Origin of the sequence: Edaphosphingomonas haloaromaticamans (genome assembly GCF_001853345.1) — a bacterium.
GTDB classification, from domain to species: Bacteria; Pseudomonadota; Alphaproteobacteria; order Sphingomonadales; family Sphingomonadaceae; genus Sphingomonas_E; species Sphingomonas_E fennica.
In genome coordinates this window covers 1,431,723-1,547,065 of sequence record NZ_MIPT01000001.1, presented here as the reverse complement: position 1 = coordinate 1,547,065, position 115,343 = coordinate 1,431,723, and the positions used below count along the sequence as shown (strand labels likewise).

Annotated in this window: 104 protein-coding genes (1 of these 104 only partly in view); 47 read left to right on the top strand and 57 right to left on the bottom strand. The window is 64.6% G+C overall.

What is annotated here, in order from left to right; translation table 11 throughout:
- The 7 genes in view from traN to BHE75_RS07060 are tightly spaced (at most 46 nt apart) and all read left to right on the top strand, a layout consistent with a single transcriptional unit that may run on beyond the window.
- Positions 1-908, top strand: partial view of a conjugal transfer protein TraN gene (gene traN, locus BHE75_RS07090; RefSeq protein ID WP_139181668.1) — the 3' portion only. The gene continues 187 nt to the left of window position 1, outside the view; 908 of the gene's 1,095 nt are visible here — the last part of the coding sequence; its start codon lies beyond the left edge, outside the window; it ends in the stop codon at positions 906-908.
- Between the two features lie 31 nt (positions 909-939).
- Complete coding sequence (locus BHE75_RS07085) at positions 940-1,776, top strand: type-F conjugative transfer system pilin assembly protein TrbC (protein ID WP_254684537.1); 837 nt, start codon at positions 940-942, stop codon at positions 1,774-1,776.
- Positions 1,748-2,344 (top strand): S26 family signal peptidase, encoded by a 597-nt coding sequence (locus tag BHE75_RS07080; RefSeq protein ID WP_070933402.1) that lies wholly within the window; start codon positions 1,748-1,750, stop codon positions 2,342-2,344. The genes BHE75_RS07085 and BHE75_RS07080 overlap by 29 nt, the downstream gene beginning before the upstream one ends.
- Before the next feature lie 32 nt (positions 2,345-2,376).
- Complete coding sequence (locus BHE75_RS07075) at positions 2,377-3,219, top strand: conjugal transfer protein TraF (protein ID WP_070935579.1); 843 nt, start codon at positions 2,377-2,379, stop codon at positions 3,217-3,219.
- The gene (locus BHE75_RS07070) at positions 3,216-3,800 is read left to right on the top strand and encodes a hypothetical protein (RefSeq protein WP_070933398.1); all 585 of its coding nucleotides are present in this window, start codon (positions 3,216-3,218) and stop codon (positions 3,798-3,800) included. The genes BHE75_RS07075 and BHE75_RS07070 overlap by 4 nt, the downstream gene beginning before the upstream one ends.
- Positions 3,801-3,846: 46 nt before the next feature.
- Entirely contained in the window at positions 3,847-5,268 is a 1,422-nt protein-coding gene (locus tag BHE75_RS07065; protein ID WP_070933396.1) for a conjugal transfer protein TraH, read from the top strand.
- 16 nt (positions 5,269-5,284) lie between these two features.
- Entirely contained in the window at positions 5,285-9,046 is a 3,762-nt protein-coding gene (locus BHE75_RS07060; RefSeq protein ID WP_070935577.1) for a conjugal transfer protein TraG N-terminal domain-containing protein, read from the top strand.
- On the opposite strand, the gene BHE75_RS07055 is transcribed toward BHE75_RS07060, so the two are convergent.
- The 9 genes from BHE75_RS07055 to BHE75_RS07010 form a co-directional block, all read right to left on the bottom strand.
- Positions 9,043-9,489 (bottom strand): hypothetical protein, encoded by a 447-nt coding sequence (locus BHE75_RS07055; protein WP_254684383.1) that lies wholly within the window; start codon positions 9,487-9,489, stop codon positions 9,043-9,045. The two genes, BHE75_RS07060 and BHE75_RS07055, sit on opposite strands and share 4 nt — an antisense overlap.
- A 63-nt stretch (positions 9,490-9,552) precedes the next feature.
- Entirely contained in the window at positions 9,553-10,146 is a 594-nt protein-coding gene (locus BHE75_RS07050) for an RES family NAD+ phosphorylase (protein WP_084652990.1), read from the bottom strand.
- Positions 10,143-10,760, bottom strand: a complete 618-nt coding sequence (locus tag BHE75_RS07045) for an antitoxin Xre/MbcA/ParS-like domain-containing protein (RefSeq protein WP_139181666.1) — start codon at positions 10,758-10,760, stop codon at positions 10,143-10,145. Before BHE75_RS07045 ends, BHE75_RS07050 begins: the two co-directional genes overlap by 4 nt.
- Positions 10,761-10,823: 63 nt before the next feature.
- A complete protein-coding gene (locus BHE75_RS23955; RefSeq protein WP_139181665.1) occupies positions 10,824-11,672 on the bottom strand; it encodes a hypothetical protein in 849 nt (282 codons plus the stop codon).
- Between the two features lie 74 nt (positions 11,673-11,746).
- Positions 11,747-12,250: a lytic transglycosylase domain-containing protein gene (locus BHE75_RS07030; RefSeq protein ID WP_438830612.1), complete on the bottom strand. Its 504-nt coding sequence runs from the start codon at positions 12,248-12,250 to the stop codon at positions 11,747-11,749.
- A complete protein-coding gene (locus BHE75_RS07025; RefSeq protein ID WP_254684382.1) occupies positions 12,247-12,861 on the bottom strand; it encodes a restriction endonuclease in 615 nt (204 codons plus the stop codon). The genes BHE75_RS07030 and BHE75_RS07025 overlap by 4 nt, the downstream gene beginning before the upstream one ends.
- An 8-nt stretch (positions 12,862-12,869) precedes the next feature.
- Positions 12,870-15,848, bottom strand: a complete 2,979-nt coding sequence (mobF, locus tag BHE75_RS07020) for a MobF family relaxase (protein WP_070933387.1) — start codon at positions 15,846-15,848, stop codon at positions 12,870-12,872.
- Entirely contained in the window at positions 15,845-17,923 is a 2,079-nt protein-coding gene (locus tag BHE75_RS07015) for a type IV secretion system DNA-binding domain-containing protein (RefSeq protein WP_070933385.1), read from the bottom strand. The genes mobF and BHE75_RS07015 overlap by 4 nt, the downstream gene beginning before the upstream one ends.
- Positions 17,920-18,219 carry a ribbon-helix-helix protein, CopG family gene (locus BHE75_RS07010; RefSeq protein ID WP_024019492.1) on the bottom strand — a complete coding sequence of 100 codons (300 nt, stop codon included), beginning with the start codon at positions 18,217-18,219 and terminating at the stop codon, positions 17,920-17,922. The genes BHE75_RS07015 and BHE75_RS07010 overlap by 4 nt, the downstream gene beginning before the upstream one ends.
- 432 nt (positions 18,220-18,651) lie before the next feature.
- Between BHE75_RS07010 and BHE75_RS07005 the strand changes: the two genes are divergently transcribed.
- A complete protein-coding gene (locus BHE75_RS07005) occupies positions 18,652-18,888 on the top strand; it encodes a hypothetical protein (protein ID WP_070935570.1) in 237 nt (78 codons plus the stop codon).
- A 179-nt stretch (positions 18,889-19,067) separates the two neighbouring features.
- Here BHE75_RS07005 and BHE75_RS07000 read toward each other — a convergent pair whose 3' ends face one another.
- Both BHE75_RS07000 and BHE75_RS06995 read right to left on the bottom strand, forming a co-directional pair.
- The gene (locus BHE75_RS07000) at positions 19,068-20,090 is read right to left on the bottom strand and encodes a DUF2493 domain-containing protein (RefSeq protein WP_024019490.1); all 1,023 of its coding nucleotides are present in this window, start codon (positions 20,088-20,090) and stop codon (positions 19,068-19,070) included.
- Positions 20,091-20,171: 81 nt separating this feature from the next.
- Entirely contained in the window at positions 20,172-20,648 is a 477-nt protein-coding gene (locus BHE75_RS06995; protein WP_024019489.1) for a DUF736 domain-containing protein, read from the bottom strand.
- 805 nt (positions 20,649-21,453) lie between these two features.
- On the opposite strand from BHE75_RS06995, the gene BHE75_RS06990 reads away from it, so the two are divergent.
- The 6 genes from BHE75_RS06990 to BHE75_RS24405 all read left to right on the top strand — a co-directional run bounded on the left by BHE75_RS06990 (position 21,454) and on the right by BHE75_RS24405 (position 26,898).
- A complete protein-coding gene (locus BHE75_RS06990) occupies positions 21,454-22,005 on the top strand; it encodes a TnsA endonuclease N-terminal domain-containing protein (protein WP_084653465.1) in 552 nt (183 codons plus the stop codon).
- Complete coding sequence (locus BHE75_RS06985; RefSeq protein ID WP_070933382.1) at positions 22,002-23,669, top strand: Mu transposase C-terminal domain-containing protein; 1,668 nt, start codon at positions 22,002-22,004, stop codon at positions 23,667-23,669. The genes BHE75_RS06990 and BHE75_RS06985 overlap by 4 nt, the downstream gene beginning before the upstream one ends.
- On the top strand, positions 23,660-24,571 hold the full coding sequence (locus tag BHE75_RS06980) for a TniB family NTP-binding protein (protein ID WP_070933380.1): 912 nt from the start codon (positions 23,660-23,662) through the stop codon (positions 24,569-24,571). Before BHE75_RS06985 ends, BHE75_RS06980 begins: the two co-directional genes overlap by 10 nt.
- Positions 24,561-25,850, top strand: a complete 1,290-nt coding sequence (locus tag BHE75_RS23120; protein ID WP_084652988.1) for a TniQ family protein — start codon at positions 24,561-24,563, stop codon at positions 25,848-25,850. The genes BHE75_RS06980 and BHE75_RS23120 overlap by 11 nt, the downstream gene beginning before the upstream one ends.
- Before the next feature lie 164 nt (positions 25,851-26,014).
- A complete protein-coding gene (locus BHE75_RS06975; RefSeq protein ID WP_070933378.1) occupies positions 26,015-26,410 on the top strand; it encodes a hypothetical protein in 396 nt (131 codons plus the stop codon).
- A 329-nt stretch (positions 26,411-26,739) separates the two neighbouring features.
- Positions 26,740-26,898, top strand: coding sequence for a hypothetical protein (locus tag BHE75_RS24405; protein ID WP_024019487.1), 159 nt, complete (start codon positions 26,740-26,742; stop codon positions 26,896-26,898).
- Between the two features lie 810 nt (positions 26,899-27,708).
- Here the strand turns inward: BHE75_RS24405 and BHE75_RS23115 are convergent.
- The 10 genes from BHE75_RS23115 to BHE75_RS06920 form a co-directional block, all read right to left on the bottom strand.
- Positions 27,709-28,224 carry a hypothetical protein gene (locus BHE75_RS23115; protein WP_024019485.1) on the bottom strand — a complete coding sequence of 172 codons (516 nt, stop codon included), beginning with the start codon at positions 28,222-28,224 and terminating at the stop codon, positions 27,709-27,711.
- Positions 28,225-28,235: 11 nt separating this feature from the next.
- Entirely contained in the window at positions 28,236-28,472 is a 237-nt protein-coding gene (locus BHE75_RS23950; protein ID WP_139181664.1) for a hypothetical protein, read from the bottom strand.
- A gap of 300 nt (positions 28,473-28,772) precedes the next feature.
- Positions 28,773-29,249: a hypothetical protein gene (locus BHE75_RS06960; RefSeq protein ID WP_070933372.1), complete on the bottom strand. Its 477-nt coding sequence runs from the start codon at positions 29,247-29,249 to the stop codon at positions 28,773-28,775.
- A 110-nt stretch (positions 29,250-29,359) separates the two neighbouring features.
- Entirely contained in the window at positions 29,360-29,704 is a 345-nt protein-coding gene (locus BHE75_RS06955) for a DUF2958 domain-containing protein (RefSeq protein ID WP_070933370.1), read from the bottom strand.
- Positions 29,705-30,233: 529 nt separating this feature from the next.
- Entirely contained in the window at positions 30,234-30,764 is a 531-nt protein-coding gene (locus tag BHE75_RS06945; protein WP_139181662.1) for a hypothetical protein, read from the bottom strand.
- An 11-nt stretch (positions 30,765-30,775) separates the two neighbouring features.
- Positions 30,776-31,249 (bottom strand): hypothetical protein, encoded by a 474-nt coding sequence (locus tag BHE75_RS06940; RefSeq protein WP_070933364.1) that lies wholly within the window; start codon positions 31,247-31,249, stop codon positions 30,776-30,778.
- A 94-nt stretch (positions 31,250-31,343) separates the two neighbouring features.
- The gene (locus tag BHE75_RS06935) at positions 31,344-31,538 is read right to left on the bottom strand and encodes a hypothetical protein (protein ID WP_031309233.1); all 195 of its coding nucleotides are present in this window, start codon (positions 31,536-31,538) and stop codon (positions 31,344-31,346) included.
- A gap of 100 nt (positions 31,539-31,638) precedes the next feature.
- A complete protein-coding gene (locus BHE75_RS06930) occupies positions 31,639-32,349 on the bottom strand; it encodes a hypothetical protein (RefSeq protein WP_070933362.1) in 711 nt (236 codons plus the stop codon).
- An 81-nt stretch (positions 32,350-32,430) separates the two neighbouring features.
- Positions 32,431-33,342, bottom strand: a complete 912-nt coding sequence (locus BHE75_RS24885; protein WP_254684381.1) for a hypothetical protein — start codon at positions 33,340-33,342, stop codon at positions 32,431-32,433.
- A gap of 73 nt (positions 33,343-33,415) precedes the next feature.
- A complete protein-coding gene (locus BHE75_RS06920; RefSeq protein WP_070933360.1) occupies positions 33,416-34,609 on the bottom strand; it encodes a DUF932 domain-containing protein in 1,194 nt (397 codons plus the stop codon).
- Between the two features lie 229 nt (positions 34,610-34,838).
- Between BHE75_RS06920 and BHE75_RS06915 the strand changes: the two genes are divergently transcribed.
- Both BHE75_RS06915 and BHE75_RS06910 read left to right on the top strand, forming a co-directional pair.
- Positions 34,839-35,360 carry a MucR family transcriptional regulator gene (locus BHE75_RS06915; protein ID WP_070933358.1) on the top strand — a complete coding sequence of 174 codons (522 nt, stop codon included), beginning with the start codon at positions 34,839-34,841 and terminating at the stop codon, positions 35,358-35,360.
- A 113-nt stretch (positions 35,361-35,473) separates the two neighbouring features.
- Positions 35,474-35,767 carry a thermonuclease family protein gene (locus BHE75_RS06910; RefSeq protein ID WP_254684380.1) on the top strand — a complete coding sequence of 98 codons (294 nt, stop codon included), beginning with the start codon at positions 35,474-35,476 and terminating at the stop codon, positions 35,765-35,767.
- 21 nt (positions 35,768-35,788) lie between these two features.
- On the opposite strand, the gene BHE75_RS06905 is transcribed toward BHE75_RS06910, so the two are convergent.
- From BHE75_RS06905 to BHE75_RS06865, 8 genes are all read right to left on the bottom strand, one after another.
- Positions 35,789-40,081 carry a strawberry notch family protein gene (locus BHE75_RS06905; RefSeq protein ID WP_070935566.1) on the bottom strand — a complete coding sequence of 1,431 codons (4,293 nt, stop codon included), beginning with the start codon at positions 40,079-40,081 and terminating at the stop codon, positions 35,789-35,791.
- A gap of 124 nt (positions 40,082-40,205) precedes the next feature.
- The gene (locus BHE75_RS06900) at positions 40,206-42,302 is read right to left on the bottom strand and encodes a ParB/RepB/Spo0J family partition protein (protein WP_070933354.1); all 2,097 of its coding nucleotides are present in this window, start codon (positions 42,300-42,302) and stop codon (positions 40,206-40,208) included.
- A gap of 35 nt (positions 42,303-42,337) precedes the next feature.
- Positions 42,338-43,258, bottom strand: a complete 921-nt coding sequence (locus BHE75_RS06895) for a DUF7146 domain-containing protein (RefSeq protein ID WP_070933352.1) — start codon at positions 43,256-43,258, stop codon at positions 42,338-42,340.
- A 59-nt stretch (positions 43,259-43,317) separates the two neighbouring features.
- Complete coding sequence (locus tag BHE75_RS23105; RefSeq protein WP_084652983.1) at positions 43,318-44,121, bottom strand: LysR family transcriptional regulator; 804 nt, start codon at positions 44,119-44,121, stop codon at positions 43,318-43,320.
- 224 nt (positions 44,122-44,345) lie between these two features.
- Positions 44,346-45,332 carry a FecR family protein gene (locus BHE75_RS06880; RefSeq protein WP_191225162.1) on the bottom strand — a complete coding sequence of 329 codons (987 nt, stop codon included), beginning with the start codon at positions 45,330-45,332 and terminating at the stop codon, positions 44,346-44,348.
- A gap of 31 nt (positions 45,333-45,363) precedes the next feature.
- Complete coding sequence (locus BHE75_RS06875) at positions 45,364-45,975, bottom strand: RNA polymerase sigma factor (protein ID WP_191225161.1); 612 nt, start codon at positions 45,973-45,975, stop codon at positions 45,364-45,366.
- 100 nt (positions 45,976-46,075) lie between these two features.
- Positions 46,076-46,828 (bottom strand): TonB C-terminal domain-containing protein, encoded by a 753-nt coding sequence (locus tag BHE75_RS06870; protein WP_139181661.1) that lies wholly within the window; start codon positions 46,826-46,828, stop codon positions 46,076-46,078.
- A gap of 63 nt (positions 46,829-46,891) precedes the next feature.
- Entirely contained in the window at positions 46,892-47,554 is a 663-nt protein-coding gene (locus tag BHE75_RS06865) for an energy transducer TonB (protein WP_254684536.1), read from the bottom strand.
- Positions 47,555-47,781: 227 nt separating this feature from the next.
- Between BHE75_RS06865 and BHE75_RS06860 the strand changes: the two genes are divergently transcribed.
- The 17 genes from BHE75_RS06860 to BHE75_RS06790 all read left to right on the top strand — a co-directional run bounded on the left by BHE75_RS06860 (position 47,782) and on the right by BHE75_RS06790 (position 72,646).
- Positions 47,782-48,696, top strand: coding sequence for a helix-turn-helix domain-containing protein (locus BHE75_RS06860; protein WP_139181659.1), 915 nt, complete (start codon positions 47,782-47,784; stop codon positions 48,694-48,696).
- Between the two features lie 363 nt (positions 48,697-49,059).
- Positions 49,060-50,676 (top strand): ShlB/FhaC/HecB family hemolysin secretion/activation protein, encoded by a 1,617-nt coding sequence (locus BHE75_RS06855; RefSeq protein ID WP_070933340.1) that lies wholly within the window; start codon positions 49,060-49,062, stop codon positions 50,674-50,676.
- Positions 50,676-52,412 carry a DUF2341 domain-containing protein gene (locus tag BHE75_RS06850; RefSeq protein WP_070933338.1) on the top strand — a complete coding sequence of 579 codons (1,737 nt, stop codon included), beginning with the start codon at positions 50,676-50,678 and terminating at the stop codon, positions 52,410-52,412. Before BHE75_RS06855 ends, BHE75_RS06850 begins: the two co-directional genes overlap by 1 nt.
- A 29-nt stretch (positions 52,413-52,441) precedes the next feature.
- The gene (locus BHE75_RS06845) at positions 52,442-52,858 is read left to right on the top strand and encodes an ExbD/TolR family protein (RefSeq protein ID WP_139181657.1); all 417 of its coding nucleotides are present in this window, start codon (positions 52,442-52,444) and stop codon (positions 52,856-52,858) included.
- A 14-nt stretch (positions 52,859-52,872) separates the two neighbouring features.
- Positions 52,873-53,235 carry a hypothetical protein gene (locus tag BHE75_RS06840; RefSeq protein ID WP_139181656.1) on the top strand — a complete coding sequence of 121 codons (363 nt, stop codon included), beginning with the start codon at positions 52,873-52,875 and terminating at the stop codon, positions 53,233-53,235.
- Positions 53,235-53,942 (top strand): TonB-dependent receptor, encoded by a 708-nt coding sequence (locus tag BHE75_RS06835; RefSeq protein ID WP_070933334.1) that lies wholly within the window; start codon positions 53,235-53,237, stop codon positions 53,940-53,942. The genes BHE75_RS06840 and BHE75_RS06835 overlap by 1 nt, the downstream gene beginning before the upstream one ends.
- Before the next feature lie 50 nt (positions 53,943-53,992).
- Entirely contained in the window at positions 53,993-55,753 is a 1,761-nt protein-coding gene (locus tag BHE75_RS06830) for a putative porin (RefSeq protein ID WP_070933332.1), read from the top strand.
- A gap of 540 nt (positions 55,754-56,293) precedes the next feature.
- On the top strand, positions 56,294-56,443 hold the full coding sequence (locus BHE75_RS24400; RefSeq protein WP_191225160.1) for a hypothetical protein: 150 nt from the start codon (positions 56,294-56,296) through the stop codon (positions 56,441-56,443).
- Positions 56,444-56,537: 94 nt separating this feature from the next.
- The gene (locus BHE75_RS06825; RefSeq protein ID WP_070933330.1) at positions 56,538-68,960 is read left to right on the top strand and encodes a filamentous haemagglutinin family protein; all 12,423 of its coding nucleotides are present in this window, start codon (positions 56,538-56,540) and stop codon (positions 68,958-68,960) included.
- Positions 68,961-69,048: 88 nt separating this feature from the next.
- Complete coding sequence (locus BHE75_RS06820; protein WP_070933329.1) at positions 69,049-69,939, top strand: SapC family protein; 891 nt, start codon at positions 69,049-69,051, stop codon at positions 69,937-69,939.
- A gap of 3 nt (positions 69,940-69,942) precedes the next feature.
- Positions 69,943-70,572 (top strand): OmpH family outer membrane protein, encoded by a 630-nt coding sequence (locus BHE75_RS06815; RefSeq protein WP_070933327.1) that lies wholly within the window; start codon positions 69,943-69,945, stop codon positions 70,570-70,572.
- A gap of 21 nt (positions 70,573-70,593) precedes the next feature.
- Positions 70,594-70,794 (top strand): hypothetical protein, encoded by a 201-nt coding sequence (locus BHE75_RS23945; RefSeq protein WP_139181655.1) that lies wholly within the window; start codon positions 70,594-70,596, stop codon positions 70,792-70,794.
- A complete protein-coding gene (locus tag BHE75_RS06810; protein WP_070933324.1) occupies positions 70,791-71,021 on the top strand; it encodes a hypothetical protein in 231 nt (76 codons plus the stop codon). Before BHE75_RS23945 ends, BHE75_RS06810 begins: the two co-directional genes overlap by 4 nt.
- The gene (locus BHE75_RS06805) at positions 71,018-71,635 is read left to right on the top strand and encodes a hypothetical protein (RefSeq protein WP_070933322.1); all 618 of its coding nucleotides are present in this window, start codon (positions 71,018-71,020) and stop codon (positions 71,633-71,635) included. The genes BHE75_RS06810 and BHE75_RS06805 overlap by 4 nt, the downstream gene beginning before the upstream one ends.
- Positions 71,636-71,642: 7 nt before the next feature.
- Positions 71,643-71,921, top strand: a complete 279-nt coding sequence (locus BHE75_RS06800) for a hypothetical protein (RefSeq protein WP_070933320.1) — start codon at positions 71,643-71,645, stop codon at positions 71,919-71,921.
- Between the two features lie 15 nt (positions 71,922-71,936).
- A complete protein-coding gene (locus BHE75_RS06795; RefSeq protein ID WP_070933318.1) occupies positions 71,937-72,212 on the top strand; it encodes an HU family DNA-binding protein in 276 nt (91 codons plus the stop codon).
- Between the two features lie 50 nt (positions 72,213-72,262).
- Positions 72,263-72,646, top strand: a complete 384-nt coding sequence (locus BHE75_RS06790; RefSeq protein ID WP_254684379.1) for a barstar family protein — start codon at positions 72,263-72,265, stop codon at positions 72,644-72,646.
- A gap of 8 nt (positions 72,647-72,654) precedes the next feature.
- On the opposite strand, the gene BHE75_RS06785 is transcribed toward BHE75_RS06790, so the two are convergent.
- Entirely contained in the window at positions 72,655-73,047 is a 393-nt protein-coding gene (locus BHE75_RS06785; RefSeq protein WP_070933314.1) for a hypothetical protein, read from the bottom strand.
- Between the two features lie 88 nt (positions 73,048-73,135).
- Between BHE75_RS06785 and BHE75_RS06780 the strand changes: the two genes are divergently transcribed.
- On the top strand, positions 73,136-73,693 hold the full coding sequence (locus BHE75_RS06780) for a hypothetical protein (RefSeq protein WP_070933312.1): 558 nt from the start codon (positions 73,136-73,138) through the stop codon (positions 73,691-73,693).
- Here the strand turns inward: BHE75_RS06780 and BHE75_RS06775 are convergent.
- The 6 genes from BHE75_RS06775 to BHE75_RS06750 form a co-directional block, all read right to left on the bottom strand.
- Positions 73,678-74,178 carry a CYTH domain-containing protein gene (locus BHE75_RS06775; protein WP_070933310.1) on the bottom strand — a complete coding sequence of 167 codons (501 nt, stop codon included), beginning with the start codon at positions 74,176-74,178 and terminating at the stop codon, positions 73,678-73,680. The genes BHE75_RS06780 and BHE75_RS06775 overlap by 16 nt on opposite strands.
- A gap of 117 nt (positions 74,179-74,295) precedes the next feature.
- Positions 74,296-74,934: an NAD(P)H-dependent oxidoreductase gene (locus tag BHE75_RS06770; RefSeq protein WP_070933308.1), complete on the bottom strand. Its 639-nt coding sequence runs from the start codon at positions 74,932-74,934 to the stop codon at positions 74,296-74,298.
- A gap of 12 nt (positions 74,935-74,946) precedes the next feature.
- Positions 74,947-76,059, bottom strand: a complete 1,113-nt coding sequence (locus BHE75_RS06765; protein ID WP_070933305.1) for an endonuclease/exonuclease/phosphatase family protein — start codon at positions 76,057-76,059, stop codon at positions 74,947-74,949.
- Between the two features lie 72 nt (positions 76,060-76,131).
- A complete protein-coding gene (locus tag BHE75_RS06760) occupies positions 76,132-77,292 on the bottom strand; it encodes an AlbA family DNA-binding domain-containing protein (RefSeq protein ID WP_070933303.1) in 1,161 nt (386 codons plus the stop codon).
- Between the two features lie 124 nt (positions 77,293-77,416).
- Positions 77,417-78,358: a hypothetical protein gene (locus BHE75_RS06755; RefSeq protein WP_217494713.1), complete on the bottom strand. Its 942-nt coding sequence runs from the start codon at positions 78,356-78,358 to the stop codon at positions 77,417-77,419.
- A 103-nt stretch (positions 78,359-78,461) separates the two neighbouring features.
- Complete coding sequence (locus tag BHE75_RS06750) at positions 78,462-79,463, bottom strand: rod shape-determining protein (protein ID WP_070933299.1); 1,002 nt, start codon at positions 79,461-79,463, stop codon at positions 78,462-78,464.
- A 306-nt stretch (positions 79,464-79,769) separates the two neighbouring features.
- Between BHE75_RS06750 and rnk the strand changes: the two genes are divergently transcribed.
- Positions 79,770-80,198 (top strand): nucleoside diphosphate kinase regulator, encoded by a 429-nt coding sequence (rnk, locus tag BHE75_RS06745; RefSeq protein WP_024019059.1) that lies wholly within the window; start codon positions 79,770-79,772, stop codon positions 80,196-80,198.
- Positions 80,199-80,434: 236 nt separating this feature from the next.
- Here rnk and BHE75_RS06740 read toward each other — a convergent pair whose 3' ends face one another.
- From BHE75_RS06740 to BHE75_RS06720, 5 genes are read right to left on the bottom strand one after another with little or no spacing between them, the layout of a single operon-like run.
- Complete coding sequence (locus tag BHE75_RS06740) at positions 80,435-80,899, bottom strand: hypothetical protein (protein ID WP_070933297.1); 465 nt, start codon at positions 80,897-80,899, stop codon at positions 80,435-80,437.
- Between the two features lie 8 nt (positions 80,900-80,907).
- On the bottom strand, positions 80,908-82,119 hold the full coding sequence (gene hmpA, locus BHE75_RS06735) for an NO-inducible flavohemoprotein (RefSeq protein WP_070933295.1): 1,212 nt from the start codon (positions 82,117-82,119) through the stop codon (positions 80,908-80,910).
- A 37-nt stretch (positions 82,120-82,156) separates the two neighbouring features.
- Entirely contained in the window at positions 82,157-82,435 is a 279-nt protein-coding gene (locus BHE75_RS06730; RefSeq protein WP_070933293.1) for a DUF1971 domain-containing protein, read from the bottom strand.
- A 1-nt stretch (position 82,436) separates the two neighbouring features.
- Positions 82,437-83,123 (bottom strand): alternative oxidase, encoded by a 687-nt coding sequence (locus BHE75_RS06725; protein WP_070933291.1) that lies wholly within the window; start codon positions 83,121-83,123, stop codon positions 82,437-82,439.
- Positions 83,120-83,563, bottom strand: coding sequence for a group III truncated hemoglobin (locus BHE75_RS06720; RefSeq protein ID WP_070933289.1), 444 nt, complete (start codon positions 83,561-83,563; stop codon positions 83,120-83,122). The genes BHE75_RS06725 and BHE75_RS06720 overlap by 4 nt, the downstream gene beginning before the upstream one ends.
- 109 nt (positions 83,564-83,672) lie before the next feature.
- Between BHE75_RS06720 and BHE75_RS06715 the strand changes: the two genes are divergently transcribed.
- The 4 genes from BHE75_RS06715 (at position 83,673) to BHE75_RS06700 (ending at position 89,200) form a co-directional block, all read left to right on the top strand.
- Positions 83,673-84,161: an Rrf2 family transcriptional regulator gene (locus tag BHE75_RS06715; protein WP_070933287.1), complete on the top strand. Its 489-nt coding sequence runs from the start codon at positions 83,673-83,675 to the stop codon at positions 84,159-84,161.
- Between the two features lie 167 nt (positions 84,162-84,328).
- On the top strand, positions 84,329-84,676 hold the full coding sequence (locus BHE75_RS06710; RefSeq protein ID WP_070933285.1) for a cupin: 348 nt from the start codon (positions 84,329-84,331) through the stop codon (positions 84,674-84,676).
- A 109-nt stretch (positions 84,677-84,785) separates the two neighbouring features.
- Positions 84,786-87,089 carry a nitric-oxide reductase large subunit gene (locus BHE75_RS06705; RefSeq protein ID WP_070933283.1) on the top strand — a complete coding sequence of 768 codons (2,304 nt, stop codon included), beginning with the start codon at positions 84,786-84,788 and terminating at the stop codon, positions 87,087-87,089.
- Between the two features lie 593 nt (positions 87,090-87,682).
- Positions 87,683-89,200: an epoxide hydrolase family protein gene (locus tag BHE75_RS06700; RefSeq protein WP_254684378.1), complete on the top strand. Its 1,518-nt coding sequence runs from the start codon at positions 87,683-87,685 to the stop codon at positions 89,198-89,200.
- 308 nt (positions 89,201-89,508) lie between these two features.
- Here BHE75_RS06700 and BHE75_RS06695 read toward each other — a convergent pair whose 3' ends face one another.
- The 5 genes from BHE75_RS06695 to BHE75_RS06675 are packed head-to-tail and all read right to left on the bottom strand — an operon-like array spanning position 89,509 to position 93,563.
- Complete coding sequence (locus BHE75_RS06695; protein WP_070933279.1) at positions 89,509-90,066, bottom strand: 3'-5' exonuclease; 558 nt, start codon at positions 90,064-90,066, stop codon at positions 89,509-89,511.
- Positions 90,063-91,229 (bottom strand): hypothetical protein, encoded by a 1,167-nt coding sequence (locus BHE75_RS06690; RefSeq protein ID WP_070933277.1) that lies wholly within the window; start codon positions 91,227-91,229, stop codon positions 90,063-90,065. Before BHE75_RS06690 ends, BHE75_RS06695 begins: the two co-directional genes overlap by 4 nt.
- Positions 91,229-92,125, bottom strand: a complete 897-nt coding sequence (locus BHE75_RS06685) for an ATP-binding protein (RefSeq protein ID WP_070933275.1) — start codon at positions 92,123-92,125, stop codon at positions 91,229-91,231. The genes BHE75_RS06690 and BHE75_RS06685 overlap by 1 nt, the downstream gene beginning before the upstream one ends.
- Positions 92,122-92,616 (bottom strand): hypothetical protein, encoded by a 495-nt coding sequence (locus BHE75_RS06680; protein ID WP_191225159.1) that lies wholly within the window; start codon positions 92,614-92,616, stop codon positions 92,122-92,124. Before BHE75_RS06680 ends, BHE75_RS06685 begins: the two co-directional genes overlap by 4 nt.
- 2 nt (positions 92,617-92,618) lie before the next feature.
- Positions 92,619-93,563 (bottom strand): CBASS oligonucleotide cyclase, encoded by a 945-nt coding sequence (locus BHE75_RS06675; RefSeq protein ID WP_070933271.1) that lies wholly within the window; start codon positions 93,561-93,563, stop codon positions 92,619-92,621.
- Positions 93,564-93,775: 212 nt separating this feature from the next.
- Between BHE75_RS06675 and BHE75_RS06670 the strand changes: the two genes are divergently transcribed.
- Both BHE75_RS06670 and BHE75_RS06665 read left to right on the top strand, forming a co-directional pair.
- On the top strand, positions 93,776-94,840 hold the full coding sequence (locus BHE75_RS06670) for a helix-turn-helix domain-containing protein (RefSeq protein ID WP_070933269.1): 1,065 nt from the start codon (positions 93,776-93,778) through the stop codon (positions 94,838-94,840).
- Between the two features lie 3 nt (positions 94,841-94,843).
- Positions 94,844-95,335, top strand: coding sequence for a hypothetical protein (locus tag BHE75_RS06665; RefSeq protein WP_070933267.1), 492 nt, complete (start codon positions 94,844-94,846; stop codon positions 95,333-95,335).
- Between the two features lie 141 nt (positions 95,336-95,476).
- Here the strand turns inward: BHE75_RS06665 and BHE75_RS06660 are convergent, their stop codons facing one another.
- From BHE75_RS06660 to BHE75_RS06635, 6 genes are all read right to left on the bottom strand, one after another.
- Positions 95,477-95,983 carry a cytochrome P460 family protein gene (locus tag BHE75_RS06660; RefSeq protein ID WP_070933265.1) on the bottom strand — a complete coding sequence of 169 codons (507 nt, stop codon included), beginning with the start codon at positions 95,981-95,983 and terminating at the stop codon, positions 95,477-95,479.
- 22 nt (positions 95,984-96,005) lie between these two features.
- Positions 96,006-97,064 carry an alpha/beta fold hydrolase gene (locus BHE75_RS06655; RefSeq protein WP_070933263.1) on the bottom strand — a complete coding sequence of 353 codons (1,059 nt, stop codon included), beginning with the start codon at positions 97,062-97,064 and terminating at the stop codon, positions 96,006-96,008.
- A gap of 36 nt (positions 97,065-97,100) precedes the next feature.
- Positions 97,101-97,964: an SDR family NAD(P)-dependent oxidoreductase gene (locus tag BHE75_RS06650; RefSeq protein WP_070935558.1), complete on the bottom strand. Its 864-nt coding sequence runs from the start codon at positions 97,962-97,964 to the stop codon at positions 97,101-97,103.
- 41 nt (positions 97,965-98,005) lie between these two features.
- On the bottom strand, positions 98,006-98,785 hold the full coding sequence (locus tag BHE75_RS06645; RefSeq protein WP_070933262.1) for an alpha/beta fold hydrolase: 780 nt from the start codon (positions 98,783-98,785) through the stop codon (positions 98,006-98,008).
- Between the two features lie 22 nt (positions 98,786-98,807).
- Positions 98,808-99,221, bottom strand: coding sequence for an organic hydroperoxide resistance protein (locus tag BHE75_RS06640; protein WP_070935556.1), 414 nt, complete (start codon positions 99,219-99,221; stop codon positions 98,808-98,810).
- Positions 99,222-99,253: 32 nt separating this feature from the next.
- Positions 99,254-100,537: an epoxide hydrolase family protein gene (locus tag BHE75_RS06635; RefSeq protein WP_070933260.1), complete on the bottom strand. Its 1,284-nt coding sequence runs from the start codon at positions 100,535-100,537 to the stop codon at positions 99,254-99,256.
- 307 nt (positions 100,538-100,844) lie between these two features.
- On the opposite strand from BHE75_RS06635, the gene BHE75_RS06630 reads away from it, so the two are divergent.
- Complete coding sequence (locus BHE75_RS06630; protein WP_191225156.1) at positions 100,845-103,361, top strand: ATP-binding protein; 2,517 nt, start codon at positions 100,845-100,847, stop codon at positions 103,359-103,361.
- Between the two features lie 9 nt (positions 103,362-103,370).
- On the opposite strand, the gene BHE75_RS06625 is transcribed toward BHE75_RS06630, so the two are convergent.
- The gene (locus tag BHE75_RS06625) at positions 103,371-104,960 is read right to left on the bottom strand and encodes an ABC-F family ATP-binding cassette domain-containing protein (protein ID WP_070933257.1); all 1,590 of its coding nucleotides are present in this window, start codon (positions 104,958-104,960) and stop codon (positions 103,371-103,373) included.
- A 114-nt stretch (positions 104,961-105,074) separates the two neighbouring features.
- On the opposite strand from BHE75_RS06625, the gene BHE75_RS06620 reads away from it, so the two are divergent.
- The 3 genes from BHE75_RS06620 to BHE75_RS06605 all read left to right on the top strand — a co-directional run bounded on the left by BHE75_RS06620 (position 105,075) and on the right by BHE75_RS06605 (position 109,042).
- Entirely contained in the window at positions 105,075-105,713 is a 639-nt protein-coding gene (locus BHE75_RS06620) for a TetR/AcrR family transcriptional regulator (protein WP_070933254.1), read from the top strand.
- Positions 105,714-105,868: 155 nt separating this feature from the next.
- The gene (locus BHE75_RS06615; RefSeq protein WP_070933253.1) at positions 105,869-106,975 is read left to right on the top strand and encodes a redoxin family protein; all 1,107 of its coding nucleotides are present in this window, start codon (positions 105,869-105,871) and stop codon (positions 106,973-106,975) included.
- A gap of 1,068 nt (positions 106,976-108,043) precedes the next feature.
- Entirely contained in the window at positions 108,044-109,042 is a 999-nt protein-coding gene (locus BHE75_RS06605) for a DUF1254 domain-containing protein (RefSeq protein WP_070933249.1), read from the top strand.
- Between the two features lie 170 nt (positions 109,043-109,212).
- Here the strand turns inward: BHE75_RS06605 and BHE75_RS06600 are convergent, their stop codons facing one another.
- The 3 genes from BHE75_RS06600 to BHE75_RS06590 all read right to left on the bottom strand — a co-directional run bounded on the left by BHE75_RS06600 (position 109,213) and on the right by BHE75_RS06590 (position 112,583).
- A complete protein-coding gene (locus BHE75_RS06600; RefSeq protein ID WP_015459899.1) occupies positions 109,213-109,881 on the bottom strand; it encodes a hypothetical protein in 669 nt (222 codons plus the stop codon).
- A gap of 150 nt (positions 109,882-110,031) precedes the next feature.
- Positions 110,032-111,684, bottom strand: coding sequence for an amidohydrolase (locus tag BHE75_RS06595; protein ID WP_191225155.1), 1,653 nt, complete (start codon positions 111,682-111,684; stop codon positions 110,032-110,034).
- Positions 111,681-112,583, bottom strand: coding sequence for an NAD(P)-dependent oxidoreductase (locus tag BHE75_RS06590; RefSeq protein ID WP_084652974.1), 903 nt, complete (start codon positions 112,581-112,583; stop codon positions 111,681-111,683). The genes BHE75_RS06595 and BHE75_RS06590 overlap by 4 nt, the downstream gene beginning before the upstream one ends.
- Positions 112,584-112,606: 23 nt before the next feature.
- Between BHE75_RS06590 and BHE75_RS06585 the strand changes: the two genes are divergently transcribed.
- Together BHE75_RS06585 and BHE75_RS06580 are read left to right on the top strand one after the other, a co-directional pair.
- Positions 112,607-113,848 (top strand): threonine ammonia-lyase, encoded by a 1,242-nt coding sequence (locus BHE75_RS06585; protein WP_015459896.1) that lies wholly within the window; start codon positions 112,607-112,609, stop codon positions 113,846-113,848.
- Positions 113,849-113,989: 141 nt separating this feature from the next.
- Positions 113,990-114,772 (top strand): arginyltransferase, encoded by a 783-nt coding sequence (locus BHE75_RS06580; protein ID WP_015459895.1) that lies wholly within the window; start codon positions 113,990-113,992, stop codon positions 114,770-114,772.
- 80 nt (positions 114,773-114,852) lie between these two features.
- Here the strand turns inward: BHE75_RS06580 and BHE75_RS06575 are convergent, their stop codons facing one another.
- The gene (locus BHE75_RS06575) at positions 114,853-115,203 is read right to left on the bottom strand and encodes a hypothetical protein (RefSeq protein ID WP_070933244.1); all 351 of its coding nucleotides are present in this window, start codon (positions 115,201-115,203) and stop codon (positions 114,853-114,855) included.
- Between the last annotated feature and the right edge of the window lie 140 nt (positions 115,204-115,343).

Genomic DNA, 115,343 nt, shown 5'->3' with positions numbered 1-115,343 from the left:
CCCTGCAAAAGGTCGCCTGCGTGCAGGAGCAGGACGGCGCCTATAGCTGCCCGCTGGGCGAGCAGTTCGCCTGCCTGCCGCAGGATGGCGGCCCGGCCTGCTCGCCCAACCAGTGCGTCAACCTCGCGGTGACCCCGATCGAGGACGAGCCCGTGCCCGACGATCCGGGCGTTCCGGCCGATGGCGCGGTCGATGCGGATGGCGCCTGTCTCGGCAACATCGAGATTTTCTCGGGACGCGCGGCGCGCTGCCGTCCGGCGGGCCTGCGCACCACCTTTTCGAACTGCTGCAAGGACAAAGGCAAGATCGTCAAGGACGGCATGGGCGGCTCGATCTCGTCGATCGGCACCAAGATCGCGGTCGCCAAGGGCGTGTTCACCGGGATGAAGGCGGCCTACGGCGCGTTCAGGGCAGGCGCGACCGCCGGCCAGGCCGCGAGCGCCGGCGCCAATGCGATCGTCGTCGGCATCGATCCGACCTCGATCGCGATCAGCCTCGCCATCAATTTCATGATGGATTTCCTGCTTTCGGGCTGTGACCAGCAGGACATGGAGGTCGGCATGCTGCGCGGCTCGGGCATGTGCCACGAGGTCGGCAGCTATTGCTCCTCGAAGATCCTCGGCATCTGCATCCAGAAGGCGCGCGGGCATTGCTGCTTCAATACGAAGCTCGGCCGCATCATCCAGGAACAGGGCCGCCCGCAGCTCAAGAGCTTCAACGGGCTCGGCTGGGGCACGCCCAAGCAGCCTTATTGCCGCGGCTTCACCCCGGAGGAGTTCCAGGCGCTGGATTTCTCCAAAATGGACCTTTCCGAATATTATTCCGAGATCGAGGCCCGTGCCCAGGCCGACATCCAGATCGACATGAAGGACAAGATCGATGCGTATATGGACGTCATCGGGAAATAGCGTGCGCGTGCTGCTCGGCGCCGGCGCGCTAATGCTCATGCCTGTCGCCGCGCACGCGCAGGATGTGGCCGCGCAGGACGCTGCCGCGCCGGACAATGCGCGCGACCGGGCCGCGGCACACGGCGACGCGGCGCTCGACCGCCTCAGGCGTGCGACCGAATCGCGAAAGCAGGATGCCGAAGCGCGCGGACCGACCACGCTGCCGACGCCATCGGAGGACACGCGCCGCCGCGCATTCGATGGCCTGCGCAAACGGGTGACTTCGCCCGAGATGGAGGCGCGCGCGCGCAACGCCCAGCGGCAATCGGTCGAAGCCCTCGCCGCCGAGCAGGCAGCGATGGCGAAGCGACTCGGCCAAGCGCTCGGCCTCGAAGCGCCCGACATGGACGCGGTCGCCGGCGTCAGGAAGCCGGCATCGGCGCAAGGCTGGGTGCCGGTGCTGTTCGTCTCCTCCTCGATGCCGGTGACGACGCTGCGCACCTATGCCGCCCAGCTCGAAAAGGCTCGCGGCATTCTCGCATTTCGCGGCATGCCGGGCGGGCTCGCCAAGGTCGCGCCGATGGCGAAGCTCTCGGCAGAGATCCTCCGGCTCGATCCCGGCTGCGAAGGCCCGGCCTGCGCGATGCGCGACGTGCAACTCATCGTCGATCCGCTGGTCTTCCGGCAGCACGGCGTCGCCCGTGTGCCCGCGCTTGCGATGGTGCCGGGCGATCCGGCGCTGCCCTATTGCGAGCGCGAGGATGAGAGCCCGCGCGCCGTCCATGTCGTCTACGGCGACGCGGCGCTTTCCGGTTTGCTCGAAGAATATGCCCGCCTCGGCGGCAAGAAGGAGGTGCGCGATGCTCAGGCTCGCCTACAGGGCCGCTAAGGCGGGCTGGTTCGAACTTAAGGAGTTGCCGCTCAAAGCCGCCGTCGCGCTCGGCAGCGCCGGGCTCGGGCAGCCGCCACGCCCGGAGCAACTGTGGAAGGCCTATGGCATCGTCCTGCCGATCGGCCTCCTGACCTTCTGGGCCTTGCCGCAGGTGACGATCGTCATGAGCCCGTCGGTCGAGGCCTATCTGATCCGCAAAGCGCCGGGACCAATCGCGCGCGGCGATCTCGTGTCCTTCACGCTGTCGCACCCGCTTGCCGGTCCCAAGCCGGTGACCGTCACCAAATATGCGCTGTGCCTGCCCGGCGACCGCATCTCGATGATCGAGAAGCCCTCGATGACGCCGGGCAAATGGGACGGCTGGTATTATTGCAACGAGCGCCTGCTCGGCGTCAGCAAGCCCTATGGTCACAATGGCCAGGAACTCGAGCACTGGCAGCCCGACAACGGCCAAATCCTGCCCGGCACCATTTATGTCGGTTCTTCACATGTCAGCGGGTTCGACAGCCGTTATTATGGTCCGGTCGAGATCGCACACCTACGCCGGATGGAGAAGCTGCTGTGAAGCGGCGTGTCTCCAGCCTGGCGGTGGTCGTCATGCTCGTCGCTTCTGCTGCGCAGGCGCAGCAGCGCGATGAACGCCGCACCGGCTACTGGTGGTATCAGGCGCCGCCCAGGCCCGCCGAAGAGCCTGACGATCCCGATGCGCTGGTGAAGCCCGCCATCCCTCCGATGGCCGAACTGGCGACCTGGACGCCGCCCAAGATTCGCAAACTGATCGAGCAGCAGCGCGACTATGCCGCGACTGTGCTCACCATCGATGCGGTCGCCGACTTCTGGCGCTTGCAGGATTTCGCCCGGAGGAAGGCGCGCGCCTTTGCCGGCGTGACCCAAATTGCACTGCTCCAGCATCCCGAACTCAATGCCAAGTCCGCCAACCCGATGGTCGGCGAAGCACGCGACCAGCTTTCCGCGCAGAAGGATCAGGTTCGCCGCCAATATCTGCGCGGCCGCGCCAATGAATATGCGCTCGTCATGTTCTCGCGCTCGACCTGCGGATACTGCCGCGTGCAATGGCCGATCGTCCAGCGCTTCCAGGAGGAGATGGGCTGGCAGGTCACGCTGATGGACATCGATCGCAGACCCGAGCTTGCCCAGCGGTTCGGGGTCGAGGTCACGCCGACCACCATGATCATCCGGCGGAACAGCCAGCAGCGCATGGTGATCGCGAGCGGCGTCGAAGCCTATCCCAATCTCATCCAGATGGCCTATCAGGCGGTGCGGCTGCTGGCGGGCGACATCCGCCCCGAGCAGTTCATGACCGGCGCGGGCGAAGAGGATGGGTTCTTCGACGCGCTTGCCAACGGCCCGGTATCAGCCACCGATCCGCGCGTGCTCGGCGGTGATCTGGTCGGCGCCAGTGTGGCCCCTCAGCGATGACCGGCCGGGCCGCGCTCGCATTGCTCGCTTCGATCGCGCTGATCCCGGCTGCGTCGGCGCAACCCGTCACGCGTGAACAGGCGATGCGCGCGGCCATCCACCCGGTCGCAACCGAGGCCGCGATGCGCGAATGGCTCGGCCGTGTGCCGGTGACGCGCGACTGGCCCCCCGACTTTGCCGAGACGCTCACCGGACAGGCCCCGGCCTATATTGTCGAGATGAGCACGGCGCCCGGCTGCATCCCCTGCGCCGATCTCTGGACCAAGCTCGGATCGCTCGGCCGCCGCTATGGCTGGCAGATCCGCACGATCGGCAGCCAGGAAGCGATGCTGCGTTCCGGGCGCCTGGGCCTGCCGTGGGTCGGTCATCCGGTGGCCTGGGTGCGCCCGGTGTCAGATCCGAACCGGATCGTGCCCATAGCGATCGGCACCGACCACGCGCCAAACCTTGCGCGCAATCTCTATCTCGCTGCCAAGATGCTGACCGGCGTGAAGCCCGCGGTCGGCGTGCGCGGCATGGCGAAGTTCACCGGGATCGTGGGTGATCCCACGCGCCCCAATCCCAGCAAGCGAGGACACTGAGCATGGCGGGCCAGTTCTTCGCATCGTCTCGAAAAGGAAGCCTGCCATGGCGAAACTCCGCGCCCGCCTGACCTTGCTCGCCAGCTCCATCGCCATCGCCGCGACCGCCACACCCGCCTCCGCGCAAAGCTGGGCGGAAAGCTGGTTCGACAATGTGACCTACACCAGCCCCGGCAGCTTCGAGGATCAGACGCGCGGCTATGTGACCGCGGGCGGCATGTCGGGCCGGGTCGACGTCCATAACGACTATCTGATGAGCGTGACCCTGCCCAAAGTGCGCGCCGGATGCGGCGGCATCGACATGTTCCTTGGCGGCATGTCGTTCCTCGACCCCGATTATCTAGTGCAGAAGCTGGAGAGCATCCTGCAAGCCGCTCCCGCCGTGGCGTTCCAATATCTCCTGGAAACGCTCGACGAGAAGATGGGCAACATCATCTCGAAGATGGAGGCCGCGACCAACTTCCTGAACTCGATCCAGGTCAACGACTGCCGCCTCGCCAACCGCATGGTTCAGATCGCCAAAGGCGACGACAATATGTCGGGGATCATCGAGGAGATGACCGGCTACAAGTCGGTGCGCGAAGGTTTCTCGAAAAGCTATCAGCACAGCCGCGAGAAGATCCAGGCCAACCAGGGCAATCCGACCGAGGACTTGCGCGATGCGCTGGAGAACTGTCCGGCCGAGGTCACCGAGATCTTCAAGACCGGCTCGCTGCTCGCCCATGCCGCCGCCCGCGTCGGTGCGTCCGACTGGGCTGGCGTCATGCGCGCCCGGGTCGGCGACGTCTATATGCGCTGGGACCCGGCCGACAAGGTGCCGCTGTTCACCGCGATCCCCGCCTGTCCGCGCCAGGACACCGAGAGCGTCGATGATTTCCTGTCGGGCAAGGTTCAGAAGCGCGCGATCGCGGTGCCGCCGAGCTCCGCCGACTGTGCGGTCGATGGCAGCGGCAAGGGCGCACTGGTCCTGGCCCGCGCCCGCATGGACTCGATCGCGCTGAAGATCCGCACGCGCTCGGCTCTGACAGCCGAAGAGAAGCAGTTCGTCGCCAATGTCCGCACGCTGCCGGTCTATCGCCTGCTCGAATGGGGTGTCCGGCAAGGCGTCGTCGACAGCGTGATCGGCGACACCGACGAACTGGTCGCGCTGACGCTCGCCTATCAGATGCTCAACGATCTCACCCGGTCGATCGACTTTGCCGTCACCAATGCCGAGCGCGGCGTGAACGCCGCCGGCGCCGGCGATGCGGGCAATGCCAAGGCCTGCCAGACCCGCATTCTCGCCAAGGGGATCGAGCAGCTCGGCGGGCTGCGCGAGGAGGTGCTGCGCCAGCGCGCGCAGATGCGCCAGTCCTATATGGCAGCGCTCAGCCAGGCGAACCTGTCGGCCAACTATGCCGGCGTGGTCCGCCAGCGTGACCGCGACGCCCGCGACGCCGCCGGCGCGGCCGCCAACCGCAACCGCTGACCCGGAGCCGAGCATCATGACCCGTCTGGTTCGCAGCCTTCTTGCCCTGTTCGCTGTCTTCGCCGCAACGCCCGCGATGGCGATCGATACCAGCTTCCACACCTATGACGGCTTCGCCGAGACGGTGGACGCGTTCCGGCTGGTGGCGATGATCTTCGGCGATCCGCGCTATGAGACGCTGGTGCTGATCGTCGCTGTCGTGGGCATCGCGCTTGGCGTCCTGCTCGCCAGCGTGCGCGGCCAGGGCATGGGCCTTGTCGCCTTCGGGTTCCAGATGCTGATCGGCGTCGGGCTATTCGTCGGTCTCGTCGCCACGACCGGCACGGTCCATGTCTATGATCGGGTACGCAACGCCTATCAGCCCGTCGGCGACGTTCCCAACCTCATCGTGCTGGTCGCGGGCATGACCAACATGATGGAACGGGCGCTGGCCGAGGTCATCGACGACAATACGACCGATCCCAACGCCAAGCTGGAGTTTGGCGCGGGCGGCCATAGCTTCGACCTGTTCCTCAATGCCGCGTCACCCCGCGGCCCCATGACCGACACATTCCTCGATGCGACGATCAAGGACTATGTGCGGCAATGCTATCCGGTGGCGCGGGTATCGCCCGCCTATGGCGTCGACGACGATCAGCTCTTCCGCACGACGGCGGACTTGCCCGCGGCCTTCGCCGCGATGGCCGGGCCAGCCACGTTCAGCACCGTCTACTCCTCCACGGACAAGGCCGGAACGACGGTGAGCTGCAACGAGGCCTGGGAGCATATCTCGACGCGCCTCTCCGAGCCGGCGCTGTTCGACAGCTATGTCGCGCAGGTCTGCACCCGCACCGGCTATGACATCGCCAATGCCGCGCAGCTTCAGCGCTGCCGCGCCAATCTCGGCGAGATGGGCCAGATGATGATGGATGCGCCGCAGTCGCTCCAGCAATTCCTGACCAATGTGCTGCTCGGCAACACGGTCGGCGACGTGCTGTTCGAGGACAGTCCGGCGACCGCCGCCCGGGTCATGGCCAACCGCGCCGTGGTCTCCGGCGGACTGGCCACCATGTCGACCGCCAATGAATGGATGCCGACCATCCGCGCCACGGTGTTCGGGATCATGTTGTTCATGATGCCGGTGGCGCTGCTGTTCATTCTCACCCCGATCAATTTGCGGGTCGCGAGCTTCGCGCTCGGCCTGTTCGTGTTCGTGGCGCTTTGGGGCGTCATCGATGCCGGCATCTATCAGCTCACGCTTGGCCGGGCGACCGATGTGCTGGCCGAGATGCGCTCCAACAATGTCGCGGCGAATGCGTGGATGCTGGCGCCGTCCGCCGCGATGAAAGCGCTGGCGATCTTCGGGTCTTTCCGGACGGCGGCCGCCGGTCTTGCCGGCGCCTTCGTGTTCACGGTGTTCCGGTTTAGCGGCAATGTGTTCACCGCCTTCACCAGCGGCGCGCTCGGTGTGCAGGGTCAGGGCACGGCGGCAGCCGCCCCGCTCGGCACGCGCGAAGGTTATGCTGGCGCGCTAGAAGCGCAGGCAGGCGCTTCGGGCACCATGGCGCGCGCGGCTTCTTCATCCAGCTTCGGTGATTTTGGCGAGCGGTCGAGCTTCGGCGCCAACCGGTCATTCGGCGCGGCAAGCCGCTACCTCGGAGAACAGGGAGGCGGCGCGGCAGGCACCGCCGCCAAGGCGCTGGGGGGGCTCGACGCCGCGCGCGAACTTGGTGGACTCTCGCCCGCGCTTACCGGCCGCAGCCTCTCCGATCCGGCCACCGTTCGCGCGGTCCGCGACAATGCCGCGACGAGTGCGATCCATAACTTCGCGGAGAAGGATGCCCTCCGGGCACTCGGCACCGGCTATTTTGGCGAGGGCCAGTCGGGCGAGCGGGCTTTTGCCGCCTTCGCCCAGAAGATGGTGCAATGGCGCGCGTTCGGCGATCAGCGATCCTACGACATGATGATGCAGGGCGCGCAGCGGCATTTTGAGCGCAATGGCTATGATCCGAAAGATGCCGCGCTCAAGGCCTCGACCGTGATCGGGCAAGCCTCGGCCGATCCCACCTTCGCCAAGCTGATCGCCAACACCTTCGATCAGGAGCAGATGCTGCGCAACGACCTGACCGGCGCGCAGGTCCAGGTCGGCGCGATGGAGGGCCGGCGGGACTTCGCCGGTGACAATGTCGCCGGGATCGAGCGGCGCAATGTGGCGACCGAACAGGCCCACCGCACCGGCAATACCGAAGGTCAGCGCAATGCCGCCGCGATGCTCGGGCTTCCGGTGCAGGAGATGTCCCGGCGGACCTCCTTCATCAACAGCCTGTCGGGCGAAGCGCGCTCCACGGCCATCTCCCAGCTGTCCCGCGCGACGGGCCGCAACGAGGCGCAGGTTCTGCGCGCCCTCGAAACCTACAATGCCGCCGTGCAGGTCGGCACCGCCGACGGCGCGACCGCGGAGGCAGGCCGTGAAGGCACCAGCGTTTACGGCCGCACGCGCGAAGCGGCCGGCTATGATTTTGCCGAGCGGTCGGGCAAGCTCGACGCGCAGCGCGAGGTCGGTCACGACGGCACCCGCTCGGCTGCGCGGATCGGCGAGCAGCGCCGGCAGGCCGATAATACCGGGTTTGCGGAGGGCGCGGCCGCGGCCGGCATGTCGGTGCGCCAGGCGGCACGGCTCGACAGCTTCATCCGCACCTTGAGCCAGGGCGTTGGCAACCAGACCGATATGGCCGAGGGCGGCGCTGCCGGTATTGCCGACCGCGCGCGCAACGAGCGGCTTACCCGCATCGTCGAGAATGAGCGGCTGACGCGCATGCAAGGCCTGCTGCAAGAGCATGGCGTCGATATGTCGAAGCGGGAGATCGCGATGGCGCAGAACGGCGATCTCAGCCTCAATCTCACGCCCGAGACCGCGGCCCAGATGTGGCGCGGCGGCCTCATCAACGAGAGCCAGCTCGGCGCGATCGCCAATGGTGGACGCGCACGGTTCAGCTTCGCCGAGAATGATGTGCTGGTCTCCAGCTCGGTCGGGTTCCAGCAATCCGGGCGCAGCGATACCAGCACGCGGTTCGAGGCGGGCAAACAGGCTGGGCCGGACACGATCGAGCATTTTATGGGCGGCGGGGCCGAAGGCCAGGCGATGATGCAGAACTGGTTGCGTGGCGGGTTCGAGATGGATCGGCACGGTAACTGGCGGCTCAACCCACAGGTGGCCGACACGCTTCAAAGGGATGTCCAGGCCATCATCGGCCAGACGGGCTGGCAGCGGTCATTGGGTCGATCCGCTCAGGACCAGACCACAATGGGTACTACTGTCGGTCTCGATATCGGCGGGTCGGTCAATACTTCGGATTCGGAGGTGTCGGGCGGCACCGGTCGAAGCGGTCGGTCTGGCCCCGGAGATCAATCGCAACGACAGGCTCGCTCGACTACCGGACGAACTGGAGCGCAATTGGGCTTCAACAGCCGCGATGTCGGGGTCACGAATGAATCAGCTCAATCGACTCTTGATATCGTCAACTACGATGTGCGCAGCGCCATTGCCGCGTCGGAGCGCGCTGCTGCGCGATCCAGCGATCCGGCGGCAACCTTCTCTCGTGAGCTTTCGAACCGGATCCTTGGACCGGATGGCATGCGCAACCGCTACTTGGGAGATGCCGATTCTGGACGCGAGACGTTTGATATAACCGGCCCGTTGACCTCAATCGAGCAATCATCCGTTCTGAAATCCGGGCGCTTCTCGACCGATATCGAGGGCAGCCCAGGCGATGGCGATAGCAGTTTCAAGAAACGCTAATGTCTTCCAGGATGCTGTAAGCTGAATGGATTGCCGATATAGAGTCCGCCAGATCTCGGATCGTGAATATCGGTGGTTGCGTTGATCTCGTCGAATGCGCGGAGATACTCCTCCTCGGCATCAGCCAGATCGGCGAAGTCACCTGTTTTCATAGCTCCGGCCTGCACAAAACCGTCGATCCAATGCCGGACATAGCCGACCCCAAGCACCATCAGCGCCGTCATTGGAAAAAACAGGATGTTGAGAATGCCCGCCGCTGCACTGTCGTAGAAGCGGGATAGCGGCTCGAATGCCGAAGCTACGGCCATCCCCGCCCACCAGATCGGTATCGCAGACCACCAGAGCTTGACGTACCAAGGCCTCCAGAGCCAATCGGAAGCCGATAGGTGGGCGCCCTTAGTAGTTCGAGCAGAATGATCATTGGATGACGAGATTGAGATCATGCCAAATTCCTTCCGCGTGAATATAGCACATCACCCGAAAAAATAAACAATAATCCCAGTTTCTTAAATACTTCTAATTGCTCGGCGCCTGATTGTTATGTCCAAGCGGGAGACTTCATCAGATGTTGCGGCGAGGCGAAGAAGATCAACAGAAGGCGATCCTGCGATCTTCGCAAATGCACGATCGAAGATGGCAACCGCAGGCAAGTTCGTCAGGCGCGAAGAAAATAGAATGCCATCGGCTTTGGTCTGCTTGTGCAGTGCCTCGGCGAACCGCTGACCGGTCAGGTGGGCTCGTGCGCCCTTGGCATCGGTATCGACGCCCATTTCATACGCTGCCGGCCCGCTGAGATCGACCAATGTAAGTGGATGGATGGTACTGATCTCCGTCGCGACAATCTCCTCCAGATAGGGGCGGTAGAGAAACCGCCGCTGCTTTCCGACAAACCGGTCGCGCACGACGGCTTCGGCAAAGGCAGTGCGGAAATCCTGCGCGGCATAAAGCACGCGAAACTGATCGTTCGGGCTGGAGAAGCGGCTCGAGCCGAAACCTGCCTCGGTTGGCGTCGTGCGATGCCTGGCCGGGAATATACGCGGCCAGGCATCCAGATCCAGCGGTGCGGTCCGCGCCGCTATACGCGACAGGTCGAGTTTCACTGGTAATCAAGCGCGCCTTCGGCCGCGTGCGCAACGTCATCGACCTTACCCTTGCGCAGCCATTCGATCGGCTCGATGCCGCCAGTGAACCGGTTCGGCGTCACCAGCCACTCCCATGCCGTGTCGTCGGCATCGAAGTGCTGGCGCACTCGATCGAGACCTTCAAGCGGCCCCTGGCGCGCGAACTGACGCGCCGGATAGACGAAATTGCGCACGCCCTTTCGAAAGGCGAGAATCTTGTGAGCGCGCCGCCAGTTATCGAGGGAGGCTCGCGCGATACCCAGCCGTGCGGCCGTCTCGCCGGCGCCCAGCAATTCGGTAGCGGCCCATTCATCGTTCTCGTCATCGACCGTCAGTGTGTCGAGCCGTGCGTCAGCATCGGTCTGGGACAACACTTCACCGAGCCCGCTCCCTGTGAGCTTGCGCGCCGCAGGCGTCTCGTCGAGGATGGAAACCACCGCGCGCGCGAGCGTATCGCCCACCGGGCTCGGCCGCTGGAGGGCCGCAACCAGTTCCCTGAGCGCGACCATGCTGGCCGCGCCGACCTTTTGCTGGAAGAGTTCCGTGACCGCTTCAACAGCGTCGCGGCGGGTTCTAAGCGTTGCGTGAGTCATGGGCACATCCTTTCTGCCCAATATAGATAATCTGCACAAGTTGTCTAGATGGAGGCTGGTGCGTTATCGCAGGATCGCCCGTTCCAGCCAAGTGACAAAGCCGCCATCCGCCCATGCCGCTGGTGTCACGATAAAACCAATCTCATGGGAGGGTGGCGCCATGGTCTCATCGGCGTGGACCGCGAACCGCACCGTGCGGATGACGCTGTCTTGCCGGGAAATGGTCAATTCGATTGTTGAGGCATCGTAGCGGGCAGGTTTCCCGATCACGCGCTCGATCCTGCAATCAACCCCCTGCGCGTCGAGCGCCACCTGAAGCTGCTCCAGTGCCCGGAGCACGTCGCGTTCCAGTTCGGACGCCACCGGCATGAACCGGCGACCATGGAAGATCGGCTGGGCGTATGCGAGTGGGGCTTCAGCGCGCCCGTCCGGCGCTAATCGACATCCGACCAGAACAAGGAATGGGCCAGGAATGCCTGATGGCCTCTCGATCGCCTGACTGACCCGAAAGGGCATCATATTGGGGCCGTATAGTATCGGGCTCTCTACGTCGGTTCCGTAAAGCACCAGGAAGCCATCGACAGACATGGCCGAATGCTTGCTACTATCGCGCAGCCGCTCGGCGACCTCACCACGCCGAAACGGCTCGCCATGGGTCCAGAAATGGTCGACCAAGCGAACACCAGGCGCAATCTCGAGGCCGTGTGCCGCTTCGACCAGCCGGCCGAACTCATCGACGATCGAGGGATCATCCGGCGCCTTGCCTGGCGCATCGATGACGTTGCATCGCGCAGCCTCGATCAGGATGGACAGTAAAGAGGCAAGACCATGGCTCTGGCGCTGCGCCGATTCACCGGGAAAGGGCGGAAAATCGTCCTCTGGGCTGAATCGGAACAGGGAGCGGTCGGTCATCGGTTTCTTCTTTGGCGCGCTTAAGGTGGAGTGGCATCGCCGGGCGTACATCTCAATTATGTCGAGCCTGTTCCTTACCGTCTATTAAACCGCTCGCGCATATGTCCCGCGACCAGCAGGGCATAGCGTCGCTGCCTCCAGGGCGTCGGGCTGTGATAGACGCCGACCGCTTTCCAATAGTCGCCGGTCTGCTCCAAAGCCGCGAGGAATATCCAGCGTGCGGCCTCCGCATTGAAACACGGATCGTAGCGCAACCAGTGGCGGATGTGTCGCTCTTCACGGCCGAGCATCCGGGCAAAACGCGGCACCCACCAGCTATTGATCTGCAATGGCCCGAGATCATGGGTGCCGTTGCTGTTGGTGATCTCGGCGCCCAGCCATCCCGCTTCCTGGTCGCGCAGGCCCCATAGCGTTTGTTCGAGCCATGGCCGGCCCCGCGCGGCCGCCTTGATGCAGCGCCCGATGCGGACGTCATCTTCCCTGGAGGATTTTGCTGCCGCATCGGTGGGAGCGACCATAAATGCTGTCACGGCATAGAATAGCACCCAGAATGGGCGATGCTGACAACGGGCGCTCATGATGACCACCCACGATCACGATCTTGCGGTCGCGACCCACCGGGCATGTGGTGTTCTGACGGTCCGCTGCTCGTCCGGCTCGGGACCGCAAAGGGCGCGCCGGTCAGGAGTGCAAGCAGCCTCTGTCCGGAAATGATTTCGATGTCCGCGAGGCCCGCGAGCGCCTCTCTGCTCTGCCCGCCGGTGCGGCCAGTATGTATGAACAGTCCGGGTTGGCCATGCCGCGAACAGAGCGCCGTGAAGTCGCGGACATGCTCGGGCCGAATGGCGCTTGCGTAGCGCTTCGCCTGTATGAGCCAGGTGCGGCCGGCGATCACGACTTGCCCGTCGATGCCGCCGTCACCGCTATACCGCTGATTTCGGATGACCCGGAACCCGCGGCGCTCGAACGCTTCGAGCAGCAACTCCTCGAACGCGAGGGCATCCATCGCGCGCAGGCGGGAAAAGTGCAGGACGGCGGGCTGATGACGGTCGCGCCCGCTAAATTGCGCGAGCATCTCCCTGGCCTGGCGTCGGCGCCAGCGATGCCGGATCGGCACGCGATAATGCCGGTAGACCAGCAAAAGAGCAGCGACGAGCACAAGGATCAACAAGGACTGCGTCATGGTCATGGGATTTCCTATCGGTCATGCCCGCCATGGTCATGACCATGGTCGGGTTGCGGCTGCGGGGTGTGCGGTGCGGGATCGGCGCGTTCGGAGCTGTCGGTGCGAGCCGAGCCCTGGTCCTGGCCGCGCGAGAGGGTCCCGCGCAGGAAGCGGTCGAGCGCGGTCGCGCCTTCATGGGCACGATTGGCAAGGATTTCGCCGATGCCGCGCGGCTCCCGGTTGGCACGTTCGCGGGTCTGCCGTTCGCGCTCTTCGCGCTCCGAGAGGCGAACATCTCGTTTCTCGGCGTTGCTTCGCCGCGCTTCATCGAGACGATCTTTGTGGCGAGTCCCGCGCACGCGATGGCTGTCTGTGCGCAGGCGTCCGAGGCCCTCGATCGACGATGTCTTTTCGCCGGAGCGCGAGGCCAGTTTCGCGGCGAGCCGCTCCTGGCTCTCGGTCCAGAGCTTCACGCCATATTGGGCGCGGGTAATCGCGGTGTAGTAGTTCTGGCCGTTGACGAGCCCGGACTCGACAGGCGCCAGCACATAGACGCGGGCATAGGTTTTGGACTGTGCGGAATAGACGGTCTCCGCGTAACCATGGTCCCAGGTCTTGTGGATGCCGAGGTCAACTGTTTCCACCCGCTTGTCGCGATCCCACCGGATCGTCGCTACCATTCCGTCGAGCTTTTGGACCGTTCCCCGCTCGGCGTTTTTGAGGCCAAGGTCCTTGTTGACCAGGCGCCACTGAATGCGGTCACCCTCAGCAAGGTCGCGCTGTTCCGCCATGAACACGTTGACGTGGCCGGCTTTGCCGAGACGTGGATTCCACGCGATCGTCCGGCCGTTCTGATCGACCAGGCGAACGACCTGTCGGCCCTTGCTGTCTCGGCCGGTGCCGACGACGCGATATTCGGCATCGCTAGCGATCCCGAGGCCCGCATTGTCGCGGCTGAACATGACGACCTGTCCGCCCGAATAAAAGCGCGCGAAGTGCTTCTCCTGATCCGACATGCCGGCGGGCGTCAGCACTTCCAACCGCCGGTCCTCGGCAGCGACGGCCCCCTCACGTTTCAGAACTTCGCGGATCTGGCTGTTGACGATGAGGCGGGTGGCGTTGTCGAGCACGAGGATATTGGTGGCGGCACGTCCTGACGGTTTGAGCCGAGTCCAGGCCGCGACCATATCCTTCGCCAGATCCTCGCTGGTCGCCGCCGTGGTGACGCGATCGAGCGCGCCGAGCGAGGCGGCGTAGTCTCCCTTGCGCGCCAGGGAGACCGCATCCTTCATCGCATCGGTTTCCTGACGCCTTGACTCGGTCAGCAGGTTGGTTGGCATCCCGAGCTTCTGCAGAAGCCAGAAAGCCTTGCCTTGCTCGATCGCGCCCGTCTGCTTGGTGTCGCCGATGAGGATCAACAGCGCACCGGTATGCCGGCTGATCTCAAGCATGCGCATGGCCTGGCGGTTGCCGAGCTGCCCCGCTTCGTCGAGGACGAAGATATGGCGGTCGGTGATGTCGCGGCCGCCGGTCGCGAGCAGGTCCGCGACCGTTCGGGATTCGATCCGGGCCTTGGCACCCAGATCGGCCGCCGCCGACGATGTCGGTGCCAGTGCAATTACCTCCCGGTCTGGCCGAACGGCTTGCACCAGCGCGCCTACCAGCGTGGATTTTCCGGACCCCGCGACCCCCTGGATGGCCACCAACCGGTCCGTGCCCAGCGCGATCCCGTTCAGGGCGGCGCTCTGCGCCGCGGTAAGACCGGCGGCGCGCGCGGCTTCAACCAGGCGTTCCGGCGTGGCCGCAGGCGCGGCATCTCCCATGGCGAGGGACAAATGTTCGGACAGCGCCAGTTCCAGCCGGACGGTGCGCAGGCTGGTCCGCCCCTTCAGCAGGGTCTGGTCGCCTGTTTGCCGGATCGTGCGCAGGAGCTTTATCCTGGCTTCTTGCTCCGCGACCAGGGGGCGCACCTCGCCGAGCCGGACTTCACCGACATGGGAGGCGAGCGCGGTGCGATAGTAGCGACCAAGATTGTTGACCGCCTCGTGCGTTTCCGTTTGGCGGATGCCAAACAGCACTGCGCGGGCGGCGGTTCTGGGATCTGGGATGATCGATTGTTCGCCCTTTTCACACACCTGTTCGGAGACACGGTCGATCTCCGCCTGCCAGGGACGTGCGCGATCGGTCCAACGGGCATGGAGGTCGTCGAGCCCGACCTTCTCCTTGGCCCGGCGCGTGGCGTAGAAGGATTTCGCGCGCTGGGCTTGCCCGACATGGCCATGCTCCCTGGCGTGCGCCTCGATCTGGTCGGCACGCTGCGACATATCGCGCACCATCGCTTCGGGGACGCCCCGGATCTCGAACAGGCCGCGCCTGGGATCGAACTCGACCTCATACCCGATCTCGCGCAGGGAATAGGCCAGCTCGTTGCGATAGACTTGGCCCGCGACCATCTGCTCGGTGAACATGGCGCGGGTTTCGAGACTGACGATCTTTTCGCCATCGGCCGTATTCGTCATGTTCATGACGACGACATGTGTATGAAGATGGGGGTCCAGCTCCCGGCTGCTATGTTCGGTGAACCGCGCGAACAGCAGGCGGCCGGTGGTCTCGTGGACGATCTCGCCCTCGACCCGGCGGCGCAGCTCGGCGTTCTCCTCAAGATAGGAGATGGCAACGCCAACCGCTCGCTCGTGGGCGGCGACGATCCGTTCATCGCCATGCACGAGCGCCATGATCGAAACCGACTTGGGGGCGTTGACGGCGAAGTCCCAGCCAGGATGGTGTTGGACACCCTCCTTGCGGCGGCGGCCGAGCTGCTGGTCGCCGACCTTGCCTGACAACAGTTCCTCGAACCGGGCGGGATCGACCTTGCCCTCGAGCCCCAGTTCGGCGGCGAGCTTGCCGCCCCATTCGCTGTGTTCGTCGCTGCCTTTCGAATAGTAGTCGCCGATCGTGTAGTACCGCGCGAGATTGGTGGGCGTGCCCTTGAGGCGGCGGGGATGGATCATGCCGGCCTCGCCCGGTCACGGGGGCCATCGGATCTTGCGTGCGCCTCCAGGGGCACGTTCATCCGACCGCGCGCCGCCCCCAGGAAGGTGACAGGCCCGGCCGGATCATCTGGCGTGGGCGGTTCGGAGACCGGTTCGCCGGGCGTTGCCTTGCTGTCATCGGACGGCACCTGGGACGGGGCTTCACGACCCGTCGCATCGGCCGGGTCGATTTCCTCGTCGAACAGATCCGGCTGAGGGGGCGGCGCAGGCGGCGTATCAGGTGGGCGGTTGCCTGCGTCCCGCGCAGCGGCGGCGCGCGCGTGCGCGGCCGCCCGCATCTGGCCGATGATCGCACCGCCGACCGGCAACCTGTTGGGTGGCGTCACACGCTCCACGAAGGCGGGGCAGATAGTAGCGATCGGGTTGAATCGATCGGTAAAGCGAAGGACCGGCAGATTGCGCCCGAAGCGCAGATAGCCGGACAGGTTCGGCAGGTTCGTCACCTCCGTGTGCATCACTAGCGGGCGGGTGACCTGCATGCGCGACAGGTTCACGCCATCGCGCATGTCGTTGACGCCGTAGGACATGCCTTCATTGGCCTCGACCTGCTCAACCTGGCCGAGATTCTCGCTGACATGTTTCGCGGTGGCGGTGTCGTTGGCGCGCAGCGCGATCCAGGTCGAGCAATAGCCGGTGATCGCAGCGGCGTCCTGAATGCCGTAGGTGGCTTCGAGCTGCGGGTAGCTCTGGAAACCCAGGATGCCGCACCCGCCATATTTCCTGGCACGGGCAAGAAAGTCGGAGAGCGAGGGTAGCTTCTGGAGCGTCGGCAGCTCGTCGATCACGCAATAAAGGCGTCGATCGCGGTTGGGCGCGAGGCTCATGATCGCACTGATCGCGATGTCGAGCCAGACGGTGATAAGGGGACGCAGCGACGGGAGCTGGTCCGCCTTCACGGTGATGAACAGCCAGCTATCGTCTTCCTCATTCTCGACCCAGTTGCGGATCGAGAAGCCGTCGGTGGTGTCGTCGAGATAGGAAAAGCTGCGCATCACCGAGGCCAGCTCGGCCTGGATGCCCGCCGAGGTCCGTTCCCCCTCCGAAGAGATGAAGGCGGCAGCGTCGGTGCCTTTGACGAAGGCCGCGAGATCGGCGACCGGAGAGCGGAGCACGCGCTCGAGCAATACCGAAATCAGGGTGTGCTGCTGCCGGGCGAGTTTGCGCAAGACAGCGACCAATGTGCCGCGGGCCGACTTCGACCAGAAGGGATCGCCATGTTTGTCGGGGATCGTCGACTCCGCGATCTGGTCGTAGTGATAGTCCCGCGGCACATCGACCCAGGGCGACCAGATGTCGGTGCGCTGGTCGAGGGGGTTCAGGAGGACATCATGTCCCTCGCGGTAGAACTTCTCGACGAAGCTCCCGGCGGTGTCATAGACGATGGCGCGCTTGCCGCTCTTGCGGATGCCTTCGAGCATGGTGGTGATGAGGTTGGTCTTCCCCGTTCCGGGAGCGCCGCAGATCAGAATATGCTCCGGTTCGAAGGCATCGGGCATGGCGACGCCGCCGATCGCGAAACTCCCTTTCTTCTGCCGCCAGAGCGCGCGGCGGACTTGCGCGGTGGTTCCGAAGCGGGCGCCGCGGATATACTCGTTGGAGCCCAGGCCCCGACCCGTGCGGGTGAAGTAGAACCATGCCCAGATGAGGGCGAGGATCGCTCCACCGCCGGCGATAGCGGCCCCGTGAATGAGATCCTTTTCGAGCTTCTTAAGAGCCTGCTTGGCGATAGGGGATTCGAGAAGGCGGTCGGCCGAGGTCCAGTATTCTTTCCCCTCTGGAGTGCGGAAACGGACGGGATCATGTGTCCCCGGCGCGGCATCTTCCTTGAAGGTCGCCTCGACTAATTTCACGAGGACGAAACGATGGTAGTCGGTCGACTTCTCGAACGCATACCACGCCGTTCCCAGCGCCCAGATTGCGAGCCCGGCGAGCATGGTCTGGATGAAGACCTGCGTGGTCATCCGGACATTGTGAACGATGGCCTGACCGCCCCGTGTCCATGATCCCAGCGTATCGTTGCGGAAGATGCTCATGACCGCTCCTCCGGTGGGAGCAGGCCGCGATCGCTGAGCATCTGCTTGGCGTCGGCCATGCCCTCTTCGAGCGTTTCCGGGGATCTCCGCCGGATCGAAGCAGCGACGATGGCGAGCGTCTGGATGACGCCGGACAGGATCTCGTCCTGGGTGGTATAGACATAGCCGCTTCGAGGATCGGCGGCCTGGTCGATGGCGGGGCGGAGGAGTTCGGCGACGCTGACGCCAACGCTGCGCGCCCGGCGTTGAAGCCGGAGATAGAGGGCGTCGTCGATACGAATTGTGACTCTTGCCAAGGCGGTGCTCCGATGGAGCTTCGCCTGGACGGTCTTGAAGCGTTGTCCTTATAGCCCAAAGGCCCCGAAATCACAAGAAAATCGCAGGTGGCAGACTTGTCTGCCAGCGGAAGGACAAGGAAATGCTGGGCTTTTTGCATATCCCACGCTGAGCCGGCAGACGTGTCAGCCAGAGACAATGCCTGTTGGCTGACACGTCTGCCAGGGCAACGCTTTGTTTATATGTGTTTTTCTGGTCAAGGCACCCGTGCGTAGGGTGCATTACAAACGCCGAAGCGGCGTGCGTCCCTCGCCACGCTGCGACGGCGTCGCTGCGTCAGCAAATGATGGTGCGGGCGGCTCTCTTGCCGATGCTCTGGCGATTGCGACGCGCGGCCTGTCATGCGACAAGGCGGGCGGCGGACGGACCGGCAGTGAATGAGGAAAGCGGTCATGCCGAAAATGTCCGATAGGGAGCGGCTCGCCGATCTGGCCGAGAAGAGCCGCAAGCTGGCTGAGGAAATGGAAACGACGCGGCGGCGCGTGCGCGAACGCTATGGCGCGCTCGTCACCGCGTTGCCGGTGGAGTCGATCGGGGAACGCGAGTTTCGCGAGGCGGTCGGGCTTCTGGTCAAGTTGGACGGGCAGACCGCGATTGCCGCGCTCAAGGCGGCGCTTCCCAAGTCCTGACCGGGGATGTCGTGGGCCACGACTATTCCCCCTGAGCGGGGATCGCGCGCCCTGTGCGCTCTCCCTTTTCTTGGGATCCTTGCCGCCGCGCCGTCAGGTGCGGCGGCGGCCTGTTGCACAAGAAAAGCCGATGCGGCGCGAAGCCGCATCGGCCATGTTCTGGCGGTTTGCGCGGTGGGTCAGGCGGCGAAGCGCCTGCGGGTCTTGGGCAAGGGCGTTGCGGCCTTCTGGCTGGCGCGCATGATGACATGCGTGGGCACGCGCCGTCCGCCCGACTTGGGGTTGAACAGTTCATATAGATGGTTCTGGATGCCGGAGCCTTCGCAAAGGATCGCCTCGATTGGCAGCAAGTCCAGAATGTCCCTGTTGCGGTCGAACGCGCGCTTCTTGCCTTTCCCGCGTCCTTGCAGATCGAAGCTGATGCAAAACACGCCGTTGCGGGCTGCCCAAGAGGCGGCGGAGGCATCTACTCCGGTGCGCTGGCCGGTGGTGACAAGCGCCATATGCGGGATACGGGCATGGATGACGTCCAGCCGGTTCCAGATGATTTCCCAATCGTGCCAGTCGGTAGGCCCGGATACGACGACGACCGGACCCTGCGGCTCGTATCGGTCGCGGCGCTTTTCGGCACGGGCGCGCAGGAAGTCTAGCGCGCTGATCTGGCTGGCGGTCGTGATGTGGGAGGCTTTGGAGCCTTTCGTCGGGGTCCATGCGCGGCCCGAACATGCCTGATACATGGCGGCGGCATAGTCGCGCATGGCTTCGACTGCGGCGCGCTGCTCGGCAAGCGACTGGCATTCAAGTTGCTTGTCTTCAAGCTCCTTGTTGAACACTTCGCCGGGGTCGAGCCGCCGCGTCATGTCGCGGATAGTGTCGGCCAGGCGGTCTTCGGACCGTTCCAGTTTTCCGGCGGTAAAGTGGAAGCTGTTGACGAAACCCCAAGCGATTTCCGGGGCGAGCGGGTCAAGCCGGGTGTCGGTCAACAGGTCGAACATGGCTGCAATGATGCCGCCACATTCCGCCTGTGCCGCGAGCGGGTCGGGCATGTAATGTTCGCCCGCATCCTCGCCGGGTTCGATGATGGTCAGGGGCAAGGGATCGCCGAACGAGGCTTCAAAGGCGTCCGTTGCCGTCATCTCCGCGTAGAGTTCCGGCAGGTCCGTAAAGCTGCTAATGCTGCGCTTAGCCGTGGTCTTGTTCATGGGTGCTTACTCCATTGATCTTGCATCGGTCAGGGTCCGGGGAAGCGTTCCAGCGCTCCCCCGGCCCGTCGTTGGCTTGGGTTAGAACGGGATTTCGTCGTCCAGCTTCTGGGTGGCGTCCGGCCCGACATACTCCCCGCCGTCATCAGCGGTGCTTTCCCCCATGCCGCCCGCGTTGCGGGGGCGTTCGTCGCGGTAGCTGTCACCATTCGAGCGCGTAACAGGCGCGAAGTCGTCCCGCCGCTTGGGCCTGCGCCATGCGACATTGAAGCCCTCTTCTCGCGTGCCGAACAACGCGATGGGGAGCGGTTCCGGCATCGATGGATCGTCGATGTTTCCCTGAAGGAAGATTTCGCCGGTCTTGTTCGATGTGGCTTCCCAAAGCGCCCCGATCTGAACCCAGCGGTTGCTGACGTTCTGCGCGAGGATTTCGTAAACCGGGGCTTGGTCGTTTTCGCTTTCGACCGAACGCAACCCCAAGCGGGGAAGATCGATCGTGTGCGTGGCAATCCAACCGAGAAGGCGGCCATTCTTCAAGTTAAACTCACCGATATTCATGTCCTTTACTCCTTCATTTCTTGCTTCCGGGCCTTTCCCTTCCGCACCTTCTTTATACTTCCTCCGCTACATTCCATCTATGTGATTGTTTTCTTGACACGATTTCATCGTGTCTGGTGAGCCTGAGCCACAAAAGAGGACGCGATAGCGGCCCTCAATCAAGAAAAGCATGCCGGAGGCATTCCTGCCTGATCATCGGAGAACGAGGCCTGGGGCGTCGTTCATCGCATCCGGAGCCGCCTTTCGCCGGGGCTCAAGGGGCGGGACCGGACCGATGGCGCAAGGGACGTCGCGCTGCGGGCTTTAGAAGTTCTAGGAGATAAGAGGCCTGTCGACACCTTTGGATCAAGTAATTCCGTCGACAGGCCTCTTATCTCCTAGAACTTCTTGCCCGGAGGCAGCCCTTGCGACAGCGGTTCGGTTCCGTCACGCCGAGACACTGCGAAAGGTGGCTCTGGATGCGATGAACGACTTGGTTCGACGGTGATTGCGGGGTGCGGCGTCCTCGCCGCGCCCCGCGCCAAGGTGGCCGCATGCGCTTCGGATGGGGAGGCCGCCAACGGGTGCGAGAGACCATGGGCAACCACGAATTGTGTCAGTTTCCAAGGTTTCGTGAATCGGCGAGAGCCGAAACATGAGTCTTCGTGCGGGCTTCTCCCCGCGATAATATCCAAGGTTTGTGAATCGGCCTGAAAATGTCCAAGGTTGTGCGAACTGAGTCGCATGCAACTTTGGAGGAAAATTGAGGCGCGTTCCGCTCAGCCATCGGTCGCATGTGACTGGCTTCAACGCCGTGCCGACAGGCATGACGGNGCACGAGAGCGCGCNCGAACGCGACTTCGTCACGCTGTCGAGCTTCGCCGATCGCGATGCGAAGANCACGTCGCAGCCGATCACGNTCCGGTTCGAGCATGATGGTGATAGGCGACGATACACGCCCGACTTCCTGTTGGAATGGAGCGACGGCCGCTCGGAACTGGTCGAGGTCAAATATCGGGCGGACCTGCGCGCGGGATGGAAGCGGTTCAGGCCGGCGTTCGCGGCGGGGCGGCGCTGGATCAGGGAGCGCGGTGGAAGCTTCCGGATCGCGACCGACCGGACAGTCCGATGTCCTGCACTGGATGCCGCGAAGCGCCTGCTGCCCTTGCGGAGCGCCACTCTCGATCCTGATCTTGCGAAAACCACGCTGGCGATGGTGCGGACGTTGCGAGATCCGACCTTCCAGGAGTTGGCGAACGCGATGCCGGCGGCGCGGGAAGAAGCGCTTGGCGTGATCTGGCGCATGATCGCACAAGGTATGCTGCGCATCGACGTGTCGGCGCCGATCGTGCCGGCGACACGGATCGGCCTGCCATGACACGGCCGCACCTGCTGAACGTAGACGAGGATGCCTGGGCGGAAGCCCGCCGTTGCTTGCCGGTAGTCAGGATGCTCGCCAACAAGGCCGACCGGACCCGCGCCGAGGTCGAAGTCGCCGCGCGCGAACTGGGCTATGGGCCGACCCATCTCTACAGCCTGTTGCGTCGCTATCTGGACGATCCCCGCCTTACNAGCCTCCTGCCGCGTGCGAGAGGGCCTGCGCCGGGGGGAGCCTTGCTCGATCCGGCGGTTGATACTGTGATCGAAGAGGTAATCGACAGCTNCNACTTGACCCGGCAGCAGCCCCTGATCGCCGACCTTGTGAGGGTCGTTCACGAACGCTGCCATCAGGCCGGCCTTCCGGTGCCGGGCCGCAATACGATCGCTCGCCGGGTAGAGAAGCGTCCCGCCGCCAAGGNGCTCGCCGAGCGGCGTGGCCGCAAGGCTGCGCGCGATCGCTATGGTCCCGTCACCGGCNCGCTGGTCGCGGAATACCCGCTGTCGCTGATCCAGATCGACCATACGCTGGTCGACGTGATCGTGGTGGACACCGAGACGCGGGAGCCGATCCAGCGGCCCTGGCTGACGCTGGCGATTGACGTGGCGACGCGATGCGTGGCGGGCTTCCACCTGTCGCNGGAGCCGCCGTCGGCAACTTCGGTGGCGCTGTGCATCAGCCATGCGGCACTGATGAAGGAAGGCTGGCTGGCGGCGCGGGGCATCGNGGATGAGTGGCCGGTCTATGGAATCCCCGAGCGGCTGCACCTCGACAATGCCAAGGAGTTCAGGTCGGAGGCGCTCAGGCGCGGCTGCCAGGAATATGGCATCGACATCGATTATCGGCCCGTCCGGACACCCCACTATGGCGGGCACATAGAGCGGCTGATCGGCACGATGATGGGCAAGGTCCATCTGCTCCCTGGAACGACCTTCTCCGACATCCGCGTGAAGGGCGACCTCAATCCCGAGAAGACGGCCGCCATGACCATCGACGAGGTGGAGCGCTGGCTCGCCCATGCCATCGCCGGCGTCTATCACCGCAGCCTGCATCGCGGCATTGGCATGCCGCCGCTGGCGGCGTGGACCAGGGGGATCGCCGGCGATGACAAGGTGCTGGGCCGCGGAGCGCCGACGATGGTGCCCGATCCACGCCGGTTCCTGATCGACTTCCTNCCGATTGCCATGCGCCGGGTCCGGCGCGACGGCATCTCGCTGCACTCGATCCACTACTGGGCCGACGTGCTGCGGACCTGGATCGGCCATCCCGAGCCGATGATCGTGCGCTACGACCCGCGCGATCTCAGCCGCATCTACCTGCTCGGCGAGAACAATCACTATTACGACATCAGCTACCGCGACCTCGGCCGCCCGCCGATCAGCCTGTGGGAGCACCGCCTGGCGCNCAAGCGGTTGCGCGAGGAAGGCCGCGCGCTTGTCGATGAGGCGGCGATCTTCCGCACCATCGCGGCGATGCGGCGGATCGCCGACGATGCCGTGCTGGCGAGCAAGACAGCGCGACGCCAGCGGGCGCGCAGGCTGAGGGTCGTTGATGGCGGTCGGATGGATGATGCGCGCGCCGCGTTGCGCACCGAGGCCGACGATCAGACCGAGGCCCGGCCCTTCAATCNCGACGACATTTATCCGTTCGAGGAATGGTCGTGACCGGGAGTTACGCGCATCTCCATGCCGCGGTTCGGCCGCTGGCCGACGAGGATGCGGCGAGCCGTATCTGGCATATCCGCATGGACAGGTGGATCGGCTACGCTCGGGCGGACGCTGCCGNCGAGGCGCTGGAGGAACTGCTCGACTTCCCGCAGCGCACGCGCATGCCCAATCTCTTGTTGGTCGGGCCGACTAACAACGGCAAGACGATGATCGTCGAGAAGTTCCGGCGCGCATATCCTCGGATCGACGCGACGGACTGCGAGAACCGGGTGGCAAGCGTGCCGGTGCTGTCGGTGCAGATGCCCTCCGCCCCGGACGAGAGCCGGTTCTTCGCCGCCATCCTTGACGAGCTTGGGATGCCGTATGACAACCGAGCGCGTCCCGTCGCTTTGCAGGACGTGGCGGTGCGCACAATGCGGCTGACCGGCGTGCGGATGCTCGTGATCGACGAACTGCACAACCTTCTCTCGGGCTCAAGGTCCAGACAGCGCCAGTTACTCAATCTGCTGCGTTGGCTCGGCAACGAGCTGCGTATCCCGCTGGTCGGGGTCGGCACCGGCGAAGCGTTGCAGGCGATCAACAGTGACGACCAGCTCGTCAGCCGGTTCGAGCCGTTCATGTTGCCGCTGTGGACCGAAGGCGATGCGTATCGCCGCCTGCTCGGGACGCTGGAAGCGGTGCTACCGCTACGACGCCCTTCGAACCTGACCGATCCCGCGCTGTCGGCCAAGATCCTGACTGCGGCCGAAGGCGTGCTCGGCGAGGTGATCGCAATCGTCAATCGTGCCGCCGTGCTGGCAGTCAAANCGGGAACCGAGGCGATCTCGGCACGGCTGATCGACGACNTCCGGTTCATCCCGCTCTCCGAACGCCGTAGGGCCAGCCGCCATGCTCTATGAGGTGACGCCGGTGACGCGACCGCCACCGCGCGTCGTGCCGTTGCCGATCATGGTCGATCCGATGGAGGGAGAGGCCCTGATCTCCTGGTGCCATCGCCTCGCTGCCCGCCTCGGCCTTCGTCTCCACCAGACCGCGCGCATGCTGGGCGTAGACACCAGCGATCCGGCGTGGTGGCATCGTCCCGGCCCGGAAGTGCTCTTGGCGATCTCGCGTCGCACTGGCGTTGGCATGAAGCGCTTACGAGCCATGACCTTCCTCGACTGGAAGGGCTTGTCATCGCAAAGAAATCCCGGTCACATCGTCGGCCGTTGGTCACGGGATCTTGTCAGGCCGAGAGCGGACTGCAGCCCACATTGCGTCGCCTGTCCGCAATGCCTCGTGGACGATCGAGAGCCTTGGGTGCGGCTCGACTGGCTGACGGGATGGGCGTCCTTGTGCCCCGTGCATGGGACAGTGCTCATCGAACGATGCAGGAAATGTCACGCCCCGTTGCGCATGCCTACGCTGGAGGTAAACTATACGCCCACTCTGGGAACCTGCCATAAATGCGGCGCTCGTCATTGTGACGCGCCTTTAACGATCGCCCACCCGCCGGTTCTCGAGCTTCAGGAAAAGATGTTGAGAGCGATGCGGGAGGGTAAAGCCCGCTTCCCCGGTCTGCGAACTTGCGCGTGGTCAACGATGGTGGCCCTTGTAGCCCAAATCNCCTGGACCTTATGGCAATCGAGNGACGGGCGCCGTCGGCTCGTTCTGTTCGTCCGGATCGCGCAGGAACTCGGTCTGCCACCGACCCAATCAGGGTCGGGGAGCCGGGCTTATGAGTTGATGCTGATACTCGTCTGGATGTTGCGAAAACCTTCGGAACGATGGTCTGTCATCCTTGGGGTAAAGCCCGACACAGAACAGGCATCGGAAGTCGTTATGCGTCTGCCGATGCGTCAGAGAACACGGTTATTGAACATCCTCTCTGTTGACGCGACCGTGCGCAGACAGGCCTATATGCGAACGCTAAGTGACCCCCTTTGCCAGACCGATTGCTATCCGGACTCCGATACGCTGCAACGGCACGGTGCCGTCGCCACGAGCGAACCGATATATCGAAAGCTGCTGGCCATCGCCCGTTGCCGCGAGGGCGCCTCGGTCGAGGCGATAGTCGATGAGAGCAACCACCGGCGCCACAGGGTCGATCGATGGTGGCACAAATACCGGCCTGAAACCGAACACAAAGCCATCGCTGAATCTGCTTCCCCATCTCGCAATCCCTTGGCCAAGGTTTAACGAATCGAGTCCGCAAAACCTTGGACCAATACGCGATCCTTGGACCCGGTTCGCGAAACCTCGGAAAGCGACAAATTGCGCCTGTCCGGGACAACCGGCGCGATTGTCCGCTTGTAATTTTGTTCGCAAAATGTTCTGATGCGCTCCGAAAGCATGGGTGCATTATGATCGAAAAATATCTCGCTGATTTCGACTTCAACCTGCCGCTCGATGACGCAACAGGTGACCCTGAGATCGTGTTCGTGCGCCGCAAGCTGGCGCATGTTGCGCGGTCCGAAGGTCTCGACGGCGGCTATTACGAGGCGCAAGAGCTTGCAGAGGCGTTTCTCGACGCCGCGCGAGAGGCTAATGCACAAATCGTCGACGAGGAGAGTCCAGCCCGGCTGGGGCTTAGGGACATTCTCGATCGGGGCTCTCCCTACCAGCGGGCGCTGTTCGATACGGTTGCCGAACTCCCTCTCCCGGACGCTGCGTCGCATCTTTGCTGGCTCACCGATCTGATGAAGAGCCGGGCGGAGATGTTCCGTCCCGTGCAATCCGCGCGTCTGGCATCGAGCTGATCGACCTCATTTGGGGTGCCCCAATAGCGGGTCCAGGCGCCCCCGCTTGATAATCTGAATTCCTGAACCCGGTTCGCTTGGCAGCAAACCGGGTTCTGCCTATAGGAGCGCGGCCTGCCGGTGGTGGGCCGGAGTGTCGAAACTCTGAACGATAGAGCTGGCTGCATGGCTTTTCGCGGCCGGATGGCCTGTGCGCATGTCCAGGCTGTTCGCAGCTAAAGGTTCAGGCACGCGTCTATCGTCGCGTTTTCGATCGTCCGGCTCAGGGGCCGGCACCCTCTCTGGTAGAGGGTGCCAGCCGGCTGAGCGATTTGAGGAAGGGCACGATCATGAATCAGGAACCCGATGGTCTGACACGGGCCATTGCGTTGATGGAGGAGGCACTGGACCTCCTCGTTGACCCCGAGGACGGCGTGGTTGCCATGCGTCTGTCCCACGCTCTCGATCTTGCGCGGGAACGTCAGAACGCGAAGCACCGTTCGGTCTAACTCACCGGCTTCTGGCCGGAACCATTGGAGATGCAGTCAGGCGTAGCCCGCGGCGACGCCCTCGGTGGGCACGGTTTGAATACGGACCTCTGAACCGAGGATCCGGGCAAACTGAGCGGTCGCCGCCAGGAGTTGCGACTGCCCAGTGAACATCTCGATCGTGTAGGCATCGCGGGCCAGCATCTCGCCATCTTCCTCGACCTGTTGGGTATAGGTCTTGGGCCAATGGCAGAGCAGCAGCCAGGGCCAACCGGGTTCCGATGGGCAATACTGGAAGAAGGTGATGCAGGTTGCGGCCAGGTGGCTCGGACGCCGCGCAAGCAGGTCGGGTGGGACGGGCTCAGACCGTTCGGCTGTCAGAAAAGTTTCGAGTTCGACCAACTCTTCCGCCGTCTCGACGATGATGGGATAAAATCGGCCGAGCGGAAGAGACTCGCTGGCATAGTGGCGGGGAATGTCGATCAACACCACCACCGGCGCCGTCGGTAATGGAAAGGNATAGAGCCGTCTGCGGGCGGCGAGGTCATCTGTGAGACGCATGATGAAGATCCTGATGCTGGAAGCAGCATGTGACGATCAATCGAAACTGCTGCTGGATTGAGCGGCATCTCGCGATCCGCAGCCTTCCTCTGAAGACCGCCGCCTTCATCCATCCTCCCCCTCCCGCCAAAGGGCGCTTGAGGGATGCCGGCGATTGACGGACCTGTTGGGCTACTGCTGGACTCCAGCGCATTCAGCATTCGGGGTCACCCTTGCGGCGCTGGACGTGTCCTTTCCTGTCGGCCTGTCCTCACCCGATCCAACATGCACTTATGCGGGACCGATACGCGGACCTTGGAGGGATGTTGGATTGCTGATTTGCGCTGAAGGTGCCTCGCTCGGGTCCCCCTCGACTACCAGTGGCGGAACTCGAACGTCAGCCGCATCGAAGTATGCGATGATTGCGTCCAGCGATGCGAGCTTTTCGACCGTGCCACGGTTGATCACGACAGTGTCGTCTTCATCCGCTGCGAATGATACAGGTGCGCCATCGCCCGTAAACACGACACGTTCGGCTCCCCATTCGCCGGCATAGGCGCCGGACCATCTGGCGAAGACCAGGCGCTTTTCAACACACCACGTCTCGAGCTTTTCGAACCGCCCCCACGCGACTTCATGCGCGTAGAGACTGAGCCGCGCACCGGCAACGCGATGATCAGGTTCGAAGGGTTCGCCGTCCCATTCAATTGACAGGCCTTCACTGGCAATGATCTCCGACAATTCGATATAGTCGGTCGCAGTGAGCGATCCGCCCAATTCGATCGACGCTGAAACACGATTGGCCATGGATATCCTCCTCAGGCGTGGTCACGATGAACATTGGCAGGGCTAGTGCTCTCTGCTTCAATCCATTCGGCCAAACTGTCGCCTTCACCGTTGCAGTTGTCGCAGAATGTGCAGTCGTAGACGCCGGTGAGTGACCAGTCCTGCGCAGTGACATCCCACCGGGCGCTGGCATCACGGACGATTTCACTGCTTCCGCAGTTGCGGCAAACAGGACGGACCATTGCCTTGTTCGTAGCGTTCGTCGACATCGTGGTGGTCCTTTCTTTGATCGGTCGATTTTCACGCAACCTGGAGCAGAAGATTTTCATCGGGTTCGGGAGAGGTGCTCGTGACACGGAAGGGTTGCGTCGGATTGTTCGTCCGAACCACGAGCTGATAGCGGCCGGTTTCCCGGCGCCTCTGGACGGCGACGGCATAGGCGTGCTCGAACGAAGCGAGCCTTCCCCGTAGGGGCGAGTTGCGGGACATGAGATGCTCCCTGAATCGAGGGTGGCGAGATTGGTGGGCTGACCAAACTTCCGGCCGACCTAGGCGATGGTCCGGTCGGCTCAATGGTTGGCGGTTAGGATGTCGAGGGCCATGTGCAAGCCAGCTTCACCCGCGTCGTTCAGTATGATGGCGTCGGGATTGGCACGCAGCACGGCTAGGCGCACGTTGGCGCGGGCGTAGCGACCGAACGGATACTGATAGATCTGCCCATGCTCGATCGTCACCAGATGGGTCTGCATCAGCTCGATCAGACGCCGATGTTCCAATGCCCGGTTCAGCAGCAGGCCGATTTCCCATTCCAGATCATGGTCGATGCGGACGCCATCGATGACGGGTTGCGGCCGGTTCGCCTTGAGCCAGGCGTTCACCTCGTCTTCCGTCGGGCGACCTTGCCGGGTGATGAAGTCGGCGCCGCCAGTGCCGCTGTTACGGGCGCGAAAGGCAAGTTCGCCGTCGATCCAGACCTCCGCGGCGTAAGCGGTGGAATTGATCGAAAGCGCTTCGCTATATTCGATATTGCGCAGTTCGATTTGCATGGCATCTGCCCTTGGCTATTGTCGGCGCTCCCACGGGCACGAGGGCCGGCACGCGATGCGGCCAGCCCCTCGGCTCGGGTTTGGAAAAAATGATCTTGCGGCGTGGACGCTCAGGCCGAGATATAGCCGGCGGCGACGGCTTCGCGGGCATATGCGCTGAGCGACTGCTTGGGCTCGAACCAGAGGTCGCGTTCGATCGACATGCCGGTCGCGCCGAGGATATGCTGAAGCTCGGCAAGCGAAACGCAGCCAAGTTCCGGGCTGCCGACGCCAAGATCACATAAGCCGAACAGCATGTCCGGATCTTCGACATCCACCTCGGTGAGAAGCCAGGTCGCGTTGGCGTCAGGCGTGAACAGCTTCACGACCGGCAAGGGGTCGATATCCTCGCCTTGAGCGGCGCGCCGGCCATTGGCGAGAAGGGCTCCGCGGATTTCGGCGGTAATGAGTTCCATGAGTCACCTCGTCGTAAGAGAAAGCGAGGCGCTGATCCGACCGATAACGGCCATCGCGCCTCACCGTCCCCGACCTCCTTCCCTCCATCGACTGGCCTGGATCATCGCGGCGCTGTCGATGGATGGGTCAGAGCGTTCGGCGAGGAAGACCGCGAGACATTGAGCGTCATCGTAATGATCGGCATCGCTNACGCAGGCGCGGGCGAGCCGGCGCCATGTGGCATCTTCGAAGTGGCTGGCTGCAAGACCGTAAAGGGCGTCGTCCTCGTAGGACTGTGCCGATTGCAGCGCGGCGGGAGAGATATTGGCCTCAGGATCGAAGGCCAGGATCGTCGCGGCCTCATATTCGGCTGCCGTAAGGGCGATGACGCAGGCAGCGAGGTGCTCGGGCACCGCAAGCGCGGCATGCTGCGGCAGGTGGACAGTGTTTGGCATGGACAGGTCTCCGGTCGGGCGACGGACATCCCGCCGCACGCCCTTCACCACCACCTTCCCTCCACGCGGCGGCACGGCGGAATTCGGCGAACCATTATGGCGCATGCGAGGAAATGATCCGGCTGGCCAGAACCGCAATCTCGTCGCGGTCCGCGGTCAGGGTGCAGTCGCCGGGCAGGACGACGGAATCCTCGGAGCCGATCCGGCCTTTGCTGATGAAGATCCGCCAAACGCCACGTCTGATTTCACCCTGCGTCCTCGGGACGGTGTCCAGGTGGAACAGATCGGCCCATTGGCGCCTGTCGGGATCATCGGAGATATCGGCCCAATCACCCAACATGCCCCAGACCGTATATCCGTCGATCGACGCATGATGTTCGCGGGCCGCTCGGCGCTCGGCCTCCCGCCGCGGGGCTTCACGCCTTGATCGCGCTTTAGCCTGTTTCAAGCGGAGCGATACCAGTCCCTTTTCAAGCTGGTCGACGATCGTGGGAGCTAGAGTCGCCTGCCGGCCGGACAGAAGCCACGGCCGATCGCCCGATGGATGCGCCGCGCTGTGTCGCAGCAGGGTCAGGAGCGTGTCCAACTCGGTCCTGGACAAGGTGACTCGCAGGCCCGTGGTCATTGCCTGCGTTTTCATGACGAGACCGCGGCTGCGGCGCGGGCATCCAGATCGGGACGGGTCGAGGCCTCCGACTGGACATCTTCGTCGCATGGCGGGGCCGGCTCCGAGAGCGTCCGGTCGATCGCGCGTCGGGCAAAATCCGATATGCGTTGCTCGTCATTGTAGACGCTGCCGGATGCCAGATCGAATGCGACCCGCTTTGCCTGGCTCCAATCATAGGCCTCGATACGGTAGGTCTCCGAGGCGAAGCGCTCTTGGCCGCTGACGAACTCGATCTCGACGGAGAAGATAGTCGGCTCGGTTGGAGCTGCCGCCAGCGACACTGCCTCGGCGCCCAGCAGGTCGCTTGCCGTGGTGCGGAGGCCGTCGATTTCAGGGTCGAAGTCTTCCCAATGCTCATCTTCCGGGCATTCGTCGACGAGATAGTTCGAGAGCAGGTCGTAGATCTGCTCAAGTACGCGATAGCGCGCGGCTGAGGTGGTCATGGCTATTCCTTTCGGGAGATGATCGGCGCGGGCGCGCCTATGAGAAGCCCGGCGCGGTGGCCGGGCTTCTCGCGTCGGTGGATGCTTGCTGGCTTCAGCGGCGCAGCCCGCCGGAAGCGATGTCTTCGATCCAGCCCGATGCCTCGTCGAAGTCGGCGTCATCGTCGCCAACGAGCGCCGCGAGCGCGACGGCGCCTGTGCGTCCGAGTTGCCCCAAACGCTGGAGGGCGGCATGCAGGATCGGAGCAAGCTGTTCCGGCGATGCCGTGTCGATCTCGTCAATTTTCATCATATTACTCCTCGGTGGAATATGGCCGGGAATGGCCCGCAGTCGCGGGGTGAGAATCCGGCGTGCCCGGCCGGTCACGCTGGAAGCGAGACGACTGGCTTCAGGCCGCTTTGGCGGGGAACCATTGGTACAAGAGATGAGCGTCCGGACGGTCCTCGGTGCCGATCGCGATCCGCACCAGCGTGCCGTCACAGGCAAACTGCGCCGCACGCGGGAGGGTGAGATAGCTCGATCCCTCAAGGATAATATCTTTCGACCGAACGGCCTTGATGGTCCGCGTGGTTCCGATGGCGCGATGCCAGCCCGGTGCGCTGATGAGTTTCAGCTGGTCGCCTGGCTTCACCCGCTTTTTGAACGCGGCGAGCGATACGATGCTCGCGACCGTGCTGCCTGATCCGCGCCGGTCAGCCAACGCCGCCCAATAGGGTTGTCCTATGCGGACCTCGCAGAAGAAGGCGCAGTGGTGCGAGTCCTGGTAGATGTTCGAACGGGTAAAGCCGAAGCGCTCGATCTGATCCTTGACCGTGACGATGAAGGCGTTTTGCGCGTCCCGCCCGGTGAGGTCCTCGGGCGCGTCGAGAACCTCCGCGATGATCTTGCGACCGCCGGAGAAGCTTTGCGTGAGAATTGCAAAGCGCGCGTTGGGGAAAGAGACGCGCAGATGCGGTTCGAGCCGGGCGACGATCGCGACGAGGCTTTCGCCCGGCCGCTGGAGATCACCCTGGTAGAGGAAGTTGCCGCGGTCATCGAACGTGACCTGGCTGTAGAGAGGCGCGGTCGACGCGGCCGCCGAACTCGGTTCGCTGTGCATGGATCATATCCTTCAGATGCACGAAACCCGGCGCGATGGCCGGGTCTCGTGGGTTTCATGGTGGGAGGGTGGACCAGCGTGTCAGGCCGGATCGTCGGGCCGATCGAGCAGCAGGACGGCGATCGACGGCTTGTCCGATATGGCGGACTTGCGGCTGTCGTAAGGATGGCGGCCTTTTTCCGCGATCGTCAGCATGTCGAACACCGGCGCGGGAGCCCCTCCGCCGTCCGGCACGGTCATTCCGGCATCGTGATACTGGATATCGACAAAGCGCGGCGGGCCATCGGTGCGATAGGGACCGAAGTAGAAAGTGACGCGCAGCCCCTCGCTCGACTTGGCGCTGACGGTGAATCCGCCGTCCGGTATGTCGATCGGGAGCGTCGGGACGTCGTTGAACGGAGCAAATCCCATGCTCGCGGCGCTGGCGCTGGTCATGATCGGCAAACCGAGCGTCTTTGCCGGCTCGTTGGGCAACGCCTTGAGGGCTTCGCTCATCAGCCATTCCGTGCCGCCCCCCAGGATTTCGGTGGGCGTGATCACGAAATAGCCGCCGCCCCGCGATCCGGGACGGGCACGCGAGCAGCTGGTCGACCACTCGAACCCGAAGGGCAAGGCCGAGAGGCATATCGCCTGGATTCCGGAGGCGATCGCAGCCACGTCTGCGCAGTCACCATGGATGAAAACGCGTTTGCGCATCCCATCGGCATCATCTTCGATCGAGAGATCGGCGTCGAAGGTCGGAAAGTCCGGGTCGGTCCAGATTTGCAGGAATCCCGCGAACGGGTCTTCTTCCTGTGCGAGTGGCGGAAATGCAGCATGGAATGCGTCGCTGCATTCGGCGTAGTAGCCCTTTGCCGCGTCAAGCCCGTCTTCCTCTCGTCCGGGAAAACCGCAGACAATCGTGTGCGAGACTTCGAAGCATTCGCTCAGAAGATCGGCTTCCGCCGCGCTCACCGCGATCTCGAATGCAATGGAGGTGAAATAATCGGCCATTGGAATGTCTCCATGGGGATGTCCGGCACCCGACCCTGTCGAAGTCGAGCGCCGGCCAGGTGGAAGTGCGCGATCAGCGGACCTGCTCGAGGAGATGGCGTGCCTTGCCTTCGAGTTCGAGCCGGCCATCCTGCTGGGTCTTGGTCCGCGCGAGCGCGGTGATGCCGCTCACGAAGTCGAAGACACTCTCGGGCGGCTTGCCCTCCTCGTTGAGCACGGTTTCGATGATCTTCGTGGTCTCGGATTTCGAGAAGCCGCGCTTGCGCAGAAAGTCGGTGCGGTCCTCGTCGGTCCGGGCGATGACGCGCTCGCGCGCCGACCGGATGCCGTCGATGAACGCGCGCGGCGAGGCGTCGGCATAATGCGCGAGCGCCGGTTCGGCCTGCTGGGCGAAGCGTCCGGCGGCGAACTTGGAGTGCCGGATCTTGATCTCCTCGAAATGCTCGACGCCCCAGAGGATGCGATTGGCGCACACGGCGCGAAGGTAGAATGTCGCGATCCCTAGTGTTTTTGCGCCGACCTCGCTGTTCCAACAATAAAATCCACGAAAGAAGAGATCGGGATCGCCGTTCGGGAGCTTGCCCGCCTCGATCGGATGCGTGTCGTCGACGAGGAACAGGAACACGTCCCTGTCCGACGCATAGAGCGTGGTCGTCTCCTTGGTGACATCGACATAGGGGTTATATTGATGCGTCGCCCAGTCGAGCACGCCGGGCACTTTCCAGCGTGTGTCACCGGTCCCGTTGCCGGCGAAGCGCATGACCGCCGACACCAGTTCGTGATCCCAGATGCGGCCATAATCGGGTCCGGTGATCGCGCGCAGTTCGGTGCGGCCGTCATCGGTCTGGAGCAGCTTCACCTGTTCGCCGCGGTGATGGAGCAATCCATGCTGGAGATTGATGCCGGCGAGCGCGGCCGGGAGATTGCGCAGATAGGACGCGGGTGCCCCGACGAGGCTGCACGCCTGGCCGAAGGACCAGTTGGTCGGCGCGATCGGACGGTCATTGCCCGGAAGCATGAGGGCGAGCCGTTCGGGCTGGTCGCGGCTGGCCTCGACCCGGATCGAGCGGCTTTCGACGATCTGGGTGTGCGCGCGATCCGCGCGGCGGTGAACGCTGTCGTAGAGGTCGCCGAGCGAGAGAAAGCGTTCGTCATCGGGCCGGTTGAACCATTCGGACGAGACGCGGCTATTGGATTTGCCGCGCGAGACGTCGACGCGGTAGCTTCCCGCAGCCGGGGTAGCGGAAGCCTGGGCAAGCGTTGCCATCTGGATAACTCCTGTCTGGTGAGGATTGGAGATCCGCGCCCCGGCGCATTTGCCCGGCACGAACCCACCACTCACCTTCTCCCTTCCCTCCAGACCGGGCCGATCCGAATTGCTGCTGAATCCGGCAGCATCTCAGGCGGGGTGAGAAGCAAGTTCAGCTTCACAACGCCGATGAACAGCGATAGCGACAGGCCCACCGGCGCTTCCCTGTTTCGAGAAGGATTAACCAATGACTGAGACAACGGACGGGCAAGCGACACTGGTTACTTTGACCGCCGATATTGTTGCGGCCCATGTCAGCAACAACAGTGTGGCGGTTGGCGATGTTGCCTTGCTGATCCAGAACATTCACGGCGCGCTGAGCGGCCTTGGCGCCCCGCAGGCGCCGATTGAAGTCCGTCCCGAACCGGCGGTATCGATCCGCGCATCGGTGAAGCCTGACTATATCGTCTGCCTGGAAGACGGCAAAAAGCTCAAGATGCTCAAGCGTCACCTGATGACGCACTATCAACTGACCCCTGAAGACTATCGCGCGAAGTGGAATCTGCCGGCAGACTATCCGATGGTTGCGCCGAGCTATGCGGAGAAGCGGCGCGCGTTGGCGCACAAGATCGGCCTCGGTCGTAAGCCGGCGGCGAAAGCGCCTGAGCCGGCCCCAGCCGCAAGTCCTGCAAAAGCCGCCAGTCCCGCGAAGGCGCCCGCCGTTCGCCGCCCGCGCAAGAAAGCCGCCGAGGCGACGCCGCCCGCGTGAGGCCCAACCGTCGAGCTACCGTTCGATCGGCGCTGATCGCAATGGCTCTCGTGGCATTTCCATCGGCTGCGCACGCGGATCCCTGTACCGCACCGCTTCCGGCGCGGGGCACCGTGTTCAGCGGCGTGGTGCGCTATGTCGGTGACGGCGATAGCCTTTGCATCGGCCCGAAGGGTAAACCGGATCGCTGGGTCGAGGTCCGCCTGGCGGATTTCAATGCTCCGGAATTGAATGAGCGCGGCGGCCAACAGGCCAAGGCGCTGCTCCGCCAGCGGGCGATGGGCCGCCAACTGGTCTGCACGGCCGGACGGCGCAGCTACGATCGCGTTGTGGCCGCCTGCACGCGAGACGGCCGCGCTATGGGCGACGAACTGCGACGCCGCGGTGGGACAGAGGGCGGCCGCTAAGCCGCCCCCGCCGGTCGCCAGTCACAACGCCGACATACGCTCCAGCATGGTTTCAGCCTTATCCGGCGGCAGAAACAACCGGGTGCGGAAGCTGATGATCTCGGTGAACGCGCCCAGCGACTTCAACCAGTCGAGCCGCTCATACGGATAGCCCCGGATCTCGAGCCTCTGCTGGCCGTTGACGCGGACCCGGTGGAGCCGCGCGCCGGGCAAGGCGTCGATCGGGGCACCGTCGATCCCGCTCGCCGAAGCAATGATGTCGGCAGGCGAGAGCTTCACCGCGTCGGCGACATCGAAGCTGGCGGCGGTTTCGGAGAGCATTTCGGCGGAGATGATGCGGCCGAGCCGCGCCTGGCCGCTCGCCTCGTCGACGATCCGCCAGACCCGCACATCGTCCTCGGGCAGCTTGTTCCAGACCGGCAGCAGCAGGCCGGTGGCGATATGGACGGTCTCGATCTCGACCTGTTCGCGCGCCTGATCGGCTTCCTCACGCCAGAACTGTTCGAAAGCCCCCTTGTCGATCCGCTGCCAGAAGCTGCGGGCAAGGCTTTCGAACCGGGTTCGATCCTGGCCCGTGGGCCGCACGAGCTGGCACATTGCGATCGGCTGGCCGTCCTCGTCCATCGTCGACCAGGAGGGTACGCGCAAGGCGACCCGGCCCGACCGGGAATTGCGCAGATACGCGATGTCGTCGGTCTCGCTCCACACACTCATCAGCCGCTCGAACCCGGTGACATTGCGCTTGAGATGAAGCTGGAGCTTCTGGAGCCGGGTTTCGGCGCCGGAAACATCATCGCGATGGATGACGATGTCGGAAAGCAGCTCGACCTTGCGCGCTAGGATCGTCTCGACGCCGAGATCGAGCGTTCCCGCCTCGCGCGCCGCATCGATGCGCGCCTGGATCAGCGCGAAGAACTCCTCGAAGATCGCGTTCTGCGTCGCGATGCGCAGCGCCAGCAGGCGATTGAGCCAGCGCTGGATCGTCGGCAGCTTTTCCAGCAGTTCGCCGGCGTCGCCCTGGGTAAGCTTGAGCGCCGTCATTTTCTCGAACGCGTCGAGCGTGGTGCTGGCGAGCTTGCCGGCGTGGAGCAGATGATACCATTGATGGAGCGCGTCCCTTGCATAGTCGCTCTCAAGATTGTCGGCCGGGTCGAACAGATTCTGGCTGCCGGCCTGCCGCTGGCCGCGCGTCAATGCACCCAGCGCATCGAGCCGGCGGGCGATGGTGCTGATGAACCGGCGCTCGCCCTTGCAGTCGGTGGTCACGGGCCGGAAGATCGGCGGTATCGTCTGGTTGGTGCGGTGCGTGCGGCCGAGGCCTTGGATCGCGGCCGATGCGCGCCAACCCGGTTCGAGCAGGAAATGGACGCGGCGTCGCCCGGCGCTCTTGCACCCCCGGTCGGAGTGATAGGAGCGCCCGGTGCCACCGGCCCCGGAGAAGACCAGCACCTCCTTGTCACCATTCTGGAAGGCATTGGTGTCGGCGATCCGGGCCAGCGGGCTGAGCCGTTCGATCTTCTGCCGTCCCGAGCGATCGGTGACGATACGACGCGAGCGGCCGGTGACCTCGGCCACCCGGTCGGTGCCAAAGTGGCGGATCAGCTCGTCGAGCGCGGTCGCGACCGGCGGCATCGCGCAGAGTTTCTCGATCAATGCGTCGCGAGCACGCACCGCTTCCTGGCTGAGGACGGGATTGCCGTCCGCATCGCTGGCGGGGCGCGAGCGAACCTCGCCGCTATTGTCCTTGAACACCTCCATCTGCCGGACGGGGAATGCGTCGGTCAAATATCGGACAAGGACGTCGCGGGGAGACAAGTCCAAATCCAGATTGGCGCGTTCGTCGGGCGACAGCGCCGCGAGCCGCCGTTCGAGGATGGCTTCCGAGGTCGAGACCAGCTGCACGACCGCGACATGGCCCTGCGCCAGCTCGGCCTCGATCGCCTTCAGCAGCGTCGGCATCTTCATCGCCACCAGCAGGGCCGAGAAGAAGCGCTGGCGCGAGCTTTCAAACCGGGACAGCGCCGCGCCCTTGGCCTGTGCGTTCAGCGTGTCGCCGCCGACCCGGTCGATGACATTGGTCGCCTTGAGCACAGCGTCGAGTCCGGCATGCACCACCTGCCAGGCGTCGGCATAGGCGTCGTAGATCGCGATCTGCGCCGGGGTCAGCTTATGTTCGAGCGGCTCATATTCGATGCCGGCATAGGACAGCGAACGCGCAGTATAGAGGCCGGTGGCCTTGAGATCGCGGGAGACGACCTCCATCGCCGCGATGCCGCCTTTCTCCATCGCGGCGGTGAAATTGGCGCGGGTGGCGAAAGCGGTGCCCACGCCCCAGAGGCCTAGCCGCTGAGCATAGCCCAGATTGGCGGGCGTGGTGGCGCCGGTCGCCGAGACGTAGAGGATGCGGGCGCGGGGCAGCGCGTTCTGGAGGCGCAGGCCGGTGATCCCCTGCTGCGAGGCGACCCCATCCCCGAAATCGCTGGCCGAGGGCGCGGCATTGGCGAGCGCATGGGATTCGTCGAGGACGATCAACCCTTCATAATCGTCACCCAGCCAGGCGAGGATCTGGTCGAGGCGCGATGTCCCCTTGTCGCGCACCGAGCGCAAGGTGCTGTAGGTCAGGAACAGGATGCCCGCCGACAGGGTGATGGGTTGACCCAGACCGATCGCGTCTAGCGGCTGGATATCGACACCCATGCCGCCGAGTGCTTCCCAGTCCCTGCGGGCATCGCCCAAAAGCGGTCCGTTCAGCGAGATCCATAGATGGCGGCGGTTACCGCGGCACCATTGGTCCATGAGGCAGGCGGCGGCTTCGCGGCCCTTGCCGACCCCGGTGCCGTCGCCGACGAAGAAGCCTTGCCGATAGACATGGCCTCCCTCTTTCTCGAACAGCTGGTCACCCGCCTCGTTTGGCAGATAGTGGCCCGGCAGATCGCGCGCGAACGCGCTGCCCGCGAGAAGGACGGTCTCGAGCTGGGCGCTCGAAAGCGCCGCAAAGCTGCCCGGCGGCAACGCGGGTGTGTAACTTGGCACCGGCGGGAGCACCGAGGCCATCGCCAGCGTTTCGACCAGCTCGTCGGGATGCTCGGCAGCGCCCGGAATGTCGATGCGCGACAGTCTCCAAGGCGCGAAGATGCCCGCCGTCTCGCCTATCGGCAGCGGCTCGTTACGCACGACGAACTCTACCGGCAGCGCGGCGGAAGCGACGCTCGCGACAACCGGCGGCGCGAGCGGTCGCGGCACGGTCCCCTTGGTGAACATGGAAAAAGCCGGCCTGCGGGTGCAGACCGGCTTGGGAGGCACAACGGGTGCCGGCGTCGCGGGCGGTGTCGGCGGCCCCAGTCGCTCGGGCAGCGCGAGGACGTGCGGCAAGGCCTCGGCCAGCGTCTCGGCCAGGATGCGGCGGGTCTCGCCGGTCCAGCCCTTGTCGAAGATCAGCAGCCGGATGCGCGCGCTGGTGCCGTGCTTGGCATAGACGTCGCCGAGGATGTCGATCTCGGCGCGCGGACGCACAACCTCGCGCACCGACGCATAGCCGGTTCGGCCGGGACCATCGGCGGTGAAGCTCGACGGCATGATCGCGACGCAGCGGCCGGCCTCGCGCAATCGCAGCAGCGCCGAACGCAGATGACGGGCGCCGGCATGGCGGTCGCGGCCGCGGCCCTCGCTGCGCGAGAAAGGCGGATTGATGAGCACAACGTCGGGCGCGAAGCTCGCCGGGAGCCAGTCGTCGATCGACCCGCCGTCATACCGCGTGACCAGCTGGGCCGCGACATGAGCGAGCAGGTCGGCACGCTGGGGGTCGCGTTCGTTGAGATGCAGCACAGCGCCGGCGCGCGCTGCGAGCATGGTGAGCATGCCGGTGCCCGCGGAGGGTTCGAGCACGACATCCGACGCTGTCACCCGCGCGCAAAGGGCGGTGAGCCAGGCCAGCGCGGCGGGCGTGCTGAACTGCTGGAAATCGACCTGATGTTCGGAGCGATAGGTCTGGGTCGGTAGCCCGCGTTGAAGGTCGACGAGCACGCGCAGGACCGCGGCCGGCTCGGACAGCGCCAGCGGCGAGGCGTCATCATCGCGCAGGAACAGCACCTGGCCGGCTTCGAGCGCATCATAGGCGTCGCGCATCGACCAGGCGCCAGAAGCGTCGTCGGCCCCGAATGTCTCGCGCATCAGCCGGGCAAGATGCTGGCGCGAGAGCGTGCCGGCGCGGGCAAGATGATCGGCGATGGCAAGGGCGACGCTATGGAGGCCCGCCGCCTTGCGAGCGGTATCGGCGGCGCGGGCGTCGAGGCCCGCGGCAAGCTGGATAGTCATGATGATGATCTCCGGAAGAAGCGCGCGCCATCGGTCCGCACACGCGGACGCAAAGGAGCGGCGACGAAAAAGGAACGGGCCGGAACGCGATGCACCCCGGCCCGAGAGGGATGAAAAGGTCTGATCAGGCGGCTTGCGCCAAATCATCGCCATCGACCTCATTGGCGAGGTCATTGGCCCCATCGTTCGCCGCCTCGACCGGCTCGTCGGCCGATTCGTCGGTCAGCGAGGCATCCCCGCGCGCACCGATGGCGGCGGCAAGTTCCGCACGGGTCGGACCGCTGCTTTCGACGGGCGCCGGTTCCTCGATCCGCATCGGCTGCGGCAGCCAGGCGACCACCTTGTCCTTGATCTCGGCTTCGATGATCGTCTGGCCGGCGAACAGCTTCTCGGCCGAGGCCGCGAGGTCGGCCTTCTTTGCCGCGCCGTAGCGGGACTTGAGATCCTCGCCGCCGATCTCTCCGAACAGGTCGAGGATCCAGTTTCGGGTCACCGCGTCGAAGAAGTTGCGGGCGGTGGGACGCCACCAGCGGGCGACATCGATGTCGAGGCTGCGGCCGAGATGGCGCAGGAACGGCGCCCCCGAACCGCTGTCCGTCACCGGCTCGATCGTGCGCGCGATCGCCCAGGCGAACCAGGCGGCGCGGGCCTCGTCGGGAAGCGCCCGGAACGCATCGAAGCGCGCGACCGCATCGTCCCCGTCACGCCAGCTCTGATCGAGGTCGGCTTCGAGCTTTGCCCAGGCTTCCGCCGCCGCCGTCTCGCTGACATAATTGCCGACCCGGCGATCGGGCAGCGGCGCCTTGAGGCCCGACGCGAGGTCATAGGCCCCGGCGAACTTGCGATGGGCGCCGTCGACCATGATGAAGGTGCCCAGATCCATCGCGAAGTGCGGATCGTTCGCGACATGCAGCGCGACCAGCTCGGTCCGCATCAGCGCAAGGCGATCGACCAGCTTCTGGCTCAGCGAGGCCTTGCGCGGCGTCTCGGCGGCGTCCGTATCGTCCGAGCCGTCGCCGTCATCCCCGTCGGCGTCGGGATCGATATCCTCGTCTTCCTCGTCCGACGCAGCGACAAACAGGGTTTCCTCGACCATGGGCTGGCCGTCCTCGCCGATCACGACATAGGCGAGCGCCCGGGCTTTCTGCTCGGGTTCATAGACCGCCTGCCGGTCCTGGATCGCGCCGAGTTCCTCTTCGAGTTCGTCGATCCGTTCGAGCTGTTCCTCGCTATAGTCTTGGCTATCCGCGGCGGCTTCCTCGATCTCTTCGATCTCGGCCTTGATCGCCTGCTGACGGGCTTCCTGCTCCTCGGTGAGGGATGGCAGGATGCCGTCGATACGCCGCAGGCCCATGGTCGCGGTATAGGGCACATGGGTGGCCGCGATGGTGCGGACCTCGGCGAAACCTTCGCGCTCACGGATCGCCTCGGCGGCTTCGGCGAGGGCTTCATCGGCGAGTTGATCGAGGAGTTCACGATTGGTCCAGAGTTCACTTTCGGCATTGGAGTAGAGGTCGCGGTCGATCGTGCCGCCCGCCGCGAGATAGGCGTCGCGCCCGACCAGCAGTGCCTTGGGATGGCCGCCATTATAGCTGCCGGCGCTGACCTGCCGTTCGATCTCGGCGACATTGTTCGCGTAGTAGGTTCCGGCGAGGCTTTCGAACACGGAGGCCTGACGGACCGGATCGGAAGTCTTGGCATAGGCCTTGGCGATGTCGAGCGTGATCTCGCCCCTGGCCAGCGCCTCGAACACCGGGGTCGCGAGATTGGCGAGGCGCAGGCGTCCCTCGACGAACCGCACGGTCAGGCTGAACCGCTTGGCGATGTCGGCGACCGTCTTCTTTTCCTTGTCGATGATCGTGCGGAACGCGGTGCAGGCGTCGGCGGGATTCATCGCGAGCTGGAAGAAGTTCTCGGCGAGGCTCATCGAGATCGCGTCGGCGGCGCTCGGCACCACCATCACCGGGACCTGGAAGTCCTTCGGCAGCACGCCCTTTTCGATATTGGCGAGGGTGCGCGAAAGGCGGCGACCGCCGGCATAGATGTCGTAATGATCCTTGCGGCGCTTGATCGGCACGCCGATGAGGTTCTGGAGGACGATGCCGGTCTCGCCGAGATGGGCTTCGAACTGGGCATCCGCGTCGGCATTGCTATGCTTGCGGACATTGTCTTCGGCCACGCGGCAGTTGACCGCGGGCACGTAGAGGATGGGATAGGTCATGCGTCTTACTCCTTTGCGGCGCAGGCACCCGACCATCAGGCCGCTTTCCGCACCCAAATCCCCTCTCTCTTCCCTCCACTGCGGAGCTGGTCGTTCCAGTCGTTGTGACCGCGAGCCGGCAAGAGGAGATCGATCGTCCGGCCCTGGCGCGCGTGGGCGACAACGGCTTTCCCGGCGCCGAGGCGGCCGGGCTGATCATTGTCGGGAAGCAGGATCAGCCGCGTCACGCGATCGGGCACGGCGACCTGCGCGAAGCGCTCGCTGCCCAATGTCGCCCAGACCGGGATGCCCAGCAGGATATGGGCCGAGAAAGCGGTCTCCCAGCCTTCGGCGAGCCCGAGCGTGGCTCCCGGCACCCCGAAATGCACGGTGCCGTCGCGCGGTCGTCCGAGCAGCCTCTTGGGAGGATCGAGATCGGCGGCCGGCAGACCGCCAGGGAGATCCAGAAACAGCCGCTCGAGCGCGATGACTTCATTGGCGCCGGAGCGCACGGCGGCGAGGATCGCGGGTCGGAAGCGCACCGATCGGCCACCACCCAGCGGCGTTTGCCGATGAAAGCGCAAGGCAAGGCAACTGCCGCCTAGACCGCGCCAATCCAGATAGCGGCTGCCGGGTGAGGCCAGCAGTGGAATGGCGTCTTCCCAGAGCGTGCGAGCGCGCGCGGCAATGGCCGCGTCACGCGGTCGCCACGGCCGGACAAGCGGTGCATCGGCGGCCGGAATGTCGAGCCGAAGGCGGCGGACCGCGCGCAGGACATCGATGCTGTCGCAGCCGGCGAAGCAGTGGAACAGGAGGCTGAACGTGCCGACGCGGATCGAGAGGCTTGGGCGACGGTCGGCATGGGCCGGGCACAGACACAGGCCGCCGCGCCCGGTCCAGGTCCCGCCCAGTTGCTTGACGATGCGCGCGGCGGCGGATTCGAGGTCGAGGTTTCTCGCGGCGATGGCATGAGGCATTGGCGACACGTCCTTTCGCCAACGCCCCTCATCCTCCTCTCCGAAAAGAGACGGCGCCGTCAGCCGGCCAATCGGCGGGGGACGCCTGTTGCCACCTCGTCAACCGAGAGAGCCGCGCTACAAAGGATCACCTCGAAACATTCCTCGAGTAGCTCACGAGCCGAGGGGGTGAGTTTGACCAGTGCCCTCCGGCCATCGCTCGGATCACCGGTGCGGACGATGAATCCGCGTCTTTCCATCATGGTGAGCGATCGTCGCGCCGTCCCCAGGGCGCTGCTCGCCGCGCCCCAAAAGCAGGTGATCGAAGTCGTCAGGCCTTCATGTTCGCGCACATAGAGGTCCAGCAACATTTCGCTTGCCGGATCGCTGATCAGATCATGACCAAAAGCGCGCCCGGCTCGCTTGCGGGCAGCGAGAATGGCGCGGCACAGATCGACATAGCGCTGGGTCGGATCGACCTGCGGCGGATCGGGCGGACCGGAACAAGATGGGACGAGATGCATGCGTCCGCCGCCCGGCGGCAGGGCTTGAACGAAGCTCTGCGGTTCGCCGAGGTTCTGATGAGTCCGGCCGTGGACAGTATCATCGCGAGCGGCAGACCTTGCATCGGCGAGGCGCAGGCTCACCTGGTCAGCCCGCCACAGCAGATGCTCGGCGTCCTGCAGGAATTCCCCTCCGTGCGCTGTTGGCCGCAATGTCTCCCCTTCAGGTTCGAAGAGCGTCAAACCGACGCGGGTTTCGAGGGCCGACACGATATTTTCGACTATAGTCTCCGAAGTTCCCAGGACATCGGCGGCGCGGCCGAAGCTGCCGTGCCGGGACACGCAGAGCGCGTATCGGAGCTGATTGAGTTCAAAGGGCATGGCGTGCCTCCCATTCGACCCCGATCATTTTGGGCGGTTGTCTCTTCGCCATCAGCGTCCTCCTTCGCGCGCCATCATTTGGGGGGCAGCGGCGTCATGCGGCGCGCTTCAGCCGTCGCCAGGGAGGAACTGGTCGCAGCGATGTGAGAAGAACGCGAATTGCCTCCCACTATGAGACAGGCGGGAGGGCTTGGACGCGAACAGTTTTTTACAGATTTGTTACGTCAGCCCATGAGGACGATGCCACCCGGCAGTTCGCGCACGCCAAGGTGCAGAAGCTGCTGGATCTGGGCGACGGCATTCTCGATCTGATCGGTGTGGAAGATGCCATTGACCTGACGTCGGCCGATATCATTGCTGGTGAGGATGATCTTGGCGCTGCGATAGCGATTGATGTCCTCGACCGCTTCGGCGAGCGGCGTGTTGCGGAAGACGAGCAATCCTTGCCGCCACCCGGAGATTCTGACCGGATCGACCTGCACGACCCTGGTTTCGCCCGATGGCGATGCGACGAGTTGCTCGCCGGGTTTCAAGGCTTGCGAGACATCACCACTCTCCCGCGTGATCGCGCCGGAGAGGCAGGTCACGCAGGTTTCGCGCTCGCTCGTGCGGATATTGAAGCTGCCTCCGCGCGAGGCGAAGCGTTCGCCGCCTGCTCGGGCCAGGAACGGCCGCGCAGTTTCGGGAAGATCGACAAAGGCTTCGCCGGTGACCAGGCTGATGCCGTGGCCATCATTGATGACCGACAGGGCGGACCGTGCGTTCAAGTCGATGGTGGCGCCACCCGCGAGTTTGACGTCGCGGCGCTCGCCCTGTCCCGTGCGATAGTCGGCGGTCAGCTCGGCGAAGGAAGGCCAGAGCCCGAGCGGTGGATTGGCGACCATGACAGCGGCGGCCGAGGCGGCGATCGCGCCCGACCCGGCGAGCATGGCGCGCCGGTTCATGAGGACGGGCCGCGATCGGGGCCGGATGGGCGTCACATTGGTGGCACGCAGCGCGGCCGGGTGCGGCAGGTTCATCGCGCGCACGGTCTGTCGGAACGCGGCGGCCTCACGGAAGGCTTCCTCATGGGCTGGCCCTTGAGAGCGCCAGCTCGCGAAATCGCGCGCGTCGGCGGTCGTGGCGGCCCCCGAGGTCAAGCGCACGATCCATTGCAACGCCTCCTTCATCAGGGGGTCGAGGTCGTCATTCAAGGCATCGTCGTGGTTCATGGATGCAGCGCGGTTCCGCTTGGGTGGGTTTTCATTCATCGTCTCCCTGCTTTGATGACAGTTTCGGCAGGCCGGTTGCGAACGATTTTTGTCGTCCGAGCCGTTTTGCGCAGTGCTCGACCGCGCGCTGGAGTTCCTTCTGGATCGTGCGCAGGGTCACGCCGTAGCGCTCCGCCAGGGCGTGATGCGATTCATTGCCGACGAAGGTTTCGTAGAAAATGTCCTGCTGCCGCTCGGTCAGTTCCGCGAGGGCAGCCTGCATACGCTCGATCTCGCGGCGATCGCCGGCGATGATCTCCGGTCCGGGGGCTTCCTGGACCACATCGATCAGATCCATGATGTCGGAGAAGTCGAGCAAGCGTTCGCGGGACGTGAGAATGTTTCTGGCCCGGTTGGCGACCGCACGCGACAGATAGGACGCCGGATCGCGGACAGGACTGAGATCGCGCGGCTTCTGGAGTCCTAGCCAGGTGTCGTGGAGCGCGTCTTCGACAAGATCGGGCGCGAAGCTGCGCGATAGCCGCGACTTGAGTTCGGCATAGCGGTCCTGCAGCGCGCGCAGGAGCTGGTGGCGCGTCGTTTCCGACACGGGGGATTCCGTATCCGCATCGTCTCGATCTCCGGGGCGCGAATCAGCGGTCATGGCTGCCCCCGATCGTCTCGCGCCGCCGGCGGATAGGAAAGCGGAGATGCTGTCGATTCCAGCACCAACTTTAGCTGGCGGGCTCGAAGAGAATCGCGGATCATCGCGCCGCCACCTCGAACCACACCGGTTGCGGCAGATCGGCCGGCGGTGGGACCGGCATCCGCGCGCCATCGAGCACGAGACGAATATCCCGGTCGAGCCTTTCATCGCCGCTGGAGTGGATGATCGTCGGGCGTCGAACCAGGCCGGCGGGGTCGATCTCGACGGTCAGGCGCACGCGAAACGGCCGGGCGCTCGTGCGCGGATCGTTTTGCAGCCGCTGGTTGATGGCGGCCTGGACGCTGCGGCCGAACGGCTCGAAACGGTCACGCGAGGGCGTACCGATCATCGGCGGCGCGGTGACCCGCAAGGTATCGAGCACGAGGCGCGGCGCGCCTTCGGCTTTGACCCAGGCGTCGATGCCGGGTTCCGGCGGGCGTTCGGGCGGAAAGACCAGGACCGCGGTGACGCTCGTGAACCGGAATGCCAGCCCGGTGCCCTGGAGCATGGTGGCGATCGCCTCGCGCTCGGAGAGGGTGCCGCTGACGGCGTGCGACCGTTTCCTCTCGACGACGCCATTCTCGTAGAGGATGTCGATGCGGCTCACGGTGCCCAGTTCCTTGAGGGCCCGATCGAGCGGCTGCGCGGGGATGTCGTAGCGCTGCCGCTCGGATGATGCTGCCGGCCTTTCCTGCTGCGCCCACGCCGGTGCGCCGGGGGGCGTTGCCACAAGCAGCAACGGCAGCGCGGCGCGAAGGAGGTTTTCCCTTCGCCGGCGGACTGATGGGGCGCGCGCGTCATGATCAGCCACGGTGCCGCCGACGGGAGATGGCGCGAGCGATCGTCAGATATCCAGGGCGCGCGTTCGGCTGCATCATTCGATGCTGAACTCGATCGGGACCGTGATATCGATCTGCGCCGGCAAACTGTCGGGAATGGCGGGCAGCGGTGCTGCGCGGCGAACCGCCGCGATCGCTTCGCTGTCCAGCATCGCAATGCCTGACCCGCGATCCAGCCACATTTTCAGGACTCGCCCGTCGCGATCGAGGAGGAAGCGGACCCAGGCCGTGCCCTGCTTGCGGCCCAGGCGGGCCTCTTCGGGATATTGGCGGTAGCGGGCGATATGGGCGAGGAGGATGTCGCGATACTGAAGCGCGGTCGCGCCCGAGAGGTCGGCGGTGGTTTGACCGGGCTCGCGCACCGCGTTCGCGGCCGGCACGGACTGTGAGCCGCCGGGGCTGAGCGGATCGGGTATGCTGCTCGTGAGGTGCCGGGGCGGACGAACGGGCGTTTCGGCGGGCACGGCATCACTTGGCAGTTCCGGAGGTGCCAAGGGCTGGTTGGCGACGGCGCCGCCATCGTTTCGATCGAGCGGGAGCAACTCGACGACCAGCACGCGCTCGCTCTGGGAGCGCACGCGGGACCGTCCGCCATCGCCCGCGAGGGGATCGAGCAGGAACAGGAAGGCCATCAGCGCTGCGTGGGCGAGCAGCGACAGGATGATCGCGAAAAGTCGGGACGATACGGTTTCGATCATCGCCACGCCGCGCGGCTGATTTTTGACATGGCAATGATGCACAAGGGTCCACCCCAGCGCGCGAATAGTCGGCTACCATGACAGTTCTGCTGCACGCGACAGGATCGGCGGATTTCGGTGACTTTCCACCGCTCGCCATGAGCTGACCGAAAATAATCTTTGCCCCCGCGCATTTTTGCGTTCGCGATCGCGTCGTCCCGGCTGTCGAGCTTTTGAATGTCGATGAGATGGCGGTGATTTTGCGCACGAGCATGTTGGACTATTGCGACCCTGAGCCGCGGGCCATTGCGCTGCCTGTCGGCTCTGGCGCCGTGCGCGGCCAGGCGCCGTTGCGGATCGCTTCCGCCGAGGACGATCGTGCGCGGCAGCGCGTCAAGATCGGTCGTATCGAACTCGATCGCCGCGTCTTCGGCAGACAGCGCGCCGTATCGATTACGCCGACCGAGACGATGGTGCATGTCCTCGTTCCGCTTGCCGGCCATGCCGTGATCGTCGGCAATGGCGAAAGCCACACGCTCGAGCCGGGCATGGCGCTGCTCGTCGCTGGTACGGAGAAAATCACCAGTGTCTGGGTTGCCGGATCGCGGGCGCTGATCCTGCATGTCCCCCGCGCGTCGATCCAGGCCGTCGGTTCGCGTGTGTATGGCAATTCGCGGCGCCTCGCCGCGATCGATTGCCGGTTCGTGCTCTCGGCCCAGGCAATCGCCCACGAAAATCCCGCTGAGCTTACCGAGAAGCGCATATTGGACGCTCTGGTCGAGGCGCTGCGCGCCAGCCCTCGGGAAGCGGCCCTGTTTCCCTTGGCGCGGTCGGTGCAGCGCGCGGTGGATCATATCCGCGCGAACCCGGTGCTGTCCTGGTCGATCGTTGATCTGGCGGCGGTCGCCGGTGTCACGGCGGGGACGCTGCGCCGCAATTTTAGCACCTGCCTCGGCATGTCGGTGACGCAGCTCGTCCTGCAGGCGCGGATCGAGTGGGTCCGCGCGCGCCTCGAAAGCGTGACCGAAAGCCGATCGATCGGTGAACTCTCGATTGCGGCCGGTTTTGGCGCGTCGGGCATGCTCAATCGAACCTACCAGCGTCATTTTGGAGAAACGCCGAGTCAAACGCGCACGCGCGCGTTCCGGTCGCGCCGCGACTAACATCGCCCCAGGAATTGGGGCCTTCAAGAATAATGAACTGTCCTGAAGCATATTCAGGGCGAACCCCCTTTTTCATTCTAAGTAACAATCAAGATGGACTGTCCACGAATCCGCTGATTAGGTCCATTTAATCCTGAGATACTCCACGATCTTTTGTAACACAACTTTCATAGTGTTTAGACTGGATTATACGAAGCGACACTGATCAAGTTTTCTCCTTGAGAATCGGAACCATCCCCTTCTAACACGCTGACGTCAACGGGCGCTGCATTGCAGCAAACGAGTCTTCGGACACCCGTATTGAGATGCGAGCGACCGTTCGCCGCCCGGCCTCCCGCCGTGGCGGCGCTTATGGTGGGGGGTATGGTTTTGAAGTTCGAGAAAGATAGCTGGCGGCTCGCGTCAAGCGGTGCTGCGATCGCGCTTGCACTGTGGTCGGTCACGACACCGGCTTTGGCGCAAGACGGTGCGGTGGAGGCCGAACCACCGGCGGCACGGTTCGATATTCGCGCCTTTCAGGTCAAGGGCAACACGGTGCTGTCGCCGGATGCGGTGGAACGCGCGGTCTATCCCTTCATGGGACCGAGCCGAAGCGAAGCGGATGTCGAGGCTGCTCGCGCAGCGCTCCAGAAGGCGTTCGAGGACGCGGGCTATGTTGCGGTGTCGGTGTTCCTGCCGGAGCAGTCGGTAGACAACGGCGTGCTGGTGCTCGAAGTGCAGCCGCAAGCGGTCGGCCGGTTGCTGGTCGAGGGCGATACGAAGAATGCGGACGCGGTCCGGGCTCAGGCCCCGTCGGTCGCGGTTGGCGTCACGCCCAACCTTCCGGCCTTCCAGCGCGATGTCATAGCGCTGAACAGCAACCCGACGCGGCGCGTTACACCGGAACTGCGGGCGGGCGAAGCTCCGGGCACGCTCGATGTGGTGCTGAAGGTCGAGGAAAGCTCGCCCTTCCACGCCTCGGCCGAACTCAACAATTTCAGCAGCTCGGCGACGAGCGACCTGCGTGCCTCGGCGACGATCCGCTACGACAATATGTGGGGCCGGGGCGACAGCCTCTCGCTCTCGGCGCAGACCGCGCCGCGCCGGACCGACGACGGCACGGTGTTCTCGGGCAATTACCTGATGCGCCTGGGCCAGGGCACGCAGCTTTTGCTCTACGGCGTCTATTCCGACAGCGACATCGCGGTGGTCGGCGGCACCAGCGTCATCGGCAAGGGCAAGATGGGCGGCTTCCGCCTGATCCAGTCGCTCGGGAGCAGCGAAGGCTTCTATCACAGCCTGACGCTGGGGATGGATTACAAGGACTTCTCCGAAGACGTCCTGCTCGGCTCCGACCGGGCATCCGCGCCGATCAAATATGCCCCGCTGATCGCCTCATGGCGCGGTGACTGGTCGGGCGATCGTTCGACCAGCAACATCACCCTGTCGGGCACCTTTGGCATCCGGGGTCTCGGCGACAGCTGGAAGCGGTTCGACGACAAGCGCTACATGGCCCGCCAGAGCTTCATCGCTTTGAAGCTCGATGCGGAGACGACGCGGACCTTCGGTCCCGACCTCCAGCTCAATGCGCAGCTGACCGGCCAATGGTCGCCGGACCCGCTGATCTCGAACGAAGGTTTCAGCCTTGGCGGCATGTCGAGCGTCCGGGGCTACTTCGAGTCCGAAGCGATCGGCGACTATGGCTTTGCCTACCAGACCGAGCTGCGCTCGCCAGACCTTGCAAAGCTGCTCGGCAGCGATCTCGTCAACGAGCTGCGGTTCCACGCATTCGTCGACACCGGCTATGTCGGCATCAACCAGCCGCTGCCGAGCCAGATCGCGACGCGTGACACCTGGCTTTCCAGCGCCGGCCTCGGCGCCCGGCTCAAGCTCTTCAACCATCTGAGCGGTGCGATCGACGCCGGTGTGCCGCTCAAATCCGGGCCGGAGTCCAACTCCGGCGACATCTTCGTCCGCTTCCGCATCCAGGGGGAATTTTAATGTCTATACTCACGCGTGCCCGTAAGGGTGCGGTGGCGAGCGCCGTCGCGCTTGCCGCCATCACCGCTGCTTCGCCGGCCCATGCCTGGTGGGAAGCGGACTATAGCTACCGCACCAAGATCAACCTCAATACGCAGGCCGCCGGGATCACCGGCGAGGTGGCGCGTGCGCCGGTGCTGGTGCGCCTGCACTCGGGTAATTTCAACTTCAAGGATGTGAAGGCCGACGGTTCGGACCTGCGCTTTGTCGCGGGCGACGATCGCACCCCGCTCAAGTTCCACGTCGAAAAGTGGAACCCGCAGGAAGAACAGGCTCTGGTGTGGGTCGATGTGCAGGGTCTCCAGCCCGGTGCGGCCTCGGCGATCTACGCTTATTACGGCAACGAGAAGGCGGCCGCGAGCCAGGACATCGCCGGCACTTTCGGGCCGGATTACCGTTTGGTCTATCACTTCAATAACGAGGGAGCCCCTCGGGACGCGACCGCCAATGGCGCCAATGCCACCGGCGGCGGCGAAGGCCGGAACGCGGGCGGCCTGATCGGACAGAGCCTCGTCCTCGACGGGACGAGCCCGATCACGTTGCCTGCGTCCGCCTTTGCGGCCGGGCCGCTCTCGATCAGCTTCTGGGTCAAACCAAGCCGCGACGGAACGGTGTTCAACCTGCCGGGTAGCGTGAGCCTGGTTGCCGAGGGTGGCCGGCTCTTCATCGACGCCAATGGCAAGCGCAGCAATGGCGCGGCGTTGACCGCCGATAGCTGGACCAATGTCGCGCTGGTCAATGACGGTGCGAAGAGCGTTCTCTACATCAACGGCCAGCCTGCCGGTGAGGTGCCGGGTGCGCTTGCAGCCGCCACGGGCACCGCGCAGCTTGGCACCGGGTTCGCAGGCGAGATCGACGAACTGCGCGTCGCTGGCGCGGCGCTGCCGCAGTCGGCGTTTCAGCTTGCTGCCGCGAGCGAGGGCCAGACCTCGAAGCTGGTCACCACCGATACGGCGCAGAAGGTCGAGACCGGCGGCGGCGGCCATTTCGGGATCCTGTTCGGCGCGCTGACGTTCGATGCGTGGGTGGTGATCCTGATCTGCGCGTTCATGTTGCTGGTCGCGATCGCGATCATGATCAGCAAGGGGTTGCTGATCGGCAAGGTCAGGAGCGCCAATGAGGCGTTCCTGGAAGCCTATGCGGGCCTCTCGCGGCGCGCAGGGGACCATGACGGACTCCCGGCCTTCGATCCGGGCTCGGCAGCGGCGGACTCGACGCTGGGCCGGCTCTACGCCATCGGCCGCCGCGAACTGACCGAGCGGTTGAAGGAAGGCAAAGCCACAGGCTCGCGCTTCGCGATCCGCGCCCAGTCGATCGCGGCGATCCGCTCGGCGCTCGACGCCGGTCGTGTCCGCGAAGGCCAGAAGCTGAACGCGCGTCTGGTGCTGCTGACCATTGCCATCTCGGGCGGCCCGTTCATCGGCCTGCTCGGCACCGTGCTCGGCGTCATGATCACCTTCGCCAGCGTCGCCGCTGCGGGCGAGGTCAACATCAACGCGATTGCACCGGGTATTGCCGCTGCGCTGCTCGCCACGGTGGCTGGCCTCGCGGTCGCGATCCCGGCGCTGTTCGGCTACAACTATCTGCTCAGCCGCATCGAGGAGATCACCGCCGACCACGACATCTTCGTGGACGAGCTCGAAAAGCGCATCGCCGAGACCTGGCAGGATGTTCCTGCCGCGGCCCAGGCCGCTTGAACCTCACGATCTGACAGGAGGCTCAAGCCATGGGCATGCAGGTAGGCGGCGGCAAGAAGCCGTATAACGAGATCAACATCACCCCGTTCGTCGATGTGGTGCTGGTGCTCCTCATCATCTTCATCCTGATGACGACGGCGGCGGTCCAGGGGATCAAGGTGGACTTGCCGTCCGCCTCCTCGGCCAAGACGCTCGAGGCGCAAAAGAGCCGGGTGATCGCGGTCAGCAATGACGGGACGGTCTCGATCGACGCGATCCCGGTGTCGCTGGCGGAATTGGAGAGCCAACTGCGCTCCTCGATCGCCACTACGCCGGACCTCGCGGTGATCCTGCGCGGCGACCGCGCGGTGCAATACGACAAGGTCATGCAGGTGCTCGACCTGTGTTCCAAGGTCGGCGTCCCCTCGCTCGGCATGGCGTCCACGCGCCCGCCAAGCGCCAACTGAGCGGGGAGGGGCAAATGCATCATGTTCTCTTTTCGCCGATGGCTCGACCGCAAGCTGGATCGCAGGCCGATGGTGCGGATCTCGCGCCGCAGCTTCCGCAAGCCCTGGTGGCGTCGCAGCGGCCGGGCATTTCTGCTTCTGACGTTCCTGCTGGTTCTGGGCGCGGCAATCCTGCTGCTGCTCCAACCCGTGTCGGCGATGCAGACGTCGGCCCCGTTTCCCGGTGCCCCGCCCACCGATCGGCCGGACTCGGCCTGAGGCTCGAAGCCATCCGTTTTGGCCTCGATCTCTCGGGCTGGGATGCGGACTGGACCGGCGCACGCCTGTTCCTTGCTGGCCTTGGCCGCGAGCATGACGCCTCGCTGGTGCTCTTGTGATGGCGGCCGCAACCTTGATGCCGCCCGGCCGCCCGAATGGCCCGCGCCGCCGCAAGCAGTCCCCAATCACTTTCGGGCGCGTGCTGGCCGTGGTTGGCGTCGGCCTGGTGCTGGTCATCGGCTACAGCTTCCTGGGGCAGCAGACGATCTCGGATCGTCCCAATGAGATGAAGACGACGACGGTGATCTTGCCGCCGCCGCCACCACCGCCACCACCGCCAAAGGAACAGGTCGAGCAGCCGCCGGAGCCGACGATCGCACCGCCGATCGAGCAGCCGCTGGACACGCCGCCGCCACCTGATCAGGCGAACAGCGATCCAACGCCCGGCGACAATGCGCTCACCGCCCGTGAAGGCGCCGGCCCCAGCAACTACGGCCTCGCCCGTGGCGACGGCTCGGGCACGCGTATCGGTGGTCGGCCCGGTGGAGGAACCGGCGATGCGTTCCGTGCCTACGCAGTCACCGCTCAGGCCTGCATCCAGCGGGCGGCGCAGGCGGATCGCGAGCTGACCCGCGGCAACTATCGCGCTCAGCTTTCGGTCACGATGGGCACTGATGGACGGATCGCCACGGCGCGGGTGACCAGCGGGGTCGACGATCGCCGCGCGGCACGCATTCAGACCGTCCTCTCCGGCGTCCAATGCCAGGCGCCGCCCGCAGGCCTCCCGGCCATGCGCCTTGAACTCTCCACCCGTTCGGGAGGCTGACGATGTCCGTGCAGCTCACCGACGCATCCACTCCCAGGGGGAAAAATAGCATGTCCTACAATTTCATTCGCCATCGCCTAAAACCCGCGCTTCTGGCCTGTGCTGCCGGCACCAGCCTGATGGCGAGCCCCGCTTTCGCACAGGCCGTCGACCCGAACAGGCTGCTGGAGATCATGGTCGAGAAGGGCCTGGTCAGCCGCGCCGAGGCCGACGCGATGATCGCCGAGGCGCGTACCGCGCCGGCCTCGCCGCAGCAAGTCCAGGCCCCGATCCAGGGCGGGGTTTCCGCCGACGGCACCCAGACCATCCCCTATGTCCCGCAGGTGGTGCGCGACCAGATAACCGAGCAGGTCCGCACGCAGCTCGCCAGCCAGGCGCAGGCCGAAGGCTGGTCGAAGCCCGGCGAGACGCCCGAGTGGACTCGGCGCATCAGCCTCTATGGCGATATTCGTGCCCGCTATGAGGGCATCTTCATGGACAAGTCCAACTCGGACATCTTCCCCAATTATGGTGCGGTCAACCAGGGTGATCCCCAGAACATCAACCCCCGCACGCCCGGCTATGTCCCGCCCGCGTTTCTCAACACCCTGGAGAACCGCACCCGCTTCCAGCTTCGCGCGCGTCTCGGGCTCAAGGCCCAGATCGCCGACTGGGTTTCAGGCGACATCCGTATCGCCACCGGCAACGATCGCACGCCTGTATCGACCAACCAGACGCTGGGTGCCTTCGGCGGCGGCGGTTATCAGGTCTGGCTCGACCGCGCCGCGATCCATTTGACCCCGGTCAAGGGCGTGGGTGTCGATTTCGGCCGGTTCAGCAATCCTTTCTGGACCAGCGAACTGCTGTTCGATCAGGATCTGAACTTTGACGGCGTCGCGGTATCGGCACGCGGCAAGCTCGGCGACAATCTTGCCCTGTTCGGCACGGCGGGCGCGTTTCCGATCTTCAACTCCGATCTCAACCTCGGCTCGCGCAACGCGCCGGTGGGCACGGGCGGACCCTATAAGAGCCAGGACAGATATCTGTTCGCGGTGCAAGGCGGCGCTGAGTTCAAGCCCATCGACCAGGTCAGCCTGCGTCTGGCGGGCGGCTATTTCCGGTTCGACAATGTCGAGGGCAAGCAGTCAGCGCCCTGCTACTGGTATGAGCTCACTTGCTCGACCGATGCGACCCGGCCTGCCTTCCAGCAGTTCGGCAACAGCATGTTCCCGATCCGGAACATCACTCCCAATCCCGCCGATCCGGTAGGATCGCCCGAGAACCAGTATTTCGGGCTCGCCTCGAATTTCGAGATCCTCAATATCCATGGCGCGCTCGAATATCGCCCCTCCGAACGCTTCGGCGTCCGGCTCGAAGGCGACTATGTCCGCAATCTCGGCTGGAAGCGCGCGCTGGTCAGCACGCGGGCGATCAACAATCTCGGTGCCTCGACCACCATCCCGGACCCGAACGATTCGACCAAGACCATTACGGTCGCAGGGCCTTATGAGGGCGGTAACAGCGGCTGGCACGTCCGCCTGGCCATCGGCTCCGCGCTCGATGCCAGTCAGGGCAATGTCACCGGCGCGCGCGCAGGCGACTGGAACGCCTGGGTCAGCTACCGCCGCCTCGAAAGCGACGCGGTGCTCGATGCCTTCACCGATAGTGATTTCCACATCGGCGGCACCAATGCGCGCGGCTGGCAGGTCGGCGGCAACTACGCGGTCGCGCCCAATCTGCTGTTCGGCGGACGCTGGATGTCGGCCGAGGAAATCGCGGGTTCGCCTTTCTCGGTGGACCGCTTCTTCATCGACCTGTCGACGCAGTTCTAAAGAAAGATGTCGACCGCGACGCTCCTCTTCGTCTCCACCTGGCTGCGGACGATTGCACCCGCAGACAGGTGTCCGCACCCGGCTTCGTCCGTCGCCCTCAGCGGGCGGAGCCGGGTCACGCGAAGCATCGCGGCGATGTCGCTTAATGGATTCACCACCCTATTCCAGCGCCTCCGCGTCGGAATCCGTTCGCTTCGCTTCCCCTTTGCGCGGCTAACGGTTCGTCCACTGGCCTGCGCGAGCGCGCGATTGCTCCTTTCGCGCGCTCGCGTCTTTTCTCTTGGCGGTCTGCTCGCACTGGTCCCGGCTGGGAGCACGCAAGCTCAGAGCCCACCGGAGCTAGCGTCTCCTGAAGCCGCGCCATCAACACAGGGGGGAGAAGCGAGCGGCGCCCGCGNGCCGGTTCGCATCGGTGGCGAGGCACCCGCCACACCCTGCGTCGAGGTCGAAGTCGCCGGTTACAAAGCCGGCCATCTGGATTGCGCGACCCGGCGGCTGACCGAGGCTGCCCGCATCGCACGAGAGCAGGCGCGCGCCGGCATGGATATGCCGGTCCCCGAGGCCGGATCGCCCGACGTCCAGGTGGGCGTCGCCAACCAGACCGCGACACGTTTGCGCATGGGCGACGCGCTTGGCCGATCGGTCAACCCCGAACGTCCCAATCGGCCGCCCGCAGGGCCGCGCCGATGACCAGCATTCCCGTGGGCCGCAGCGCCCGCACCGTCACATCGATCGAACATGAGGCGTCCGCTGATGCGGCGCCCAGGACTTTTGGAGACCCAAGATGAACGCCACCCGCAGCAAGCTGCTCATCACCGTTTCGGCAGGCGCCCTGCTCCTCTCCGGCGCCGCACTGGCACAGGATCGTTCGGGAGCGCCCCTGTTCGGCAGCCGTGGCGGTGGCTCCACCAGCGACCCGGCCGCAGCCGCCGCGAACGCCGCGTTGGAGCAGGCAACACGTCAGGCCCAGACCAACAGCGCCACCCAGCGCGCGATCGAGGCGTTCCGCCAGGCTGCCCAGACGCGCGCAGCAATGCAGGACGCCCAGGTGCAGGCCCGCGCCGCCGCCAAGGCCGCGCAGAGTCTCGTGCCCAATGGGCTCAATCCAGGCGGACTTCAGGTCGCAGGCGAGATCGCGATCGATCCCAGCCTCTGGCTTGGCGCCAAATCGCCGACGCAGACGACCGGAACGGACGGGCGCACTAGCGTCTTGGTCGACCAGACCCAGCAAAAAGCCATCCTCACCTGGGACAGTTTCAATGTCGGTCGCGACACCGATCTCGCCTTCCGCCAGGACGGCGCCGACTGGGTCGTGCTCAATCGCGTGCGCGACATCAACCCCAGCCGCATCGAGGGCACCATCAAGGCGCCCGGCACGGTCCTGATCCTCAACCAAAATGGTGTCCTGTTCAGCGGTACATCGCAGGTCAACGTCCGCAATCTCGTCGCCGCAGCCGCCACGATGAGCGATGACCAGTTCCTCAATCGCGGTATCTACAGCCAGGTCACGGGCGCCAATTATGCGGCGGCCCTCGCCAACGCCGGCGGCGCGGTGAGGGTCGATGCCGGCGCCCAGATCAACACCGCCGCGCCGACGTCGGTCACCGCGGGCGGCGGCTATGTCATGCTGCTCGGCAAGGAGGTCACCAACGCCGGCTCGATCACGACGCCCCGCGGCCAGACACTTCTCGCGGCGGGCGACAATTTCCTGGTTCGCGCGGGCGTCGGCACGGAAGCCAATCAATATTCGACGACGCGCGGCAACGAGGTGCGTTCGCTCCTCAATGCCGACAGCAGTGCCGGATCGGTCGTCAACAATGGCCTCATCGAAGCCACGCAGGGCGACATCACGCTGACTGGTCGTACTGTCCGACAGGAGGGTGTCGCGCTCGCCACCACCTCGGTCAACCAGCGCGGCTCCATCCATCTGAGCGCCTCGGCCAGCGACACCAAGGGATCGGTGACGCTCGGCAAGGACAGCCTCACCATCATCCTTCCCGAACTCGACAGCAAGGACACCGCCCTGGACGCGCAGCGCGACGCGATCATCGCGGAATCGGGCGTCCAGGACAGTGCGCGCCAGCAGGCGAGTTTCGGGCAGTTCGATAATCTCGCCAAGCTACAGGATCGGCGCGACCAATCGCGCGTCGAGATTGTCTCGGGCGGCAACGTTCTGTTCGAGGGCGGCTCGCAGACCAGCGCGCAGGGCGGGCAGGTTTCGGTTCAGGCCAATGCGGGCCGCATCACCGTCGCCGATGGCGCGCGCATCGACGTCTCGGGCGTCATGGGCGTCGCGCTCGACATGGAGAGCAATTCCATCAAGGTGAACGTGCAGGGCAACGAACTGCGCGATTCCCCGCAGAACCGCGACACCGCCGGGCTCAAGAGCCAGGATGTCTGGGTCGACGTGCGTGACCTCGTCCTGCTGCCGTCGGGCACCGGGGGCTATGAAGGCGATCGCTGGTATACGCCAGGCGGCCTGCTCGAAGTCGGTGGCTGGCTCGGCAACACCGCCCATTCGATCGGCGAATGGAGCGCGGTCGGCGGCACGATCACGCTCGCGGCGAAGGAGGTGGTCGCCGAGAAGGGCGCTGTGTTCGATCTTTCAGGCGGCAGCCTCGACTATCAGGGCGGCTATATCCGTTCGACCCGCGTCATGGGCGCGGATGGCAAGCTTTACGACATCGCCCAGGCGCCCGCCGGGATGGCGATGCTCGGCTATGGCAATGTGTTCGTGCGCAAGCATGAGCGCTGGGGTGATGCGCTTACCCAGAGCTGGTCCGACAAGCTGTTCAGCGGACGTGAAAGCGCGCGCTGGGAGGACGGCTATAGCGTTGGCCGCGATGGCGGCCGCCTCATCCTCTCCGCGCCGACTGTGCTGTTCGATGCCGACATCCTCGCCGAGACCATCACCGGCGGCCGCCAGCACATCGCCCGGCCCGACGGCACCGTCACCGACGGCTACAAGCTCGGCCAGAACCAGGCCGCGCTCGCCGGTGGCCTCATCCTCGGCAACTATAACGCGCTCGGTCTGCTCGGCGGATTCAATAGTGACGTGCGGATCGCCGATGGATCCTTGATGGTTGGGCTCGACGACCCAGTTGCGCCGGACCAAGTCAACACCGCCTGGTTCGATGGCGAACGGCTATCTTCGTTCGGGTTGGGTCGCATCGAACTCAATACAAGTGTCAAAGCGGTGGTCGATGCTGACTTGACCATGGCCAATGGCGGCCAGTTCAGCATTACCGCGCCCAATACCGACATCTCGGCCAAAGTGACCGCGCATGGCGGCGACATTACGCTTACCAATGTATACAGGACCCAGAGCGGCAGCGTCGCCGCTGGCCAGGGCTCGATCGTGCTCCACGACGGCGCGGCGCTCGACGTCTCTGGCAAATGGACCAACGCCTTCCAGAGCCCCGACGACCTGTCGGGGCTGGCGTTCCTTGATGGCGGCACCGTCAACATCCGCTCCACCCAAGATGTCGTGCTTGAGGAAGGCTCGCTGATCGACGTCTCCTCGGGGGCAGCCCTGCTCGCCGACGGATCGCTGGCGGGTGGGCGCGGCGGCGATGTCTCGTTGATCGCTGACATCCGTTTCAATACCACCGCCAACAACAGTTCCGGCAGCGTGGTGCTCGACGGTACGCTCAAGGCGAATGGCGTGCTCGGCGGCGGCACGCTCACCATCGAGGGCGGGCCGGGAATTGTGATCGGCGGCGGAATGCTGGCCGAAAACGGCACGCTGAGCGCGGGCGAGACCTCGTTGGTGGACCTCACTACCACTGAGGCGATCACCGTGCGGATGGGTGACACGCTCCCCGCTGACTTCGGATTCACCAAGACTCGGGCTAATCCCGGCGAGCAGATCGGCGGCGCGCCCAACTTCTCGGCCGCAAGTCCGGTCACCCTTGCCGCGGCGTGGCAACCGCCGCAGCCGGCGGTCAGCTCCTACACGATTTTCTTCACCGATGGCACTGCGGTGTCCGTCTTCTCCGGTGCCAGCAACACGCCGCCAACTATTGCAGCCGGTAAAACGATCCGCTCGATCGATGCGCCGGGCCTGTTTCCCAAGGACTATGTCCTGCCGGCGAATGCTTTCCCGAACGGCATCGCCATCCAGCCCTCGCAGGCGATCGCCAAGGCCGGCACCCCTGCGCCGGTCGATGCCACGATCGCCGCCGGCGCCAGGATTCCGGCCGGCACGCGTGTGGCCAGTCCGGTGCGAGTGCAGAAGCTCCAATATCTGGATACGTCGCTGTTTCAGCAGGGCTTCTCCAACTACGTGATCGATGGCCACCAGGGATTGGCCGTGCTGCCCGGCACGAAAATCGAAGGCGTATCGCCGGTCTATCGCCTCAAGGCCGATGGGTTCGACGTCGCCACCGGCGCGAGGCCCGATGCGGGGCTCGAGCTGTGGACGCCGCCCGTTTACCAGGAGGATGCGGTCAACGACCGCTTCGTTCAGCGCACCGGCACCAATATCCAGCTCAATTCGAACGCCAGCACGCCATTTGGCAACACTGTCGGTAGCGGTGGCAGCGTCGTGATCGGCACGCAGGCTGAGGTGACGGTCGATCCCGGCAGCCGGATCGCGATCGGCACCACCGGCACGATTTTCGTCGATGGACGCCTCACCGCGTCCGGCGGGAACATCGACCTGATCCAGTCCAATGTCGCTTCGCTTGTCGGTGTGCCCGCCGATCCGTTGGTGGGGCAGCGCGCTATCACGGTGGGCGAGCATGCGGTGCTCGACGTGGCCGCTCGCGCGGTGACGGCGACGGGCCGCGATGGGCTGCGCTACGCATTGGTGCCCGATGGCGGCAGCATCACGATCGGCGCGCCGACCCTGCTTGCCAATCCCGGAAGCATTGCCCAAGCGGCCGAGGCGTTCATCGTGATCAAGCAAGGCGCTGTCCTTGATGCGAGCGGTGCCAGCGCCGTGATCGACCTGCCGCGGGACGGCGGGCTGGGCGATCGCTCGACACCGCTCACGCTCGCCAGCAATGGCGGCACGATCGCGCTGAACAGTTTTTATGGCCTCTATCTCGACGGCACGATGCGCGCGAACGCCGGTGGCGCTGGTGCTATGGGCGGTTCGCTCATTCTCGCTCTGGAAACGCCGCGCTACAGGACGAGCACCGCCCAGCCGCTAATTCCTGACGATGTCCGCTACATCCGTGAACTGGTGATCGGCCAGGATTACGAAGCGAGCGGATCAGGCGGCCCGCTCCAGACCGGCTCCGCGCGGATCAGCGTCGAGCAGATCGACGCGGGCGGCTTCGACAATTTTACCGCCTATGCCGATGTGCTCCGCTTCGACGGCAACGTCGACCTGGCCGTGGGCAATGCCTTGTCGCTCTATTCCGGGATCAACGCCACCGATGGCTCGGACATGGCGGTGCGGTTGGCCGCTGACTATGTGCTGCTGAGTGGTTCGGCCTATCAGTCGATCGAAGGAAATCCGATCTATCCCAAGGCCGGCGGTCCGATCGGCACCCCGTCGACACGCCCCACTAGCGCGACGCTGACCGTAGATGCCGATTTCCTCGATGTCGTGGGGCTGACGCTCTACGGCGTCAAGGGCAGCGTGCCTCTATCGAGCGGCAGCCGCGCCTTCGACTATGCGGGCTTCGACAAGGCGACGCTGAACAGCCGCGGTGACATCCGAATGCGCGGAAGCATAAGCGGCGCGCGGGAGATGGATCTCAACGCCGCGCAGATCTACCCCGAAGGCGGCGGTACGATCATGGCGAAGGATCTGGTGCGCATCGGCCGTATCGGCGACCTGCTGCCGGCGATGCCCTATTCGGCGTTCGGCACCCTCGGCATCTACGCGACCGAGATTGAGCAGGGCGGCATCCTGCGCGCGCCGCTGGGCAGGATCACGCTTGGAACCGACCTGGTGCTGCAGAACGGTGCCGCCTCGGCCCCGATCGCCGAAAAGGTCACATTGCTGCCGGGCAGCATCACGTCGGTCAGCGGCAATGGCCTGATGCTGCCCTATGGCGGCACGATCGACGGCATCACCTACATGCACGGCGCGGGGACCGTGACAGGATCGATCGACGCGCTTCCTGGTGTAACGCTTGGCGGCAAGGCGTTCGAGGTTCAAGAGGGCGCACTGATCGATCTCTCGGGCGGCGGCGACCTGCTTGGCGCCGGCTTCACAAGCGGTCGTGGCGGTTCTGTGGACGTTCTCACGACTGCGCTCGCCAATGCCAATCCGGCCTATGCCCTCAGCGCTTCGGGCAACGAAGTCTATGCGATCGTGCCGGGGGTCCAGAACGGCTATGCGCCGCTTGACACCACCAATGGCGCGATCCCCGAGGTCGGTCGCCAGATCACCATTCCCGACGGCGTTCCGGGCCTCAAGGCCGGCACCTATACGCTGATGCCGGCGCGCTATGCGATGCTGCCGGGCGCCTATCGCGTCGAGTTGGGCGCGCGCCAGACGAGTCTGGCCGGCGGCGCGATCGATGCCGGCGCAGGCACCTGGGGCGTCCAAGGTTATCAAGGTCTTTCAACCAACGGCTATCGCGATGCTCTGCCCACGCAGATGCTGATCTCGTCCGGCACGGCGGTGCGCACCCAATCCCAATACAATGAGATGCGTTACGACCAGTTCCTGGTCGCCGATGCCGCAAAGTTCGGAGCGCCGCAGCCGGTGCTGCCGCGCGATGCGCACAACCTGTATCTGAGATATGCCCTGCAGCCGAGCGCTACCGAGGAGGCGCTACGCTTCGACGGCGAAGCCGACTTCACGCCGGGCCAGGGTGGCCAGGGTGGCAGTCTATTCGTCACCAGTGCCTTCACGGGCATGAAGCTGGAGATTCTTGCCGACGACGCAGCCGCGAACACCGGCTTCACGTCGCTGCGCGCGTCTGATCTCAACGGCATCGGCGCCCAGCGCATGGCGCTCGGCGGCAATTTCCAGTTATTCAGCGACACCAACCAGCTCAGCATGCGCAGCTTCGCCAACTCGGTGACAGTGCGCGAAGGCGCGGTGTTGGCGGCACCGGAGATACTGCTGCTCGCCACCAACGGCGGCGTCACGATTGAGGACGGCGCGACGGTCACTACGATCGGCAAGGGGGCTGACACGCCCTATTCGGCCGGCGAGGGCTATGCCTATGCGGTCGATCTGGGTGTGAATGCGCTGATCCTCTCCAACGGTGTTCTCAATCTCAATTCGCGCAGCGGCGCAGGCACGGGCGGCGGTGGCATCACCATTGGCGATGCCGACCTCCTCACCGAAGGCACGCTCGCCTTCGCTACCAACACCGGCGGAAAGCTGACGCTCGGCGACGGGGCACGCTACGGTGCGAAGTATCTCTCGTTGGTCGTGCCGACCATCAACATCGGCGAAGAATCGGCACTGGCGGATGCCGTGGCGGCCGGCGTGCTGCCCGATGGACTGGTCTTCAACCAGAAGATCTTCGCGGACCTGTTGCGCGGCAATGTCGCCCCCGGCGTGCCCAAGGTGGAGACGCTGATACTGTCGGCGAGCGGATCGGTGAACTTCTTTGGCTCGGTCACGCTCGACACGATCGATCCGACCACCGGCAAGTCCAGCCTTGCTCAATTGGTGCTCAACACGCCCGGCATCTATGGCCTGGGTGGTGCTGGCGACACCGCCACTCTCACCACCGGCGCGCTGTTTTGGAATGGCGTGAGCGACGGCAAGCGGCGCGATACCAATTCGGAACCCGGCAGCCTGCCGCCTGCGGCGGTGATCCCCGGCGGCGCGGGCACCGGCAGCGGCAAGCTCCACATCATCGCCGACCGGATCGAGTTCGGCTATGAGCCCTTCGCCCTGGCGGACACGCAGCTCACCCTTGACCGGACCGTGCTGGGCTTTTCGGAGGTCGACCTCACCGCCGCTGATCGGATCACCTCGAACAGCCACAACAGGCTCTCGGTCTATCAGTCGAAGGCGAGCGACGGCAGCTTCAGCGGCGGCAACCTCAACCTCGTCACGCCGCTGCTGACTGGCGAGGGCGCTTCGGTGACGCAGATCGCCGCTGGCGGCAATCTGCTGTTAACGTCGCCCCAGGGAACAACGCTCGCCGTCAATGATGTGCTTGGCGCGGAGATCAGCCTCAAGGGCAGCACCGTCACGATCGATGGCACCGTCTCGCTCCCGACCGGCAAGCTGTCGGTGGAGGCGGATGGCAACGTCCTCCTCACCGACCACGCACAGATCGACCTTTCGGGCCGCGCCGTCGAGATGTTCGACGTGACCAAATATAGCTGGGGTGGCGACCTGGTGCTCGCCAGCGCGAACGGTGACATCCGCCAGGCGGCGGGCTCGAAGATCGACCTGTCGGCGGAGAACAACGCCGCCGGCACGCTTGCCGCTACCGCGACCGGCGCGGGTGCCGGCCTCGTCGACCTGGTCGGCACGATCCTGGGCTCAGCGAGCGGTGAGCATGACGCGGGCGGGACGATGGTGCCTTGGCTGGGCGGCCAGATCGACATTCGCGCGCAGACGATTGCGGACTTCACTGGCCTCAACCAACGACTGAGCAACGGTGAGATGTTCGGTGCGCGCGGTTTCCAGATCAAGCAGGGCGACCTCGTCATCGGCGACGAGCTGAAGGCCAACAGCATCAGCGTGTCGGTCGACGGCGGCAGCCTGACCGTCACCGGCAAGGTGGATGCGAGCGGCGCCGAGGTCGGCACGATCCGGCTCGGCGCGCGCGACGGGCTGATTCTGGCGCCCACGGCGGTGCTTGACGCGCATGGCACCATGTTGCGCGTCGACAGCCGCGGCCAGCCGATCGACTCGCCCAACCGCGCGATCGTCGAACTGACCGCCACCGGCGGACGCCTGACGCTCGCCCCGGGCGCCACGATCGACGTCCGCTCGGCGGACGGCATCGCGCGCGGCACGGTGACGCTCAACGCGCCTCGCCTCACCGAGACCGGCGGCGACATCGACATTGACGCATCCGGCACTGTGGCGATCGAGGGCGCGAAGAGCGTCGCGGTCAACGGCTTCTGGCGCTACACCGATGCGCCCGCCGGAACGCCGGGAGACGACGGCAAGTCGGTCCAAACGGTCGACCAGGCCTATCTCGACGCGATCCACGGCAAGAGCACGGCGTTCATGAACGCGGCGCTCGGCAATGGTGGCCTTCAGGGCCGTCTGGCCGGCCTCAAGGCCTATGGTGATGCCTATCACCTGCGCCCCGGCGTAGAGATCGCGAGCGCCACGTCCGACGGCAATCTGGTAGTGACCGGCGACATCGACTTGTCGGGCTATCGCTACGGCCCCGGCATCGACCCGGCGGTGCGCGGCTCGGGCGAGCCGGGCGCTCTCCTCCTGCGCGCCGGTGGCGATCTCACCATCAAAGGCAGCATCAACGACGGCTTCGCGCCGCCGTCGCGCACGCCGGACGACAATGGCTGGGGCGTCACCGGTCTGCTCGCGGAGGATTTCACCACCACTATCCCCACCTTGCTTCAGGGATCGGCTTTCGGCAACTCGACGACGCTGCCGTTCAGCTTTGGCCAGAGTTTTGGTTTCGACATCACCGCCCGCGATTTCTCCGTCCCGGTCGGTCTCGTCATCCCGTTTGAGTTCGTGGCCAGCGACTATTTTGAGTATACTGACGCCGACTATAATTACGTGCCGTGGCGAGCGACCGCACCGATCTGGGATGCGGACGGCAACCTGCTCTATGCGGCCGGCGACATGGTAACCGACTTTCTTCAGCCTGACTTCCGTTTCGGCGCGGGGACAGTGCTGCCTGTGCCGCTTCCAGACGCTGCATTTCCCTATATGCAGTTGCCGGTCGGTTCGATGACCATCCCGAAGGGGACACCGATCGACTTCGTCCTTCCTAACACGAACAAGATGGTCCTGGCGGCGAACGTCACCGTGGCGGCCGGAACGGTGATCCCTAGGGGCACCACGGTTCGCGGTATCCTCTCCACACGGCCGACATTGCCCGACGGCACCCAGGGCAAGATGTGGGCGGTGGCACCGATGCTGGAGCAGGGCACGCAGAGCTGGTCGATGCGGCTGGCGGGCGGCGCCGATCTCGCCGCTGCGGATACGCGCTCTCTGAATGCCGCCAGGACAGGAGACCTGATCCTCTCCGACCCCCATTTCACCGGACCGGCCAAGACGGCTGAGGCGCCCAGCGTCATCCGCACCGGCACCGGCGACCTGGAACTGCAGGCAGGCGGCGATTTCACGATGAGCTCGCTCTACGGCGTCTATACCGCCGGCACCCAGTCCGCGCCGATCCTTGCGGACGACGGGTCCAATCCCTACAACCAGCCGCGCGGGCTGGAGCGGACGAACAGCGGGGCCGGCACCTCGGTGCTCGGCTCGGCCGGCGGCGCTTATGAATCGCTCGTGAGCGGTGGGGCTTCGCTCTATCAGGCCTGGTATCCCGAGCAGGGCGGCAATCTGCTGGTCGAGGCTCAGGGCGATCTCTCCAGCTACAACCTCAAGACCGAGACCGGCGACTGGCTGTGGCGCCAGGGCGGCGACCTCTCGGGTCTGCCGGCGGCGTGGTGGATAAATTTCGGCACCTATGTCCCCAGCATGAATCCGGACGGTGCATATAATCCCTTCGGCAGCATGAGGCTGGCCGCCTTCACCGGCTTCGGCGCGCTCGGTGGCGGCGACGTGGTGATCCGCGCGGGAGGCGACGCCGGCGTGATCACGCCGCTCAACGCCATGCGCAGCCACGGCGTTTCAGCGGCGGTGGGCGGCAGCGGCCGGATCACGGCGGGCGATCAGCTGGTGCAGACCGGCGGCGGCGATCTGAGCTTCACAGTCGGCGGCACGCTCAATCCGCTCGATGCCAACCTCAATCCGGGCAGTAATCTTGCCCAAAACACCTTCTGGGTGCGTGGCCAGATCTCCGATCCGCAGCTTAACGGCGTGCTTGCTAATCTGCGCGGCATGGTGACGCTGGACGCGGGCGCGATCGGCCGTCTCGATCTCGGCTATGGCACCACTTCACCCCAGTTCAAGCCCGATCCACGTCCGATCGACCTCAACGAGGCGAACGGCGCCCGCCCGAATGGTGGGCCGCAGCTCGTGCTGGGCGACGCGGTGGCCTCGTTGACAGCGCGTGGCGACCTGGTGCTGTCGCATGCCGCCAATGCCGGTCGCGTCCCCGTGCCGAACAGCACGCCCTTTACTGCAACGGTGAACGGCGTCACCACGGTCTCGACCGGCGGCGGCTATGCCTGGTTCTCGCTCTGGACCGATCATACTGCGGTGGAGATGTTCTCGGCGGGCGGCAATCTCCAGCCCTATGTCACCAACACCGGCGGGCTCGACAGCCGGTTCGATTTCCCCGGCACGCTGCAGGCAGTCGCGCCGGAGGGCAACATCTATTACGGCATGCACCGTGGCGAGTTCGCGACCACAACGGCGATGGTGCTCGCTCCGGTCTCGAACGGCCGGCTTGAGATATTGGCGGGCGGATCGATCTATGCGCTCGGCAGCTCGCTCGACATGTCGGGCGCGGACCCCAGCGCGATCCCGACGCCGTTCCGGCCCGCCTTCATGGGCTATACGACCGCGAGCATCCCGAGCATTACCAATCTGAGCAGCGCTGGTGAGGGCGTCAGGACCGGCCTCGCCTTCTATGCTTTCGGCCCCAATAGCGTCTCCGGCAATCTCCATGCCGGCGACGACCAGCCGATCCGCTTCTATGCCGTGGACGGCGACCTGATGGCGGTGCGATCGGGCGAGGTGCTGGACTTCACCAACGGGGGCAGCGTCCTGTCGCCCAAGACGCTCGACCGCTGGTATGTCGGGGCAAAGCCTGTGTGGATGCTCGCCGGGCGCGACATCGTGTCCTCGGGCGCGCAGCCGCAGATCGTCATCAACGGCAAGCCGCTCTACGAAAGCGGGCGCTATGGCAGCCAGTCGACCAGTGCCCTGTTCTTCCATACGGACGCAGATGACGTGTCGGTGATCCGCGCCGGTCGCGACATCCTGCAGCTTGGGCTTCAGGTGGCAGGACCGGGCACGCTGGACCTTTCGGCGGGGCGCAACTTCTATCAGGCCGACAAGGGTTCGATCACATCGATCGGTGCGCTGTTGGCCGGAGATACGCGGCCGGGCGCCTCGATTGTCGCGGCGGCGGGCGTCGGCGCGACGGGGCCAGACTATGCGGCGATCGCGGTGCGCTATCTTGATCCGGCGAACCTCGCCGATCCCGAACGCCCGCTCGCCGACCAGGGCGGAAAGGTCGCCAAGACCTATCAGGCCGAGTTGGGCGACTGGCTGGACGAACTCTACGGTTTCGCCGGAACCGATGCCGAGGCGCTGACATACTTCGCGGGACTTTCGTCCGAGCAGCAGTCCATCTTCCTGCGACAGGTCTATTACGCCGAGCTGAAAGCGGGTGGACGCGAATATAACGACCCCGACAGCCGCCGCTTCCAGAGCTATCTGCGCGGCCGCGACATGATCGCGACGCTGTTTCCCGAGAAGGATGCGCAGGGCAACGCGATCGTCCGCCAAGGCGACATTACGATGTTCGGTGGCTCGGGTATCCGCACCCTGTTCGGCGGTGACATCCAGCTCCTGGCACCGGGCGGGCAGATCGTTCTTGGTGTCGAAGGCGCTGTGCCGCCGGCGACTGCGGGCGTGGCGACCCAAGGAGAGGGCGACATCGCCATTTATAGCAAGGGAAGCCTGTTGCTCGGTCTGTCACGCCTGATGACCACCTTCGGCGGTGGCATCCTGGGATGGTCGGCCGAGGGCGACATCAATGCCGGCCGCGGCGCGAGGACGACGATCCTGTTCACCCCGCCGCGGCGCACCTACGACAAATACGGCAATGTCCAGCTCGCGCCGCAGGTGCCCTCCTCAGGTGCTGGCATCGCGACGCTCAACCCGATCCCCGAGGTTGCGTCTGGCGATATCGACCTGATCGCACCGCTGGGCACGATCGATGCGGGCGAAGCGGGCATCCGGGTCTCGGGCAACGTCAACCTCGCCGCACTCCAGGTGCTGAACGCCGCCAACATCCAGGTGCAGGGCGAAGCGACCGGTATCCCTGTGGCGGTGAGCGTCAACACCGGCGCGCTGACCTCCGCGTCCTCGGTGTCGAGCGCGGTCGCCAACCAGGCGGCCCAACTCGCCGAACGGGCAAGGCCGCAGGTCCGCACCGAGGTGCCGGTCATCGTGCAGGTCCGCCTGCTGGGCTTCGGCGAGAATCCCTGACCAGACACGCGCCGCTGAAGAGCGGCGCGCCCACCGGGATGGCGCCTCCCACGCCATCCCGGACCATTCAATCGCAAGTGAGTAGTTTATGACCGATAGTGTTTCGCAAACCGCCCCTGCGGCGGACCAACCGCTGCTGCCGCTGTTCTACAAGTCCGTTCAGCCGCTGCATGGCGCGGCGCATGCCAGCTGGCGCTTGAAGGATGGCGATGCGTCGTTCGCCGATGACACGCCGTTCGTGCCGATCGTCGCCGGTGAGCTGGCGTCCGCGGCGCGCGATTATCCGGTCGTGTTCGCGGCCGATAGCGCGCAGCCCCTTGCGATCCTGGGCCTCGAGCGGCGCAACCTGTTCATCGAGGGCGGCCGCTGGTCGGCGGATGCTTATATCCCCGCCTATGTCCGGCGCTACCCCTTCGCTTTCGTCGCGACCGTCAACCCGGACGGGTTTGCGCTCGCTATCGATGCCGGTTCGGAACGGGTCGTGGAAGCCGGCGAAGAGGGCGACGACGAAGGCACGGCTCTGTTCGAGAATGGCGAACCCAGCGCCCTGACCAGACAGGCGATCGAGTTCTGCGCGGCCTTCGGGCGCGAGGTGGAGCTGACGGCGTTGTTCACCACGGCGCTCAAGGAAAAGGATCTGCTGATCGACCGGCGCGCCGATGCGACGCTGCCGGACGGCCGCAAGCTCGGCCTCGACGGCTTCCAGATCGTCGATGCGGAAAAGCTCGCCGCGCTCGACGATGAGACGGTCGTCGCCTGGCACCGCCAGGGTATCCTCGCCCTCGTCCATCATCACCTTGCCTCGCTCGATCGGTTCACCCTGCTGCTGAACCGCCAAGCGCTGGTCTCGGCCGACGAACCGGTCATGCAAACGTCATTCGCAGATGGTTCAGCCGTGGCAGCTAACCCCGAAGCTGAAACAACCTCGCCTCCCGCCGACGCGCCAGCGCCGGCTGCTCCCAAATCGAAGAAAGCCTGACCCATGAAATCCCCACTCCTTCTCCCCGCGCTCCTGCTCGCAGCCGCCAGCCTCACCACCACCGCCTCCGCGCAAACGGTCGGCGGCGCCCCGGCGGCGGCGCCCGCTCCAGCAGCCCAGCCTCTCGGCGGCCCGGTCGTGCCGGGCGTCTGCCTGCTGTCGCGCGAGGCGATCTTCGCCAATGCCGCGGTCGGCAAGGCCGCCTCTGCGCAGCTCGCCGAACTGACGCGCGCGGCGCAGGCCGAGATCGACGGCCAGCGTCCCGCCATCGAGAATGAGGCCAAGGCGCTCGAAGGCCAGCCCGACAACGCAGCGAACAAGCAGAAGCGCGAGGCGCTTGCCGTCCGCTGGCAGACCCTCCAGCAGAAGGCCGCGCATACCAGCCGCGAGATCGAGGCGACGCGCGCCAAGGCGCTGGAACGCATCGCCAACGAGGCGCAGCCGATGATCGCGCAGGTCTACGCCGCAAAGAAATGCGGCCTGCTGTTCGATCGCGGCGCGGCGCTCGGCGGCAATTTCGCGAATGATCTGACCGCCGATGTCGTGCGCGCGCTTGATGGGCGGATCCAGACCATCACCTTCGAGCGCGAGCGACTGCCGGATCAGCAACCCGCCGCGCCCGCCCAGCGCTGACGCGCCTGAAGGAGAAGCCGCATGTTCGTCATCATCGTCGCGTTCGTCAGCTTTGCTTGTGGCGTGCTACTGACGGGCATGCTGGCCGCGTTTGTCATCGGTCTCCTCCACCGCGAGGCGGCACAGATGGTGGATTCCGCGATCCTGATGGCCGGCCTGGGGGCTGGCAGCGCGGTCGTCTATCATCACGACGGCGCGCAAGGCGTGCGGGTCATTCCGTGACGGACGACAGATCCGCGATGGCGGTCGCCGGGACCGGGCTCGCGCCACGCGGGCGCTGGCTCGGCAGCGTTCTTGCCTCGCACCGCGCCGCGATGGCCGAGGCGGAGCTCCGCCGCCTGGTCAAGTGCGCCCCGCCGCTGGGCCGGTATGAGGCACTCTTCTATCAATCGATCGCAGCCGGTGGTCTCGTCCTCTGCGCGCTGCTGATCCCTGGAGCGAGATCATGAACAGCAAAGTCCCTCGCGCCACGCGCTTCGGCCGCCTGGCCTGGAGGCTGGCCTCGGCGCTTGGCGTGGGCACTGCGCTCGCTGCCTCCCCGGCGGCAGCGCAAAGCGTATCGCCCGAACAGGCGCCCGCCGAATGGGTGCGCTATGCCGACTATGCCACGAAGACGATCACCACATGGCTCGAAGCGCAGAGCGAGGCGGCCATCCGGCTACGCACCTATCTGGACGCGACCCGCGCCGCGCCCGATCAGCCGACCGCGCCGCTGATGCTCAAGATCTGGATCGGCAAGGACGGCAAGGTCGCCCGCATCGAGCACACGCCGTTCGCCCACGCAGAGGCCAATGCCGATCTTCGCGCGCTGATCGTCGGCGGCGAACTCGATGTCTCGCCGCCCGAAGATATGCTGCTTCCCTTGCGCATCCTTGTCCAGCTTCCGCCGGCTCCCGCGCAGGCGACGTCGCAAACCGCGATCGAGACCGCCAACCGCAAGCTCCAGCCTTCCGCGCCGGATCAGCGCCCCGCCACCGACGCGCTCGGCCTGCCCGAACGCGGCGGGGTCAACCGTTTGCAGCTTGAAGGCCAGCCTGGCGCAAAGCCGCCGACTATCCATTGAGGCCCACATGCTGCTGCGCTGGCTGAGACGAAGAGGCTGGCGGCGGACGGCGGCGTTCGAAGAGGATGTCACGCTGGCGATCGCGGAAATGCGGCAGCTGCATGGTGAGGCCGCGCTTGACCATGCGCGCCGTAAGGCTAGGCGCCGCGATCAGCGAACCCGCCGCAAATGGGTCTGGCGCGAGGCCGTCCGCCGGCTCGCGGCGGACGGCCTCGCAGATGCAAACCTCAAGGCCGGTGCAAGTCCATCGGAACCCGGCTATCGGTCCCCTTTGCAACACCAATGAAAGTAAGCTTGAGATATGACTGGAAATGACCTCGCCGAAGCCCTTGCTGCCGCTCATGGCCTGACGAAAGCGGACGCCAAGAAATATGTCGATGCCGTGTTTGCTGCAATCGGCGACGCCGCCGCGAAAGGCGAGGACGTCTCGCTGAACGGCTTCGGGAAGTTCGCCACAAAACGCACTCCCGAGCGCCAGGGCCTCAATCCCGCGACCAAGGAACCCATTACCATCAAGGCTGCGAACAAGATCAGCTTCAAGCCCGCGAAGGCGCTCAAGGACAAGCTCAACGGCTGATCGGCCGCTCAGGCGAAGGATGGGCGATGCCATCACCAGACGGCGCAAAGGTGATCGTCATCGACGGCGATGCGATCACCGGCATCGCCAGCTTCTACGGCGAGATAAACCGGGCGTTCATGGCTGGGGAAGACTGGACGCTGGGGCCGAGCCTCGATGCCCTGAACGACCTTCTCTATGGTGGTTTTGGCGCGATCGAGGGCGCTGAGCCGGTGACGCTTGTCTGGAACAAGATCGAGCAGAGCAGGACGGCGCTCGGACGGGACGCAACGCGCGACCATTATCGCGCCAAGCTTGCTCGCCCGGGCGTCTATGACCGCGCGCGTATCGAGAAAGACATCGCAGCGCTCGAGGCTGGAACCGGTCCGACCTATTTCGAGATCATCCGCGAGATCATCGCGGACCATCCCAATATCGAACTGCGCGAAGCATGATGCGCCGGTCAGCCGGTCCCGTCAGGACTGTCCGGTCCTCCCACGCGCAAGGCGCGCCGCCGCTGAGCTTTACGCTCAAGCGCAATGTCGATCTCGGGCCGGTTCCAACGCATCGCGCCTCCGAGAGCGCCCAGCTCCTCCGCGTAGGTCAGGAAGGTGAACACCTTGTTGGTGATCTCGATCATGAGCGTCTTCATCTCCGCGTCCGAGATGCGCGAAAGCCGGGTCCAGGGGATTTCGCCGAAGGGCGTCACCACCTTGACGTCGCTATAGTCGCCGCTGGCGCTGTCGGGCACGGTCCCGGCATGCAAGTCTTCGAGGAACGTGTTGCGCACGCACTGCTCGACCAGCGCCAGTGTGAACCGGGTCTTTTCGGCATAGGTAAGAGCTTCATCGGACATCGGCGTCTCCAAGATGGCGCAGCGAAGGCGCCGATTCCGGTTGCGAGACCGGATTGTCTTGTCGGTGCAACAAGCTCATCCTAAGGGATTGACGGGCAACATAGAACAGGGGGATTTTCGAGAGGAGATCACCTTGTCGTGCGTCGCAGTTTTCGGCTTTGCCGCAACCACCGCTCCGGAGACGATCATCGTCGATGCGGTTCGATGCTGGCGCGATGCGATCGATCGCAAGTCCCCTGTCCTGCCGACCCTGTTCGCTCGCCTCGAAACGAATGGCGCTGGCTTCCTGGCGCCGGCGATCGCGGCGCTGCTCGCCGTGCATGAGGCGTGGTCGGGCCAACGCTTCCAGGCTGGTGATCGAGCGGCTTCGGCCTTGACCGAGGACGAGATGAAGCTTTTGGGTTTGCTGGAGACCACCGCGCCACCGCCGACCGCCATTCCTTTGAGACCTGGCCTGACCGCACCGCTGCGGATCGCGCTGCGGTCGACGCGCATACTGCTGCTGCGGGTGCTCGGACGGGATCTCGGGGACGGAGGGCCGGCGTCTCCCGCCGCGACGAATATCCCGATGTTCTTCGCGTTCAGCGACGAGGCTCCGGCAATGCCCGATCCGCACGGCGTCCGCCAAACTCAGGACGCGGCCTGACTCCGTGCTGGCCCGACAGCCTCGCACGGCGGTCCATCGCGCGCGATTGCCGCGTTGCGATAGCGCCGATCATGCGTCACCTCGTCGCCGATCCATTCGGGACGGTCGAGAGACTGGTCGATGGATGCAAGCTCGACTTCGGCAATTACGAGGCCCGAGGCGACGCCTTCGAACACGTCGATCTCCCAGACCAGTGCGCCGCGCATGACGCGGTAGCGCACCTTCTCCAGGATTGGACCGGCGCAAAGCGAGGTGAGCATTTCGTCGGCGTCGGCGCACGGAATCTCATATTCGAACTCTGGCCGCGCTATGCCGTCCCGCTCGCCCTTGACCGTGATCCAGGCGTGATCGTCGGCGCGTCGAACCCGGATACTGACACCGCCGCCATTGGCCAAATAGGCTTGCCGGATTCGCGACCCGTCGTCGGCTTCTGCGCGCCAATTCTCGCCGATGACGAGGAATTTTCGTTCGATCTCGATCCCCATTTGGTTCTTTTCCTAGTGCAAAGTCCGCTTTCCCGCGACCGATAGTTGGCGGCACGACTGGTCAGTCAGTGGCCGATCTCGATGGCGCACGCCGTCTCCTGATCCGCCTGCGGGTGGTCAGTGCGGATTGTGGGAGTCATCTGTCGGCAAGCGTACCACCTGTTTGGCTGGACGCCGCAGACCGCTTGCGGAGGCGGCAAGGCGCTCGATCTTGCGCTGCCAGACGACAAGATGCTTCTCGACCCCGCCTTGGCGAACCGGGCCGAACCTGGTGATGCGCAGGGGCTTGAAGCCGCAGAAGCCCAGGATCTGTCCGCGCCAGCGGCGCACGACCGGATTGCCATAGGCGAACCGCAGGAACCAGGAAGGCGTGTCTGTCGTGATGAGGACGTCGGCTGAGCGTCCTGCAAGAAGCCGGTCCCAGAACGGATCGTTCCTGTGATAGCGAAACGCGAAGCCTGGCAGGAGGACACGGTCGAGCAAGCCCTTCAGCTCGGCCGGCTCGCTGCCCCACCACATCGGGAAAGCGACGACGAGATGATCGCAGGCGGAGATGGCCGCGCCCACGCGTTCAAGGTCCGGCTCCCATGGTTGCACCTGCCTGTAACCCTTTCGAAGGATCGGATCGAAGGCGAGATCGCGCACCGCGATGCGTTCGACCTCCGCGCCATCGCCGAGCCCGGCCTGGTAGAGGTCGAGCAGATGGCTGACCAATCGGCCTTCGTCAGGATGCCCGTCGAGGATGAGAACGCGCATCACGAGCTTCCCTCAGAGGTCGATCTCGGCCCACAAGGCTGCGTGGTCGGACCCGGCGTCGGCGGGCCTTCCGACCTCGGGATAGGCCTCCCAGCGCTTAGGCCGCGACCCCGGCCACATACCGGTTCGAAACACGCCGCCCGCCCGCACGCGATCGAAGAGTGCCGGCGACAGCAGCATATAGTCGATCTTGTTGGCGGCGTTGCACAGGCCATAGGTGCCAGGATAGCCGCCGTCGTCGAACGCCGGGTGCGTGAAGATGTCCCGCAGGTCGGTGCCGTCCAGCAGCGGCGCCAGCGGCGCGCTGGCGGGCGTGTCGTTGAAGTCGCCGATGATTGCGACGTGCCTTTCGCCGTTATCGGTCATCTCCCGGTAGATCGCGGTGATTCGCTCTGCCTGCGCCTTGCGCTTCGCGTTGGCCTCGGCGGTGCCGCCATAGCCCTTGCTCTTGAGGTGATTGACGAGGACCGACAGGCGGGCGCCCGATGGCGTAGCCACCTCGAACGCAGGGCAATCGCGCGAGAAGACAGGCTGGCCGTTCGGCAACCGATCGTCGACGCGGCTACGCATGGCGCCGATTGGGAACCCCTCCCGGCTCATCAGGCCGACATCGATGCCGCGCTCATCATTACCGTCGATCAGCATCACATGACGGAACGGGGAGCCGCCGAGCGCGGGCAATATCTCGCTGTTGAACGCGGCAAGCACCGGGCGGCTCTCGGCTTCGACAACCCCCAGCACATCAGCGCCAAGGTCGATCATCACGCGGGCGGTGTTGCGCATTGCATGCTCGTTGACCGGCTCATCGCGCAGCTCGAGCGATCCTACCCAGTCCGCGCGGCCGTCCGCCTCGATCAGGATGCCGCCAGTCTTGGGCCGGCGCAGCAGGCCGCCGCGATTGCGCCGCAGGATGACGAACGGGCCGGTATCGGATTTCTCCAAGCCGAGATCACGCATCAGCTCGGCCATGCGAGTCTTGTCAGCGGGGTTATAGTGGAGCTGGCCCAAAAGCCCGTTCAGCGCCGCGAACTTTTCAAGGATGGGACGCCCTTCTTCCCAAGTGTCGAGGTTCATCGCCTTGGCGCGGTCGAACAGATTTTCGACGTTGTAGACGGCCAGCTTCATCGCACTATCTCCTCGTTCAGGATGGACTTGCCCGACAACTGTTGCGTGACCGCGACGTATGGTGGGCTTCGTCTAGCCAGCCAAGCCGTTTGGCGGTCCGAAAGCCTGGTTTTCAGGTCGATGCACCCCAAAATGCAGCCAGAATTTCTTGGCAAGGGGCAGCAGACCGGTCACTTCGATCCGATCGAGGCGCAGTTCACCGATCAGCGTTTCGTCCTTAAAGGCTGGCCGCGTCTGGTAGTGGTCGCCAAAGATCATGAAGTGATCCTTCACACCATAGACACTCGCTATCACGATCCAGGGCCCTTCGACCCCGAACTGCTGGAGCCGGGTCTGGGTCGCGCGTGCCGCTGTGATTAACCCCTCTTCGAAGGATGGCGCGAAGACCAGCTTCATGTCCTGACCTTGCTGGTTCTGCCGCGTTCCACCGATCGTCCAGGCAACGTCGGTGCGCCCGTTACGATATGTGATCGCAAAGCTGCGCACCCGCCCGGTCGCTTCATCGACCGGAGTGTGCAGCATCACGCCTTCCATCATATCGATGGAACTGTAGGCGTTGGGGCGAATGGGAACGAGTGCATGATCGTCGGTGATCGCGATCTCGCGTTCTTCACGGAACAGCGAAAGCGGCATGGTCGAGACCACGGCGGTCGGATCGTTCATGATCGCAAACGGCATGTCGATACCCCGCGCGCGCTCGATTCCTTCCGCGTGATATTGGCGGAAGCGTGCCGGGAGCCGACTTGAATCGACAAAGGCGTGGCGCAGTTCGTGGACATCCAGCTCATATTTGCCGCGGCTCGTCCGCGCATAGAATTTGCCGCTGTTGCGGAAGGTGACGCGGTGGGGCGGCTGAAGACCCGGTGGAATGCGGATGAGCAGCGCGCCATTGCCGGCAGCAAAAGGAATATGGCGGATTCGCACGCCGATGAGCCTCGGATCGACATTGGTTCGGATGATCTGCTCGAGCCGCAATATTTCATTGTCGATATTGGCGATCGCGACACCAGGGAGCCCGGCCGCTACGCCGTCGACATCCTCGATCCCGAAGATGAGATCGCCGCCGTTTGTGTTGGCAAGCGACGTCACATCGGCAAGGAATTCGCGAATATTGTCGGGCTCCTGGCCGGGCAAGTCACGTTTGAACTCAAGGTCGCGGCTTTCCGGGGTCTCGTTTGCGACAAGCTGGGCGAGCGCCGCCTCGTCGATGTCATCGAATGCTATGTCGAGCATGGTCGGTATCTCTCCAGTGTGCCTGAAACGTCATCATTTCGGCGGACGTTATCCGCACCGGATGACCGGCAGTCGAACGGCCAATCTTCCATCATAGCCTTGGCGTATTTGCACGCCGCCTCGATCAAATGCTTGCGCGCTGGTCGAAGCGCCGAAGGAAGAGGCGCGCGGTGATCAGGCTGATCTGAAGGCGAAACGTCGCATCCTCTTCTTCGGAAAGCCCCGGATGACCGCCATGAGGATGGAAGCGGTTCATAAGCCCCTGCACATATTGCGGCTTGCTGTCATTCTTATCCCATTCATTATAGTCGCTCAGCAGAAAGGGTGGATCGAGCTGGCCGAGATAAGCCCGCTTGTCCTTGCTAGAGTCCGCCCGATCACACCCAAGCCGTTCCGCAATCTCGTTGAGGTAGCCCTCATAAAGCTTGCGCAGCTCGCCGTTGGAGGCCGACCAGTCCCCGCGGCTGAACGCTGCGATCGCTTGTTGCAGATGCCCTTTGGAGACGGCGAAGTTATGGCGGTCCAGCAGGCGCACGACCTCGCTCTCGGCCTCTCGGAAATCAAGCTCGGGCACATCTTCGGGCAACATGCGGACCAGTTCGAAGGTGGCGGTGCGCGTGTTCCCCCACCCGAAGCGCGAACTGTTCTCCGCTTGCATTGCCACCAGCTCGAACCCGTCAAAGCGCAAGCCTGCCACCAGCTTCTTCCAGCTTGCTCCATCCCTCGTCTTGGGTGGTGCCAGGATGGCGATGTCGATCATCGCCCGGCTCAAGGGAAGCCGCCCGTGCTCAGTCAGGACTTCGAGCCCATCGTCGATCGCAATGCGGGCGAGGCTGGCGATGCGTGCGGGCTTGCTGGAGCCGTTGCATCGCCCGACAATGTCCCATTGGACTTCGAGGACCTCCATGTCGCTATGGGAGTTGAACTCGGCCACGACTTCTGCGGCCGCAACGATGGTCATGCGATTAAAATTGCTCATCTGGATAATGAAGCAAAACGCCTTCGGGTCGGAAAGACGAAATTGTGCCCGCAGCGAAGATGGTCTGATCGCGCGGACCTTTCTCATCGAGGAGATCAAACCGGGCAAACGGCAGAAGGGGGTCCCGTGAACGCAGTCCTGCGACTGAAACCGATAGTAAGATCAATCCGCGGCAGTAGCTTCGGCGCGCCTAGTCGAGCAGCATTCGGTGTAGGCCGCGCGCTACGCAGCGTGCCGGCTCGTCCGCGACCGTAACGGCAAGTCCTGTGTCGGCTTTGATCATGGCGCTGAGCAGCGGCGTTGTCGCGCCTCCTCCCGTGAGCACGATGCCGCGCTCGTGAATATCCTGGCTGAGTTCGGGGGGTGTGTCGCTCAGCACCTCGCGAACCGCATCGACGATCTGCTGGAAATGCTTCTCGGCCACCTGGTCGAGTTCCGTGAGCGGCAGCGCCAGGGCAGCGGGCAGTCCGGTCGTGAGGCTGCGCCCTTTGACCTGAATCGTCTCGTCCTTCACCGCCTCAGCGCGACGTTGTTCCCCATACCCCAGCTTGATCCGTTCCGAGGTCAGCTCGCCGGCCAGGAACTTGTGCTTGAAATGCAGATGGTCGGCGATCGCCTTGTCGAGCGTTGCGCCGCCGACACGCACCGAGCGCGTCAGGCAGATACCGCCGAGCGACAGCACCGCCACCTCCGTCGTGCCAGCGCCGCACTCGACGATCATGGTTCCGTTCGGGGCGCTGATCGGAAGGTCGGCTCCGATCGCGGCAGCGAAAGGCTCGGCGACAAGCCGGACCGGGCCAAGGCCGGCATCGTGCGCGGCCGTCATCAGGGCTCCGCGTTCCGCCTGGGTCGCATCGGCGGGCACGCCGATCATGGCATGGGGTGTACGAAAATGCTTGCGGCCGCGCGCCTTGCGAACAGCGTAGCGCAGCAAATGCGTCGCGGCGTCGATGTCCTGGAGCACGCCGCGCCCCAGCGGCCGCCTGATCTGGAGCTTGCCGGGCGTCCGATCAACCATCGCCTGCGCCTCTATGCCAGCGGCGTAGAGGCTGGGCGCCGTATCGATATCCGCAAAGCAGCAAATCGACGGCTCATCGAGGATGATACCCTCATCGCGGCCGATCACGCGCAGATTGGCGGTCCCGAAATCAATCGCGAGTTCGGGCCGCTTCCAGGAAAAGTGCGAAGCCACTCTGAGCCGGTAGCAAGCGGCGTGGCATTTGTCTCGCGCGACATCTCGAAAGCGCTCATCGTGCGGAGCTATTTGCGGTCGCTATCACGTCGACGTTGACGCCAGGCCTCTGGCACGACATGCTTTGCCGATCATGCAAATGCGCAGTCTTCTTGTCCGGAACCGTCATCACGCGGGCCAACTCGTAACGGGCATCTAGCCCCGGGTTCCGGCGCTTCGTGCCCGAACTCGGGGCACAGACTCCATCGCCTTATCTGCCGTCGCCCCGTTGCCGATCGGCGTGCCTTTCCGCAGAAAGCCTTTGTCATGACCAGCCCGAAGCACGTGGCTCGCCCGCCCGTTCATATGATCGATACGCAAGCCGATGCTCTCTCGGACCTCGCCCTGCGGACCGAGGATCGCAATCCCGAGGTAAGCGCCCTGCTGCTCGAGGAGATTACCCGCGCGAAGATCCACGTCGTGGAGAAGATCCCCGGCGACGTCGTTACCATGCATGCGCGCGTGGAGTTCGTCGATGAATCGCGCGGGATGCCGCATATCGTCGAGCTTGTCTGGCCCGGCGAGGCCGACTTCGCGGCGGGACGCCTCTCAGTTCTGACCCCGACCGGCGCGGGCCTGATCGGCCTGCGCGAGGGCGGCTCGATCCTCTGGCCCGACCGCGAAGGGCGCGAGCGCCGGCTGACGATCGTCAAGGTCACCCAGCCCGATCCTATGCTGGGGCGGCCCGGTCGATAATCATAGTGGCCTAGTCACGCGATGTTACCTTCAGCACATAACTGAAGCAGGCCTTCATATTTCATGGCGGCTCCTCAATAACGCGCCTGCCTGCCTGCCGCGGACGGTGGCGGCACCTGAGCGTGCGCCACGTTCATTATCCCACCGGGTGCTTCGCAGCTATAGCTCGTTCGTAGACTTTCCGAGCGTGCATCGGGTATCGCGTTCAATAAATGATCCCTCAAAGGAGCAGTCAGTCAGAACAGGCCATGAATGCCGCCCACGGCACCCGCCAGCGCGATGACGGAGGCTGCCAGCAAGACGCGGTGCATCTGCTCCATGCGCGCGAAATCCCGAGCCGGCCGGGCCGTCCTCTCCATATGTCGGTGCAGGAATAAGGGCTCGATGAGGAATAGCATGGCCGCGAAGACGAGCCAGACGGCGACCATCGCATGCATCCACCAGAAGGAGGGATCGAGGAAGCGGTCCCACATCTGGCCGCGCCACGTCATCCAGAACCCGCTGGCACCCGCCAGCAGCACCCAGATGCGCGCCTGCGGGGCAAAGCGACCTTCGATGCGGTGAAAGGCTGAGAGCCTTTCCTCCGGCAGATGGCCGGTTCGCACCGACGGCATCACCACGAGCGTGACAAAGGCGACGCCGCCGATCCAGAACAGGACCGACACGACATGGATCACGCGCGCGATGATGAAGTCGTCCATGGCGAGCCTCAGGCTGCGAGCAGTTCGTCGGCGGGGCCGAAGAACTCATAGTGGATGCGGCTTGCGGGCACACCTGCGAGGGAAAGCGCAGAGACCGCATGCCGCAGGAACGGGCGCGGACCACAGATGAAATAATCCGCCTCCGCAACCGGGGTGCTGGCGACCAGCCATTCATCGGTGATGATACCGGCCACGTCGTAATCGCGGCCCTCGACCTCGTCGCCGAGCGGCGCCTGATGGAAGTCCGTAACCGTGATCGCCTGTCCGTTGGCGGCCTGCTCACGGACGTGATTGCGCATCGCATGCGTGTCGCGGTCGTGGGTGCCGTGAATGTAATGGACGGGTGCCTCACAGCCCTGCGCCACGAGCGCTTCGAGCATCGCCACCATTGGAGTCAGACCAACGCCGCCTGAGAGCAGCACGACCGGACGTTCGGGCTTGCCATCCAGGAAGAACTCACCGGCCGGTGCAGCCACCTTGAGCACCGTGCCCACCGTTGCCTGCTCATGCAGCCATCCGGAAACGAGCCCCAGCGGCTCGCGCTTGACCGAGATGCGATAGCTCTCGCCATTTGATGCCGAAGAGATCGAGTAGTTGCGCTTGATCGGCGCATGGCCTGGGATCTCGATCCAGAAGGTCAGATATTGACCCGGCTTGTGAGCCATGACCGGAGCGCCATCGACGGGCCGCAGGATGAAGGACTTGATGACGCTGCTTTCCTCGACGACATCCTCGACCCGAAAATCGCGCCAGCCGTTCCAGCCGCCGGTCGTCTCCTTCTGATCGTCATAGATGCGGTGTTCGCGGGCAATCAGGATATTGGCAAGGAACCAGTAAGCCTCACCCCAGGCGGCCAGGATCTCGTCGGTCGCAGCATTACCCAGCACGGCCTTTATCGCCCCGAGCAAGGCCTCGGCGACATAGGGATAATGTTCGGGCAGGATCTGCAGGCCGACATGCTTTTGCGCGATCCGCTCGACCGCAGGAGCAAGGGCTCCAAGATTGTCGATGTTATTGGCATAAGCGAGGATCGCGCCGGTCAACGCGCGCGGCTGCGAGCCGGCATCGCCATGATGCGACTGGTTGAACAGATCGCGGATCTCCTGGTTCTGAAACATGCGCGAATACATCTCGCGCACAATATCTAGGCCATGTGCTTCGAGCGCGGGAACGGTGGCTTTGACGAGCGCGATGGTCTGCTCGCTCAAGGGCTGCGACATGAAATTCTCCTGGCTTGGGTATTGGTTGTTGAAAGGTTCAGACGCCCTCAGGCGGCTGATCGTAGAAATCGACCTTCATCTTCATCGGCCCGATCGGCGTCACGAAATGCGGCTGCTGTGGCTGGATGAGCCCAGGATTGTCCGGCGTCAGTACGACCTCGGCGGGAGGATCGAGATAGCTGAGCCGGAGTTCGCCCTCGATCACCCGGATCACCCCCCAAACGCCCGCCTTGGTATCGTGTCGGGCGCGAAGGGCTGCGGGCAAGGTGTCCTGATCGAACACCGGCGTCGAACGGTAGGGCGCCCGGGCCGCCATATCAGGCGGCCCGCCGGATATCGTCGGCATGCGCTGGATAAGGCGCGGTCTTGCCCGTCGGCGCCAGGCCGGCAAGCTCGCTGGCGAAACCATGATTGACGTCGCGGTGATGCGCCTCGTCAGCGCGAACCACCAGCACGACATCGCGCAGGGTCGCGTCATCGGCGAGCTTCCAGTAATGCCGCGCGATGGCCGGTGCCGGCAGGTTCGGGCTGCGGCCCTCGTCGATCTCCTTGAGATAGAGGGTGTAGCTGATCACCGCTTCCTCCTCGAAATAGCCGACGATGCGGTGCGCGGTGCGCGGGCTGACCAGGTAAAGCGCGAAGAAGGCCAGATAGAACACCCACTGGACGCCCAGGATCACCATGCGCTCGAACAGGGTCGGCTTCGCGACCTCGATGAAGGTCATGAGGTGCATGCGCTCATTCTCCGCTTCCTCCATGAGGGTGCGGATCCAGCCCTTGTCGTCGCACATGCGGCGCAGGCATTTGAGATGATTGATGGTCGCGCCGACCATGCCCGTCACCGCCGCCACGGTTTCCAGCACAATAGCGCGGTGGCCGTAGCGCTTGGCGAAGAAGGTGTCGGCGCTCCAGCGCAGGACCTTCGTGAAGCCGAGCGCGATACGGTCGCGCAGATCGCGCGGCTGGTGATGGACGCTGAGGTCCACGAGAGGGATATCGGTCATGGCAGCATACTCCTTGGGTGAGGGTCCGTCGCGTCGGCGTTGCGGCGTGCGGGTCCGGGGATCGTCTGGTCATCCAGCCTGAAAAACATGGCGAGTTGCAGGCTCTGCGCGATGCGAGCCGCGCGGTCCTGCAAGGCGACCGCCGCCCCAGGCGTCATCAGCTCCTCCGTGGTCTGCGCCCAGAGTTCCAACCAGCGGCCGAACAGCGCCGGCGCGATGCGATCCTTGTGCTTCATATGCGCGGGCACCGGCTGCCCCTTGTAGCGGCCGCTGGTGAGCATGACCGACGACCAGAAGGCGGCGAGCTTGTCGAGATGCTCGGGCCAGTCGGCGATGGCGTCGTTGAAAATCGGGCCGAGCGCGCCATCGGCACGGACGCGCGCATAGAAGGCATCGACCAGCGCCTTCAGCCCTTCATCGTCCATTTCCAGCGCGGCCATCGCTCCGACTCCAAATCATGCTTCACGAATGCATCTATACGGGGAGCCAAAAACATGCAACAAGAATACATGATTATGTGATGAGCCGACGGCTCGCTGCGGAGTTGCCATGAAACTGACCCTGTTCACCGATTATGCGATGCGCACGCTGCTCTATTTGGGCGCGCGTCCGGAGCGGCTCTGCTCGATCGGTGAAGTCGCAAAGGCCTATCGCATCTCGCAGAACCACCTGATGAAGGTGGTGGTCGAACTGGTGCGAAGCGGCCATGTCGAGAGCGTCCGGGGACGGTCCGGCGGCATTCGTTTGGGCATGCCACCGGAGGAGATCAATGTCGGCGCTGTCGTTCGGCACACCGAAGATGGCTTCGACCTGGTCGACTGTGGAAGCTGCATCGTCGCCCCGGCCTGCGGGCTCACGGGGGTGCTGAAGGAGGCGCTAGGCGCATTTATGGCTGTGCTCGACCGCTATACGCTTGCCGACCTGCTCGCCAAACGCGGCGATATCGCCGCGATCTTCGCTTCCCAGGAGATCAGTGCGCTTGACGCAGCCCCGATCCGAAAACGTCGCCAGGAGTTGGCGTTGCAAAAGGAGGCCTGAGCCATGTTCTGCCCCGAATGCGGTCAGCCGGTCGATCCCGCACCGTTCGACCCTCGTCACCAATCGTCGGGCCTGCTTGCAACGCTCGCGGGATTGTTTCGCCGGATCATCGGCAGCGATCCGCGCAGACATTGCGGTCATCGCTCTGCAACGCAGGAATGCGAATAATGGCGCTGCATCACGCGACATCTGGTGAGGTGATCGATCTTTCCTTGCGGCCGATCTCAGCCGAAACCGAGCACTCGACGGCGATCGTCAAGACCGACCAGTTCGAAGCCATTCGCCTCGTGATCCCGCGGGGGACGGATATGCCCCGGCATCAGGTCCCCGGCAGCATAACGCTGCATTGCCTGGAGGGTCGTGTGCGATTGGGGCTCGGCGAAACGGTGACCGAGCTTGGCGCGCATCAATGGGTCTATCTCGAAGGCGGCGTCTCCCATTCGGTCAAGGGCCTCGAAGATTCCGTACTGCTGCTGACGATCCTTTTTCCATCTGCCGACGCGAGCATCGGATGACGTCCGAACGATACGGCTGCGTCAGCTATTACTTGCTGTCAGCACAATAACAATTTTCGCCGCTGTAGGCGGCAGCCATGGACTGTTCTGAGCGAAGAGGGGTTGGGGCATGAAGAGCTATCAGACGACATTCAGCATCAAAAGGCTGTGGATCATCCTGTCGGTCGGCATGGTGGTCATGTTCGGTATCCTGCTGCTGCTCGGCCAGCAGATCTATCAGCAGGCCCCGCCCATTCCCGAAGCGGTGAAATCCCAAAGCGGCGAGACAATCTTCACGCGCGCCGATATCGAGGCTGGCCAGAATGTCTGGCAGTCGATCGGTGGCATGCAGCAGGGTTCGATCTGGGGCCATGGCAGCTATCTGGCGCCCGACTGGAGCGCGGACTGGCTGCACCGGGAGGCGGAGACCTTGCTCGCTCTGTCCACCGCGCCGCTGCCAGCGGGCCTCTCCCCAGCGCAGACCGATGCCGTGCGAGAGTCCGCGCTGAAGGAGGAGATGCGCAGGAACAGCTATGACCCTGCCTCCGGTATCATAACGGTCAGCAACATCCGTGCGCAGGCCATCGGGCAAGTGCAACGGCACTTCGTCAGCCTGTATGTGGGCAGCGACGCGGCCTCGCTCAAGCTCCGCCGCGACTATGCCTTTCCGGTCCATGGCACATTGACGCCCGCGGAAGCCCGGCAGCTTACCGCTTTCTATTTCTGGACCGCCTGGGGAGCGACGACGAACCGTCCGGACCAGACCATAACCTATACCAGCAACTGGCCGCACGAGCCGTTGGTAGGCAATAGCCCGACCACCGGCACATTGTTGTGGAGCCTTGCTTCGGTCATCCTGCTGCTCGCCGCGGCCGGAGCACTGATCGCCTATTACGCCAAGCAGTTCGACGTCTGGCGCGGCGACATCTTGCCCGAAGGCGGCATGGCGACTTCCGACCTTCTGGGACAGGCTGTCATCACACCATCGATGCGGGCCACGGCAAAATATTTCTGGGTCGTCTGCGCGCTGTTCGTGGGCCAAGTGCTGCTCGGCATCGTCACCGCCCACTATGCGGTCGAAGGGCAAGGTCTCTACGGTCTGCCGTTCGCCGAGTATCTCCCCTACACGGTCACCCGAACATGGCACACGCAACTCGCGGTGCTGTGGATCGCCACGGCCTGGCTGGCGACGGGGCTCTATGTCGCGCCGATGCTCGGCGGGCGCGACCCCAAATTCCAGCGACTTGGCGTCAACTTCCTCTTCATCAGCCTGCTTATCATCGTGGTCGGTTCCTTTGCCGGCCAGTGGGCGGCCGTCCACCGCTTCTTCGGTGATCTGACGGCGAATTTCTGGTTCGGACACCAGGGCTATGAATATGTCGATCTCGGCCGCTTCTGGCAGATCTACCTCCTGATCGGCCTGTTCCTGTGGGTGGCGCTGGTCGTGCGCGGGCTATGGCCCGTGCTGCGCCGCGAAGGCAGCAAGTCGCTGATCTATCTCGTGCTGGTATCGGCACTCGCGATCGGACTGCTCTATGGCGCCGGGTTGATGTGGGGCCAGCATACCAACATCGCCGTCATGGAATATTGGCGCTGGTGGGTGGTGCATCTGTGGGTCGAAGGCATCTTCGAAGTCTTTGCGACGGCGATCATCTCGCTGCTGTTCGTTCAGATGGGAATCCTGCGAACCTCCACCGCCACCGTGATGGTGCTGTTCGCGACGATCATCTTCCTGTTCGGCGGGGTGCTCGGAACTTTCCATCATCTCTATTTCAGCGGGACGCCGACCTCGGTAATTGCGGTCGGTGCGACCATCTCCGCCCTGGAAGTGGTGCCGCTGCTGGTGGTTGGGTTCGAAGCCTATACGCGGCACAAGGTCGAGCACGAGGCTGAATGGGAACGGATCTATCACTGGCCGTTCATGTTCTTCGCCGCCGTCCTGTTCTGGAATCTGGTCGGCGCCGGACTGTTCGGCTTCCTGATCAATCCACCGATCGCGCTCTATTACATGCAGGGGCTGAACACCACGGCGAGCCACGGCCATGCCGCGCTGTTCGGCGTCTACGGCATGCTCGGCCTCGGGCTGACGCTCTATTGCATGCGGGGACTGACCGACGTCACACGGTGGAACCAGAAATGGATCAGGATATCCTTCTGGTCGCTCAACGTCGGCCTTGGCATGATGACCTTCCTGTCGCTGCTTCCGCAGGGCATCCTGCAAACCTATGCCAGCATCGAACATGGCTATGCCTATGCGCGCTCGGCGGAGTTCATTCAGAGCCCGATCATGCAGGCACTGGTCTGGGCAAGGGTGCCCGGCGACATCGTCTTCGCCGTCGGCGTCTTTGCGTTCGCATGGTTCATGGTCCAGGCATTCATGCCCGGTAGGAGGCCCGGTCCAGAAACGGCCACCGTTCCAAAATCAGTGCTTTAGATCCGCCACTCTGCTCCCGGCCGCACCTCGGTTTTCAACGGAGAGTCGGCTAATTTCCGGCCTTGGTCGGGAGCGAATAGTGCCTTTTGCCGGGACGCGACTTCAGGATCGCCGGACAGGCTCGCCTGATAGAGACTGCGGTCACTTCACGACCTTGCCTCTATCGGGGCCTCGGCGCCTCCCCAACCGACATTGCCCTATGTGCTATGGCCCCGAATTTAGCGCCACGGCCGCAGCAGTGGCTGGCCAGGATCGACGTGAAGACACTCTATATCTCGTTCGGCAGCCCTCGGGAGATCGACGACTGCGAGCCCTTCCACGGCTCGATGCATGATGAGCTGCTCAATGGTGAAACTTTCAACAATGCCTCTGTGGATGCCCCGACAGACGCAAGCACTTCAAGACGGACATGATCTGACGGCAGTAGATTTCGAGCCTGTTGGGCCACCGGATGCCGTTGGCTATGCCGGTCGCATCTTCGATCGTGACGAACGGCATGCCTTTGGCCGAGCCTGGCCGCTCGCGAACGAGGATGACCCCTGCGACCTCGATATTGCTCCCGTCGCTGATGGAGGGAAGATCCGGCGCAGCGCATGATCTTCGACGTAAGGGTCTGGAGATTCGTCAAGCATGGCCAGCCATTGCATCACCATGCAGGCGATCGGGACAACATCGAATCCAGCAGCATATCACAACGCATAACGGGCTCCAGTCTGCTCCTCCTTGTATGGCCCGGGACGAGAATAGAGCGACGAATGCTCGCGCTAAATGGAGGAAAACCCATGAGTATAACCAAGACCGCCACCGGTTCGGAACGGCCTCGCCATCGTCTGCTGATTGTCGCCGCCATGAACTCGGCTGTCGCCGCCGCATGTCTGTTACCCATGCCGCTCTCAGCCGCACCGCCGTCGGCGGAGCGGGTGAGTGACGACACTGCCATTCGCCCTTTCTCCGTCAGTATCCCGGACGCCGCCCTTGCCGATCTTCGGCGGCGCATTGCCGCAACCCGCTGGCCGACCCGGGAGCTGGTCGCCGACGATACGCAGGGTGTGCGGCTCGCGACAATGCAAAAGCTCGCCGATTATTGGGCGAACCAGTATGATTGGCGAAAGGCCGAAGCGAACCTCAACCGATATCCCCAGTTCGTCACCCGCATCGACGGCGTCGACATCCATTTCATCCACGTGAGGTCGAAGCACGCGAACGCCTTGCCGGTCATCATAACGCATGGCTGGCCCGGTTCGATCATCGAGCAGTTGAAGATTATCGACCGGCTGACCAACCCGACCGCGCACGGCGGCACGCCGGCTGACGCGTTCGACGTGATCATCCCGTCGCTCCCCGGCTACGGATTTTCGGGCAAGCCGACCGAACTCGGCTGGGATCCGCAGCGCGTCGCGCGCGCCTGGGCCACGCTGATGGACCGGCTGGAATACAAGTCTTATGTCGCGCAGGGCGGCGACTGGGGCGACGCGGTCAACGAGCAGATGGCCTTGCAGAAGCCCAAGGGGCTGCTCAGCATCCACACCAATATGCCCGGCACGCTGCCCGATACGATTTCGGCGGCTTTGGCGGGCGGCCCGCAACCGACCGGCCTGACGGCGGACGAAGACTATGCCTGGAAGCAGCTCGATTTCTTCTACAAGAACCGGGTCGGCTATGCGACGGAGATGGGCGCCCGGCCGCAGACGCTCTACGGCCTTGATGATTCGCCCATCGCGCTGGCCGCTTGGATGATCGACCATGATCCGGAGAGCCAGAAGCTGATCGACCGGGTGTTCGGCGGAGCATCCGAAGGGCTGACGCGCGACGATATCCTCGACAATATCTCGCTCTATTGGCTGACTGGAACCGGACTCTCCTCGGGCAGACTCTTCTGGGAGAGCAAACTCGCCTTTTTCGCGCCGAAGGGCGTGACGCTCCCGGTGGCGGTGAGCGCCTTCCCGGACGAGATCTATACCGCTCCGGAGAGCTGGTCGCGCAAGGCGTTTCCGAACCTCATCTTCTACAAGCGGCATGACAAGGGCGGCCACTTCGCTGCGTGGGAGCAGCCGCAAGCGCTTGTCGAGGACATGCGCGAGGCGTTCCGGCCGCTGCGCGAATCCAGGTGATACTCCCGGAAGGCGGCGCACGCCGCCTTCTCCCGCCGGTCTCGCAAGAAGGGCACGATCGAAACGGAACGGCCTCATGGCGAAAATGGCGAGCGCCACCGGGGTCGGTCACTCGGACCGCCAAGCCGGGCACCTTGAAGAACTCGATCGGCCGTCGCAGTGGCAAGCCGTCGTGCGGCTCCCGATCATATCGCCGTGCCCTTGCTCGATGAGAGTGGTTGAGAAAAGATACTCATACCGGGTGAGATGGCGTGGAAAGATAGCCTGTCGCAGGCGCCCTTAGTCCACCGCTGTTGACCGAAGCCCCGTCAAGTCGCCGATGGCATGAGCTTGGCCTGTACGAGCCTGAAAACCTCGGCCTGGTATCGCGCATCCGTCAGAGCGTCATGCGTGCCGACCATTGTTGGCTCGACTTTGTGTGCAATTCGGCTCGACCTCGTGTCGGCCCAGGAACAGCCGGTTGCTCCCATATACATCGCTTTGATGTCGAGTGCAGTGAAGCCGAACGGATTATGGCCTAGAAAGCGATGGAAATAATAGTTCACGAACGACCAGTCGAATGGCGCGTTGAAGCCGACGAACACGACCTCGCCGTCGACACCGGCGAGAGCGGCCAGCCAATCTGCAAATCTCTCCATGGCGAGACGGGGATCATCTCCGGTCTGCGCCAGCGTCTCCAGCGAGAGACCCGTCACCTCGAGAGCCTTGGGGTCGAACTTGTCGCCGATCGGCTTCAGCTCGCAAGCAAAAGCCTCTTCCGGCGCGAATACCGAGCAGGCTCCGATCGAAAGCAGGCTGTATTCACCCGGAATTGGCCCTGCAGTCTCGACGTCTACCGATATGAAAATCTCGCGCTTGTCGCTCATGAGATCAGAGGCTCCGTCGGCACGAGGGAGGGACGATTGCGGATCGCGTTCCAATGCTCGCGGAACGCGCGCTTGCGATCCTCGGCGCTGCCGCTCGTTTTCCAGTGGAGCCCGGAAAAGGTCGTGATATCGAACGGCAGGCTGGCGCCTTCGCGCACCATGACCATGGTGGGCAGGCAGCGGCCAAGGGCATAACCCAGTTCAAGGAAGCAGTTGGGCCGCGCTCCGGTGATATCGGCGAGCACGATGCTGCTGCGGTGGAGCTTGGCGAATATCTCCTGGTCGATGCGGGCATGCTCATAGGTTTGCCGCCCGTCGATCACGACCAGACGATAGCCCAGTTCGTCCTCGATCACGGGTTTGACGACGAGGTCGAAGAAGGTCTGGACGTCTTCATAATCTTCCAGATCGGGATTGAGCAGGCGAACCGCAAAAGCCTTGGGTCGTTCGAGCGCCTCGAGCAGGTCGACCAGCGCGGCTATGCGATCGGGTATCGCCTGACGGCTCGGAAACCCGATCCGGTTGATCCAGTCATGGGCGTCTCCGTCGTCGGCGATCTGGAACAGGCGGCGGGTCTGGCTGCTCGCCAGGCCATAATTATAGAGCCGCCGTGCGCCTTTCGTCTCGGCGCAGAGCGGGAGGTTCAGCGGCACGATCGGCTTGCCCGCGTCGTGATAAAGGTTTGCCAGATAGAGGACGCCCTCATCGCCACCCAGAGCGACAAGCACGTCGCCGAAGCGTGCCTGCGCCTCCATCCGCTTGCTGTTCATATTCCACTGCGCGGCGCTCTCGATCTTGATGAGCTGCGATGAGCGCAGCTCGTCCCAGATCCCGGCATGATCGTCCGGAATCTGCTCCTCGGTCTTGTGATGCTGGACGGCGACCACGAACGGCCCCGGCACATTGGGCGGCCGATGCGCCAGATTGTCTTTCACGGCCTTCCAGACCAGCCAGTCGAAGCAGATCGGCAGGCCATCGGCTTCCCGGAGAGGTTCGGCATCGACGGGAATGACGAAGTTGGCGCCGCGTCTGACCAGTTCCTTGACCAGTCCGGTGACCAGCGTGCGCGCGGCTTCCACGTCGACGGTGGGTGCGGCCGTGAGATCCTTGGCCACGCTGCCCGAGATATGGATGCGGCGTCCGAACAGCGGAGAGCGCGCCATCACTTGTCCTCCATGACCGGTGAGGCATGAAGCGCCGCCGCGACCGAAAGCAGATCGTCGAACCGCAAGGCGCGATCGGGATAAGCCTGGGCGAGCGCCGTTGGATAGAGCCGCGTGCGGATATCGGAATAGGTCCAGGGCGGACGCCCTTCGCGCGCCGCCGTGGCCTGGACCAATTGGCCGATCTGCGCCGCGCTCGCATCGAGGCCGGCGAGATCCATCCGGAACAGTTCATCTCGTTCCGCATCAGAGGGCCGACGGAACTCCTCGACGATGGCGGCCCGGCGCCGGAGCGCGGCGTCGAGAACCGAGAGCCGGTTGGTACAGAGGATGACGACGATCCGCCCGCCATATTGCCGAAGGTCATCGACGCCCTGGATCAGCGTGTTGACGGCGACCTTGTCTTCATGATGGCTGTGGTCCTGCGAACGCGATGCACCCAGGCTGTCTCCTTCATCGATGATGAGGATGGCGCGCCGGCTCTTGCCGGCCGCCTGGACGACCTTCTGGAAGGCTTCGGTGATGAGGCTTCCCATCTCGCCGACCATGCCACTGCCTCGGACGCGGTTCGACAGTTTGAACAGCACGGAATCCGGGCTTCTGGCCTCGGCGACAAGACGGTTGGCGATACATTCCGCCGTCGCCGTCTTGCCGGTCCCCACGTCCCCGTGAAAGATGACCAGGGGATATTGCTCGGCGACAAGATCACACAAAGCAAGCTTGCCGCCATGCTTCTGGCGGTTCCAGTCGCCCAAGGCACCGACGTTGAGCAGCAGGCGCAGTTGGTCGTGGACGCGGGTATAGCGGGCCTCGAACCCCAGCAACCGCTTTTCGCGAGAGGCGAGAACATCGCTGGGCAGCGCGATTTCGCTATCGAAGATGCTCGGCTGGCTCATGCGGCCCAATCCTTGCGCTGCATGCCATAGGAACTGCTGACATAGTTTCGTCCGCCTGACGAACTCAGGCTCGAATGGCTGGTGTCGTCATAGGATGTCGTCCAGCCGATCTTGAGCTTGCCGCTGGTCGCCCGGCGCGCTTCCTCGGTATAGGCAGCGGTGTAGCTGATGACGATCCGCAGCGTCGCCCCCGAGAGGCGAGGCCAGAGCACCCCGCCCGGCCGGCTCGTGGTCAGGCCGCCGGCATCGGTATCGACATTGAAGCGGACGGCCTTTTTCTCAACCCCATATTGAAGCAAGGTGAGGTCGACCCAGGCGAGATAGCCCGCCTTGGCCAGCACTTCGATGTCATGGGCATAGTTGGCGGCTTCGGTTGCCGTCCAGGCGCCCGTGCTGTCGGCGATCATGGTGAGGTCTGCTTTCACCCGCCGCACGACATTCTCGACGTCGGTCGTCGTATAGGTGGCGGATGCCGTTCGCGTCTGGCTCATGCTCAATCCTCCACCTTGAAGCCGGGTCCGAAAAGTTCTTTCCAGACCCCGTTGTCGTTTTCCGCCGAAGCAAAGTTTGCCGTCTCCCAGGCTTCCTGGGCGGCCGCGACGATCTCCTTGCGTTCCGCCTCGGAAATCCGGCTGGTCACATTGTTGAGGCTATAGACCGGATCGAGGATCACGACCGGATCGGAGAATGAACCGAACGGCGCGGTGTTCTCCGGGAAGCTGATCTGATCCTTGAGGCCCGACTGGGCGATGTAGAGCAGGAAATTGCGGAAGCGCTGCTCGATGCTGCCTGCCTTGCCCTGCGTCGCCAGAATATGCGCCATGATCAGTTCGATGGCGAAGGACTTGAGCGGTTTGATCTCCGCATAGTTGCGCCACTTCTTCGCCATCCGGACCAGGGTGCGAAAATCGCCGTCCTGGTTCTTGCGATCACGGACGAACTGGATCTGGCAGGGCGCGCAGGTCTGGATCTTGGTGCCGTCGTGGATGTCATATTGCCAGCCATAGCCTGCCCGGGCCGCGTCCTCGATGACCGGCACGATGTCGACGCTCAGCCCCGACCCGACGAACTTCACCGTGGCGGCCTTGCGCTGGATTTCGAAATCCTCGACCGACTTGGTCGGATAGATCTTGATCAGCAGGTCGTAGATCGTGGCGCTGAGGCTATCGAGGGTCTCCTTGGTCGCGTCCCGATCCGAGATGTAGAACACCACGTCGACATCGACGGGATCGGAGACCGTTTTGCGCAGGATCGTATATTTCGCGAACGATCCCGCCTTGACCACCTTGGTGATCTTGATCTCGGTCTTGTCGCGGACGCTTTTGCACAGCTCGGTAATCAGCCGATCGACCTGCGCATGATAGTCCTTCCGCTTGTCCGCAGGCAGGCGCAGCACATTGCTGTCATAGTATCGCAGTTCCGTGTTACTCAATGCCATCGCCCACCCCTTTCCGGTTCGGCCTTACCCGCCGGATAGAGGCCGGCCCCTTCGAAATGCCCCGCTCCGGTTTACAAAAATCCGGACATCAGCGGCGTTAGGCGTCATCTGGGACCTGTTTACCGTATTTCAAGAGGTTTTGGTTTACAAAAATATCTCCATATAGCAGTTATGGAAACCGACCTGTTCGTAAGGTCGTCAAGGAGGCCATCATGATCGGAAACAAGCTGAAGGTCGCGAGGTCGGCGTCCGGCCTGTCGCTGCGAGCGCTTGCCGACGCCATGAACGGCATTGTCTCGGCGCAGGCGATCGGCAAATATGAGCGTAACGAAGACATGCCGAGTTCGCGTGTGCTGATCGCTCTTGCGAAAGCGCTGGCGGTCTCCGAGGAATATCTGCTGAGCGAGGATGAACTGTCGCTGGAAGGCGTCGATTTCCGCAAGAAGGTCGGCACGTCCTCGCGTGAGGAAGCCAAGCTCGAAGCACGCGCCATTCACATGCTCGAACGCTATCTTGCGGTCGAGGACATGCTCCAGATGCGCAGCGTCGAATGGGAACAGCCGCGTAGCGCGCCGCACCCGGTGGCCGATATACGCGACGCCGAGGATGCGGCCCGCTCGGTTCGGGACGATTGGGGCCTCGGCAACGACCCTATTCCGAACCTCGCCGAATTGCTCGAGGAGCGCGGCATCAAGGTGCTGTCGCTCGATCTCGACGATGTCGACGGGCTTGCCGCCAAGGTCCGGCGCAAGGGCAATGATGCGGCGCGCGTCATCGTCATCAAGCGGAGTTCCTGGTCGGAGCGCAAACGCTTCAATCTGGCGCATGAGCTTGGCCATATGGTCATCGCACCCTCTGGCGGTGTCGACGAGGAAAAGGCCGCACATCGCTTCGCCGGCGCATTCCTGATGCCCGCGGACGTGCTGCGCGCCGAAGTGGGCGCCCATCGCTCCTCGATCAGCATCGGCGAACTGGTCGCGCTCAAGAAGCTGTTCGGCGTCAGCATCCAGGCTCTGGCGTATCGCTGCAAGGATCTCGGCATCATCAGCCAGGCGGCGTGCGCCCGGCTGTTCAAGGTGTTCGCGGAGCGTGGCTGGCGCACGGCGCCTTTCGAGGAACCGGAAAGCATGAAGCCGGAACTGGAGGAGCCGCGTCGTTTCGAACGCCTGTGTTATCGTGCCCTGGCTGAGGGCGTGATCGGAGAATCGCGCGCCGCGGAGCTTCTGAGCATTTCCGTGCGCGAACTCGATCGGCGTCTGGATCAGGTCGCAGCCTGATCCGTGGCCGTCCTCGTCTCCGACACCTCGGTAATAATCGATCTCGAACGGGCGGGACTTCTCGATGAGATGTTCCTGTTGCCGTTCGAATTCGCAGTGCCCGATCTGCTCTATGTCCGGGAACTCGAAGGTGATCTCGGAGACCGGTTGATCGCGCTCGGACTTCGGGTCGAGGAGCTTACAGCAGCTGAATTGCAGCGCGCTACCAGCGTCAACCGCCAGCATGTGAAATTGTCGGTGCCGGACACCTTTGCGTTCGCGCTCGCGGAGGCGCGCACATGGACGTTGCTGACGGGTGACGGCACATTGCGGGAATTGGCCACTGCCGAGCAGATCGTCATGCACGGCGTCCTATGGCTGTTCGACCAGATGGCCGACGGCGACCATGTGGTATTCGAGCGACTTCATGGGGGCTTGTCTCAGCTTTTCGCGCATCCTCGCTGCCGCTTGCCGGCGCACGAGGTCAACCAGCGTCTGACCCGTTTCTCTGGTTGAGGCGGCAACGGCGTCGATCAGAGCGCCAACGGCATGCATCCAATTATCGAACAAGGGCCTGGATTGCTGCTTCTGCACGAGCGCCTGCTGGCGGGGCGCTTGCGCCCACCAGAGGCCGCCGCGGACCAGCCGGGGGCAAGGCTATGACGCCAATCGGGTGAAGACGAAGTCGTGTCCTTTAACGCGCGCCTCGTGACAGGCGAAGCAGGTCCGATGCTGCGCTTCATCCACCGGTCGGCCGTCGATGAACCGGCCGAATCCCCATCCTCCGGTCGCGGCGTAGCGCCGGGAGTTCTTGACCATGACCTGCACGGTCGTAGCGGCGCCGGGAACGGCGGCTGGCTCGAACTCCGGCGACGGCGTGCGCTTCCAGGCGAGCTTGACCAAAACCGTCCCGTCCGGGAACGGCAGGTTGCCCTTGCGATAGGCCTCCATCGCGATCCTGTTCCCCACGACGGCGCGCAGCTCGTCCAGCGGCTCGCCTTCCAGGGCAGGCGCGATCAGTTCCCATCGCCGATATCCATCGGGAAGCGACACGCCGTAGATCGGCGAGACAGGCTTCGCGTCCTCATCGCCATGCGCGCTCGCTGCCACCGCCAGGGACACGAGCATCGCGCTTGCGACCGGCAGGAATTGGATCGGTCTCATCGGATGTTCCTTTGTTCGCCCATCAGAACCGATCGACGTCGATCACGGCCCTGACAAACGCCTGCGGCGCTTCTTGCGGCAGATTGTGGCCGATGCCGCTCGATATCAGCCGGTGCTCGTAACGTCCGGTGAACTTGCCACGATAGGCGGCGGGATCCGGATGCGGCGCGCCGTTCGCGTCCCCTTCGAGCGTGATCGTCGGGACGGCGATGGTGGGCGCGGCAGCAAGCCGGGCTTCGAACGCATCATAAGCCGGCTCTCCCGCCGCCAACCCAAGCCGCCAGCGATAATTATGAATGACGATCGCGACGTGGTCGGGGTTCGCCAAGGCCTGAGCCGAGCGCTCGAACGTGGCATCGTCGAAGTTCCATTTCGGCGATGCGAGCTTCCAGATGAGCCGCGCGAAGTCGTTGCGGTTGGCCTCATAGCCGAGCCGCCCGCGCTCGGTCGCGAAATAGAATTGATACCACCATTGCAGTTCGGCGGCGGGCGGCAAAGGCGCCCGGTTGGCGGCCTGGCTGCCGATCAGATAGCCGCTGACGGAGACCATCGCCTTGCAGCGCTCCGGCCAGAGCGCCGCGATGACGTTGGCGGTCCGTGCGCCCCAGTCGAACCCCGCGAGGATCGCCCGTTCGATGCCGAGCGCATCCATCAGCGCGACGATGTCGACGCCGATCACGGCCTGCTGGCCGTTACGCACCGCTTGGGCCGACAGAAAACGCGTCGTGCCATGGCCGCGCAGATGCGGCGTGATCACCCGGTAGCCGGCGGACACAAGCAGCGGGATCACCTCCACGAAGGCGTGGATATCATAGGGCCAGCCATGCAGAAGGATGACGACAGGACCATTGCCCGGCCCGCTCTCGACATAACCCACATTCAGCGCGCCGGCGTCGATCTGCCTGAGCCGCCCCAATGAGCCGCCCGGCCTCGCTCCTGTCTGCGCGGTTGTTGCGCGCGTTGGCGCCGTTTGTGCGGTCTCCGCGCCTGCCGGACTGGCGAGGACGAACGGGCTGGCGGCGATCGATGCGACCGCGATCTCCAGGAAGTGCCGCCGATCGGGGCTGATCTTGCTGGTCATTTTGAACCTCCTCTGCGCTTCCTGTTGAGCGCTCTTCTATGCGCGCGCCTCGGCGAAGGTGACGGCGCTGCCGGCGAAATCGGTCGATGCGCTGACTGCGGCCCATTCCCTGGCCTCCGCCTGCCGCGCTGCCTCGGCCTCGCCGATGACATGGAGCGCGTCGCTGCCGAGCACGAGATGGGCGGGCAGCCTGTCGCGGCGGGTGAGCGCGACAATGACATCGGCGATCCTGGCCGGGTCGCCGACCTCGTTCCCCGCCAGAGTCTTGTGCGAGGCAAGCCGTGCACCGACGCTGTCCGCATATTCGGGAAGAAGCGCTTGCGCGCCGCCGCTCGCGATGGCGGCCCAGTCGGTCCGCATGCCGCCCGGCTCGACCGAGACCGCGTGAACGCCGAATGGCGCGATTTCCTTGGCCAGCACTTCGGTGAACCCGGCGACCGCCCATTTGGCGGCCTGGTAGGCGGCGAGGCCCGCCGTGCTCACGCGGGCGCCGACCGAGGCGATGTTGATGATATGGCCGGCGCGCTCCCAGCGCATTCCCGGCAGGGCCGCGCGCACAAGGTTGACCACGCCGTAGAAGTTGGTGTCGATCTGGGCGCGGAAATCCGCCTCCGAGGTCTGCTCGAAGGGCGCGACCTGCCCGAAGCCGGCGTTGTTCACCAGAATGTCGAGACGGCCGAAGCTCTCGATGGCGAAATCGACCGCGGCTTGCGAAGCCGCCGCGTCGGTCACATCGAGCGCGAAGGTGCGAAGTTGGTCACCGTGCCTTAACTGCAAGTCGGCGAGGCGAGCGGGATCGCGCGCCGTTGCGAGGACATGATCGCCCGCGGCGAGCGCCGCCTCAACAATGAAGCGACCGAGACCGCGCGCGCTGCCGGTGATGAGCCAGGTCTTCGACATGATCGGATCCTTTCGAGTTACGCGAATTTCGGGATCGGCGCTCATCGCGCCGTTGCAGCCCGTTCGATGAGCGCCGCGACCCGGGCCGGGTTCGACACCATCACGACATGCGATGCGCCCTTGATCACGACGGTCTCTCGGGAGCGCGCCCGATCGGCCATGAACGCGAGCGCCTGCGGGGGAATGTTCCGGTCCGCGTCGCCATAGACGAACCAGGAAGGGATGGTCCGCCATGCCGGCTCGCCCGACGTCTCGCCGAGCGCGGCCTCAGCGATCGGGCGCTGCTCCGCCGCCATCAGCCGTGCCTGCGCCGCGGGCACGTCGGCTGCGAACTGTGCGTGGAACCTGTCTCGCCGGACATAGAGGTCAGCGCCGCCGCCGCGCAGCGCCACCGGCGGGGCCAGTGCCGGCCCGAGTGTGCTGCCCGGGAACTTGCCGGACAGCNCGGCCGCGGTTTCTCCCGCTTCGGGCGCGAAGGCGGCCACATAGACCAGCGCCTTCACATTGGCATGGCCGTTGGCGGCCCCGCTGATGACCGAGCCACCATAGGAATGGCCAACCAGGACGACGGGCGCCGCGATGCTGGACACAAGGCTCGAGATATAGTCGGCGTCGCTGCGCACGCCGCGCAGCGGATTGGCCGGAGCGATGACCGAATAGCCGTCCGTCTCCAGTATCTCGATCACGCCGTTCCAGCTCGACGCATCCGCGAATGCGCCGTGGACGAGAACGATGGTCGGCCTGGCCGGCTGCGCGACGCTCGGCGAACTGCCGAACAAAGCGGTCGCGGCGATGGCAATGCCTGTGATGAACCTGTTCATGGGAGGGCTCCTCCTCGAGCGATCAGATGAGGCTGATCGCGACGTCGATATTGCCGCGCGTGGCCTTGGAGTAGGGACAGGTCCGATGCGCGGCATCGACGAGCGCCCGCGCGGTGTCGGGGTCGATTCCGGGCAGGCTGACCTCGAGGCGGGCGCCGAGCGAATAGGCGCCGTCGGCGATGTTGAGGTCCACCTCGGCATCGATCGCGAGATCGGCCGGGAGCGCGACCTTCATCTCCCGCGCGGCGATCCCCATCGCACCTTCGAAGCAGGCCGACCAGCCGGCGGCGAATAGCTGTTCGGGATTGGTGCCGGCGCCCGGCGCACCGGGCGTGGACAGCTTGACGTCCAGCCGGCCGTCGCTGCTGCGCGCCGCGCCTTCGCGGCCGCCGGTGGTGTGAACGCTGGCGGTATAGAGGGTCTTGGTCTCACTCATGGTCATGCTCCTTGATGAAGGCTGGTGTGCGCTCAGCGCAGAGGCCGGAATGCGGCGCGCACTTCGTCGGTGAAGATCGCGGGCTGTTCCCACGAGGCGAAATGGCCGCCATTGCTGGCTTCGTTGAAGTAGATGAGGTTGCCATAGCAGCGCTCGGTCCAGCTTCGCGGCGCGCGGTAGATCTCACCCGGAAAGACCGTGACGGCGACCGGCAGCGCCGGGATGTTCACGGCGTTGAAGTTGTTGGAATGATCTTCCCAGTAGATCTGCGCCGCCGAGGTGCCGGTTTCGGTGAACCAGTAGAGCGAGATGTCGTCGAGCATCTCGTCGCGGGTCAGCACCCGCTCGGGGTTGCCCCCGCTGTAGGTCCAGGTGGCGAACTTGTCGTACATCCAGGCGGCAAGCCCGATGGGAGAGTCCACCAGCGAATAGCCGATGGTCTGCGGCCGCGTGACCATCATTTGTGCATAGCCCGAGCTGTTCTTGTAGAAGGTATCGAGCGCGTCGAACGCGGCCTTCTCCTTCTCGGATAGACTGGCCGGAGCCGGCCCGCCGGCAGTAAGGATCGTCGCGATCTCGGGCGGCACGATCCCTGGCATGTTGAGGTGGATGCCAAGCAGCCCGGGCACCGTTTGCAGCGCCATGCGCTGCGAAATGACCGAGCCGCAGTCGCCGCCTTGCGACACGTAGCGATCATAGCCGAGCCGCTGCATCAGCGTGGCCCATGCGCGGCCGATATGATCCGAGCCCCAGCCCGTTGTCGCCGGCTTTCCGGAAAAGCCGAAGCCCGGAATCGAGGGCACGACAAGGTGAAACGCATCCTCGGCCCTGCCGCCATGCGCGGTCGGATCGGTGAGCGGGCCGATGACCTTGACGAACTCGAGGATCGAGCCCGGCCAGCCGTGCGTCATGACCATCGGCAGCGCATTCTCGTGGCGCGAGCGGACGTGGATGAAATGGATGTCGAGCCCGTCGATCTCGGTGACGAACATCGGAAAGGCGTTGAGCTTCGCCTCGATCTTCCGCCAGTCGTAGCCCGTCGCCCAGTATCGGACGAGCGGCTGCAACCGCCCCAGTTGCACACCCTGGGAATCATCCGGCACATTTTCTCTCGCCGGCCAGCGGGCAGACGCCAGCCGTCGCCGCAAGTCGGCGATCGCCTGATCCGGTATATTGATTTTGAAAGGCCGGACCGAACCACTGCCAGCCCGGGCCAGCAACGGCGCGGGCATGAGGCCGATCGCGCCGGCCGCGGCCGAGGCCGCGAGAAACCGGCGGCGGCTCGTCGATAGATCTGATACGGACGCTGTGGACATCACCAGTCTCCCCTGTGCGGAAAAAGCGATTTGGTGACGGAGCATCTAGACCGGGTCCGGCGGACATGCCCGTTATGGTCTGTCATGCTTTGCGAGCGGCCGCGAGACGGCGCTGTTCGCTTTGAGATGCCTCGCAGCCTCCTTTGCTCTAGAAACGAAGCCATCACGATGAGGATTGGAAAGAACAGGGACGGATCATGAGCCGATGACGGGCACTTCCGCGCAGACCGGGGAGATCATCTCCTTCGGTCCGTTCAGCCTGACGGCGAGCGAACGACTTCTCACGAAGGCTGGCGTTCCCGTCGAGTTGGGCGCGCGGGCGCTCGACATTCTGATCCGGCTGGCCTCGCAGCCCAACGAGGTCGTCAGCAAGCGGGATCTTCTTGCACATGTCTGGCCGGACATCATCGTCGAGGAAGGCAGCCTACGATTTCACATCGCGAACCTGCGCCGCGCGCTTGGCGACGGTGTCGAGGGCGCACGCTACATCACGACCTTGACCGGGCGTGGCTATTGTTTCGTGGCGCCGGTTTCACGCACGGAATGCCGCGGCGAGCAAAGTCCCGCAACAGTGATCCGCTTGCCGCACGCCAATATGCCGAACCGCCCAATCGGCATCGTCGGCCGCGAGGACGATGTGGCCGCCTTGTCGCGGCATCTCTCGGAGCACCGGTTCCTCACCATCGTCGGGGCGGGCGGCATCGGCAAGACCACGGTCGCCGTCGAGGTGGGCCATGCGCTGATCGACAGCTTTGCCGGCGCGGTGCAGTTCGTCGATCTTGGCCTCCTGAGCGATCCGGCCCTGGTGGCGACCGCGGTGGCCTCGATGTTCGGCCTGTCCATCCAGTCCGACGATCCGACGCCCGGGCTGATCGTCTATCTGAGGAACAAGCGGATCCTGCTGATCCTCGATACGTGTGAGCATCTGATCGACGCCGTGGCCGCCCTCGCGGCGCGGGTTTTCGCCGCCGCCCCGCAAGTCCATATCCTCGCGACGAGCCGCGAGGCGCTCGAGGTCCCGGGCGAGCGTATCCATCGGCTCGTGCCGCTCGCTTGCCCGGCTGACGACGGCGAGCCGATGGCCATTCATGACTTCCCCGCCACCCGGCTGTTCATCGAACGCGCGGCAGCCGGCGGGGCCGGACTGAATCTCGGCGATGCAGATGCCGCGATGGTAAGCGGCATCTGCCGCAATCTGGGCGGCGTGCCGCTGGCGATCGAACTGGCGGCCCGGCGGGTCGAGGCCTACGGGCTGCGGCAAATCGCGGCCCATCTCGACCAGAGCCTGGCTCTGTCCTGGGCAGGGCCGCGCAGCGCGCCGCCACGCCAGAAGACGCTGCTCGCGACCCTGGAATGGAGCTACGGGCTTCTCACGGACATGGAGCGCACGGTGCTGCGCCGGCTCGCCATCTTCGTCGGTGATTTCACGATCGAGGCCGCCTTGGCGGTGGTGACCAGCGATGCGGTCGATCAGGCCGGCGTGTTCGTCGCGGTGGACAGCCTCGTCGCCAAGTCGATGGTGGCAACCCGGCCTGCCGGAGCGATGATGCGCTATCGGCTCCTCGATACGACACGCGCCTATGCGCTCGGGCTCACCGATAGCGCGACCGAACGGACCGAACTGGCCGCGCGGCACGCCGCCTATTACCGCGACTGGCTCGACCAGAGCGGCGCCGCGTCGCGCATCCTGGCGAACAGCGCGGAACGTGCGGGGCATTTCGCCGCGCTGAACAATGTCCGTGCGGCGCTCGAATGGTGTTTCAGCGAGGGTGGCGACGTGCGGATCGGGATCGATCTCGCCGCCGTGGCGGCGCCGGTCTTTCTCGCCATGTCGCTCCTGTCGGAATGCCATCGCTGGTCGGAACGCGCGCTGCTCGAACTGGACGAGGCCGCGCGCGGCGGGCGGGTGGAGATGCACTTCCAGGCGGCGATCGGGGTCGCTGTGATGTTCATCCGCGGTGGGCGGGACATGGCGCGCGAGGCCTTGCACCGAAGCCTCGCCATCGCCGAGGCGGCAGGCGATCCGTTCGAGGAATTGCAGGTGCTGGGTCCGTTGCAGCTCTTCTATATACGCACCGGCGATTTCAAGACGGCGCTGCACCATGCCAGGCGGTGCGCCGCGATCGCCGGCACGCTTGATGATCCGGTCGCGATGACGATCGCACGGTCGCTCCTCGGCATGGCGCTGCATTTCGGCGGCGCGCTCGAGGAGGCCCGAGGCGAACTGGAGACCGCGCTCAGGAACGCGCCGCGCGCACAATCCACGACAACGGTCTATATCGGCTTCGAATGCCGCATTCTCGCCGGCGCGGTCCTGGCGCGGACACTCTGGCTGCAAGGCCATCGGACGGAGGCGGTGGAGCGCGCGCGGCAGACCGTCCGGGACGCGCACGATCTCGATCATGCGGTGTCGTCGTGCATCGCCCTGATCTGGGCGACGACGATCTTCCTGTGGGCGGGCGATTTCGCAAGCGCCGGAGACTATGTCGACAGGCTCGAAGGCCTTGCCGAGGCGAACTCGCTGACGCCCTATCTCGCGGTGACGCACAGCTTTTCCGCGCAGCTCGCGCTCCTGCGTGGCGATCCCGGGGGCAGCGTTGACCGCCTTCACGCCGCTATCGGCGAGCTGCGGGCGGCACCTTACGGGATGCTCGACACGCCATTCAACCTCGCGCTGGTCGAGGCGCTGGCGGGCGCCGGACGCGTCGCTGAAGCCCATGCCCTGCTCGGCGACACGATGGCGCAGGTCGCGGCGAAGGGCGACGCCTGCTATGGTCCGGAACTGGCGCGGGTAAACGCGAGTATCACCGCACCGCGAGAATAGCGTTCGGCGTCAGGATGACTTTCCGGCGAGGTCCAGGCGCCGGCTGATCCCGACATTGGTCAGGAACGTCTCGTCGTGGCTGACGATGAGGAGCGCGCCGTCATAGGCGGCGAGCCCGGCCTCGATCGCATGGACCGAGTCGATATCCAGATGGTTGGTCGGCTCGTCGAGGATCAGCAGCGACGGTGGCCTTGGCCCGCCCAGCACGCAGGCGAGGCCGGCCCGCAGCATCTGGCCGCCGCTCAATGTGCCGACGATCTGCAACGCCGCGTCCGCCCGAAACAGGAAGCCCGCGAGCGAGGCACGGCAGGCATTCTCGCTGGAGCCGGGATTGAGGCGCATGAAATTGTCGAGGATCGACACGTCGGGATCGAGCATGCCGACGCGCTGGTCGAGCAACGCGAAATCCACGCCGACCGACACGCTGCCCTGTGCTGGCTGCATCTGTCCCGAGATCAGCCTGACCAGGGTGGTCTTGCCCGATCCGTTCGGTCCGACCAGCGCCACGCGCTCGGGGCCGACCATGGTGAAGGACAGGTCGCGCAGGATGGGGTGGCCGATCTCGTAACCGGCAGTCACCGAGTCGAGCGTCAGGACCGTGCGGCCGGCGGCGAGACCGGTCGGTGGCAGCACGAGCGACAGCTTCTGCAAGGTTTCGATCCGCGTCCGCGCCGTCGCGGCCATCGCCAAGGCTTGCTCTTTCTGCCGCTCGGCGAGGCGGGCGCCGTCGCCGCGGCTCGCCTCGGCGGCATTCTTCCGGGCGCCTGCGAGAATGCGCGGCATGTCGCCCCGCGCGCCCTTCCTTGCGCCGGCGGCGTCCCGGCGATCCTTCCGTTCGGCGGCGAGCTGCGTCTTGCGATTGACCTCGGCGACCCTTTTCTCGGCAAGCGCCAGATCATGCTCTGCCGCCTCCAGCTCGACCGCCTTGCGCTCCCTGTACCGGCTCCAGTTGCCGCCATAGCGGCTGGCGCCCAGCGATGTCATCTCGACGATCGCATCCATCTGCTCGAGAAGCGCGCGGTCATGGCTAATGACGATGGCGCCGGCCTTCCAGTCGGTGAGAAGCGCAATCACGGCATCGCGGCCGGCGCGGTCGAGATTGTTGGTGGGTTCGTCGAACAGCAGGAAATCCGGCTCATCGAAGATCGCGGCGGCCATGCCGGCGCGCGTCCGCTGACCGCCGGACAGCTCGGCAAGGCGCGTATCAGCCCGCGCTTCAAGGCCCACTTTCGCGAGCGCGGCGGCAATACGTTCGTCGAGCGTCCAGTCGGCTTCCGCCAGTTCGTCGATGCCGGCTTCACCAGCCTCCGCGCGGCGCAGGATCGCCAGGGCCGCGGTGGCGCCGAACAGGTCCGCCACCGTCTCGCGCGGGCCGACCTGAACGCTTTGCCTGAGCAGGCCCAGGGTGCCGTTGACGGATACCATGCCCGCTTGGGGCTGAAGCTCTCCGGCCAGAATCCGCAACAGCGTGGTCTTGCCGACACCGTTGCGCCCCACCAGCCCCGCGCGCTCTCGCCCAAAGCTGAGATCGAGATCGGAGAAAATGCGGCGGCCGTCCGGGGTCGACCAGGCGAGTCCTGACAAGGTGATGGATGACATGGCAGCGGAATCCGGTTGAAACTCTAAAACAGCACGATACCGTGCAGATATTAAGCGGTCGATGAAAACGCAACCTCATCGTGCCGTTTTAATCGAAGGGAAACGGGACGTCTGATGGAAACACATGCGCGCAAGGCTGGTGGACGACCGACGAGGGAACGCGCGGCGGGGATCGACGATCTCCTGCTCGACGGCGCCCGCTCCCTCTTCGGCCGGAAAGGCGTTGCGGCGACCTCGGTGGATGAAATCGCGATCGACCTCGGCATATCCAAGCATACAATCTACCGCCGCTATCCCAACAAGGGCGCGCTGCTGGAGGCCGTGGTCGAACGTGATATCCGCCAGTTCAAGACGGCGCTGACATCGGCAGCCACAGGAATTGCCGACCCGCTGGAGGCTGTCCGCCGAACGGCCCTGCGCTATTTCGAGATCGGATCCTCGCGCGACTATGCCGCCTTCTATCTGTCGGTCAGCGCCGAGGCGGCGTTCTCCCCGGCGCTTCGGCACCGTCTCGCCGCATGGTCGGAGACGACTCTGGCGCCGCTGGTCGATGTGATCGCCTCGGCCCAGGCGGCGGGTCTCCTGTTGCCGGGCGACCCTGCCGCGACCTGCGAAATCCTCGTCGACCTCCTGGAAGGTGCGAACAACCGTGTTCGCCTGCGCGCTGACGGGGCGAGCGACGTGCCCGAGCCTGACAAGCTGTTCGAGGCGCGCTGGACGATCTTCCTGCGCGCCTGCGGCCGGGCCAGCTAGACGCCCTCTGCCGTCCCATCACGATAGGCGCAGCTGGGCGAGCATCTTTCCGCCCTGTCAGGACATCACAGGACACAGCATCAGCTAACACCTCGCCCGGCTCCGCGCCTCTATACGCCAATGCGATCAGTTCGACGGCCAAGCGAGGGACAGCCATGAGAAAATTCCGTTCGACCGGCTTCATTGCCGCCGCGATCCTTGTGGCGGGATCGACCACCGCGCTCTGCTTCGCGGACGCTTTGAGCCTGGTGCCGGGCCAGTTCGCAAATCCCGCGGTCGCGGCCGCTCCGCCGGGAGCGACGGCCGAACCACTGGATGTCCTGCGCCTTTCGTCGCCCTGGCTGACGCCGGTGCCGGGCGGCGTGCAGTCTCTTCGCGGCAAGGTCGTGCTGGTGAACTTCTGGACCTATTCGTGCATCAATTCGCTGCGCGCGCTGCCCTACCTGCGCGCATGGAGCGAGCGATATGGCGACAAGGGGCTGGTGGTCGTAGGCGTCCATGCCCCCGAATTCGGCTTCGAAAAGGATGCCGCGAAGGTAGGTCAGGCAAGCGCGCAATTGGACGTTCGCTATCCGAACCTCCAGGACAATCGCTACGCGGTCTGGCGCCAGTTCGGCAACGAGGGCTGGCCGGGCTTCTTCTTCATCGATGCAAAAGGGCGCGTCCGGGGTTACCGCCTGGGTGAAGGCAATTATGCCGAGGCCGAGCAGTTGATCCGAACGCTTCTGGCAGAGGCTGGCCACGATCCATCGGACGTTCCCGTCACGCCCATCGTCGGCACCGGAGTAGAGGCCGAAGCCGCCTGGGGCGACCTGCGATCGCCGGAAGCCTATGTCGGTTACGAGAAGGCGGTGAAGTTCGCGTCTCCGGGCGGCCTCGTGAAGAATGCTGAAGCGTCCTATGCCGCACCGTCTGACCTCTCGCTCAATCAATGGTCGCTTGCGGGCCGCTGGGCCGTCGGCCGGGAGTTCGCGACCCTCGGTGCAGCCGGAGGGGCGATCGCGTTCCGGTTTCACGCACGCGACTTGCATCTCGTGCTAGGCGGCGCTGGCGATGGGCGTCCAGTCCGGTTTCGGGTTACGATCGATGGCGAAGCGCCCGGCGCCAATCACGGCAGCGATGTGGACGAAGCCGGCTGGGGAGCAGTGAGCGAGGATCGTCTCTACCAGCTCATTCGGCAACCCGGCCAGGTGATGGACCGAACCGTCCGCGTCGAGTTCGGGCGACCGGGCGTCCGCGCATACGTCTTCACATTCGGCTGACGATGTTTGCGTCGACTTCCCATCTGCCGATGCGATATGAGCCTGAAAGTCCTTGGCAGCCGAGATCGCGTGGTCGGGCGATATCCCCCAAATCGATGTCCATCGCCGAACTTACACCCTGCTGCTGAAGGATGCGCGGGCCTGTCGAGTTGACTTTGCCTGCCCGCAGGCCATGATTGTCTGCGGGGCTGTCGACTGCAGGTTCGATCGCACCCGGAGATCTCACATGCGCGGCTTCGTCGATCTCGCGGCATCGAGTTGCAGAGACAGCAACGTTAGTCGACTTTGATTCGATCTTGCCCGACCTTTAGCCCTTGCGTATCGAACAGTGACGCAAAGACGTGAATTGTGGCGAACTTGCTGCATCTCGCGATTTTGTTGGTACATATGTTGGCACTGAGATGGGCGCCATTGGAAAAATTCACCTAACTACAATATGTTATGGGGTTTTTTCGATTCCGGCTCGGCTCCAAAATCCTGTCTGGCGATAGTGCGAACAAGCGCGACCCGGCCCAACCGCTGACGGATGCGTCGACCACACCCAAGGTCGAGCGTTTCCCCGCGACCACCGATCCGGTGGCTGTCGACGCGCGGCTCCGGGCAGTCCCCCACGATATGCGCTCCGGGGCCGGGCCGGACAGGCTCCCGTGAAGCTTGACACCCGGCACGCCGGCGCCGTGAACGGGAGCCATTCACCTCATCTGGTCATATACCCAGGAATGGCCGGACGCGACGTCCGATACCCGAAGGTCGGTAGGGTTATTACCGATAGATTCGCGTCCTTCCGCTGAATAGGCTCGCTCTCGTTTCCAGGAGCAGAGCGATGCCCGCAACCGGCCTCTCCATCGCAACGCCCCCTTCCGCATCGGCCCCCAAAGAACGTGCCCATGCCGTTGGGGTCCACGCTTTTCTCCGGGGCTATCCGCCCGCCGAATATGGCCGCACGGCACCAGCGGCGCTCGCGGGTTTGAGGTGCCGTTCCGCACCTGCGACCCCGAAAAGTTCTTCTCTGACAAGAGTTGGGTGTTGCCCGATCTCGAGAAGGCCGGCTGAACGAGGAGACACGCGATGAACGGGACGCCCACCTTGCAGCAGCCCGGGACCGGCGGCGGTTCGATCACCGTCACGCCGGAAAATTTCCTGCGGGCGGAATCCGACCTCTATTTTTCGGCGATCGCGCTCAAGGAAGAGGGATTCGGCAAATTCGAGCATCATCGGGATGTGGCCTCGGTCGATAACCAAACCATCATCCGGCTCAATCGCGACACCCTCTATTCCGCGGCGCTGCTCGATCTCGATGCGGGACCAGCGACGATCACGCTGCCGGACAGCGGGGGCCGCTTCATGTCGCTGCAGATCATCGACGAGGACCAGTATGTGCCGGCGGTATATTACGACACCCAGCCGCACACGCTGACCCGCGAGGAGATCGGAACGCGCTACGTGCTGATCGGCGTGCGCACGCTGGTCGATCCGGCAGACCCCGACGACCTTGCCGTGGTGCACGCACTGCAGGATGCGATCCGCCTCGACCAGCCCGGCGGGCCGGGCGCGTTCGAAATCCCCGACTGGGATCACGAAAGCCAGGGCAAGGTGCGCGAGGCGCTGCTCGCGCTGGCGCGGACGATGCCCGATACCAGCAAGGGCTTCGGCAAGCGCGGGAAGGTCGATCCCATCCAGCGCCTGGTTGGCGGCGCGATGGGATGGGGTGCCAATCCACCGGAAGATGCAACCTATCTCAACATCACGCCGAAATTGAACGACGGCAAAACCGTGCACCGCCTCAGGGTGAAGGATGTGCCGGTCGACGCTTTCTGGTCGGTGACGGTCTACGACGAGACAGGTTACATTCCGAAAAACGAGGCCGGCATCTATTCTTATAACAGCGTCACCGCGAAGAAGGACGCCGACGGATCGATCACCATACAGTTCGGCGGCTGCGACGGAGGCGTCGCCAATTGCATACCGATTGTCCCGGGCTGGAACTACATGGTCCGGCTCTATCGTCCCCGTTCCATCATTCTCGATGGATCATGGACGTTCCCGGAAGCGCAGCCGATTGGCTGACCGCAGTCTTGCTAAGGCCAGCAGATATCAAATTTCGAGCACGTCCAAATGATATTGGGGCGCCACGCACGGGGCGCGAAGTCGGGAAGACCAAGAAGAACGGCCGTTGGTCTTCATCCGCAGCTAAATCCTCATGATGAAATAACTGACATATTCGCCAGTATCGGACATCATACAAAAAGACGTCCGATAAAAAGGGCGACAACGATGCTTGCGACCATCCCGACCGACGCATCGACGAAGGAGCGGATGAGAGACTGATTCAGTTCCCGGCTGAACCAGCGCACCTGGACGATGCCATAGAACAGAAACGCTGCGACGATTGCGGTCAGTCCGCCAAGCTGAACCGCGCCATGGCTATGCATCGCCCCGCTCACGCCGAGGCTGACCAGCAGCGCGAAGGGCGAGATGGCATAGCATTGCGCATAAAAGGCCGGCTTCAGCGTGTCGCGGTCCAGATCGACGCTGCTTCGATAAACCTTCCCCGTAGCCAGCACCAAGGCAAACGTCCCGAATAGAACGAGATGCAGGAGGAGGAGCGTGGTATTGTCATTGACGAGGGAAGCCAGACCGTGCTGGCTTTTCACGATCGGGTTGGTGCCGTCCTCTGCGAGTCCGATCGCCTGCTCGGCGACGATCGTCAGGACCAGCATGATGGGCGGACTGACGGTGCCGCGATACTGGCGATCGTCATCCAGCTTCAGCTGATCCTCGGCATAGCGCATCATCGCAAGGGGGTGGCGCAGCACTTTCCACAGCGTCACCGGGAAAAACACGAACCAGCTCATCAACTCGTAGAGGAGCTCATCGAGCGAATTCAGCCACTGGACGAAGTTCATCTGGCTCCCCCGCGCAGCACCGGCGTCGCACCCGTCCGATGCGGACGGCAAGCGTGGCTACCGCCCTTTCCTCTCGATCCGCTGATAGCTCGCACCCCCTTCATCGCGATTTTCCTCAGTCCGTTATACCGGGCAGGCGCAGCCGGATCGCTACTTCCGCACCCAGATTCGCTTGCCGCCGATCCAGGTTTCCAGAACCCGGGTCGCGCGGATATCCGCCGGGGTGGCGGCCAATATGTCGCGGTCGAGCAGCAGGAAATCGGCATAGCGGCCGGGCTCCAGGCTGCCGATCCGGTCCTCGGCGAAGCCGGCATAAGCGGCGTCGCGGGTGAAGGCGGCCAGGGCTTCGGCCGGCGACAATTTCTGCTCCGGCATCCAGCCGCCCGGCGGCTGGCCAGCGGGGTCCTCCCGGCTGGTCGCGGCGGCGAGGCCGGCGAAGGGATCGGGGCTTTCCACCGGGAAATCCGATCCGAAGGCCAGGGTCGCGCCCGCCTTGCGCATCGAAGCCCAGGCATAGGCCCCCGCCAGCCGCGCCGGCCCCAGCCGCGCCTCCGCCATCAGCCGGTCCGATGTCTGGTGCACGGGCTGCATCGAGGCGATGATGCCATGCCTGCCGAAGCGCGGCAGATCGGCGGGATCGACGATCTGGGCATGCTCGATCCGCCAGCGGCGATCGCCCTTATAGGTGTCCGAAAGCTCTTCGATCGCATCCAGCGCCTGCGCGTTGGCGGCATCGCCGATGGCGTGGATGGCGACCTGGAAATTGTCCATCGCCGCGCGGCTGCCCAGATTCTTGAGCTTGGCGTCGTTGAGCAGCATCAGGCCGCGCTGGCCGGGGGCATCGGCATAATCGGCCTTCAGCCAGGCCCCGCGCGATCCCAGCGCGCCGTCCTCATAGAGCTTCACCCCCACCATCCGTAGCCGGCCGCCATAGAGCCAGGGCGTCGGACCCGTGCCGGCGATGGCGATCAGCGGCTCGATGCCGTGCGCATAGGATATGATCCGCACGCGCAGCCGGCCGAGGTCGCCCGCGCGGCGCATCACCGCCCAGTCGTCCGCCGTGGTGCCCATGTCGGCGACGGCGGTGATGCCGTCCTCGATCAATATCTGCTGCGCCCTGGCGAAGGCGAGATCGCGCTCCAGCGGCTGGGGCGGCGGCACGGCGCGTTCCATCAGCGCGGTCGCGGCATCGACGAACAGGCCGGTCGGCCGCCCGCTTGCCATCTCGATCCGGCCGCCCGCCGGCGCCTGCGTCTTGCCGTCGATCCCGGCCAGCGCCAGCGCGGCGCTGTTGGCGACGCCGGCATGGCCGTCGATGCGGATCAGCCAGACCGGCTTGTCCGCCACGGCGGCATCGATGTCGGCGGCGGTGGGGAAACGGCCCAGCCCCCAGCGCTCCTGGTTCCAGCCGCGCCCGATCACCCAGCGCTGGCCGGGATTGTCGCGCACCCACTGGCGCAATTTATCCTGCGCCTCGGCCAGCGATCGGGTTTCCGAAAGATCGAGCTGGAGGGCGTTGAAGCCCAGCCCCATCACATGGCCATGCGCGTCGATCAGGCCGGGGACCAGCGTGCGGCCCTGCCCGTCCATGCGGAAATCGAGCTTCTCGGGCCGCTTGTCCTTATGGCCCAGCGTGCGGACGACCTTGCCCTCGCCATCGATCAGCAGGCCGGTGAAGCGTTCGACCTCGCCCCCCTTGCCGATGGTGTAGCCGTTCACATTGTCGATCAATGCATCCGCAAAAGCCGGCGTGGCGAGCAGCAGCGCAATCGCGGCCAGCGGCCGCGCGAGGACAGCCTTCATCGCCGGATCCGCCGGACCAGCGCGGAAAGATCCTGCCGGCCACCGCCCATCGCCTGCACCTCGGCATAGAATTGGTCGATCAGCGCGGCGGACGGCAGCGTCGCGCCGTTCGCCCGCGCTTCCTCCAGCGCCAGCCCCAGATCCTTGCGCATCCAGTCCACCGCAAACCCCTCGTCGAATTCCTCTGCCGCCATGCTTTTCCAGCGATTGACGAAATACCAGCTCGATGCAGCACCGGCGGAGACCGCCTCGAACACCTTTTCCAGATCCAGCTCGGCCGCCTGGGCGAAGCGCAGCCCCTCGGCGATCGCCTGCATCGTGCCGGCGATGCATATCTGGTTCACCATCTTGGTCTGCTGCCCCGCGCCTGCGCCGCCGACATGGACGATCCGGGCCGAATAAGCCTGCATCAGCGGCGTCGCGGCCGCCACCGCCTTGGCCGATCCGCCACACATGATCGAAAGCCGCCCTTCCTCGGCGCCCGCCTGTCCGCCAGAGACCGGGGCATCGACCACCAGCAGGCCACGATCCTTGCCTTCCACCGCAAGCTGCCGCGCGATCCGTGCCGATGCCGTGGTGTGATCGACGAAGACGGCGCCCGGCTTCATCGTGCGGAAGCAGCCGTCGGCCCGAAGCGTCACCGCCTCCAGATCGGGATCGGCGCCGACGCAGGTGAACACCGCGTCCGCCCCTTCGGCTGCCGCGGCGGCGGTGGGCGCCGTCCGCCCGCCATGCGCCTCGACCCACGCCTCCGCCTTGCTGGCGGTGCGGTTATAGACGGTCACGTCATGCCCGGCGCGAAGCAGGTGACGCGCGATGGCGCGGCCCATCACGCCCAGGCCGATAAAAGCTATGCTTGCCATGGCGACGGCATAACCATGGTTTCGCCGATCCGCCAGATGGGCTAGAGCCCCGGACCATCATGGCTACCGCAGCGACCACCCCGACCGCCCTTCCCGTATCCATCGCCGATGTCCGGGCGGCGCACATGCGCATTGGGGACAGCATCGTCCGCACGCCGACGCTGCTGAGCAAGACGCTGTCCGCCATGACCGGGGCGAAGGTCTACCTGAAGTTCGAGAACCTCCAGTTCACCGCCGCCTACAAGGAACGCGGCGCGCTCAACAAGCTGCTCCAGCTGGACGAAACCGCCCGCGCGCGCGGCGTGATCGCGGCATCGGCCGGCAACCACGCGCAGGGCCTCGCTTATCATGGCGCGCGGCTGGGCATCCCCGTCACCATCGTCATGCCCAAGTCGACACCGACGGTGAAGGTGTCGCAGACCGAGGGCCATGGCGCGACGGTGATCCTCACCGGCGAACGCTTCGACGATGCCTATGCCCATGCGCTGGTGGTCGCCAAGGATCGCGGCCTCACCTTCGTCCATCCGTTCGACGATCCGGCGATCATCGCCGGCCAGGGCACGGTGGCGCTGGAGATGCTGGAGGACGCGCCGGAAATCGATACGCTGGCGGTGCCGATCGGCGGCGGCGGCCTGATCTCGGGCTCGGCTATCGTCGCCAAGGCGCAGGACCGGCCGATCGAGGTGGTGGGCGTGCAGGCGGAGCTTTTCCCGTCCATGTACAACCGCATCAACGGCACCGATCTGCCGATCGGCGGCGATACGCTGGCCGAAGGCATCGCCGTGAAGGAACCGGGCGCGATCACCTCCGCCATCATCCGCGAGATCGTGGACGACCTGGTGCTGGTGACGGAGCGCGATCTTGAGAAGGCCGTGTCCCTCCTCCTCCAGATCGAAAAGACGGTGGCCGAAGGCGCGGGCGCCGCCGGCCTCGCCGCGCTGCTCGCCCATCGCGAACGCTTCGCCGGGCGCACGGTGGGCGTGGTGCTGTGCGGCGGCAATATCGATACCCGCCTGCTCGCCAACGTGCTGCTGCGCGATCTTGCCCGCGACGGCCGCCTCGCCCGCCTGCGCATCCGCCTGCAGGACCGGCCCGGCGCGCTGTTCCATGTCGCCCGCATCTTCGACGAGCAGCAGGTGAACATCATCGAGGTCTATCACCAGCGCGTGTTCACCACGCTGCCGGCCAAGGGGCTGATCACCGATATCGAGTGCGAGACCCGCGACAAGGCGCATCTGGAACGACTCGTGACCGCGCTGCGCGCCGGCGGATATGAGGTCACACCCGTCGAACTTGCCTGATGGTCAAGCGGCTCATTCGTTCGGATGCGGCCCTTAACCCTCTTTTCATGGTGAACGGGCTTTTCATATTTCCGGGCTGATAGCATATTCGTGGCGACGGGCTTTCCATGGTGGAACAGCCCCGGGGGATCAGGGCAGGCCGTGAGCGCTCCATTCCGTTTCCCGCGCTTTTTCGTCACCACGCCATCCCCGTGTCCGTATCTGCCGGGCAAGACCGAGCGCAAGGTGTTCACCGAGCTTTCCGGCCCGCACGCGGCGGAGCTGAATGACGCGCTGGGCCGGATCGGCTTCCGCCGCAGCCAGAACGTCGCCTACCGGCCGAGCTGCACGGATTGCGCCGCCTGCGTGTCGGTGCGCGTGGTCGCAGCCGAATTCCGCCCCAATGCCAGCCAGCGCAAGCTGATGCGCCGCAACGCCGATCTCAGCGTCACCGCCTGCAAGCCCTGGACGACGGAGGAGCAGTTCGATCTCCTCCGCCGCTACCTGGCCGCGCGCCATCCCGGCGGCGGCATGGCGGAGATGGACGAGCTCGATTTCGCCGACATGGTGGAGCAGACGCCGGTCAGCACCTATGTCGTCGAATATCGCGATCCCGCCGGCCGGCTGGTGGGCGCGTGCCTCAGCGATCACCAGGCCGATGGCCTGTCGATGATCTACAGCTTCTACGAGGCGGAATCGGCGGATCGGCCCGGTCTCGGCACCTTCATCATCCTCGATCATATCCAGCGCGCGGCCGAAGCCGGCCTGCCCTATGTCTATCTGGGCTATTGGGTGAAGGATTCGCCGCGCATGCAATATAAGGTCCGCTTCCAGCCGCTCGAACGGCTGGGATCGGGCGGCTGGACCCGCTTCGAGCAGGAAGAAGGCGGGCAAACCATGCTGGATGCGCTGCTCGATCGCCGCGCCGCGGGCCTGCCGGGCTGAATCCAGCCGATCTCGTAGCTTGACCGGGGCAGATGCTTTCGCATCCGTCCGGGTCAGACTGATCCCCCGGAGCCTCCGCCCTACAACCCCTCGCCGCCGATCCAGTGCGCGTTGGAAAGGCGCCGCGCGAGGTTCCATGTCTGGACGCGGATATCGGGCACCGCCACCACTTCCCAGAAAGCGCCCCGCGTCAGCGGTCCCAGCGCGAACAGCCGGGGATCGGCCCGGCCCGATCGGCCGATGACCCGCGCCTGCGGATCGACATCCAGCCCGATATGGCTGGGATCGGGACGGATGACGCCCCGCGCCCGCAGGTTGGCCAGCAGCGGCTCCTCCGTGCGATCGAGATCGATCAGCGGCCCGCTGCAATTGACCACGCGCCGCGCCAGCAGCGTTTCGGTGGCTTTTGCCCCGCGCGGCCGCCAGTCCACCTCTACGCCCGCCGTGCCATCCCGGAAGGCCAGCGTGCGGCCAGCGACGAAATCCAGCCGGCCGGAAGCTGTCTCTTATACACATCTAGATGTGTATAAGAGACAGGCCATGATGGCGTGGCCCGCCGGATAACGACAGA

Bases quoted from the DNA above. Each gene is read 5' to 3' on its own strand.
- BHE75_RS06960 (WP_070933372.1), bottom strand. From the start codon at position 29,249: ATGCAAATCGAACTGCGCAATATCGAATATAGCGAAGCGCTTTCGATC.
- BHE75_RS06660 (WP_070933265.1), bottom strand. From the start codon at position 95,983: ATGAGACCGATCCAATTCCTGCCGGTCGCAAGCGCGATGCTCGTGTCC.
- BHE75_RS06670 (WP_070933269.1), top strand. From the start codon at position 93,776: ATGATCGGAAACAAGCTGAAGGTCGCGAGGTCGGCGTCCGGCCTGTCG.
- BHE75_RS06725 (WP_070933291.1), bottom strand. From the start codon at position 83,123: ATGACCGATATCCCTCTCGTGGACCTCAGCGTCCATCACCAGCCGCGC.
- BHE75_RS06765 (WP_070933305.1), bottom strand. From the start codon at position 76,059: ATGAAGCTGGCCGTCTACAACGTCGAAAATCTGTTCGACCGCGCCAAG.
- BHE75_RS24405 (WP_024019487.1), top strand. From the start codon at position 26,740: ATGAATCAGGAACCCGATGGTCTGACACGGGCCATTGCGTTGATGGAG.
- BHE75_RS06705 (WP_070933283.1), top strand. From the start codon at position 84,786: ATGAAGAGCTATCAGACGACATTCAGCATCAAAAGGCTGTGGATCATC.
- BHE75_RS06620 (WP_070933254.1), top strand. From the start codon at position 105,075: ATGGAAACACATGCGCGCAAGGCTGGTGGACGACCGACGAGGGAACGC.
- BHE75_RS06860 (WP_139181659.1), top strand. From the start codon at position 47,782: ATGGCGGTGATTTTGCGCACGAGCATGTTGGACTATTGCGACCCTGAG.
- BHE75_RS06710 (WP_070933285.1), top strand. From the start codon at position 84,329: ATGGCGCTGCATCACGCGACATCTGGTGAGGTGATCGATCTTTCCTTG.
- BHE75_RS07070 (WP_070933398.1), top strand. From the start codon at position 3,216: ATGACCGGCCGGGCCGCGCTCGCATTGCTCGCTTCGATCGCGCTGATC.
- BHE75_RS07085 (WP_254684537.1), top strand. From the start codon at position 940: ATGCTCATGCCTGTCGCCGCGCACGCGCAGGATGTGGCCGCGCAGGAC.
- BHE75_RS07000 (WP_024019490.1), bottom strand. From the start codon at position 20,090: ATGAACAAGACCACGGCTAAGCGCAGCATTAGCAGCTTTACGGACCTG.
- BHE75_RS06785 (WP_070933314.1), bottom strand. From the start codon at position 73,047: ATGTCCGATGAAGCTCTTACCTATGCCGAAAAGACCCGGTTCACACTG.
- BHE75_RS06940 (WP_070933364.1), bottom strand. From the start codon at position 31,249: ATGACCACCTCAGCCGCGCGCTATCGCGTACTTGAGCAGATCTACGAC.
- BHE75_RS06840 (WP_139181656.1), top strand. From the start codon at position 52,873: ATGCATCATGTTCTCTTTTCGCCGATGGCTCGACCGCAAGCTGGATCG.
- BHE75_RS06805 (WP_070933322.1), top strand. From the start codon at position 71,018: ATGAACAGCAAAGTCCCTCGCGCCACGCGCTTCGGCCGCCTGGCCTGG.
- BHE75_RS06915 (WP_070933358.1), top strand. From the start codon at position 34,839: ATGACTGAGACAACGGACGGGCAAGCGACACTGGTTACTTTGACCGCC.
- BHE75_RS06655 (WP_070933263.1), bottom strand. From the start codon at position 97,064: ATGACCAGCAAGATCAGCCCCGATCGGCGGCACTTCCTGGAGATCGCG.
- BHE75_RS06800 (WP_070933320.1), top strand. From the start codon at position 71,643: ATGCTGCTGCGCTGGCTGAGACGAAGAGGCTGGCGGCGGACGGCGGCG.
- BHE75_RS06605 (WP_070933249.1), top strand. From the start codon at position 108,044: ATGAACGGGACGCCCACCTTGCAGCAGCCCGGGACCGGCGGCGGTTCG.
- BHE75_RS07055 (WP_254684383.1), bottom strand. From the start codon at position 9,489: ATGATCTCAATCTCGTCATCCAATGATCATTCTGCTCGAACTACTAAG.
- BHE75_RS06920 (WP_070933360.1), bottom strand. From the start codon at position 34,609: ATGGCAACGCTTGCCCAGGCTTCCGCTACCCCGGCTGCGGGAAGCTAC.
- BHE75_RS06635 (WP_070933260.1), bottom strand. From the start codon at position 100,537: ATGTCCACAGCGTCCGTATCAGATCTATCGACGAGCCGCCGCCGGTTT.
- BHE75_RS06835 (WP_070933334.1), top strand. From the start codon at position 53,235: ATGGCGGCCGCAACCTTGATGCCGCCCGGCCGCCCGAATGGCCCGCGC.
- BHE75_RS24400 (WP_191225160.1), top strand. From the start codon at position 56,294: ATGGATATGCCGGTCCCCGAGGCCGGATCGCCCGACGTCCAGGTGGGC.
- BHE75_RS06955 (WP_070933370.1), bottom strand. From the start codon at position 29,704: ATGGAACTCATTACCGCCGAAATCCGCGGAGCCCTTCTCGCCAATGGC.
- BHE75_RS06905 (WP_070935566.1), bottom strand. From the start codon at position 40,081: ATGACTATCCAGCTTGCCGCGGGCCTCGACGCCCGCGCCGCCGATACC.
- BHE75_RS06585 (WP_015459896.1), top strand. From the start codon at position 112,607: ATGGCTACCGCAGCGACCACCCCGACCGCCCTTCCCGTATCCATCGCC.
- BHE75_RS06730 (WP_070933293.1), bottom strand. From the start codon at position 82,435: ATGGCGGCCCGGGCGCCCTACCGTTCGACGCCGGTGTTCGATCAGGAC.
- BHE75_RS06935 (WP_031309233.1), bottom strand. From the start codon at position 31,538: ATGAAAATTGACGAGATCGACACGGCATCGCCGGAACAGCTTGCTCCG.
- BHE75_RS06615 (WP_070933253.1), top strand. From the start codon at position 105,869: ATGAGAAAATTCCGTTCGACCGGCTTCATTGCCGCCGCGATCCTTGTG.
- BHE75_RS06685 (WP_070933275.1), bottom strand. From the start codon at position 92,125: ATGAGCCAGCCGAGCATCTTCGATAGCGAAATCGCGCTGCCCAGCGAT.
- BHE75_RS06595 (WP_191225155.1), bottom strand. From the start codon at position 111,684: ATGAAGGCTGTCCTCGCGCGGCCGCTGGCCGCGATTGCGCTGCTGCTC.
- BHE75_RS23105 (WP_084652983.1), bottom strand. From the start codon at position 44,121: ATGCCCTTTGAACTCAATCAGCTCCGATACGCGCTCTGCGTGTCCCGG.
- BHE75_RS06815 (WP_070933327.1), top strand. From the start codon at position 69,943: ATGAAATCCCCACTCCTTCTCCCCGCGCTCCTGCTCGCAGCCGCCAGC.
- BHE75_RS07030 (WP_438830612.1), bottom strand. From the start codon at position 12,250: ATGAGCGCCCGTTGTCAGCATCGCCCATTCTGGGTGCTATTCTATGCC.
- BHE75_RS06865 (WP_254684536.1), bottom strand. From the start codon at position 47,554: ATGATCGAAACCGTATCGTCCCGACTTTTCGCGATCATCCTGTCGCTG.
- BHE75_RS23950 (WP_139181664.1), bottom strand. From the start codon at position 28,472: ATGTCGACGAACGCTACGAACAAGGCAATGGTCCGTCCTGTTTGCCGC.
- BHE75_RS06945 (WP_139181662.1), bottom strand. From the start codon at position 30,764: ATGACCACGGGCCTGCGAGTCACCTTGTCCAGGACCGAGTTGGACACG.
- BHE75_RS23955 (WP_139181665.1), bottom strand. From the start codon at position 11,672: ATGACCGACCGCTCCCTGTTCCGATTCAGCCCAGAGGACGATTTTCCG.
- BHE75_RS06880 (WP_191225162.1), bottom strand. From the start codon at position 45,332: ATGAACCACGACGATGCCTTGAATGACGACCTCGACCCCCTGATGAAG.
- BHE75_RS06700 (WP_254684378.1), top strand. From the start codon at position 87,683: ATGATCTTCGACGTAAGGGTCTGGAGATTCGTCAAGCATGGCCAGCCA.
- BHE75_RS24885 (WP_254684381.1), bottom strand. From the start codon at position 33,342: ATGGCCGATTATTTCACCTCCATTGCATTCGAGATCGCGGTGAGCGCG.
- mobF (WP_070933387.1), bottom strand. From the start codon at position 15,848: ATGATCCATCCCCGCCGCCTCAAGGGCACGCCCACCAATCTCGCGCGG.
- BHE75_RS06995 (WP_024019489.1), bottom strand. From the start codon at position 20,648: ATGAATATCGGTGAGTTTAACTTGAAGAATGGCCGCCTTCTCGGTTGG.
- BHE75_RS06755 (WP_217494713.1), bottom strand. From the start codon at position 78,358: ATGAGAAAGGTCCGCGCGATCAGACCATCTTCGCTGCGGGCACAATTT.
- BHE75_RS06930 (WP_070933362.1), bottom strand. From the start codon at position 32,349: ATGCACAGCGAACCGAGTTCGGCGGCCGCGTCGACCGCGCCTCTCTAC.
- BHE75_RS07080 (WP_070933402.1), top strand. From the start codon at position 1,748: ATGCTCAGGCTCGCCTACAGGGCCGCTAAGGCGGGCTGGTTCGAACTT.
- BHE75_RS06855 (WP_070933340.1), top strand. From the start codon at position 49,060: ATGGTTTTGAAGTTCGAGAAAGATAGCTGGCGGCTCGCGTCAAGCGGT.
- BHE75_RS06675 (WP_070933271.1), bottom strand. From the start codon at position 93,563: ATGGCATTGAGTAACACGGAACTGCGATACTATGACAGCAATGTGCTG.
- BHE75_RS06680 (WP_191225159.1), bottom strand. From the start codon at position 92,616: ATGAGCCAGACGCGAACGGCATCCGCCACCTATACGACGACCGACGTC.
- BHE75_RS07075 (WP_070935579.1), top strand. From the start codon at position 2,377: ATGCTCGTCGCTTCTGCTGCGCAGGCGCAGCAGCGCGATGAACGCCGC.
- BHE75_RS06825 (WP_070933330.1), top strand. From the start codon at position 56,538: ATGAACGCCACCCGCAGCAAGCTGCTCATCACCGTTTCGGCAGGCGCC.
- BHE75_RS06775 (WP_070933310.1), bottom strand. From the start codon at position 74,178: ATGGGGATCGAGATCGAACGAAAATTCCTCGTCATCGGCGAGAATTGG.
- BHE75_RS07060 (WP_070935577.1), top strand. From the start codon at position 5,285: ATGACCCGTCTGGTTCGCAGCCTTCTTGCCCTGTTCGCTGTCTTCGCC.
- hmpA (WP_070933295.1), bottom strand. From the start codon at position 82,119: ATGTCGCAGCCCTTGAGCGAGCAGACCATCGCGCTCGTCAAAGCCACC.
- BHE75_RS07065 (WP_070933396.1), top strand. From the start codon at position 3,847: ATGGCGAAACTCCGCGCCCGCCTGACCTTGCTCGCCAGCTCCATCGCC.
- BHE75_RS06895 (WP_070933352.1), bottom strand. From the start codon at position 43,258: ATGCCTCATGCCATCGCCGCGAGAAACCTCGACCTCGAATCCGCCGCC.
- BHE75_RS23945 (WP_139181655.1), top strand. From the start codon at position 70,594: ATGTTCGTCATCATCGTCGCGTTCGTCAGCTTTGCTTGTGGCGTGCTA.
- BHE75_RS06770 (WP_070933308.1), bottom strand. From the start codon at position 74,934: ATGCGCGTTCTCATCCTCGACGGGCATCCTGACGAAGGCCGATTGGTC.
- BHE75_RS06715 (WP_070933287.1), top strand. From the start codon at position 83,673: ATGAAACTGACCCTGTTCACCGATTATGCGATGCGCACGCTGCTCTAT.
- BHE75_RS06820 (WP_070933329.1), top strand. From the start codon at position 69,049: ATGACCGATAGTGTTTCGCAAACCGCCCCTGCGGCGGACCAACCGCTG.
- BHE75_RS06640 (WP_070935556.1), bottom strand. From the start codon at position 99,221: ATGAGTGAGACCAAGACCCTCTATACCGCCAGCGTTCACACCACCGGC.
- BHE75_RS06650 (WP_070935558.1), bottom strand. From the start codon at position 97,964: ATGTCGAAGACCTGGCTCATCACCGGCAGCGCGCGCGGTCTCGGTCGC.
- BHE75_RS23115 (WP_024019485.1), bottom strand. From the start codon at position 28,224: ATGGCCAATCGTGTTTCAGCGTCGATCGAATTGGGCGGATCGCTCACT.
- BHE75_RS06845 (WP_139181657.1), top strand. From the start codon at position 52,442: ATGGGCATGCAGGTAGGCGGCGGCAAGAAGCCGTATAACGAGATCAAC.
- BHE75_RS06850 (WP_070933338.1), top strand. From the start codon at position 50,676: ATGTCTATACTCACGCGTGCCCGTAAGGGTGCGGTGGCGAGCGCCGTC.
- BHE75_RS06875 (WP_191225161.1), bottom strand. From the start codon at position 45,975: ATGACCGCTGATTCGCGCCCCGGAGATCGAGACGATGCGGATACGGAA.
- BHE75_RS07015 (WP_070933385.1), bottom strand. From the start codon at position 17,923: ATGAGCATCTTCCGCAACGATACGCTGGGATCATGGACACGGGGCGGT.
- BHE75_RS06900 (WP_070933354.1), bottom strand. From the start codon at position 42,302: ATGACCTATCCCATCCTCTACGTGCCCGCGGTCAACTGCCGCGTGGCC.
- BHE75_RS06760 (WP_070933303.1), bottom strand. From the start codon at position 77,292: ATGCTCGACATAGCATTCGATGACATCGACGAGGCGGCGCTCGCCCAG.
- BHE75_RS06740 (WP_070933297.1), bottom strand. From the start codon at position 80,899: ATGGACGACTTCATCATCGCGCGCGTGATCCATGTCGTGTCGGTCCTG.
- BHE75_RS07025 (WP_254684382.1), bottom strand. From the start codon at position 12,861: ATGACCATGACGCAGTCCTTGTTGATCCTTGTGCTCGTCGCTGCTCTT.
- BHE75_RS07005 (WP_070935570.1), top strand. From the start codon at position 18,652: ATGCCGAAAATGTCCGATAGGGAGCGGCTCGCCGATCTGGCCGAGAAG.
- BHE75_RS07045 (WP_139181666.1), bottom strand. From the start codon at position 10,760: ATGACTCACGCAACGCTTAGAACCCGCCGCGACGCTGTTGAAGCGGTC.
- BHE75_RS06795 (WP_070933318.1), top strand. From the start codon at position 71,937: ATGACTGGAAATGACCTCGCCGAAGCCCTTGCTGCCGCTCATGGCCTG.
- BHE75_RS06695 (WP_070933279.1), bottom strand. From the start codon at position 90,066: ATGAGCGACAAGCGCGAGATTTTCATATCGGTAGACGTCGAGACTGCA.
- BHE75_RS06690 (WP_070933277.1), bottom strand. From the start codon at position 91,229: ATGGCGCGCTCTCCGCTGTTCGGACGCCGCATCCATATCTCGGGCAGC.
- rnk (WP_024019059.1), top strand. From the start codon at position 79,770: ATGACCAGCCCGAAGCACGTGGCTCGCCCGCCCGTTCATATGATCGAT.
- BHE75_RS06720 (WP_070933289.1), bottom strand. From the start codon at position 83,563: ATGGCCGCGCTGGAAATGGACGATGAAGGGCTGAAGGCGCTGGTCGAT.
- BHE75_RS06600 (WP_015459899.1), bottom strand. From the start codon at position 109,881: ATGAACTTCGTCCAGTGGCTGAATTCGCTCGATGAGCTCCTCTACGAG.
- BHE75_RS06830 (WP_070933332.1), top strand. From the start codon at position 53,993: ATGTCCTACAATTTCATTCGCCATCGCCTAAAACCCGCGCTTCTGGCC.
- BHE75_RS06625 (WP_070933257.1), bottom strand. From the start codon at position 104,960: ATGTCATCCATCACCTTGTCAGGACTCGCCTGGTCGACCCCGGACGGC.
- BHE75_RS06975 (WP_070933378.1), top strand. From the start codon at position 26,015: ATGATCGAAAAATATCTCGCTGATTTCGACTTCAACCTGCCGCTCGAT.